Origin of the sequence: Pseudomonas sp. NPDC089996, from assembly GCF_044748405.1 — a bacterium.
Lineage (GTDB): Bacteria > Pseudomonadota > Gammaproteobacteria > Pseudomonadales > Pseudomonadaceae > Aquipseudomonas.
In genome coordinates this window covers 1-111,636 of sequence record NZ_JBIVGA010000002.1, presented here as the reverse complement: position 1 = coordinate 111,636, position 111,636 = coordinate 1, and the positions used below count along the sequence as shown (strand labels likewise).

The following is a 111,636-nucleotide window of genomic DNA, read 5'->3' as shown; positions in this document are numbered from 1 at the left end:
TCGCTGTCGATATCGATTTGCACGCCTGTTGCACGTAGCCGCTGAACGCTTGCGGCGTCGATGTCGTTGTCATTGAATTCCCAGTAGCTGCGGTTACGGGCTGTACGTAGGGTTTCGGCAAACGGGCTGGCCAAGATCTGGTCCAGCGCCTCGATCTGATTGATCGAGTTCGAACTCAGGTTCAGGTGGCGAAGCTGCGGAGCGTCTTGCAGCATCAGCTGGGTAAGGCCGGGTGGCCATGTTTGCAGCGCGCAGTTACGCAACTGCAGGTTTCGGAGTTGCACCAGTCGGGTGACGTCGGGTGGGGTGTGCAAAGGGTTGTTGCTCAGGCGCAGGTCACGCAATGTGTTCAGGTGGGTGAAACCCGATGCCAGCGGAGTGTCCAGGATGATAGCGTTATCTTCCAGGTCCAGAGCCTCGAGACGTAGCGGCGCCAGGGCTTGCAGATCATCGGCGGCAAGCCGCAGGGCATTGTGGCGCAGGTTAAGCGTCAGTAGGCGGGGCAGTGCGCCCAGACGTTGGCGCATACCCGTGGTCAACCTACCCAAAGCGTTATTGCCCAGTTCCAGCACTTCGAGATTCGGCGTGAATGCCAGCGCTCCGAACAAGCCTTCGAAGTCCAGTTCGGGGCATTGCACCAGGCGCAAGGTGCGCAGCGCTGGGAAACTCTGGAAAAACTCGGTCGGAATACGCCTGATACCGATTCGCCGGATGCTCAGTGTGGTGATGTGATCGAACCTGGCGGGCAACGATGGCAGTGCCTCGACGTCCAGCGCCTCCAAGGTCAAGCTGTCAGGATCGTCTCTGCGCCAGGCTGCGTTGATCAATTCGCGTACTTCGGTGCGCCCATCACGCTGATTTTCAGTGCCCTGTTCTTCCCATTGACGCAGAGTCGAGTCGAGCAAATTGCGCTCGCGCTCCAGCGCACCGAGCTGCTGCCCAATGTCACCGCGTTGGCGCAGTTGCCGTAGCATCGCATTGCGTTGGCTGGAATCCAGACTTGGATACAGTGCCTGCAAGCGACGATGCGCGGGGGACAGCCAGGACAGTCGGCCACTCAGCGAGTAACCAATGCGCCCGTGCGCCAGGCGCATCGGCGAGCGATAGCCAGGCCTGATCGGCTGTTGGCCAATCAGCCTGGCCGCAAGGGGCCGATCGGCCGCGGCATACTCCAGCCGCTGACTGGCGTCGGCGGCCGGGTGCTCGGATACCATGGCGGTGTCCAGCACAGTGCTGTCGGTATTGGCCAATGCCGGGCGATACATCCCTAGCAGTGCCTTGTTCAGGCGGGCGCGTGCCTGCAATGCTCGAGCTTCTTCGGCAATCCGCAGAGGCACCCGCCCACTGCTCAGGCGCGCGCGTTCATGGGCATCGGTATGGGCCATGATCTCCTCGACGGCGCGTCGAGGCAGCCCCTGGAACTGACTGGCCAGCACCTGTGCCGGTTCGGAAAGTGGGAGCTGTTCGTGAGTGTAAAACCTTTCGCGCAGCGTGCTCCGACGCTGCTCCAGATACAGGGCGAGCTTGGTGCTCAGTGCCTGGCTCTGCTCAGCGGCGCCAGTGCCAGCGGGCAGAAGCTGCGCCAGCGAGCGTTCGTCCAGTTGCGCGACGATTCTGGAGGCGAGCACGCCAGCGTCCAGTTCTCTGCGGTTGATGTGCACCTCTTGCGTCACAGCGTCCTCTGCAGTGGTGCTATAGAGCGTGCTAGGCCCCCAGTTTTCCGGCCCATTGTAGGCTCTGATCGCATATTCCTGCGGCCAGCCTTCCAGCTCGGTCAGGCTGGGCAGTGCGAAATTCCTGTGGGCGTACAAGGGCGATTGATCACGGACCCGCTGCACCAGGTCGTCCACCTGACGTTCGGACCGGAGCCGATCGAGCAGGTCGGCAAGCAATGCGGGTGGGCGTTGCCCGGCAACCTGGGCATAGCGCAAGGTTTCTTCCGATTCGCCCGAGCATTTCAGTGCCGCCTGCAACTCGTGTTCTTCCAAGCCGGCGCCGATGGGCCCCAGGCGCCTCAGCAGCAGGCGCTGATCCCATTCCACGGGTGACTCGTGCAAGCCCCGCCAGGCTCCTTCGCCATTGTCCAGCAGCGGCGGGCGATAGGCCTGCGGGTCGCGCGGGTGGGCAATATGCCAACGACCATGTTCCTGTTGCTGTTCGTACAGGGTGCCATCCAGCCGTATGAAGTGTCGGCCATTCAGCGTATAGCGGCCCTGGGCATCGGCTTCGATGTCATCGGGTATCTTGACCTCGCTGGCGTAATCTTCCAGGCCGGCGCGCCATAGCAGGTTCTTGCCGTCTTTGACGATGCTCTGCATTTCGTCGACAAAGCCCGATGCCTTCAATGCTGCCGCGCCAGCACCGACTGCAGCCACTACCCCAATGTTGATCAGGATCGACTCCAGCTGGGCCAACGCTTGTTGGTTGTCGCCTTCCTCCCAGGCGCTGATGCCTTCGAACACACTGTCCATGATCTGTGCCGCACCTACCGCCAGCATGAGCGTGTTCAGGCCAGGGACGAACATGGCTGCGACATTGAGGACGTTGAAACCAAGGTCCAGCCAGTACTCCAGGTTTCGTTCCCGTACTCGGGCGTCTACATCGGCGGTGGGTATCGCTATCGAACGGGCATCGGCCCTGAGCCTGGTCAGGTGATCCGACTCCAGCTCTGCCCAAGGCCGGCTCGAGCGTGCATGCTCCCCGGGGTCCAGGTGAGTCGAGTCGCGTGGCTGCAACGCGTTCGCATCCGCCTCCTGGGGGTTGCTGAACAGAGCACGCTTGAGCCGTTGGTTCAATTCCGCTTGCTGCCGTTGCAATGCCAGACCGACGAAGCGCTTGCGGTAGTCCGTTTGCAGAAGTTGCTCATGCAGGTGGCTGTAAACCTCTGCGAGGGAAGCAAACTGCCTGATCTGACCGTCGTTCGCTGGGTCATAGAGCACTACGGGGTCGTGTTTGCGAGTGTCTGCAGGTGCGATGAACAGCATTTCGTGGATGGGAATGCCGAACAGCGTCAGCTGCCAGCAACGCAATGGACGCTCTTTGTAGAGCGGGGCATCAGCAATATCCGCCGCCATTGCGTGCAAGGCTGCCCAGACGTCAACGTCGATCAGTTTCTTGCAGCGGGCGATTCGGGTCTGGACGCGAAACTCGTCACGTCGGGCGGCCACCGCCAGTGCTCTTGTGTGGCTCGCCTGCGGGCCTGCGAACACCTCGTTCAGGTGATCCTGATAGCGCTTGCCCAGATCCAGTTCGCGACATCGACTTATGAACTCGGCCAACGGCAGGCCAGAGATCGGCAGCGTGTCCTCGCGACTGCGTTGCAGTCGACTCAGCCGGGTGGTGTCGTTCGGGCCTTCGAAATTATGCAGGGCGGCTTCCAGAAGGCTGAGATACCGAGGCGCGCCTTTTGCTACGACCGTACCCAGCTCTGTGGGTGGCGGCAGGCCAACCGGCACGCCAACCGGGTGCTTGATCTCGACAGGTTGATGCACGTAGAGGGCCTGGCTCACCGGGATGTCGAGCTTCAATTGCGCTTGCAACAGTGGCGCGCAGTAATCGCTGATACTTTTGAGGTTGCTCAGCGCGGTTTGCAACGCCGAGCGGCTTTTGTCGCGCAGTGCAATGGCCCGTTGTATGCCTTCTTGCATGAGCGTATCGGCATTGCTGAACCACGGGTAGGGCACACCATCGGCATCCAGGTATTCCTTGCGCAGGCTCTGGACAATGCGGCTGGCATGGTCGGGGTGAAGTTGCTTGCTCCATTGCGGCAGGGATTGTTCGATCTGTTCACGGTGAAAAGGTGTGTAAGGCATGTGGCTCTCCTCTACTGGGCGCTCCATGAAGCACCGGAGTGCGCGGCACCGTGGGGTACATAGTTGCTCCCGTCTGTCGTCGTCGGTCACGCGTATGTGCCTGTCGGCTTGGGACCAGCGCAGTCCGGCAGGCTGGGCCAAGGTGGTTTGCCGGCCTGACGAGTACGCGCCAGGCCTCCGTCAGGGAGATAAGGAACATGCGCACGCCATTGCATCCCAGGGATCATCTGCTGGACCTGAACGGTATCGAAATTGCGGTGCGCACTTGGGGGCCAGAGGATGGCATTCCCGTGTTGGCCTTGCATGGCTGGCTGGACAATGCCGCATCGTTCGAGCGGCTGGCACCGATGCTCGATGGCTGTTTCGTGGTCGCACCGGACCTGGTCGGTCACGGCCGCTCTGACCATCGGCGCCATGACAGTGGCTATTACCTGTGGGAACACGCCGAGGACATGCTGGCGGTCACCGACAGCCTGGGCCTGTCCCGGTTTCACGTGCTCGCCCATGGCATGGGGACCGGTATCGCTTCGCTGCTGGCGGCCATGACCAGTGGCATTGCCAGCATGATTTTCTTCGATGGCATCGGTGCCCCATTCACCGTGGCCGAGGATGATCGCGTGCAGCACTTGGCACGCGCCTATCGTCTCAAGAAAATGGTTCAGCGCAGCCAGTTGCCAGGGTTTGCCGAACCCGACGGCAGCCGTTTCGACAACTTGGAAAGCGCGCTCGAGCAAGGTCGCAAGCGCCTGGAAGGTGAAATAGGTGAAGATGCCGCGCGGCTGCTAGCATTGCGCGACCTTTTGCAATTGCCCGACGGCTATTGCTGGCGACACGACCCGCGCCTGGTATTGCCTGAACCGATGCCGTTGACCGAGCGCGAGGCGTGCGACCTGCTGCGCGAAATTCGCTGCCCGTTGTACCTGATGTTCGGCAGGCAGGGCGCATTTGCCAGCAACGGTATCGAACATCGCCAGGCGGCGCTGCCACGTCAGGCCAAGGTATCCTGGCACCCAGGTGGGCACCATTTCCATCTGGAGGCGCCAGACCGCGCACTGGTCGATCAGGTTCTACGCATTCTCGCCCACCATGAGGGTGGCCTGCTGCAGCGCCTGGTGAATGAGTAGGCGTGATGGTCAGCGGGCCATGTACTGGGCTAAGGTGGCGACGTCCATGAGCAATCGCCACAAGGAGATCTGGCATGCGACCGTTCGCGATCAAACACATCGACCATCTGGTGCTGCGGGTCAGCGACCTGCAGCGCAGCGTGTCTTTTTACCGTGACCTGCTGGGTTGCTCGATCAGCCGTGAACGGCCGGACCTGGGCATGGTCCACTTGGCGACCGGTACGGCGATGATCGACCTGGTAACGCTCGACGGCCCCCTGGGCCTGCCCGGTGGTGCGGCGCCGGGGGCCGAAGGGCGCAACTTGCATCACTTCTGCCTGCGCATCGAACCGTTCGACGAGCCGGCATTGAGGGCTTACCTGCAGGCGGCGGGCGTGGCGGTCGAACCGGCAGAAAAACGCTATGGCGCCGAAGGTGAGGGGCTGTCGCTGTATTGCTACGATCCCGATGGCAACCAGGTCGAACTCAAGGGTGCGGTGGAGCCTGCGGCGTGATCAGGGGCGAGGCAGTTGGAAATTGGGCGATTACGATGCTGGCAAGTGGATATTGCGGCAAAGACGATTATGCTTCAGTTACCTTGCTGCGATCCGAGGCGGCTCGCCTCGTCGTGCTTCGCGCAACCAATGCAAGCCCTTGGGCCTGGGTGCGACGGTGAAATGGGTGTGAGGTACTCCGGCCTTCGATAACGACAAGACGGAGGCAACCCATGGCGGTTCTCGACAGCGCTTCCACGGGCAGTAGCGCGCCCCAGCGGGGCATCACCAAGGAGGAGCGCAAGGTCATCTTCGCCTCCTCACTGGGCACCGTGTTCGAATGGTACGATTTCTACCTGTACGGTTCGCTGGCGGCGATCATTGCCAAGCACTTCTTCGCCGGCGTCAATGAAACCACCTCGTTCATCTTCGCCTTGCTGGCCTTTGCCGCCGGCTTTGCCGTGCGGCCGTTCGGTGCCATTGTGTTCGGCCGCCTGGGGGACATGATCGGGCGCAAGCACACCTTCCTCATCACCATCGTCATCATGGGCCTGTCCACCGCTGTGGTGGGGCTGTTGCCCGGTTACGCGACCATCGGCGTGGCGGCACCGATCATCCTGATCACCCTGCGTCTGCTTCAGGGCCTGGCGTTGGGCGGTGAATACGGCGGTGCGGCGACCTATGTGGCCGAACACGCGCCCAAGGGCCGGCGTGGCTTCTTCACGGCATGGATCCAGACCACCGCCACGCTTGGCCTGTTCCTCTCGCTGCTGGTGATCCTTGCCTGCCGCACCCTCATGGGTACCGAGGTGTTCGAGGCCTGGGGCTGGCGGGTGCCGTTCCTGCTGTCGATCCTGCTGCTGGCGATCTCGGTGTACATCCGCATGCAGCTCAACGAGTCGCCGGTGTTCCTGAAAATGAAGGCCGAAGGCAAGGCGTGCAAGGCACCGCTGACCGAATCGTTCGCCCGTTGGGACAACCTCAAGGTGGTGATCATGTCGCTGCTCGGTGGCACTGCCGGGCAGGCGGTGGTGTGGTACACCGGGCAGTTCTACGCGCTGTTCTTCCTGTTGCAAATGCTCAAGATCGACCCGCAGACCGCCAACTTGCTGATCGCCGGCTCCCTGCTGATCGGCACGCCGTTTTTCATCTTCTTCGGCAGCCTGTCGGACCGCATCGGCCGCAAGAAGATCATCATGGCCGGTTGCATCATCGCCGCTTTGACCTACTTCCCCATCTTCAAGGCGCTGACCGAATACGGCAACCCCGACGTGTTCGTCGCCCAGGAGCAGAACCCGGTGGTGGTGGTCGCCGACCCTGGCCAGTGCGCGTTCCAGTTCGACCCGGTGGGCAAGGCCAAATTCACCAGCTCTTGCGACATCGCCAAGAGCCTGCTGGCCAAACGTGCGATTCCCTACACCAACCAGGCTGCCGAGCCTGGCAGCGTGGCGCAGATCCGCATCGGTGAACGGGTGATCCCGAGCTTCGACGGCAGTCGCCTGGCGGGCGCCGACTTCAAGACCCAAAGCGATGCCTTCACGGCGACCATGGCTGGCGCCCTGAAAGAGGCGGGTTACCCGGAAAAGGCCGACCCGGCGAAGATCCACTACCCCATGGTGCTGTTGCTGCTGACCATCCTGGTGATCTACGTGACCATGGTGTACGGGCCGATTGCTGCCTGGCTGGTTGAACTGTTCCCGGCGCGTATCCGCTACACCTCGATGTCGCTGCCTTACCACATTGGTAATGGCTGGTTCGGTGGCTTCCTGCCGACGGTTGCCTTCGCCATGGTGGCGGCGACCGGGGATATCTACTACGGGCTGTGGTACCCGATCGTGATTGCGGTCATGACGGCTGTGCTGGGGATCTTCTTCCTGCCGGAAACCAAGGACCGGGATATCAGTTAGGCAGGCCTGGCCTCTTCGCGGGCCAAGCCCGCGACGAGGCCGGCACAGGCAAAAGTCAGTCGAAATAGCCTCGCAGGCTGAAAGCGTACCCAGTATCCACCCCCTTGGCCTCACCCTGGTTCCAGCGCTTCTTGAGCACGAACTCGAATGCCGGTTCGTACAACCCATCCCTGATCAGCGCCCCCGCCAGCACCTCGACGTCATACCAGCCATTGTCCAGCTCGATGATCGGCCGCCCCGGCACCTGATAGCGGGCTATCAGGTCACCCAGCGTCTTGTTGGTGAAGTGTTGCAGGATGCGCCAGGTGTAGAGCATCACCGCCCGATTCTCGACTTGCAGCACATAGCCGTTGCGCCGGTGCTTGAGGCGGCTGCCGGGTTCGAGCAGGGCGGGCGTGTGGTTATCGAGGGTGAACAGGATGTGATAGGGCAGGTTGTCGACCCCCGCCAACGGTACTACCACACCCTCGGCCACGGCCTTGTCACCGCTGTCATTGCTGGTGAACTCGCGGGCCAGATCGTCTGACAGGTGGTTTTCGTGTTTGAAGCGTTCCAGCAGCTGGATATCGCCCAGCAGAAAGTAGTCGACCAGGTCGTTGAGTACTTCGCTGAATTCGTGGCGCATCTGTTTTCCTTATTGTGGCGCACGGGATACAGCTGCAATGTAGCCAATGGCAGCATCGGCTGCCATGGGCGTTGCTCAGTGTTTCTGGGCGATTTGAATCAGGTTGCCGCAGGTGTCGTCGAAGGTGGCGACGGTGACCGGGCCGAGGCGGGTGGGCTCCTGGGTGAACACCACGCCAGCTGCGCACAGGCGGGTGAACTCGGCCTGAATATCGCGCACGCCGAAGGACGTGGCGGGGATGCCGTCCTGCCTCAATGCAGCTTTGTAGATCTTCGCCGCTGGGTGCACGTCGGGTTCGAGCAACAACTCGACGCCGTTGGGGTCGCTGGGCGAGGTGAGCGTCAGCCAGCGGTGCTGGCCCATGGGGATATCGTGCTTGGGCATGAAACCCAGTACATAGTGGTAGAAAGCCAGGGCCTTGGCCTGGTCGTCGACGAGGATGCTGGTGACAACGATCTTCATAGGCGCACACCGTTCCTGCGGGTCGTTAACCACTAGTAAAGACGTTCTGGCCTGATTCACCAGTTGGCGCATCATGCCCTTACGTGGGACGTCAGATTTGTAATCCCTTTCGTTAACTCATGTAAGGCTGCTCTCTATCTCCTTCAAGCCGCCATTTTCCTCCGCGAACACTACTATCGTGCGGTTCCTCAATACCCATGCAAGGAACAGACATGAAGCTCAAATCCATGCTGGTTGCTGCCGCCATGAGCATTCCGGCCATCGCCAACGCAGCCGCTCCTACGCCGATCAAGGTCCCCGTTGGGAACCCCACAATGGTTCATCATCTGAAGTACGAGGTGATGTACAGCGAAAAGCCGTTTGAGCTGGCGACCATCTACTACTACGACAATGGTATCTACAAGATCGTGTCGCCTGGTGAAGATCACTATGGTGTCTACGTGATCGTGGGGCAGTCGACCGATACGGCCTACAAGATCAGCTACCTGTCACTGCCATCCGAAGATTGGGGCGCAAATGTCGCAAGGCACGATCTGACCTTCGACAATCAGAACGGGGTTTTCACTCAGCAAGCCCTCGCTCACACGGACCAGAACATCCCTCCGCAGCACGGCAGCTTCGTTCAGGCAGAGAACACGGCTATCGATCATTCCAGTGTTCACTGGCGTCAGCCCTGACGGCACGTTCTGACCCTTGACGCTGTACAAGGCCCTTCGCCGGTTTACGGGACTGCTGTCTTTCCAGAAGTGGACAAGTGCTGCGGCAGATCCTCTTTTCGACTGATGACGACGGGCTATCATTGCTTCGGGGCGAAGGGTCAGGACTGAAACATAAAAACCATCTTCAAGACTTAGGCAAATCCTTCATCACCCAGCGGCCCGTTGTATCAGGCCACAAGGTAAAGTGGCAGGAAAATTCCAGGCGCCCGTGAAGGGCGCCAACGAGGTGCCTGTGGCTTCCTACACCCTGCGACAACTCAAATACTTCGTCACCACCGTCGAGGCCGGCAGCGTTGCCGAGGCCTCGCGCCAGCTGTACATCGCCCAGCCGTCGATCTCCACGGCGATCAAGAGCCTGGAGGAAAGCTTCGGGGTGCAGCTGTTCATCCGCCACCATGCCCAAGGCGTGTCGCTGACCCCCAGTGGCAAGCGCTTCTATGCCAAGACCAAGTCGCTGTTGCAGATGGCCCATGAGTTCGAGCAGAACGCCCTGGCAGATAACGACACGGTGGCCGGGCAGATTGACATCGGTTGTTTCGAAACCGTGGCGCCGTTGTATCTGCCGCGGCTGATCGCCGGCTTTCGCGAGCGCTATCCCGGTGTGGACATCCGCCTGCGCGACGGCGAGCAGCAGGACCTGATCCAGGGCCTGACTGCCGGTACCTTCGACCTGGCGTTCCTGTATGACCACGATCTGGACGGCACCATCGAGGCCGAGCCCTTGATGCCGCCGCAGAAACCCTACGTGCTGCTGCCCGAGAAGCACCGCTTCGCCGGCCAGACGCAGGTATCGCTGCGCGACCTGTGCCCGGAGCCGATGATCCTGCTGGACGTGGCGCCGAGCCGGACCTATTTCGTCAGCCTGTTCAATGAGATGGGCCTGACGCCGAACATCGTCTTCAGTTCGCCGTCGATCGAGATGGTGCGCGGGATGGTGGGGCAGGGTTTTGGCTTTTCGTTGCTGGTGACCCGGCCACACTCGGAATGCACCTATGACGGGCAGAAGCTGGTGATGATCGACATCGCCGAGCCGGTGGCGTTGTCGGGGCTGGCGGCGGCGCACCTGAAGCGGGTGCAGCTGACCAAGCCTGCGCAGTTGTTCGTCGAGTTCTGCCGGGAAGAACTGGCCAAGTTCTGAAAAAGCTTCGCGGGACAAGTCGGAAGGGGGCGCATGGCGCCCCCATGGGCCTCACTGGATCACTGCTGATCCGGCACCACCGCAATCACATCGATTTCCATCAGCCACTCGGCCTGGGCCAACCCGGCCACCACCAGCCCGGTGGAAATCGGGAACACGCCCTTGAGCCACTTGCCCACTTCCTTGTACACCGGCTCGCGGAAGCGCGGGTCGGTGATATAGGTGGTGGTCTTGACGATGTGCGACAGATCGGAGCCTGCCTCTTCGAGGAGCTGCTTGACGTTCTTCATCGCCTGCTCGGTCTGCGCCTGAGGGTCACCCAGGCCTACCAGCTTGCCTTCGAAATCGGTGCCGACCTGACCGCGCACGTAAATGGTGTTACCGGCCCGCACGGCCTGGCACAGGTCGTTGTCCAGGGTCTGGTTAGGGTAGGTTTCCTTGGTGTTGAACATGCGGATGCGAGTATGGGTAGGCATCAGTGGGCTCCGAGGGTGCTGACGTTGCTGATCGTGTTGTGTTGCTGGTCTTGCGCCTCGCGCTGTTCGCGGTCGCGGTAGGCCAGGTAGGTGCGTTGCGTGGCGATGTGGCCGGCGATGTGCTTGGCGTCGTGCCACACGCCCCAGATGAACGACGAGCCGCGGCGTGACAGCCAGGGCAGGCCGAGGAAGTACACGCCCGGCTCGCGGGCCACGCCGCGCTGGTGCTGAGGCTTGCCGTTGGCGTTGAAGGTGTCGACCTGCAGCCAGCTGAAGTCCACGCCGTAGCCGGTGGCCCAGATGATGCTGGTGACGCCGGCCTGGGCCAGGTCCAGTTGCTTGAGCGGATGGGTCATGCATGCCGGGTCGGCCAGGCGCTTGCGCGCTTCGGGCTCTGGCGGCAGGTCCAGGCCGTTGCGCTCGACATAGGCGTCGGCGGCATCCAGCAGGGCCAGGTAGTTTTCGTCGCCGCGGTTGATGTTCTCGACCAGATTGTCCTGGAAGCGCGCCACTCCGTTGTCGAACGACTGGGTCAGGCCGACCAGGGTCATGCCCTGGTGGGCAAGGGCACGGAAGTCCACGGTGTGGCCGCCACGGGCGCCGCTGACGGCGATGGTCACGTGCTCGCGGCCCGGCTTGGCGATTTCCGCGTCCCACTCGCCCAGCACGCCCAGCCACCAGCAGAAGTCGCGGTTGCGGTAGGCCCGTGGTGGGCGGTCGTGGGCACCGACCGAGAGGTACACCTGGCGCCCGGCACGCATCAGTTCTTCGGCGATCTGCACACCGGAAGATCCGGCGCCCACCACCAGCACGGCGCCTTCAGGCAGTTGCTCAGGGTTGTAATAGGCGGCGGAGTGGATCTGGTGCAGGGTGGCGTCTTTTGGCGCGATGGCCGGGATGACCGGCTTCTGGAACGGGCCAGTAGCGGCAACCACGCGGTTGGCGCGGATCACGCCTTCGTTTGTTTCGATGGTGAAGCCTGGGCGATCGGCGTTGCGTACCACCTTCTTCACTTCGATACCGGTACGTACCGGCAGGTTGTACTTGCGAACGTACTGCTCGAAGTAGTCGGCGACCTGGTCCTTGCCGGCGAAGGCGTCGGCGTCGAGGTTGAATTCCAGCCCTGGGAAGCGGTCGTGCCAGACCGGGCCGTTGGCCACCAGCGAATCCCAGCGGCCGGTACGCCAGGCCTCGGCGATGCGCTTGCGCTCCAGCACCAGGTGCGGCACGCCAAGCTTGCTCAGGTGTTCGCTCATTGCCACGCCGGCCTGGCCGGCGCCAACCACGAGGGTGTCGATTTCGATGTTGTTCAGTGTCATGTCCGAGCCCTTGTTCAGGCGGTTTTTGTCAGGTCGGTTTTGGAGGACCGCCATTGCCTGGAGCCAGACTAGGGATGCCTGGAAATTCGCGAAAATAGTATTTAGCTGGGGCTTGCCGATAAAACGCCGAAGGCCCCGGTTTGCAAAGGCTTGGCAAGGCTTTCCGGGCATTTCGGGCGGTTTTTGCCGGCCTTAGTTTTTTCCTGTTCAAGGCACAGGAAAATGTTGGTTTCGTGGCCCTGAAGCTTGCGCCCAGAATGCAGTGCATCGCACAGAACAACAGGAGCTACACCATGACCTTCTCCATCATCGGTCGTTGCCAGGAAACCGGCCAGGTCGGTATCGCCATCAGCTCGTCGAGCATTGCCGTGGGCGCCCGCTGCCCGTGGGTGCGTGCAGGTGTCGGCGCCGTGTCCACCCAGAACATCACCCTGCCGGCACTCGGTCCGCAGATCCTTGATGCCCTGGAGCAAGGCCAGCTGCCGCCCGCCGCCGCGGTGGACCGGGTGCTCAGCGCCAATGGCTGGAGCGAGTACCGCCAGGTTACGGTGATCGACAGCCAGGGCCAGGTGGCGCTGTTCACCGGCAAGGAAGCGCTGGGTGTGCACAACGCCGTGGCGGGCGAGCAGTGCGCGGCCGCTGGCAACCTGTTGTCCTCGCTGCAGGTGATCGAAGCCATGGTGCAGGCCTTCGAGCAAGCTGGCGGGCACCTGGCGGATCGCCTGCTGGCCGCCATGCATGCTGCGATGGCGGCCGGTGGCGAGGCTGGCCCGGTGCATTCGGCGGCCCTGAAAATCGCTGGCGAGCTGACCTGGCCGCTGGTGGACCTGCGTGTGGACTGGGCGGAGCAGGACCCGATCGGTGTGCTCGATGGCCTGTGGCAGGCGTACCGCCCGCAGATGCAGGACTACGTCACCCGCGCCCTCGACCCGACCACCGCGCCGAGCTACGGGGTGCCGGGCGATGAGTGAATTCAGTAGCCGCGCCTTGCTGGAGCGGCTGATCGGCTTTCCCACGGTCAGCCGCGATCCCAACCTCGAGCTGATCGGTTTCATCCGCGATTACCTGGCCGGGCACGGTGTGGAATGCGAGCTTTTCCATAATCCGGAGGGCACCAAGGCCAACCTGTTCGCCACCATCGGCCCCAGGGATATTGGCGGTGTGGTGCTGTCCGGGCACACCGATGTAGTGCCGGTGGAGGGTCAGGCCTGGACGTTGCCACCCTTCGCCCTGACCGAGCGCGACGGCCGCCTGTATGGTCGTGGTACGGCCGATATGAAGGGGTTTATTGCTTCGGTGCTGGCAGCCGTGCCGGCGTTCCTTGCGCAGCCGCTGCGCATGCCGGTGCACCTGGCGTTTTCCTATGACGAGGAAGTGGGCTGCCTGGGCGTGCGCTCGATGCTGGCGGCACTGGAAAAGCGCCCGCACAAGCCGCGCTTGTGCCTGATTGGCGAACCCACCGAGCTCAAACCGGTGCTTGGCCACAAGGGCAAGCTGGCGATGCGCTGCGAAGTGCAGGGTGCAGCTTGTCACTCGGCCTACGCGCCTTACGGGGTGAATGCGATCGAATACGCCGCCAGGCTGATCGGCAAGCTGGGCGAGATCGGTGATGCCCTGGCGTTACCGGCGCATCACGATGAACGCTTCGACCCGCCATTCTCCACGGTACAGACTGGAGTGATCAAAGGGGGCAGGGCGCTGAATATCGTGCCGGAGGAATGTGCGTTCGATTTCGAAGTCCGTGCCTTGCCGGGTTATGAAGCCCAGGCGGTGGCCGACCAGCTGCAGACCTACGCCGAGGCCGAGCTGCTGCCGCGTATGCGCAAGGTGAATGCTGCCAGTTCCATTCGCCTGCAACCGTTGAGTGCGTACCCGGGGCTGGCCACGCCAGCCGACAGTGAGGCGGCGCGGTTGGTGGCATTGCTCAGCGGCTCGGATGCGTTCGGTACCGTTGCGTTCGGTACCGAAGGCGGTTTGTTTGACCAGGCCGGGATTCCGACTGTGGTGTGTGGGCCGGGTAGCATGGACCAAGGCCACAAGCCGGACGAGTTCGTCAGTGTCGAGCAGTTGCATGGCTGTGATGCGATGTTGCTGAGGCTGGTGGATCACCTCAGGCAGGCATGATGGTGTTGGCCTCTTCGCGGGTAAACCCGCTCCCACAGGGACCGCAGAGTGCTCAAGCCCTGCGCAGCACTTGTGGGAGCGGGTGTACCCGCGAAGAGGCCCTCAGCTTGATAATCAGATCTCGATCCCGCCGCTGACCAGTCCATACACCGCGATAACCGCTCCCAGCAGCACCACCGCGAACACCGCCCGCTCGAAGCCGTTGAACACCTGCCGCTGCTGTTCCATCCGAGCCTTGATGTACAGCAGCGTCCCCGGCCCATAGATCACGGCCGAGAGCAGCAGATACTTCATTCCGCCCGCCCATACCATCAGCACCGCATAGGCCGTCGCCAGCGCGGCGATCAGCAGGTCCTTGCCACGCTCCCGTGCATCATTTTCGTAGGTCTGCCGGCTAGCCGCCAGCTTCAACGCATAGGCTGCCACCAGCAGGTACGGGATCAATGTCAGCGAGCTGGTCAGCTCCAGTGCCAGGGTGAAGGCGTATTCAGTGAACCAGGTCAGCAACAGGAAGCATTGCACGAACAACGTGGTCAGCCACAGTGCGGCCGAAGGCACCTGATGCGGGTTCTCGCGAGTGAGAAAGGCTGGCATGGCCTGGTCGTGGGCGGCGGAGTACAGCACTTCGGCAGCCAGCAAGGTCCACGACAGGTAGGCGCCGAGCACCGAGATGATCAGCCCGATGCTGATGAAGATCGCCCCCCAGCGCCCGACGATGGCTTCCAGCACACCCGCCATCGACGGCTGGCGCAGGCCGGCCAGCTCCGGGCGTAGCATCACGCCGTAGCTGAGCAGGGTGATCAGCACCAGCAGGCACAGTACGCCGATGAAGCCCAGCACCGTGGCGATGCCGACGTCGCGACGATTGCGCGCGTAGCGCGAATAGACGCTGGCACCCTCGATGCCGAGAAACACGAACACGGTGACCAGCATGGTACTGCGTACCTGCTCGAACAGCGATTCGCTCGGCGACAGCATCTCGACGGCAGCATGCCCGACCCGGCCATAGTCATCGAGGTGCACCAGGTCTGCGGCAGGCCCCGCTGCAGCGGAGCCCCAGAAGTTCAGCGAGAACAGCTCGCTGTCGAAAGCGGCAATGATCACCACGATGAACACCAGGATCGGGATCATCTTCGCCACCGTGGCGATGCTGTTGATCACCGCAGCCTGTTGCACCCCGCGCAGCACCAGGAAATGGAAGGCCCATAGCAGCACCGATGAGACGGCGATGGCTGCCACCGTATTGCCTTCGCCAAACACTGGGAAGAAGGCGCCGAGGGTGGATTTGATGAGGATGAAGTAGGAGACGTTACCAATGCAGGTACCTGCCCAGAAGCCAAAAGCCGAGGCAAAGCCCAGGTAGCTGCCGAAGCCTGCGCTGGCGTAGGCGTAAATACCGGAGTCCAGGTCTGGGCGGCGGCGGGCGAGCGTCTGGAACACGAAGGCCAGCATGAGCATGCCGAAACCGGCGATGCACCAGGCGATGATCGCGCCCAGCCCTCCAGTGGCGCGGCCGAAGGTGGCCGGGAGGGAGAAGATGCCAGCACCGACCATGGAGCCGACGACCAGGGCGGTGAGCGCCCAGACGTTCAGTTTGCCTTCCGTTGCAGTGGTCATCGGGTTTGCTCCCCTTGCGCTGAAGGGTTGAGTAAAGACCGAGGGGCGTGGGTGTGCCAGCTGAGCGTGTTCTTCCAGTGGCGGCCCTTTCGCGGGTGAACCCGCTCCCACAGGTACGGCACTGCCCGCAAGGCATGTGAAACCCCTGTGGGAGCGGGGTCACCCGCGAATGGGCCGCAGAGCGGCCCCGGCAATCTAGAAGGTAGCCTTGACCTGCAGGCCCACCACCAGCGCGTTGTCGATGTCTTTCCCGGAGAACGCACCTGGCTCGATGATGTATTGCACATCCGGGCGCAGGTTCAGCCACGGCGTGGCCTGGTAGCCATAACTCAGTTCGATCAGCTGCTCGGCATTGTCGATGTTGGGGAACTGCTGACCGGCATTGAATGCGGCGTCTTCCAGCACATCGCGGCTACGAGGGTTCGGCACGGCGCGGCCATAGCCCAGGGCCACGGTATCGCGCGGGCGGCCTTCGAACGGTTTGTACAGCACCACGCCAGCGCCATACCACTTGGTGAATGGTGAGGCGGCCTTGCTCGACGCCGAGTACTGGCCAAAGGCATGCAGGCTGCGGCCCGGCGAGCCGGCGTCGTTCCACACCGCCTGGTCGACCAGCAGGTAGTGGCCTGCACGACCGGACACTTCCTTGTCACTGTCAACGCGCTTGACGTCGGAGCTGTCGTAGTAGTAACCCAGCTTGTATTCGCCCGGCAGTTCACTCTGCAGCTTGTATACCAGTTCCACGGGCACCACGGTGCCGGTCGTGTGCTTGGGACCCAGGTGCCAGGCACGGCTGGAGTTGCCATTGCTGTCCGGGTCGACGTTGAACGCCGCCACGCGCAGTTGCCAGGACGGCGACAGGTCGTACTTCACGCGCACGCCGAGGTGGGCGTTGGGGTAGTTGGTCCAGCCACTGCCGCCGGACATGTTCAGCGGGTGGCCGCAGAAGCCGGCGTTCATGAAGTTGCACAGGATGCCGCTGTCCAGGCCACCAAGGTCGTTGCCCATGGCCATGTAGCCGAGCTTGACGTTGAGCGCCGGGGTGAACAGGGTGCGCTCGTAGCTCAGTTCGGTCAGGCGGGTGTACAGGCCACCGTAGTTTTCCTGGATCGGCAGGCGGTTACCGACCAGGTCTTCCGAGGCGCTGTTGCCGCGGCGGTCGTTGATGGTCAACTGGACCTTGCCGGCGTTTTCCAGGCCGTACAGTTTCGACAGGTCGAACTGTGCGCCAAGCTTGATGTTCTGCGAGTAGCGCGCCGAACGGTGCAGGCCGCCGTGGGCGTTATAGGCGGTTTCACCGCTGTAGTCGCCGGTGATCTTGACGCCGTCTTCTTCGAGCTGGTGACGCAGGCCGCCCCAGTCACCGGTGAGGGTGTTGCGGGTCATCAGGTCGGCGTCGGCGAGGGCAGCGGTGCTGGCCAGGGCCAGCAGCAGGGCGGGGGTGATGCGGATTGCGGATGGCATTGCTGTGTCTCGGGTTGTTTTTGGGGGCCTGTTCGCGGGTGAACCCGCTCCCACAAGGACTGCGCCATCAGTATGGGCAGTGAAGATCCTGTGGGAGCGGGCTCACCCGCGAACGGAGTGACGCGGACTTACGGCAGAGCGTAAGAAATCACGTAGTCGCCACGATCGGTCGACTGGCGCGCACCGCCAGCGGTGACCACGACGTACTGTTTGCCGGTTTTTGGCGAAACGTAGGTCATAGGGCCACCCTGGCTGCCCACTGGCAGGCGGGCTTTCCAGATTTCGTTGCCGTTGCTGCTGTCGTAGGCGCGCAGGTAGAAGTCCTGGGTGCCGGCGATGAACACCAGGCCGCCTTGGGTCGACAGGGTGCCGCCGAGGGTCGGCAGGCCGATCTTGATCGGCAGGTGCATGCGGATGCCCAGGGGGCCGGTGTCTTCCACCGTGCCGACCGGTACCTGCCAGGCGATCTGGCGGGTCTTCATGTCGATGGCGGTCAGGGTGCCGAATGGCGGGGCCTGGCACGGAATGCCGGCAACTGACAGGAAGCGGTTCTTGTTCACCGCGTACGGGGTGCCCTTGAGCGGTACGGCGCCCATGCCGGTGTTCAGTGCTTCACCGCCAGCGGCGGCATCGCCCTTGTTCTGCGACGGGATCATCTGGATCCACAGGCCCAGGCGCATGTCGTTGACGAAGATGAAGCCATGTACCGGGTCGGTGGAGAGGCTGCCCCAGTTCATGCCACCCAGCGAACCTGGGAAACTCAGCGACAGGTCGGTACCTGGCGCGGTGTACAGGCCGTCGTAGCGCATCTTCTTGAAGTCGATACGGCACAGCAGCTGGTCGTACGGCGTGGCTCCCCACATGTCCGATTCGGTGAGGGTCTGCGCGCCGATCTGCGGCATGCCTACCGATTTGGGCTGGGTCGGGGAGTAGGGCTCGTTGGGGATATTGCTTGGCTTGACCGGCACTTCGTCGACCTGGGTCAGCGGTTTGCCGGTGGCGCGGTCGAGCACGTAGATCTGCCCGGCCTTGGTGCCGATCACCACCGCAGGCACGGCCTTGCCGTCTTCCTTGGTGAAGTCGATCAGGCTCGGCTGCATTGGCAGGTCGAAGTCCCAGAGGTCATTGTGCACGGTCTGGAATACCCACTTCTGGTTGCCGGTGGTGGCGTCCAGAGCCAGCACGGACGCGCCGTAGGTGTGGTCCAGCTTGCTGCGTTCAACGCCATAGATGTCGGTGGATGACGAGCCCATTGGCAGGAATACGGTGTTCATCGCCGGGTCGTAGGACATCGGTGCCCAGCTGTTCGGGGTGCTGCGCACGTAGGTGCTGTCGCCTGCTGGCGCCTGGCGATCCTCCGGGTTGCCTGGGTCGAAGGCCCAGCGCATTTCACCGGTGATCACGTCGAAGCCACGGATCACGCCGCCCGGCATGTCGGTCTGGACGTTGTCGGCGACGCGGCCGCCCACCACCACGGTGGTGCCGGCCATCAACGGCGCGGAGGACAGCTGGTAGTAGGAGTCCGGCACGTTGCCCAGGCCGGCCATCAGGTTGACCTGGCCATTGTTGCCGAAGCCCTGGCAGAACTCGCCATTGTCAGCGTCGACGGCAATCAGGCGGCCGTCGATGGTGTTGGTCAGCAGGCGACGCTGGCAGTTGGCACCGGCCGCAACGCTACCGCCAGTGATCGGCGAGCTGTTGGGCTGGGTCGGCTGGGCGATCGCGGTGGTGGCATCGAAGTAGGCCATGCCACGGCAACGCTGCCAGACCTTGGACTGGGCGTTGATCGCGTTCTTCCACAGCTCTTTGCCAGTGTCGGCGTCGAGTGCGATCAGGTTGTTGTGCGGGGTGCAGATGAACACCTTGTTGCCAACCTGCAGCGGCGTCAGTTGGTCTTCGGCACCGTTGCCGTCACTGATGGCGACGTCACCGGTGTGGTAAGTCCAGGCCACCTTGAGCTTGTCGACGTTGTCGCGATTGATCTGGTCCAGCGCGGCGAAGCGGCTGCCACCCTCGGTATTGCCGTAGTGGGCCCAGTCCTTCTGCTCCTTGCCGGCCTCGACCGGTGTCATGCCCGGACCTTTGCCGGTAGGGGCAACGCTTGGGTGGGCGACGAACATGTTGCCCGCAGCGATCACCAGCACCACAGCCAGCACGCCGGCGATGCCGTAGGCACCCCGGCCGGCGCTGGCGCCATTGGCACGGGCCAGCATCGGGTAGATCAGTGCCACCACCATGCCGATCGCACCGAACATGAACAGGCGCGAGAACAGCGGCCAGAACACCAGGCCAGCGTCGATCAGCGCCCAGACCGCGGTACCGATCAGGAACGCTGCATACAGCCAGGCGCCGGCCCGCTTGCGACGGGCGATGAGAATACCGGCGATGGCCATGGCCAGGCCGCCGATCAGGAAGTACCAGGAGCCGCCCAGGCCGGCGAGCTTGACGCCGCCGGCAGCCAGGAGAAGGCCGAGCAGGGCGACGATCACGCCCAAGCCGACCAGGATGATGTTTGTGGCGCCAGAGGCGCGCGGTGTTTCGTTCATGCCAGGGATCTCAGCAGGTGGAATGGGCGCAGTTTAAGCCCTTAGCTTGCTAATTAACAAGTTAGTACATAATTTTATGAGGCTGATTGTCGCAGGGCTGAACTTGCAGATTTGTGGTTAAAAGCTTAGATCAAGCGTCGAAAATTGCAGCAATTGCAGTGTTTTCCGTCATATCCATAAGGAGGTTTAGACTTTTGTAGCATGCGTCGGCTGTCTCAATGGCTTGGCCAAGGCGTGCCGATGCCATGAAACACGGCCAGCCAGATGGTCGGCTGCGTTATGGCAGTCCATTCCACGCGATGCCGGCAATGCGCCGGAATGTCCAGGCAGTCGCCAGGCACCAGCAAGCGGGTGAAGTCCTCATGCTCGAGGCGCAGCCCGGCGCTACCGGTCAATAGCATGATCCATTCGCCTTCGGCCTGGTCGTACCAGTATCCGGGCGGGCTGGCCTGGCCGCAGGAAACGATGCGTTCGATACGCAGGCCAGGGCGCTGCAGCAGTTCATCGACCCGCTCGGCGGCGGCAGGGTCGCAATGGGGCAGGGCATTGAGCAGATTGGCAAGGGGCATGGGAAGTGCTCGCACTGATGGAGGTGCTTCCACTATGGACCTGATCGCTCTGTGGTGCCCTTCTTGACCCGCTTCGCGGTTTGTAGGACTGTTCCGAGATTTGAAAATCGGGGTATCCATGGACAAGCTCCTGGCGATGAAGATGTTCACCGCAACGGTCGATGCCCAGGGTTTTTCTGCGGCGGCACGCAGGCTCGGCGTCGCTACCTCTTCGGTGACGCGGCTGGTCGATGCGCTGGAGTCGGAGCTTGGCACGACCTTGCTGAACCGCTCCACCCGCCAGGTCAGCCTGACCGAGGCAGGTGCACGCTACCTGGCGCGGGCCAGGGAAATCTTCGCCGCGCTGGAAGAGGCCGACGCCAGTGTCGCCGACCGCGGCAATGAACCGGTCGGCGTGCTGCGCCTGTGCCTGCCGGTCGAGTTCGGCCGGCGCGTTATTGCACCGCATCTGGGGCCATTCCTGGCAAGGCACCCATCGTTGGAGCTGGACATCGACATGAGCGACCGGCTCGATGACTTGCTCGACGGCCGCTACGACCTGTCGATTCGCCTCGGCGACCCGTCACCGAACGACGAACTGGTGTGCCGGCAACTCGGCCGCTTTCAGCGCTGGCTGGTGGCAAGCCCCGATTACCTGGCCAGTCGTGAAGCGCCATTGCATCCCGAGCAATTGCTGCAGCATGCCTGCTTGCGTTTTCGTTACGGGCAGAAGGCACGCGCCTGGCGCCTGCAACGAGCGGATGAGGCGCTGGAGCTGGACGTCAGCGGCCCGCTGCGCAGCGCCAACGCCGACCTGTTGCGTGAAGCGGCGCTGGCCGGCAGCGGTATCGCCTTGCTGGCCGACTGGCTGGTGCGTGAGGATGTCGCGGCCGGGCGCCTGCAGCGGCTGTTCGCCGACTGGGAGGTCAGCCCCGGCACCGCCAACGACAGCATCAATGCCTTGTACTTGCCCAACCACCGTGGCTCACGGCGGGTCAACGCCTTCATCGGCTTTTGCGAGGGCCTGCTCAAGGCCTGACGCCAGCGTTGCACCAGGCGCAACGCCCCGTTGCGCCTGGGCTGGATTCTCTCATCGGCAAGCGCCCGGTAAGGTGCCCGGCATATTCCAACCTGATGCCGAGGTCCCTTGCATGAATCCCTCCCTTGCTGCTGCCCGGCCGGTGCATGCCGGCCTGAGCCGAGCGCTGGTCGCGCTGCTGGCGTTCTGCTGTGGCGCGATCGTCGCCAACATCTACTATGCGCAGCCCATCGTCGGGCTGATCGCCCCGGACCTGGGGCTGTCCACCGAGCGCGCCAGCCTGATCGTGTCGCTGACCCAGCTCGGCTACGCGCTTGGCTTGCTGCTGCTGGTGCCGCTGGCCGACCTGGTGGAAAACCGCCGGTTGATGATCATCACCGCCGTGCTGGCCTGCGTCAGCCTGTTGCTGGCGGGGACCAGCAGCAGCGGCCAGGGGCAACTGTTCCTGGTCTATGCCTTGCTGATCGGCTTCAGTTCGGTGGCGGTGCAGATGCTCATTCCTTTGGCTGCCCATCTCGCACCCGAGCAGCAGCGCGGGCGGGTGGTAGGCAACATCATGGGTGGCCTGCTGCTGGGTATTCTGCTGGCACGGCCGTTGTCGAGCCTGGTCGCCGACCACTTTGGCTGGCGCGCGGTGTTCATCGGTGCTGCGGGCCTGATGTTGGCAATCATCCTGTTGCTGGCGCTGACCTTGCCGCGCCGGGTGCCCGAGCACAAGTCGAGCTATGCCGGCCTGATGCTGTCGTTGGTCGCCCTGCTGCGCCAGTACCCGGTGCTGCGCCAGCGATCGTTGTTCCAAGCACTGATGTTCGCGGCGTTCAGCCTCTATTGGACTGCAGTGCCGCTGGCCCTGGCCGGCGGGCACGGTCTGTCGCAAAGCCAGATCGCGCTGTTCGCACTGGTCGGCGCGGTGGGCGCCATCGCCGCACCCGTGGCGGGGCGCCTGGCCGACGCCGGTCACGCCCGTGCCGGTTCGTTGCTGGCGCTGGTGTTGGCACCGTTGGCGCTGTTGATGGGGTTGACCACGCCCGGCTACAGCGTGATCGGCCTGGGGCTGACCGGGGTGCTGCTGGATTTTGCAGTGCAGATGAACATGGTGATCGGCCAACGCGAGGTGTATGCACTGGACCCGGCCAGCCGCGGGCGGCTGAATGCGTTGTACATGACCAGCATCTTCATTGGCGGGGCCGCGGGGTCGGCGCTCGCCAGTGCGCTGTATGCACATCATGGCTGGCAGGCAGTGGCACTGGTGGGCGCTGCGTTGCCAGGCCTGGCGCTGGTGGTCTTTCTGCTGGTTTCGCGGCGCCGCTGAGGGGCCGGTGTCAGCGGCCCAGCGGCAAGGCAACGCCAATCAGTGCGAACAGGCTCCCGCAGCAACGATTGAAGCCCTTGCCGCCCTTGGCCAGCCATGGCCGGATTCGAAACGCCAGGCGTGCCAGCACATACTCGACCAGGCATTCCACGCTGGCAAAGGTGGCTGCCATGATCACGAACTGCAGCAACAGCCCACGCTGCGGGTCGATGAACTGCGGCAGAAAAGCACCGTAGAACAGCAGTACCTTGGGGTTGGCGATGGCCGACAGCAGGCCCTGGCGGAACATCCCCTGGTTGCTCAGCCGGGCAGCACGTTCGTCCACCTCCAGTTGCAGGGCAGGGCTACGCCAGAGTTGAATGCCCAGCCACACCAGGTAGGCCCCGCCCAGCCATTTGAGCACGGTCAGCACCGAGGCGGATGCCTGCAGCAGCGCCGTCAGCCCGAACATCGCCAAGGCAATCAGTGCACTGAAGCCGAACACGCCGCCGACGATGGTGAACAGTGTGCGGCGCGCGCCATACAGCGCGCCGTGGGTCAGGGCGAGCAGGCTGTTCGGGCCGGGGGTCAGCGACAGGCCGATGCTCGCCAGCAGGTAGATGAGCCAGGTATCAAGCGCCATGGTGGGTGCCTTTGGTGATCAGAGGCGGCCAGTGTAAGCGACGGCTGTACCATCAAAGGGTATGATCTGGACATTCAATGGTGTTTTCCGGACCTGTTTTGCATGAGCCCCGATATCCGCCTGTTGATCCTGCCATTGCCGGATTTTGCCTTGCTGCCATTCGGTGCGTTTCTCGACAAGCTGCGTTTCAGCGCCGACGACGAGGACTACAGCCAGCAGCGCTACTGTAGCTGGACCCTGGCCAGCCTCAGCGGCGCGCCAGTGCAGTCGAGCAGCGGGGCGGTGATGCAGGTCCAGGCCATGGCCGAAGCGTTGCACTGGCATGACTACGACTATCTGGTGCTGTTCGGCAGCCGCAATGCCGGGGCCACCGCCGCGTTGGCGCCGCAATACAGGCGCCTGCTCAAGCGTGCGGCCAAGGCAGGCGTGAAGCTGGTCGCCATCGACAACGCCGCCTTCCTGCTGGCAGCCTGCGGTCTGCTGGACGGGCACAAGGCCGTGGTGCACTGGCGTCACGAGGCCGAATTCCGGGCATCTTTCCCGCACTTGCAGGTGCTTCGCGAGCAGTTGTATTGCATTGATGGCGCACGCATAACCTGTGCCGGCGGCACGGCGGCCATCGACCTGGCGGTGGAGCTGCTGGCACGTGCCTGTGGGCGCGCCCGGGCGCTCAAGGGGCTGGCCGACATGCTGGTCGACGAGTCGCGTGACAGCCGTCATGCCCTGCGCTCGCTGGAGGCCGGTGGCGCGGGGCAGGGGCGCCAGGTGCAGCGCGCGCTGGCGCTGATGAGGCATCACCTGGGGGCGCGTTGGTCGATCGAACAGCTGGCGGGCGAGCTGGGTATCAGCCGTCGACAACTTGACCGGCAGTTTCAGGCCAGCCACGGCATGAGCGCCAAGGCCTGGTGGCTGGAAATGCGCTTGCAGCAGGCACGCTGGCGCTTGCTCAACGCCAGCCACAGCCTGGCGCAGATTGCCGATGAGGTGGGGCTGGGCGATGCCAGCTACCTGGGCAAATGCGTGCGCCGGCGGTTTGGCTGCACAGCGCTGGCGCTGCGCAGCTCAGGCGATCATTGCGGGGTGCCGAACAGGCCGGTCCAGTAGATCCCCGCATCGCTCTTCGGGTCCACCGCATAGGCCGCGCCCATTTCGCGGAAATCCGCGTTCATCAGGGTGGCGCAGTGACCGGGGCTGTCCAGCCAGCCATCCACCACCTTCTGCGCCGTATCGCGGCCGGCGGCGATGTTTTCGCCAATCTGCCGGTACAGGTAACCGGCAAGCTCTGCCCGGTCGCCCGGCGTGCGCCCGTCCTTGTCGATATGGTCGAAGAAGTTCTGGTTGGCCATCGCCCGCGTATGGTTCGCCGCCACGCCCGCCAGCGCCGTGCTCCAGCTCAATGCCGGCGCTGCCGGGAATGGCTGGCCACCGCACTGGCGTGGCGCCTTGCGCGCATTGTTGATGGCCTGCAGCAGCTTCTGCCCTTCGGCCTGCCAGTCGCCAAGGCGGCCGCTGAGCAAGGGCCGGGCAAGCACGATGCGCCAGTCGCGGCCTTCCTGGCTGACGCCGATATCGACGAACTGCGGGTCGAGCACCACCTGGCAGAAGCTCTCTTTGATGGCACCCATGGCCGCGTTCGCATCACGCGGGCCGGACAAGCTGATGGCCTGGACGTTGACCATTGGGTAGGCAGCGCGGCTCATGGCCTGCTGCAGGTCGCGGGTACCCTCCGGCGACAGTGCCAGGCGCGTGTCGCTATTGAGCGGCGGCAGTTCCACCGACACCTCGTCACCGCAGCGCTGGGCCTGGCTGCGGTAGGTATTGATCGAATCGATCAGCTGCGCCTCTTCGCCGGTGACGGCCAAGGCTGCGGTCGACATGACCAGGCCCAGCGACAAGACGGCAACGGATGACAGGACGCGCATGTGGATCTCCCTGTGACTGGCTGCGCCTTGGTATGCGCTGCTCATCCTACACAAGCGCAAGGCTTTTGGCCCCGCTCTCGTGCAAAGCAATGAAACGCCGGTAATTCGGCAAAAGAGGGGATAGACCACCGGTCGCCGAAAAAGTGCGACGGCTTGGTAATAATTCGTGTTTTCGACTAGAAACAATATTCGAATGCTATTCATTTCTCATCTGCCAGGAAGGCCCTCAAACTATTCCTGCGGGAGCCTTGCATGGCACGAAACCGTCCGTATCAATCGACCTTCCTGGCCATTTACTGTTCCGTTGCGCTGACCGCCCAGGCAGCCGATGGCACCATCGAACTGGATGCCACAGCCATCAATGCCGAAGCCGCACGCCCCAAGGGCGAGCCGCCGGAAGCGTTCGCCGGTGGCCAGGTCGCCCGCGGGGGGCAGATGGGCATACTGGGCAACCAGGACATGATGGACGTGCCCTTCACCATGACCAGCTACACCTCGCAACTGATCGAAGACCAGCAGGCCGAGGACATCGGCGATGTGCTGCTAAACGACCCCTCGGTGCGCCAGTCGTTCGGTTTCGGCAACCAGTCCCAGGTCTTCGTCATCCGCGGCTTGCCGCTCAATGGCGACGACGTGGCGTTCAACGGCCTGTACGGTGTGTTGCCGCGGCAGATGATTTCCACCGATGCGGTGGAACGGGTCGAGGTGCTCAAGGGGCCCAATGCCTTTCTCAACGGTGCCAGCCCAACCGGCACGGGCCTTGGCGGCAACGTCAACCTGCAGCCCAAGCGCGCGGGCGATACGCCGACCCGCCGTTACACCCAGGACATCAGCAGCGACGGGCGCCTTGGCGAACACCTGGACCTCGGTCAGCGTTTTGGCGAGGACAACCGCTTTGGCGTGCGCCTGAACCTGTCGCAGCGCGAAGGTGAGACGGCAGTCGAGGACCAGGACCAGCGCAGCAAGCTGTTCATCATCGGTCTTGACTACCGCGGCGACAAATTGCGCCTGTCCACCGACATCGGCTACCAGAAGCAGCGGGTCAACCACATGCGCAACAGCGTGCGCCTGGGCGCCGGCCTGACCGACATCCCCCGGGCCCCGGATGCCGACCACAACTATGGCCAGGACTGGTCGTGGACCGAGACCGAGGACACCTTCGGCATGGTCCGTGGCGACTATGACTTCAACGACAACTGGAGCGGCTACCTGGCCGGTGGTGTCAAGCACACCCACGAAAACGGTTTCTACGGCACCCCCATCCTGACCGACGCCGCCAGCGGCGCGGCCACCATCGGCGGTTCGCAGATCCCTCACAACGAGGACAACACCACGTTCATGGGCGGCATCAACGGGCGTTTGCAGACCGGCCCGCTCAGCCATCAGCTGAACATCGGTGCTGCCAGCATCTGGACCCAGCAGGAAAACGCGTTTGTCTTCTACAACTCGCAAGACACCAACATCTACCACACCGACCCGTTGCCCAAGCCGGCCACGCCGACTTTCACTGGCGGCAAGCTGGGTGATCCGGGGGTGACCGGCAAGACCCGTAACCGCAGCATTGCCGTGTCCGATACCGTCGGCGTGTTCGACGACAGCTTGCTGTTGACAGTGGGCGTGCGTCGCCAGCAACTTCGTGTCGAGGGTTACGCCTATGACGGCGAAGGGCCGGACCTGGGGCGCAACGCCTTCTACGACGAGTCGGTCACCACGCCGGTGTATGGCATCGTCTATAAGATCAACCCGTCGATCTCGCTGTACGCCAACCGCATCGAGGGCCTGGCCCAGGGGGCGACGGCCTCGGGCCAGGTGGTCAATGCCGGTGAAGTGTTCCCGCCGGCCAAGACCAAGCAGGTGGAGGCAGGGATCAAGCTCGACTACCAGACGTTCGGTGCCAACCTGGCGCTGTTCCGCATCGAGCGGCCTACTGACGGTTTCGTTCAGGGCGATGTGTTCGTGCAGGATGGCGAGCAGGTCAACAAAGGCATCGAACTGAGTGTGTTCGGCGAGCCGGTGCAAGGCTTGCGCCTGATGGCCGGTGGCACGCGCATGGACACTGAGCTGAAAAAGACTCTGAACGGCGCTGACGATGGCAACCATGCGGTGGGGGTGCCGACCTTCCAGCTCAATGCCAGCGTCGACTGGGATGTGCCAGGCCTGCAAGGGCTGGCGCTGAATGCGCGCATGCTCAGGACCGGCGGGCAGTACGCCAACCCGTCCAATACCCTCAGCCTGCCGACCTGGAACCGCTTCGACGCAGGCGCGCGTTACCGCTTCACCGTGCAGGACAAGGCGATTACCCTGCGCATGAACGTGGAAAACCTCACCGACAAGAATTACTGGGCTTCAGCCAACGGTGGTTATCTCACCCAGGGCGACCCGCGGCTGGTGAAGTTCTCCGGCACGATCGACTTCTAGCGCGCCAGTTCCTGATTCGGTTTGTAGAACATGAAGTGCCGGGTCTCGGCTGTCTTGCGGTAGGCCTTGGCCCAGCTTGGGTGCACTTTGCGATCATGGAAGTACAGCGCGCCGCCGGTGCTGTCCTTGAGCTGCTGGTTCAAGGCCTTGCGGGCAATTTCCTTGGCGATGTCATAGCGGTCCTTTTCCTCGACCTGATCCGGGCGGCCGTCACACCACCAGGAAAACTGGCAGGATTTGGTTTCCACGCCTTGCTTGACCACCCCGCAGATCGTGTTCGGGAAGCCATCCTTGCCCAGCCGGTTGATCACCACGCTTGCCACTGCGCTCATGTCTTTGTCATCGGCGCCCTTGGCTTCCCAATAGATGGTACGTGCCAGGCAGGTAATGCTGTCGTCCATCGGTGCCTGACCTGCCGGGTCCACCGCCTGCACTTCGCCTGGGGTGATGGTTTCCGGTTTTTTCGGCGGTGGGGCGTCTTCCACCACTTTCTTTTCCAGGTTTTGCGCCTTGTCCTCGGCGACCGCGGCCTTGGCACTGTCGGCGGCATTCAGAGGGCCTGTGAGCAGGGCCGAGGTCAAGCCGATTACCATCCACGAGAGGCGCATGGTCGAGCATCCGAAGTGTAGGATGAATCACAGTCTAGCCAAGCGGCTTCATTTCAGCGTAAGCATTAACACCAAGGGCAAGGTCACTGCGGCCAACACCGTCTGCAGGGCGATGATCGTCGCCATCAGCGGCGCGTTCCCGCCCATCTGCCGCGCCATCACATAGGAAGAGGATGCCGTCGGCAGCGCCTGGAACAGCACCGCCACCACTGCCGCCTGGCCACCCAGGCCGAGCAGGCGGCACAGGCCCCAGGTGGTCAGCGGCATGACCAGGAACTTGAAGGCCGAGGCGGCCATCAGCGGCCGCACTTGCTGGCCGAGGCTGGCGCCGCCGAGCGCCGCACCCACGCACAGTAGGCCCAGGGGCAGGGCTGCCTGGCCCAGCGCCTTGACGGTCGGCTCCAGGCCCGCCGGCAAACCCAGGCCGGTGACCCGCAGCAACAGGCCGCCGGCGCAACCAACGATCAGCGGGTTGGCGAAAATGGCCCGCAACACTGTTGTCGGGGAGCTGTGGCGTGCGCTGAAACGGGCGAACACCAGCACGCAGAGCAGGTTGACCAAGGGCACGATGGCCGCGTTGGCCACGGCTGCCAGGGCAATTCCGGCACTGCCGTAGATACCGGCGGCGAGGGTGGCGCCGATGTAGTTGTTGAAGCGCACGCCCCCCTGGAACACCGAGGTGAAATCGGCGCCCTCGTGGTTCACCGCGCCCTGGTAGAGCACCAGCAGCACGGCGCCGAGCAAGGTCGAAAGCATCAGGACGCCCACCATGCCCAGCACCGGCACACCGTCGAGATCGGCCGTGGCCAGGCCATGGAGGAACAGCGAGGGCAGCAGCACGTAGTAGCTCAGCCGTTCGGCACCAGGCCAGAACGACTCGGCGAGGAAGCCCCGGATGCGCAGGAAGGTACCCAGGGCGATCAGCAGAATGATGGGCAGCAGGGTAGTCAGCAGCAGATGGAGCATGGGTGTGATTCCGTGGTCGGGTACGGGCACAGGTTAGCGTGGCTGACTGATTGGGAAAAACGTTGATTTCTGCAGTGACCGATGAGAAAAACTGTACCTTTACGCGTCCAGGGCAGTCTTCAACACGGCACTCAGGTGCCGCCGCTGGCTCTTTTCATGTTCCAGCAACACTACCCGCCGCACCAGCTGCGGCTCGCCAAACGGCAGGCAGGTCGCCGCTGGCAGGCGCTGCAGGTCGTCATCGCCCATGGGAATGATCGCCACGCCCAGGCCCATCACCGCCATGCGCGCCAGCGCTTCCTGGCTGTCCAGCTCCATTTGTTCGCTGACCTGCAGATGCTGGCGGCGCAGCTCCTGCTCGATCTGCCGCCCGGCCCAGGCACGCTTGTCAAAGCGCAGGAACGGCTGGTTGGCCAGCAGCTGTGGCAGGTCCTGGCCAGCCAGGTCGGGGCTGGCGATGGCCCAGAATCGGTCCTCGAACAGCGGCGTGAAAATCAGGTTCTGCGGGTAGGGGCTGACCGGCTCGGTGGTGATCGCTGCATCCAGTTCACCATCCTCGACGCGCCGTGCAAGCTCTGCCGACATCCCTGAGTTGACGCTGATGTGCAGCTCCGGGTGATGTGCCTTGATCCACACCAGGGCCTTGGGCAGGCGCCGGGCCAGGACCGTGTGGATCGCCCCCAGGCGTAGCCGGCCACGCAGGCTCGGGCCGCTGGCCAAGGCATCGGCCAGCTCGTCGTAGGCGCCGAGGATGTGCTCGGCCCGCGCCACCGCCAGTTGCCCGGCTTCGGTCAGCACCACCTGGCGACGACTGCGGTCGAACAGCGGGACCTTGAGTTCATCTTCGAGGGTCTTGATGTGCAGGCTCACGGCCGAAGGGGTGAGACTGAGCAGGTCGGCGGCACGAGCGAAGGTGCCGTGGCGGGCGATGGTCACCAGGGTGCGCAGGGCTTTGAGGGACACGCGGACGGGCTCCGGGGCAAGGGAAGTGTTTCAGTCTGTGGCTGGATGGAATGGCTGGCAAGCGGCGCAGTCCCATTCGTTACGTGGGTACGAAACCCGCCTGCCCCAAGCCATGGAGAAACCCTATGAAAGCAGTAATCTTCACAGCATTGCTGGCCTCGGCCGGCCTCGCCCAGGCCGCGCAGACAGTTGAGCTGAAACTGGCCGGGCCGGATGGCCCGGGCAAGTCGATCGGCACCATCAGCATCGAACAGAACAAATACGGCGCGGTGCTCACTCCCGATCTCAAGGACCTGCCACCCGGTGTGCATGGCTTCCACCTGCACCAGAAGGCGTCCTGCGCAGCAGCGGAGGAAAACGGCAAACCGGTGCCGGCGGGCGCGGCCGGCGGGCACTGGGACCCAGACTCCACCAACGCCCACAAAGGCCCCTATGACGACAGCGGCCACCGCGGCGACCTGCCGGCGCTGTACGTCGGAGCCGACGGCAAGGCTACCTACCCGGTATTGGCGCCACGCCTGAAAGCCAGCGATTTCAAAGGCCACGCGCTGATGGTGCATGCCGGTGGCGATAACCACAGCGATCATCCGGAAAAGCTGGGCGGTGGTGGCGCCCGTGTGGCTTGCGGTGTGGCTCAGTAAGTCCGGTATGCCTGGAAGATAACCCTCACCCTGTGGGGGCTTTAGCCACGAAGCAAGCAACGCGGTGGATGGCACCGGCTTCGCCGGTGTTCACGGCTAAAGCCGCTTCCACAGGGTTCGTCTAGCTGCGCAACCACTCCACCAGCCCCAGCACCGTGGCCGTGGTGTCGCGGCCATGGGGCACCACCAGGTAGTACGCTTCGCGTGGCTTCACCACCAGGTCGGTCACGCGCACCAATTCGCCCGAGGCCAGCAGGTGATCAAGCATGCGCCCCCAGCCCAGCGCCACGCCGTGGCCGTGCAATGCAGCCTGGATGGTGTCGGTATACAGGTGGCAGCGCAGCCCGTAGTCGAGTTTCGGCGGGTTGCCGCCGAGGGCGCGGAACCAGGTCGGCCAGGTCATCCAGCCCTCGGTGGTGGCATCGGCGTCGAGCAGGTCGGCGTGGTACAGCGCTTCGAGCGAGTCGGGCATGGCATTGCGTGCCAGCCAGGACGGCGAACACACCGGAAATACCTCTTCCTCGAACAGCTCCAGCGCGGTGCCATCCTCCCAGCGACCATTACCGTAGCGCACCAGCAGGTCGACATCGTGGTTGCGCAGGTCGCCGGTGAACTGTTGAGTGGCCAGGCGCAGGCGGACCTGGGGCATGCTTGCACGCAGGTTGCTCAGGCGCGGCATCACCCGCAGCTGAGAGAAGGTCGCGGTGGTGCTGAGCACCAGTTCCTGTTCAGTGCCACCCTCGCTGAGGCGATCGAACACCGCGGCGACCTTCTGCAGCGACTCGGACATCACGGCGAACAGCGCCTGGCCTTCGCTGGTCAGGCGGATACCGCGGTGCAGGCGCTGGAACAGCTGCACCCCGAGGTTGTCCTCGAGTTGCCTGATCTGCTTGCTCACCGCTGCCTGGGTCACGCCCAGCTCACGGGCAGCCAGGGTGACACTGCTGTGCCGGGCGACTGCCTCGAATTCGAGGAGGGCGGTCATCGAAGGAATGATGCGCCGGTAGCCTTTGTGCGTATTGCCGTTTTCTTGTGTTTTCATGCGACGTCCTGGCAAGGCGCGACGCGCTGGTCCGCGCCGCGCGCAGACAGTGGCAGAAAACGCGCCGCGGCGATAGGGCTGCTCAGGGCTGGCGTTCGGCTACCGCACGCAAGGTACGCAGTGTCACCACCGGGGCATCGACGACGAACCGGTTCGCCAGCCAACCCGGCACATCCCCGGCCGGGTCGGCCCGCAGCTGGTAGGTGACCTCGGTTTCACGCTCGCCAAGCGGCTTCATGATCCATTCGCCCGTCAGGTGCTGCACGCGGATCAGCCCCGGTTCTTCCGGCACACGGTTCGGTTCGGCTGTCAGGTGGCGTACCAGGGTGCCATCGTCCAGGCGTTCGGTGGTGACCTTGATCACCATGTCACGCGGCATGGTGGGCCAGGGCAGGTTGGTGGTCAGGTACACCCAGGTGCTGTCGCCGTCCACTTCCACCAGGCGCATCTGCTCGCAGGCGTACAACCATTTGCACGCCACCCGCAGGTTTTCCTGCAGGTCGACCAGGGTGCGCACGCTGGCCTTGATGGTGCTGACGCCGCGGAACTGCTGATAGGCCGAGCCGGCCGTGCTGCTGAGGTAAACACGGATGCCTTCGCGGTCGTAGGCAATGTTCCAGTCGTCGGCAGCCAGGCAGGCGCTGGAGAGCAGCAGCGCGGCAATGAGCAGGCAGCGGTTCATGGCGAGTACCGCGCGGTCGGGGCAGGGCTTTTCAGTATGAGCGGCAAACAGAAAGCCCGCCAGGTGGCGGGCTTGCGGGCATCAGCCTGAACTCAACGCTGTGGGTTGAGGGTCAGGTGCACGTGACGGTTGACGTCCTTGTACAGCAGGTAGCTGAACGGCCCCGGGCCGCCGGAGTAGCAGGCTTGCGGGCAGAAGGCGCGCAGCCACATGAAGTCGCCGGCTTCCACTTCGACCCAGTCCTGGTTCAGGCGGTACACCGCCTTGCCTTCCAGCACATACAGGCCATGTTCCATGACGTGGGTTTCGGCGAACGGGATCACGCCGCCTGGCTGGAAGGTCACGATGTTGACGTGCATGTCGTGTCGCATGTCGGCCATGTCGACGAAGCGGGTGGTCTTCCACGCACCTTCGGTACCTGGCATCTCGATGACGGTGGCGTTGTCGCGGTGGGTGACGAACGACTCAGGCACGGCCAGGCCTTCGACCTTCTGGTAGTGCTTGCGCAGCCAGTGGAAGGTGACGTTGGCCTTGCTGTTGTTGCGCAGGCTCCACTCGGCGCCCGGGGCCAGGAAGGCATAGCCGCCTGGGGTCAGGGTGTGGTGCTTGCCTTCGACGGTGATGTCCAGTTCACCTTCGACGATGAACAGCACGGCTTCGGCGTTCGGGTCCAGCTCTGGGCGCTCGCTGCCGCCTTCCGGGGCCACTTCGACGATGTACTGCGAGAAGGTCTCGGCAAAACCGGTCAGCGGGCGGGCGATGACCCACATGCGCATCTTGTCCCAGAACGGCAGGTGGCTGGTGACGATGTCACGCATCACGCCTTTGGGGATGACGGCATAGGCTTCGGTGAACATGGCACGGTCAGTCAACAGCTCGGTCTGAGCTGGGTGCCCACCGTGGGGGGCGAAATAGGAGTGGTTCGACATGAGCGGTCTCGACTTGTTGTTCTCTCCCCGTGCCTTGGACCACACCGGCCGGTGCGTGCAGGGGATGTGCGAACAGCATAGGGGGCAGCCAGGGGCATCCACAAATTAAATGTTGAAATACTCCACATTCAGTTATTGAATGCGAATCTGGCGCCCCGGGTGGGCTTCGGGCAGCCGGTCGCCATGGCCGAACAGCTTGTGGCGCAAGGTGCCGTCGGCGTAGCTCAGAGGGTAGCGGCCACGGCGCTGCAGCTCCGGAATCAGTAGTTCGACGACGTTGGTCAAGTCTTCCGGTTGCACGGCGTAGGTGAGGTTGAAACCGTCGATGCCGGTCTGGTCGAGCCAGTGCTCCAGCTGGTCGGCAATCTCGGCGGGCGAGCCCACCAATACCGGGCCACGTCCGCCCAGGCCGACGAATTCGGCGGCTTCACGCACGGTCCAGCGGCGCTTCGGATCGGCGGCGGTGAACGCCGCCAGGGCGGCGCGGCCAGCATCGTTCTCGACATACTCGATGGGGGCATCCGGGTCGAGGCCGGCCAAGTCGATGCCGGTCCAACCCGAAAGCAGGGCAAGGGAGGCGTCCAGATCGACGTAGCGGCGGTATTCGGCAAAGCGTGCTTGGGCCTCTTGGGTGGTCGGCGCGACGATCAGCAGCGCCTGGGCATAAATCAGCACCTCGTCACGGCCCCGCCCGGCCACCTCGCTAGCCTGACGGATGCCGTCGGCGTAGCGGCGCAGCACGGTGGGCGTCGGGCCGCTGATGAACACGCACTCGGCATGGCGGGCGGCGAACTGCTGGCCGCGCGCCGAGGCGCCGGCCTGGAACAGTACCGGGGTGCGTTGGGGCGAAGGCTGGCACAGGTGCATGCCGGGCACCTGGAAGTGCTCGCCGGCATGCTGGATGGCGTGCACTTTCGACGGTTCGATGTAGCGGCCGGTTTCGCGCTCCAGCTGCACGGCATCGTCTTCCCAGCTTTTTTCCCAGAGTTTGTACAGCACCTCCAGGTATTCCTCGGCCACATCGTAGCGCTGGTCATGGCCCAGCTGGCGGGCCAGGCCGAGGTTGCGCGCGGCGCTGTCGAGGTAGCCGGTGACGATGTTCCAGCCGACCCGGCCATTGCTCAAGTGGTCCAGCGTGGACATGCGCCGGGCGAATGGATAAGGGTGCTCGTAGGTCAGCGAGAAGGTGACGCCGAACCCCAGGTGCTCGGTGATCCCGGCCATGGCCGGCACCAGCAGCAGCGGGTCGTTGACCGGCACCTGCACGCCACCGCGCAGGGCGGCGTGCGGGCCACCCTGGTAGACGTCGTAGATGCCCAGCACGTCGGCGATGAACAGCGCATCAAACAGCCCGCGCTCCAGCAGGCGCGCGAGGTCGGTCCAGTAGTCCAGGCGGTTGAATGCCACGCTGGTGTTGCGCGGGTGGCGCCACAGCCCCGGGGACTGGTGGCTGGCGGCGTTCATGCTGAAGGCGTTGAAACGGATGTGGCGGGGCATTTCTTCACTCCCTGGTCACGGCAATACAGAAGCTGGGTAGATGGCATCGGCCACCTGCAACTTGTGCGGGATCAGGCCCAGGCCCTGGAAGGTATCGGCGAGTTTCTGCTGCTCGGCAACGATCTGCGGGGTGATGGCCACGGCGTTGTAGTTGCGCCGCGCGCTGGCCACCTCCAGTACATTGGCGCTGATGCCCAGCTGTGGAGCCAGCAGCGCGGCGACTTCGGCGGGCTTGGCATTGGCCCACTGGCTGACCTTGCCGAGTTCGCCGAAGAAGGTCTTCAGCAGGTCGCGGTGCTGGTTGGCGAAGGCGGCGGTGGACAGGTAGAAGGTGCGGTTGTTGGTCAGGCCGCTGCCATCGCGCAGGTTCTTCAGGCCCGGCTGGCTTTCGGCCGCCGCTAGGAATGGGTCCCACAAAGTCACGGCCTGCACGCTGCCCGATTGCAGGGCAGCGACGGCATCGGCGGCGTTGTTGACATAGGCCGGGGTGATGTCCTGATAGCTCAGGCCGGCCTGCTCCAGGGCCACCGCCAGCAGGTATTGGGCATTCCAGCCGCGGCCGGTGGCCACGCGCTTGCCTTTGAGGTCCTGCAGCGAAGTGAGGTGATCCTGCTCGCGGACCACCAGGCCGATGCCGCGAGGGTAGGGTTGTTCGGCGGCCAGGTAGACTACCGGCTTGCCGGCGGCCTGGGCGAAGACCGAGGGCGCGTCGGCAGCATGGCCCAGGTCGATGGCGCCGGTGCTCAGCGCTTCGAGCAGTTGCGGGCCGGCGGCGAATTCGTGCCAGCTGACCTTCACGCCTTGCGGCGCCAGGGCTTTCTCCAGCGCGCCGCTGCCTTTGAGTATGTTGATACTGTTGAACTTCTGATAGCCGATACGCAAGGTCTTGGCGTCTTCGGCGAAAGCGCTGGACCAAGGCAGCAGGCTGCTGGCGACACTGGCCAGGATGCCGCCGACGAGCAGGCGGCGCAGAGAGGAGAAGGGCATGGGCGTGGGTCCTTGTGCAGGGGGGAAATGTTGTACCCAGCCTAAGGAGGTGGCGTTTGGCTTTCAATTTTTTAATTCCATTTAGTTAGATTGTTTTGTTCTTTTTATATCCTTTTGTGTTTTGGTTGTGTGATGACGACATTTTCGTATCCTCTTGCTAGGATTCGGGCCCACCTCAGCGGAGCCCTGTTCATGCCCATCCTGCGCCGGCGCAGCACCCGTATCGCCCTGACTGCCACCACCGGCCTGATGGCTGCCACCTTGGGCTTCTTCGCCTGGCAATCGTTCTACCCGGTGCAAGCCGCCAGTGGCTGGAGCGTCGAAGTGCTGCACCGCGACGTGGCCAAGGCCGCTTCATTGTTGCCCCAGGCTGACGGCAGCCTGCTGGTCAGCCGCGAGCTGGATGACGGCAAAGGCAGCATTCTCAAGATCACCGCCAGCGGCGAGCGCGTGGTGCTGATCGACCACCTGTCCAAGCCCGACGGCATGGTCGCGGCACAGGGTGGCTGGGTCTTCAGCCAGGAGGGCGGTCGCGCGCCGGTCAGCCTGTCCCGCGATGGCCAGGTCACCCAGCTGTTCGACGGCGACAGTGTGCAGGGGTTGTGGAACGACGGCGATCACCTGTATGCCATCGAAGACCGCAAGGGCAACGGCCGGCTGATGCGCTATGACTGGGCCAGCGGCCAGCTCGACGTGCTGCGCTCGGGGCTGACCGAGACCGAAGGGTTAACCCGCTGCGCCGACGGCCGCCTGCTGTACACCGAGAAAGGCACCGGCATCATTCGTGCGCTGTCCGACGATGGCAAGGACCCGGTGGTCGTCGAGGGCCTGCGCCATCCGACCTTCCTGATGTGCGACCGGCGCGGCCTGTGGATCAGCGAAGACAACACCCACCGCGCACGCCTGCTGCGCGTGGATGCCCAGGGTACCCAGCACGTGGTGCTGACTTTCCTCAAGGCGCCGCAGTCGATCGTGGCGGATGGCAAGGGTGGCTACCTGCTTGCCGAAGGCGGGCGCAATCGCGTGCTGCAGCTGACCCCGCCGGCAGACGAGGCCACTGCCCAGCGTTAACTGGGCAGGCGGCGCTTGCGCCCTGGCAGCAGGCCCAGCACCAGCAGGCAGCCGAGCAGGATCACCAGGCCGCCTGCGGCCTGCAGCAGGCTCAGCGCCTCGCCGAGGAACAGCGCGCCGACCAGCACGGCGACCAGGGTGACGACGAACTCGACGCTGATGGCGCGCGTCGCACCGATGCGCGCGACCAGGCCGAAGTACAGCACATAGGTGGTGGCGCTCATCACGCTGCCGCTGAGCAACAGATAGAGCCAGTCGCTGGCCTGTGGCAGGGTCGGCACCGGGACTATCAGCAGAAACGGCAAGGTCAGCAGGCCACCGGCCAGAAATGCGCCGCCCGTCACGGTCCACGGGTCCTGCCCGCGCAGGTGCAGGCTGGCGTAGTTGCTGCCGAAGGCCGCACACACACAGCCGAACAGCGAAGCCAGGCAGCCGTGGATGAAGTCCTCGGTCACCGGCTGCGCCGGGAAACCTACCAGCATGACAATGCCCAGCAGGCCCAGTAGCAGCCCGGCCAGGCCTTGCGAGCTGATCTTCTCCAGGCCCCACACCCGGCCGATGATCATCGAGAACAGCGGAATGGTCGCGACGAAGATCGCGGCCATCGCCGTGCCGATGCGCGGGGTGGCATAGGACAGGCCGATCAGCTGACCGGCGACGGTGGTGGCGCCGACCACCAGCAACGGTTTGATCAGCGGGCGCAGGCGCAAGGCCCGGCCCAGCAGGGCGGCGAGTATGGCCAGGGTGCCGCCGGCAATGAAGGCACGCAGGCTGACCGCGCCGACCCAGCCGAAGGCGTGTACCACCTTGAGCACCACCAGGAATGAAAAGCCCCAGGCGATGGCCAGGAACAGGTAGGCGGCGATATCGCGGGGTTGCATGGGGCAGGGTCCGTCCAGAGGGAGGATCGCAGGCTATCGGGTAGTTGATTGGGATTTCAAGAACGATGTTGTGAGTGCTAGCCTCTTCGCGGGTAAACCCACACAGCTACATCACAGGACCTCAGCGTTGCGCGATCCCTGTGGGAGCGGGTTTACCCGCGAAGAGGCCCGAACAGGCTATCCAGCAATCAGCAGCAACGATTGCGGTACCTGGCTCTGCGGATGCTGCGGCTCCTGCAGGCTCAGCAGCCTGAACCCCGCCATGTCCAGTGCATTCAACCAGCTGGCCAAGGTGCGGAAGTACCAGGGCATCGGCTGCCAGTCGCCAGTAAAGCCGGCAAACGACTCCTCACGCCAGCCGTCCTGATAATCGCCGCCCGCCACGCTCCAGGGGTGCAAGGTCTGAATCACCAGCGCACCGTCAGCCGCCAGCAGCCCCTTCATGGCCGTCAGCAACGGGATGATGTCTTGTTGCAGCAGGGCGAAGTTGGCGCAGATCAGCTCATAACCGCTGCCGATATCCACTTCACCTTCGGCCAGTTGGGCATAACTGGCCTGGTGCACCCGCGCCAAGCCAGCAGCCCGCGCAGCCTCGACCAGCGCGGCGTCGCCATCCACACCTGTCACGTCGATGCCACGATCGGCCAGGGCCCGCAGCAACCAGCCCTCGCCGCAGCCAAGGTCCAGCACCCGCTCGGGCTGGCGGCCGAGGATCGTCAGCAGGATGGCCTGGTCGGTGACCTGCCGGCGGCTCTCGATGGCGCCGCCACGCACCGCGTCTATCCAGGCCTGAGCATTGCGCTGCCAGCTGTGCAGCAGTGCGTCTTCGGGGTTGGGCATGTGCAGGCTCCTGAGCAGTGTGACTGCTCAAGCATAGGCACCCACCTCTGACTTGTCTGCGGCTACCCGCGGCGGTGCCTGGAGCGCCTCGCGCCCATAGAAGCCCAGGGCGCAGGCCCAGGTGGTCAGCCACACGAAAATCCCGGCCCAGAAGGTATGCGACATGTAGTGCCAGCCTTGCAGCACGCGGGTGGTGCCGTAGACAAAGCCGATCAGCAGAATGGCCACCAGCAGCTTGCGCGCATGCTGCCAGCGGTGGCGCAGCGCCACGAAGTACAGCGCCAGCAGGGTGAAGCCGCTGGATGCGTGGCCACCGGGCCAGCAGCGGCCTTCGCCGGCCTTGCTGAACCAGCTGAAGTTCTCGTACCACTCCACGCGTGCCTCGGGGCCGCCATAGAGGGTGGTTTCCACCGGGCAATACACGCTGGTGTGGCTTTTCAGGTAATGAATGACCGTGGTGCTCAGGGCAAATGCCACCACCACGAACAGGAAGTCGCGGCGATGACGGTGTGTGAAGCGCAGCACCGGGCTGATTCGGGCAGCATTCAGGCCGCGGGTGATCAGCGCGCCGGGGTGGTTTGCCAGACGTGGCCAGATGAACGACAGCAGCGAACCGATGATCGCTACCTCGCCGGTCCAGTTCGGCAGGATGCGCGGCCACTTGTGGGTCACTTGCTCGAACAGCTGGTCATGCAGCAGCGGGAACTGCCCGCTGACTGGGTCGAGCAGCAGGTTGCTGATACAGCGGTCGAGTTCGGTGAGGTCGAACAGCAGGAACGTGATCGCAGCCAGCAGCAGGGGCAATAGCAGGTTGTTGACGTAGAACGTGGTGCGTGATGAGCCGGGCATGCTTACTTCCCTGTGCTGCTGTTGAGTGTCTGCCATTGGTTGGCGTTGAGCTGCCCGAGCAGGTGGGCCTTGCCGTTGCTGTCTTTGCTGACGAACAGTGCACTGGTATAGCCGGCAACGCGTTCACCGTCGGCCACGCCCAGCTGCCGTTCGAGGTGGTCGATACAGCCACTGTGGGTGACCAGCACCAGGTTGTGGCCCTCGCGCTTGTGCGCAAGGGCGGCATTGGCGAACGTGCTGTCGCAGCGCGCCAGCCAGTCCTGAGTTTCGATGGCCTTGCCGAAAACGAACGAGGCGGTCTGCTGAGTGCGGACTTCCGGGCTGCTGAGGAAATCGGCATCGGCCAGACCCAGGCGACGGATACCGTCGCCGACGGCGGCCGCAGCATGGCTGCCGTTTACGGTGATGCCCGAGGGGTCACCCAGGCAGGCTTGCCTGGAGCGGTCGCAGCGCTCGGCGTGGCGGACCAGGACAATCACCTCGTCGCGGTTCCAGGCGCTGTAGACGCCATGCTCGCTCATCAGCTGCGCGCTGCCCAGATTGCTGACATGCGTGCGCAAGACGTGCCAGAGGCCGGACGCCGTGGCCACCAGCAACACGGCCAGCAACCAGGCAGCTGGCAGCTTCCGGCGTTTCAGGCGCGGGGCGTGCGGGCGCGTCGCAATAATATGTTCCAGCATGCTGCTACTCCGAGGACAAAGCTGGCAGCACCTTAACCTCGGGTTCGTGGCCCAACGGTGAAGCGGATGTGAAAATTGCCTTGGTATAGCCTGGAGTTCGAGTGAGTGCCTGGCTGTTCGCCTTGAGGCTTGTGGTGAGCGCCGCGCGGGCGGCGCTCGGTCTCCCAGGCACCACAACCCTCATGGCGAACACCTAAGGCCTCACCCCGAATCGAATCAAACCCCCACAGCAACTCCCACAGAGCCAGGTTCGCGACGAATGCTAGCCAGCGGCACAGCCACCAGCAGCAAGGTCAGCACCACCGTCACCCCAATCCCCCAAGCCGCCAGGCTGAACCCCCCCAGCGAAATCAACCCGCCAGAAATCGCCGGCCCCACCGCCAGTCCCAAGCTGAGGAAACTGCCGGCAGCCGCCACCACACGGCCTTCGCGGTCCAGCGCTGCAGCCAGGCCGGTGAGGTAGCTCAGGGCATAGAAATAGGTGATGCAGATCGTCATCACCCCAGCGGTGTACAAGGTCTTGGAATGCTCGCCCAGCACATAGCTCAGGCTCGTCGCACCGGTCAGCAGGATGGCCAGGATCACGGGCGTGCTCATGCCGAAGCGCTTGCCGACCATGGCGGCGATCAGCGGCCCGATCAGGCCGACGAACGACTGGAACGATAACAGCACGCCCAGTTCATCACCGCTGTAACCGACCAGGGTGCCGATCCGCTCGACGAAGGCCCAGCCCATGGTGTCGCGGGCCTGGAACACGAACATCGCCAGCATCATGCAGATGGCCGGCAGGCTCAGCAGGATATTGCCCGACGCCTGTTTGCCGGCAGGCACCTGCGGTGAAGGCTCGGCCATCGGTGCGCGTTGTGCCATCGCCGGAATGGCCAGCAGCATCACCGCCATGGTCGCGGCCATCGCGTAATACAAGCCGTGCAGGCCATCGGTGGCCATGACCTTGGCGTAGCCCAGCATCACCACGATCATCAGCACCACCGACAGCACGTTCATGTGCCCGGCAACCCGGTCCGGATGTTTGGCGCTGGACACCGCAGCGTTGCCACAGGCCAGTGCCAGGCCGGCGCCGATACCCGCAACACAACGTACCGCCGCCAGTGCATAGAGGCTGTCGACGTTGGCGCTGAGCACGTTAGCGGCAATCGCCAGCAACGTGCCGACCAGCGCCAGGGTACGCCGGGGTGCGCGGCCCATGAACGGGGCGACCAGCAGCGAGGCAAGCATGGTGAAGCCGAACTCGGCCGACATCAGCAGCCCGGCCTGGGCTTCGTTGAGCTGCAGGTCGTGAATGATGGCGCTGATCAGGAACGGCAAGGCCCACAGCCCGAGCAGGCCGACGCCGTAGGCAGACGCGGCGGCGGAGAACACCAGGCTCCAGCTCTCGGGCAAGCAGTGTTTTATTGTTTTCATTGGGTTAACCCTGAATGGCATGCACAGTGTTGGGTAGACGCGCGCCGGTTGTTGGCGCGCGCAGGGTACGGTTACTGCTGGCTTTCGTCGACCGGGGTGCCGTCATCGTACTGCGACAGCCAGGTGACCATGGCATCGCGGTAGCGGGTGAAACCCTTGTAGTCGACCAGTTGCTGGTCCAGGTCGCGGATCACCCGGTGCATGCGCTTGGCCCACTGCGGCGCGAATTCGGCCAGTTCCTGCAGGCTGACCAGGTAGGTGCGCACCGGGAACAGCACGGCGTTGCTGCGGGGCAGACGGTGCAGGGGCTGCAGTTCGATACGCAGGTTGACCCGTTCACCGGCGTTTTCGGCGGTGATGGTGGTGCGCTCCGGTGCCCAGTCGGGCAGGGTTTCGGCAGAGGTTTCCAGGCGCGGGTCGACGGTGATCGACCAGTTGGTGCGGCGCACCGGGTGGCCTGGGCGCAGGCGCAGGAGGAATTTCAGCGCCCGCTGCAGGATGCCCATTTCATGCAGTTTGGGTACCGGGCCGTGGAACTCCATGAAGCTCATGCCGAGGTTGAAGCGCAGCGAATAGTCGGCGCGCTGGGTGGCCATGCCGGCGCCCATCACCAAGGTGTCGTCCCGTTCTTCGAGGAGAATGAACTCGCCCTGTGCCTGACGAGTGATGTATTCCATCGGCTCCATCGGCAGGGTACTGGCGTCGCCGAAGGTGAAGGTCTGGTCGATCTGCAGTGGGCGGTTGATCCAGTGCCACTGGCTGCCTTTCTTCTCCAGGGTGAAGTGCTCGGGGTAGTCCCGCGAGTACGACTCCATCAGCAGCTCCAGCAGGTCCCACTGGGCTTCCATCATGTGCGGCAGGGCGGCGTAATGCACGCCCGGCTGGCTGTCGAGGGTGTGCGCACGGTGGTGGCATTCGGAGATGTAGTGTTCGTCGATGTCGAACTGCCCGCGCAGTGCGCCGGTGCCGAACGGCACATGCGGCTCGACGTTCATCGAGTACATGTATTGGTCTTCCGGATACGGGAAAGGCAGGCGCAACACGGCTTCGCGGCTGTTGGCGTAGCTGTGGCCCTGGCCTGCATCGGCGTAGGTCTCGATCGGCTTGAATACGGTCATGTTGTTGTTTCCTGTCTCAGAGGTCTACGACCAGGCGGCTGCAGTTGGCGCGGGATACGCAGGGCATGAATTTGCGCTTGCTCAGCTTGTCTTCCTCGCTGAGCCAATCATCGCGATGGTCGAGTTCGCCATCGAGGTCCAGTACTTCGGTCTCGCAGTAACCGCAGGCACCGCCGCGGCACAGGTACGGCACCTTGTAGCCGGCCTGTTCGGCGGCTTCGAGCAGCGACTGTTCGGCCGGCACTTCGATCGTTACCCCCTGGCGTGCCAGGGTGACGCTGAACGGCTGGCCGCTGGACCCTTGCTCGACGAAGCGCTCGTAATGAATGTGGCTGTCGGTCCAGCCCAGCGCATGAGCGCTGTCGAGGGTGTCGTCGATCATGCTGTCCGGGCCGCAGACATACACGTGGCTACCCAGCGGGCGGCCTTCGAGGATGTGGCGGATGTCCATGCGTGCATCGACGCCTTGCACGTACAGGTGCACGCGCTCGCCGAAGCGTGCCTGCAGCTCCAGGCCCAGGGCGGTGTGTTCGGGGCCACGCACGGCCAGGTGCAACTCGAAGGTGGCCTGCTTGAGCTGCAGTTCTTCCAGTTGCGAATAGACCGGGGTAATACCCACCCCGCCGGCAATGAACACGTGCTGGCGGGCATGCTTGGCCAGCGGGAACAGGTTGGCAGGCTGCAGGATCTGCACCAGGTCGCCTTCAGCGACACGATCGTGCAGGAAGCGCGAGCCACCCCGGCCCTCACTGACCCGGCGCACGGCGATCTGGTAGGCGCTGGAGTCGTAGGGCGAGCTCATCAGCGAGTAGGCGTTGCGGTGAGTCTTGTCGCCGTCTTCAAGGACCACCACCACATGACTGCCGCCGGAAAACGCCGGCAGGTGCTTGCCGGTCGGGTCGACCAGGGTGAAGCGGGTGATTTCCGGAGTGAGCGCTTCGATGCGGGCGACGCGCACGCTGAGGGTGCCGTTATGGGTATTCATGTGTCGAGCTCCTCGGCTGCTGGCAGTTCGCCCGGGACTTCGCCATCGGCCTTGATGCCCTGGAAGGCGGCCAGGCGACGGGAATAGTGGTCGCGCACCACCAGATCGAGCTGGCAACCGGGGCAGGTGAACACGCGCTGGGTGACGTTCTCGGTGTAGGTGTCGCAGTGCGCGCACCAGACGCGGCGCACCAGCGTGCCACTGTGCTCGCGCAGCACCTCGTCACGGTTCAGGTCGACCGCATTGGCGGCCTGCATCGCGGTGCCGATGAAGCTTTCCGAGCCACTGAGGTACAGGCGTGTGCCCATGTGGGCCTGGCCCAGCCGTTCGCGCAGGGCGGCGATCAGCGCCTGGTTGCTGGGAAATACTTCGAGCCCGGCCGCTTCTGCAGCTTGCAGGGCCGTCAGGTGATCGTGCCCGGAAAATGACTCGGTGGAGTAGAGCAGGGTGCTGTGCGCGCGCTGAGCGGGGGACATGTCCGCGATCAGGCGCAGCATGGCCGCGCCGCCGCTGCCCTGGCCCGCGACCAAGTGGCGCAGGCCGCCTGCCATGGGCCGCAGCTGGTCATAGACCGGGCGGCTTTTGATGCCGGTGATAAGCATGGTGACACACCTCGTAAGCCCGAACCCCCGGCCTGTGCCGGAAGGTAACGTTGACGGCTGTTTTCAGGCTTGGGCACGGGTGAAAGCAGAACCCATGCCATATTGCCTATGGTTTTATATGTTTTATGACCAAAGTCGACGATCAGTGCTTGAACATCACGTGGCGCACGCAGGTGTAGTCTTCCAGGCCGTACATGGACATATCCTTGCCATAGCCCGACTGCTTCATGCCGCCGTGGGGCATTTCGCTGACCAGCATGAAGTGCGTGTTGACCCAGGTGCAGCCATATTGCAGGCGTGCCGCCAGGCGGTTGGCGCGGCCGACGTCGCGGGTCCATACCGACGAGGCCAGGCCATAGTCGGAGTCGTTGGCGTAGGCCAGGGCCTGGGCCTCGTCGGTAAATGGGGTGATGCTGACCACCGGGCCGAACACTTCGCGCTGGACGATCTCATCGTCCTGGCGAGCATCGGCCAGCACGGTCGGCTCGAAGAAATAGCCATCGCCAGCACCGCGTTGCCCGCCGGTGACCAGGCGAATGTGCGGCTGGGCTTTGGCGCGCTCGACAAACCCTTCCACTCGCTCCAGATGCTCGCGGGTGATCAGAGGGCCGAGTTCGGTTTGCGGGTCGTCCTGCAGGCCCATGCGCAGGCTGGCCACAGCTTCGCCCAGCTTGCTCACGAACTGCTCGTAGACGCCTTGCTGGACATACAGGCGGCAGGCTGCGGTGCAGTCCTGGCCGGCGTTGTAGAAGCCAAACGCACGGATGCCTTCGACTGCAGCCTCGATGTCGGCGTCGTCGAAGATCAGCACCGGCGCCTTGCCGCCCAATTCCATGTGGGTGCGCTTCACGCTGCTGGCGGTGCTGGCGATGATCCGTGCGCCGGTGGCCACGGAACCGGTCAGCGACACCAGGCGCACCTTGGGGTGGTTGACCAGCGGCTCGCCAACGCTCGGGCCACGGCCGAACAGGATATTCACCACGCCGGCAGGGAACAGCTCGGCCATGATCTCGCCCAGCGCCAGGGCGGTCAGCGGGGTTTGCTCGGAAGGCTTGAGCACCACGCAGTTCCCGGCAGCCAGCGCGGGGGCGAGCTTCCAGGCGACCATCATCAGCGGGTAGTTCCACGGCGCGATGGAGGCGACTACGCCGAGCGGGTCACGGCGGATCATCGAGGTGTGGCCCGGCAGGTACTCGCCACCGGCCGAGCCCGACAGGCAACGGCTGGCGCCGGCAAAGTAGCGGAACACGTCGGCGATGGCCGGGATTTCATCGTTCAGCGCTGCCTGGTAAGGCTTGCCGCAGTTCTGCGACTCCAGGCGGGCGAGGGTGGCGGCTTCGGCTTCGATGCGGTCGGCCAGCTTGAGCAGCAGCTGGGCGCGATCCTTGGGCGCGGTCTGCGACCAGCTGGTGAAGGCCTGGTCGGCTGCCTGCACAGCGGCATCCACCTGGGCAGCGCTGGCTTCGGCGATGCTCACCAGCACGGTGCCTTCGGACGGGTTGTACACGGCGTACGGGCTGCCTTGCCCATCGACCAACTGGCCGTTGATCAGGAGTTTGGTTTGCATGGCGGATTCCTTGGTCGGTCTTATTGGTAGAAATCTAAACCTATGAAACCATATCTTAATATTTTTACTTTGCCAACCACTGCGAAAACCCGCTCCCAGGCGGTAGAATGGCCCGTCAATCGGTATCGGGCACTGGCCCGTTAGCTATAAGATGCGAAACTGAACCTTTTAGCCGAGGCCCGTGCCAAGCCTGGGAATGCTCGATAGGGAGAGGCAATGACTGCCCTGAATAGTGCTCGTAACACCGCCTTCATCCGGTTGCGCCAGGAAGGGCGGACCGATGAAGTGGCGCGCCGCCTGGTGGAGGCGATCGAGTTGGGGATGTTCGCTGAAGGGCAGCAACTGCCCAGTGAGTCGGAACTGGCCCTGCAACTGGGCGTCGCCACGGTGACCCTGCGTGAAGCGCTGGTTGTTCTGCGCCAGCGTGGCCTGATCGAAACCCGCCGTGGGCGCAATGGCGGCAGCTTCGTCTGCGCGCCGGTGGAGCTGCCCGAAGCGCTGCTGCTGCAACGCCTGCGTGACATGAGCGGCCCCGACCTGCGTGACCTGGGTGACGAGCAGACGGCGATCTCCGGCACTGCGGCGCGTCTGGCCGCCAGGCGCAGCTCGCCAGAGCAGCAGGCGCGCATCGCCCAGCATATCGAAACCCTTAGCCAAGCCAGTTCGCGCCTGGCCCGGCACCGCGCCGATGCACGTTTTCATATCGAAGTGGCCGCCGCCGCGCAGTCGCTGCGCCTGACCAGCGCGGAGATGCGCCTGCAATCGGAGGTCGGCGAGCTGTTGTGGATGGAGGCCGCCGGCGGCAGTGACGTGACGGTGGTCGAGCATGAGCACCGGGCGATTCTCGAGGCGCTGGTCGCCGGCGATGCGGTGCTGGCTGGCGCCTTGGCCGAAGCCCATGTCAGCCGCGGCATCAAGCGCCTGATCAGCCTGCGTCTGGAGCTGCTGGCCGACGGCCAGGACTGAGCCGTCCATAACAACAAAGCTGTACCTGCGTGAGGTAATGCCATGTTTGCTCAGAGCGACAACGACCCGCTGTCAGCCTGTGCCCAGCAGCTGGACCACACCCTGGGGACCATCTTCGGCCAGGTTCGCCAATTGGTGGAAGAAACCCGAGCGTTATGGGAGCGGGTCCTGGACGAAGGCCGCCAGCCGAGTGCCAAGGACCTCGCGACCCTGCGCCCGGCCATCGACCAGCAGTTGCTGACCACGGGTGCCTTTGGCTGTGGCGGCGGCATCATTGTCGAGCCCAACGGCCTGGCCGACCGTGAGATGCACCTGGAATGGTGGTACCTGGCCGACGGCGGCAAGACCCTGCCGCTACGCCCGAACTTCGACCGGCGCCGCGAAAACTACTACGACTACACCGAAATGCCCTGGTACAGCCGGCCGATGAAGACCGGCAAGAGCGTGGTCGAAGGGCCTTACGTGGACCTGTACGGCACCAACATGTACGTGCTGACCTTCACCATGCCGATCGAGGTGCAGGGCCGGTTCATCGGCGTGGCCGGTCTGGACCTGTCGCTGCACAATGTCGAACGCCTGCTGGTGCGCAGCCTGATGCGCCTGGAGCATGAGGCGGTGCTGATCTCGGCGGACGGGCGGGTTATTGCCTCGAACACGGCGAACTGGATGGTCGGTGACCTGGCGCAAGCCTTGTTGAACACCTTGCCGCGCGACGGCATTCGCCTGGCGTTGGCCGAGTCCGAGGCGGGCTGGTCGCTGGTGCGGTTGCCGGTGCTCAGGCGCAAGTGAGTAGTTGCCTGGGCCGGCCTCTTCGCGGGCATGCCCGCTCCCACAGGAGTATCGCTGGCTTCAAGTTTGGCGCAGCCCCTGTGGGAGCGGGCGCGCCCGCGAAGAGGCCGCATCAGACGTCACAAGGCTTTGCGCATGAACACCCGGGCAAAACCTTGCGCCTCGGCCCGGTGTGTCTCGACATAGCCAAGCTTGCGATAGATCTCGATGTTCTCGGTCATCCGCTCATGGGTATACAGCCGCACGGCATTGCACCCCACCTGCCGTGACCGGGCCTCACAATACCGCATCAGCACCTTGCCAATCCCCCGGCCCTTGCACTCGGGCAACACCGCAACATTGGCCAGCAGCATCTCGTCGCCTTCGCGCTCCAGCACCAGCACGCCCACCATCTGCGAGCCATCCAGCGCCACACGCACTTCTGCACTCGCTATCACCTGGCGATAGTCATCCTGCATCGGCGCTGGCGGTTTGCCGATGCGTGCAATGTAGGGCGAGTAGGCCGCCCGGACCAGATCGGTGATGGCCTCGACGTCAGTGAGCTCGGCCCTGCGAAGGGTGAGGGGTGTGTGCATGCTGTGTTCTCCGCAAGGTCGCTGCGCTGATTGTGCGCCGGCCTGCAAGGATAATAGTTATGAGTCTGCATCGCTTTACTCCGCAGCTTTCATACCCATGCGGCAGATACCCCGTGATAAAAATCTGGCCTGAGCCGATCCATAAAAACAACCGGAATACCCGATGTCCTCAAACCACCCCTCTGGCAACGGCCTGTTCGCCACCTTCTGCCTGAGCAGTTACCTGCTATCCCTGTCGTACGGCACCACCTTCCTGCTGGCGATGACGCTGCGCGCACATGGCGCCAGCGAGGCCGATGCCGGCACGGTGATCTCTGCAGCGATGCTCAGCACCTTCCTGGCCGTGATTTTCTCCGGGCACCTGACCGACCTGATCGGCGCGCCCAAGGCCGTGGCCGGTGGCGCGGTGTTTCTCGCCGCGGCCTGTCTGGGCTTTGCTGCCGCCCCCGGGTTCGGCACGGCCATGGTGCTGTGTGGCCTGCTGCTGGGCTTCGGTTGGGGCGTGTTCTACACGCTGGGGCCGATCATCGTGGCGATGCTCATCGAGCCGGCGCGGCGGGTGAAATACTTCGCCTTGCTCTCGGGCAGCATGATGACCGGTATCGGCACTGGGCCGCTGCTGGGGCGAGCGGCGCAGGCGCTGGGTTATCCGGTGGAGGCTGCTTTCGTCGCGGCTGCCGCGGCGAGTCTGCTGGGTGGCGTGCTGTTTCTGCTGATGGGGCCGCGCATGCAGCAGCTGAAGAACGGCGCCGTCGCGGTGTGCAAGATCACGCCGGCCGCAGCGCGTTCGGTGCTGTCTTCCAAGGCGGCCTTCGCCATCCTCATGGTTGGCCTGGGTGGCGCGATCTTCGGTGGTTTGTCGAGCTTCCAGACCTCCTTCGCCAGCGCCAGGCAGCTGGACTACTCGCTGTTCTTCCTCGGTTTCATGTCGGCCGCGATCTCCTGCCGACTGCTGATTGCCGGCTTCATCGTCAAGCGTGACCCGTACCGCATGGCCTGCCTGCTGACGGCGCTGATGGTACTGTCGGTGCTGATGTTCATGTACGCCGTCGACAGCGCGGCGGCCTATGTGCTGGCAGCAGTGGTGCTGGGCGTCGGCTATGGCCTGACCTATTCAGTGATCAATGGCCTGGCGGCCAACGAAGCACCTGCCGGGCAGACCGCCCAGTCGCTGGTGCTGTTCAGCCTGGCCTATTTCGTTGGCGTGTTCGGGTTTCCGTTGTTGGCCGGCAAGGTCATCGTCGAGGCTGGTATGTCCGCGCTGCTGCAACTGCTGCTGGCGATTGCGCTGGCCAATTGGTCGATCACCTTTTGCCGTCTGGCCTGGCGCCGTGGGAGCCGTCGCCCCGTGGTGGGGCGCATTTGAGCACGCGCACTATGCCGGTGCGCCTACTCAGAGGGTCAGTCGTTGGGACGTGCGAATCGTTAGCTTGCATACGAGTTGGCGTGCAACTTGCTATCACCTTGCCATCTGATGTCGTGCGTGGTGAAAATAATGTCGCTTTCCAGTAGTTCCATGCAGTTGTCATCGAGCGAGAAGGGGTGGCTGCCCTGGTTCGGCAAAGCCGGCAAACTCCGCATGGGCTGGGCTTGCCGCCTCAACCGCTCGAACTACCCGGTGATCGAGCAAACTTTCGAAACCATCGCCCATACCCGCGTACAGTTGCTGCAGGATTGGGCCCAGGAGCAATGGGAACATCTGGCCGAACTGGCGGAGCTCATGGCAGCAGGCGGCAGCGAGGTGCACCGCCAGCTCTTGCTCGACAAGCTGGCCCAGGCCGAAGACTTTTCCGAGCTGTGCGTGGTCGACACCGCCGGCAATGTCATCGCCTCTACCTGGGCAAAGCGTGGCAACGCGCGCATCGAACAGATGCCGGCATTGGCCCAGGGCCTCAAGGCGCCATTTCTGCACGGCCCCTACAGCGACCCGCTTACCGTGGATATCGGCCCGTCATCGTCGCGTTTCCATGATGAAGTGACGCTGATGTTCTACCAGCCGCTCAAGTGCGATGGCAAAGTCGTCGGCTGCCTATGCGCACGGGTGCCCAATGATGTGCTGGGCGATCTGATCCAGCGTGAAGCCGGGCATATATTTGCCGAGTCCGGCGACAACTACCTGTTCATGGCGCAATCACATTTCGACCGAAGCATTCAGCCAGGTACCGCGTTGTCCCGTTCGCGTTTCGAGGACGGCACCTTCACCCACGGCGAGAACCTCAAGGGCGGTGTGCACACACCCTGGAGCACGGTGCAGGTCAAGCGCCACACCGAACTGGAACTGCGGTTCACCGACCCGTCGACCCGCGAGCTGCACCCCGGTGTGCGGGAGACCATCCGCCACGGCGCCAACCTGTTCGTCACCTACCCAGGCTATTCGGACTATCGCCACGTGCCGGTGGTTGGCAAGGGCGTCACCTTCCAGCTGCCGGGCTCGCCAGACCGCTGGGGAATGATGTGCGAAGCCGACCTGGAAGAAGTCTACCGCCGCCGCTCGCTCAGCTACGGGCTGATGAAACCCTACGTTGCGACCATGGCCGGGTTGTTCGGTTGCAACTACCTGGTGCAGCACTACGCCGGCCTGTCGCAAGGGTTGAACGATGCCATCGTGGCCCTGAGCATGATCGCTGCCACTTTGCTGTTCAGCCGGCTTGGCCCGAGGCGGCTGGCGGCTCGACTGAATGGCATGAGCAATGTGCTACGTACCATCGCCGAGGGCGAAGGCAACCTGCGCCAGCGCCTGGATATCGGCACAATGGCCAACGACGAAAGCGGGGACATGGCGCGCTGGATCAACAGCTTCATCGATCGCCTGGACGCCGTGGTAGGGCAGGTGGTCAAGGCCAGCCGCACGGTGGGCAGCACCAACCAGATGATGCTCGGTCGCAGCCAGGAAGCGAGCGTGACGTCGACCGACGTGGCCAAAGCCGTGCACCAGATGATGATGATCATGGAAGAGCAGCTCGGCGAGCTGCAGCAAGCCTCGGTCAGTGCCGAGCAGATGAAATTGGCCATGGACGAAGTGGTCAGCCGTGCCCGTGAGCAGTTCCAGGCGGTGCAGGCCGGCACCCAATCGATCCGCGACGTGGTGGCCCGTTCGTCGTCCAGCGTGCAGATGCTCGACAGCCGCATGGGCCAGATCGGCAACATCACCGGGCTGATCAGCGACATCACCAACCAGACCAACCTGCTGGCCCTGAATGCCGCCATCGAGGCGGCCCGGGCCGGGGAACATGGGCGTGGCTTCGCGGTGGTGGCCGACGAGGTGCGCAGCCTGGCGGCGCGTACTTCGCGTGCTGCCGATGACATCCGGGGCATGGTCGAAGGCCTGCAGAACGAAACCCAGCAGGCGCTGAGCTTTATGGAGAAGGGCGTGCAGGATGTCGATAACAGCCTGCGCCTGGCCGAGGATGCCTCGTCTGAGAACGTGCAACTGCATCAGGCGGTGGAGGCAATGTTCGCGATCATCCAGCAGCTCAACCGGCGCAGCGTGGAGTACGGCAAGACCATCGAGCAGGTCAACCAGTCATCCAGCGAAATGCGCCAGACGGCTGTGGTGTTGCAGAACAGTGCCGAGACGGTGAAGGCCAACGCCAGCAAGTTGCAGAAGCTGGTGGGGCAGTTCGAGGTCAGCGGCGACTCGGGACGGGCTGCTGCTTAAATGCCGCTGGTCGATCCCCTGATGATATGATCCGCGGCCATGATTGGAGCCCACCATGGCCAAAGACATCGAAAACCCCTGCGTCTCGCTTTGCCAGCTGAACAGCGAGCTGTGCGTGAGCTGCGGGCGCACCCGTGAGGAGATCCGCAAATGGCGGGGCATGAAACGCCCGGAAAAGATGGCGACCGTGCAACGCGCCGTCACGCGGATGAAGGCCATCAACAAGAAGAACGCCAAACGCCAGGGCGAAGACTGAAACCGTGAGGCGTTCATCAGGGGCAGCGGCACGCGAGGGTAATGGAAATGACGTTTCGCCTCAGACCCGCAACGGTTGTCGATCTTCCCGCTATCTATCGAGGCGAGGAACTCTACATCCGTACCTGGGAGCCTGATCACGAAGCGCAGTGGCGCCTGAATCTGGAGCGACACTTGACCCGCTGGGTTGAGAATTTCGATCGGTTGACCGTCGCTGTCGTTGATGACGACGTGGCCGGTTATGCCTTGTGGGGCCCTGAAGATGACTTCGCCGAGCTGTGCACGGTGAGCGTGCAGCAAGACCACAGGCGAGCCGGCATCGGCATGGCGCTCGTGCAAGCCTACATGCGGGATGCAGCGTGGCAAGGTTTCACGAAATTGCGGTTGAGCGTACGGCCTGACAATCCTGCGAAATTGATGTACGAGAGGGCGGGTTTTTCATGCACCGGTACAGGGGCAAACGGTTACCTGACGTACGAGCGGCAAGTGGGGGGGCGAACGTGATGCTGTTCGTGAACCATTTCAAAATTTTTCGGCCAAGTCTAAAAAGATCAGATTTACCCCCTTTCTTGTAGTCCATTTCCCAAAGATACTCTTCCCGCCTTAATTTCGTTGCAGCCGCTTGGGCACCGCTTTAGTCTCGGCAGGTCGCTGCTCATCAGCGACACGGCTTTGACAGGCCGTTTCGACAGTTAAGGTATGGCTTACCTTTATGGTGGCTGTGTGTGGGGCACCTTCGTGTGCGCCGGGTTGTTACCTCTGTCGACCGGTCTGTCAACCCATGCACAGCTGCCACCCAATTGTTTGACAGCAATAGGTGTCAGCCTCATCGACAGAGGTATGCACATGCTCAAGATTGTCCCCGATCCACCCCACGACTTACATTCCCTCGAAGACACGCTGACCCAGGCTGCGGATTACGCGCTCTGTGCAGCGACCGTGGTGCAGCAGGCGTTGCTGCTACAGCCCAAATCACCGTCGGCGATCCTGATGATGACCTCGATGCATGAAATGGAAGCGCTGCGGGCTTTGCTCGAATCGGCGTTGATCCAGGTGCAGATGCCCAGCGAGCCTCGGACCTTGCACTGAGGCTTAGTTGGTGTGCCGCCAGTTCTGGCCCTTTCGCGGGTGAACCCGCTCCCACAGGTAGGGTGCAGCCTTCAGGCCTGCAGCGATCCCAGTGGGAGCGGGTTCACCCGCGAAAAGGCCAGGCCTGGCAGTCGAGAAGTTTCAGGGAGATGAAAAATGACAACAGACAACACCCAATGCACCGTCGGCAAGACCACCTTCTGCCAAGGTGAAAACCAGACCCACCCACTGTTCCGCATCGAGCCCGGCATCCCCTGCCGCGATGCCCGCGAGCAGGCTTCTGAACTCATGGGCTATGTGCGCGAGCTGACCATCCTTGGCCTGATGGATGACAAGCCAATGATGATCTGGGCCTCGCACTACCTGAGCGCTATGGCCAAGGCATTGATGGACGACGCAGAACTCGGCATGACGCATTGACCCATGCCGAGCGCTCTGGCTGATCAGCCCTGATCGGCAGGTGTATCGGTGCCGGTCACGGCATGCGCTTCGGATTCAAGCTTCAACCGGTCGGCCTTGCTGATGTACTTCGGCTTGTTGCTCTTGGGCGCCAGCTTGGCATTGGCCTTTTTCTGGTGGGCCTTGAGCAGTTGTTTGAGTTTCTTCTGGCGGTTCATTGTGTATCTCTGATGTGCAGCGTAGGTCGTGCATTGTATCCATTGGAACAGGAATTGCTCGTGCTGCTTGAAACCTCACCAGACTGGGGATAGGCGCTTCCAAACCTGAGACGGTCGCGGTAGCCTCGGCAGACATCGGCCAATAGAAATTCCATTCCCATGCCTGCAGGTTTCCCCGGGTTGCCCTCACTCAACGCGCTGCGTGTGTTCGAGGTGGTGGCGCGTCAGCTCAACTTCCGCCTGGCCGCCGAGGAGCTGGGCGTGACCCAGGCGGCCGTCGCCCAGCAGGTGCGTGGGCTGGAAGCCAGCCTGCAGGTACGCCTGTTCGAGCGCCTGCCACGGGGCGTTGGCCTGACCGATGCCGGGCATGGCTATGCGGCAAGCATCCGCAGCGCCCTGGTGATGATCGACGAAGCGACCCGGCTGCTGTGCCCGGCGCCGTCCCGGCTCACGATCAGCGTAACGCCTACCTTCGCGTCGAAATGGCTGATTCCCAGGCTCGGCCACTTCGCCGAGGCCCACCCGGACATTGATCTGCGGGTGCTGGCCACCGACCGACTTTCACATTTCCATGCCGATAGCGTCGACCTCGCCGTGCGCTACGGTCAATCCTCGTTCGGCAGCGGGCTGAACGCCGAGCTGCTCATGGAGCAACGAGTCGTCGCGGTGGCGAGCCCGGCATTGCTGGCCGAAACCGGCAAGCCAGAAAGCTTTGCCGCCTTGCAGGGTTATGTCGCCTTGCACGATGCTCACAACTTCTGGCCGCAGTTCACGGCCGTCTTGTTCCCTGAACATCCGAAGCCGGCTGCGAGGACCGTTCGGTTCAACCAGACTTCACTGGCCATCGACGCCGCCATAGGTGGGCAGGGTATCACCCTTGCCAGTTACGCCTTCGTCAAGGACGACATCGCCGCCGGCAGGCTGGAGCAGGTGTTCCCCCAGCAGCTGTCGCTGGACAAGGCGTTCTACCTGGTATGGCCACGCAAGGCGCAGGAGGCACCAGCACTGGGCCTTGTCAGAAGCTGGCTCAAAGCTCAGGTAGACGAAAGTTAAACTACTGGCTGCTCAAACTTTGCCTGTCTGCCTCGCCTCGCTGGGGGCTGCTAGTGTGATGAAACTTGCGATAGCGCAGTTCCATGCCGAAGGAGGCAACATGTCTGTAGAAAAAGTGGCAATCATCACCGCCGGTGGCAGCGGCATGGGCGCGGCAGCGGCACGTCGGCTGGCGGCAGACGGTTTCAAGGTCGGGATCCTGTCCTCTTCCGGCAAGGGCGAGGCGCTGGCCAACGAACTCGGCGGCATCGGCGTCACCGGCAGCAACCAGTCGGTCGAAGACCTGCAGCGCCTGGTGGATGCCGTGGTCGAGAAATGGGGACGCATCGACGTGCTGGTCAACAGCGCAGGCCACGGCCCTCGCGCGCCGATCCTGGAGATCAGCGACGAGGACTGGCACAAGGGCATGGACACCTACCTGCTCAATGTCATCCGCCCGACGCGCCTGGTGACGCCCTACATGCAAAAACAGAAGGGCGGAGTGATCATCAACATCTCCACCGCCTGGGCGTTCGAGCCTGTTGACCTGTTCCCCACGTCCGCCGTGTTCCGCTCGGGCCTGGCAGCCTTTACCAAGATTTTCGCCGACCAGTTCGCCGGCGACAACGTGCGCATCAACAACGTGCTTCCAGGTTGGATAGACAGCCTGCCAGCTACGGAGCAGCGCCGCGACAGCGTGCCCCTCAAACGCTATGGCACCAGCGAAGAGATCGCCGCCACCATCGCCTTCCTCGCCGGCGACGGTGCGGCCTATATCACCGGGCAGAACATCAGGGTCGACGGTGGCGTGACGCGCAGCGTCTGATCATTCGTGGTCACATCGCTTTGCTGAATTTGCCGGAAGCTGGCCGCGATCGTGCGGATCAGTTGCGCATCATCGACCGGGTCCAGCCCCGGATACGGCTTGCCGTGGTAATCGCCGTCATGGGTCAGCACTGCCTCGACCTGCTCGTCATTGGCTTTGTACAGCTGTTTGATCAGCTGTACTTCAGGGTCCTTGGGGGCATTACTGCGCAACGCATAGTGGATCGCCAGCGCGGCACCAAACGCAAGGGCCGGCGCGGCTATCCCATGCTTGCCGGCCAGGTCGATGCTGCTCAGGATGCGCTCGTTGCGCTGCAGCTTGCGCATCGGATCGCGGCCCACGCGGGCACAAGGGTCTTTGAACGAACTTTTGCACCGTTCAAGGAATGCAGTGGCAAACCGCTCGACCACCTCGGCCATATGCGGGTGCTCCGCCACCAGGGCGGGGGCGACTTCCTGGTGGATCAGGCGCTCGGCTAGCGCGCTCACGCGTTCGTCGCCCATGCCCTGGCCAACCCAGGTGTAGCCCAGCAGGCTGGCATACCAGGCGATGATGGCATGCGGGCCGTTCCACAAACGGTTCTTGATGATCTGGATCTGGGTGATGTCGCTGACGGTTTTCACCTGCCGCAGCCGTTCCAGCAGATCGCCGCCACGCTCGACGTAAAGCGGCATGTCCGGCTCGCTGTTGAACAGCACCAGGTGCAACTGGCTCAGGGCATTGCTGGATTGGGCGAAGGGGCTGAACCGGCCGATCAGACGTTGGTACTCGGCGGTAGGCGCTGTGGAGGCCGGTTCATTATCAAGACTGTTCTGGAACATCTGCGACTTGATGCGCAATTGCCGGACCAGCGCGTCATTGCTGATCTTGGAGACGATGCGGCTGACCACCGTTTCGGCGAAGTGGGTCTTTTCCAGTACCTGTTTGCAGATATCCGGTGCACACAGCAACGCCAACTGCGCCTGTACCTGCCGGCGCACGAACGCGGCGCCGCCGATCTTGTTCAGCACGATCAGCAGAGTCAGCTCCCGGCCACGGCGCTCGAAACGCTGCAGCAAACCCTTGGCAATCACGTTGGCCTGCTGCTGGATCGCCTGTTCGGGCAGGCTCAGGCCGATGATTTCGGCGGCGTTGTACATCTCGATCACCGCGTCCTCATCGTCCATGTCGATCATGCGCACATTTTCGATGGTCTGGTCGAACGCGCTGGCACCGTAACGCACACTGTAACGGCCGAACGCAGCAACGGTTTCCCTGAGCATGCGCGAGCGGGTCGCGGCGATGATTTCGCAAGGCCGGGTGTAGCCGTCCCAATGGGCGAACACCTGGGTCAGGTAACCGCCGCCAATGGCGCCGAAGCCATGAATGCCGACTCGGAACTGGTTGAGCGAGGCCGGGAAGGGCTCGGCAAGTTCCGGCATGCCCAGGTCAGGCACGCACTCGCTCAGGTCGGCGAGGAACTCGTGCATGCTGTGGTAGGCCTTGAGCGCACCCGCCTTGACCTCGGGCGCAGGTGGCTTGATGTCTTCGATGAGAATGGCCTGACCTTCGGCGTGGGTGGCCGACAGCAGGCCGTTTTCCGAATCTTCGACCATGAAGCACTGAGCGGGCTCGCAATTCAGTGCGCCGGCCGCCCGCAGGAATATCTCCGGGTGCGGTTTGCCTTGGCTGACTTCATCGCCACAGACGGTGATGTCGAAGTACTTGAGCACGTTGGCATTGATCAAGTATTCCTCGGCAATCGCACGGCGGCTGGAGGTGGCCACCGCCATGGTCAGGCCTGATTTGCGCAAGCGCTCCAGCACTTCCAGCAAGCCTGCCTTGATCGGCACGCCATGATTGCGCACGTACTCCAGCTCCAGCTCATCGGCGCGCTGACGAATCTGCGCGTAAGGGAAATCTTCGCCGTTGTGGGCCTTGGCAAGAGCTTCGGCCTTTTTCGCACTCAAGCCCAGCGAGCCGATCAGTGTCTGCTCGCTCAAGGCTTTGCCGAAGATTTCCAGCGAGGCCTGCTTCAACGTCTTGAAACGCAAGCGCTCGGTGTCGAACATCGTGCCATCCATATCGAAGATGGCGCTGAGAATTTTTTTACCCTGAAACAAGATCATTGCGTGTTGCCCCTTTTTCTGGCGTGAAATACCTCGCCTCCAGCGATGGAGTGGCGAGTCAATGCGCGTCGACTGCAGCGTGGTGCAGTCAGGTAGGGGGCATGCGATCTACAGGGAGGCGCTCGGGCTTGACCCAGAGGTAGGGCGGAACGGCGCGAGGCGTGCAGAGGAGGGTGACGAGCTTCGAGATGATGCGGGCGCTGAGTGAGACTTTGAATTCACGCCCACTGGCTGCAGCTTCGCTGGCAGACAATGGGCGCACATAGCGATGGATACGTGTGATTCCAAGCATGAGGTGCTGTTCTTCCTTTTCTGGTGACTGACGTTCCTTTTTTACCCTTGCACGTATGCGCGGGCAGATGCAAGGCGCAAGCGCACCGGTGGGCAGCTTATCTCGCTACCGAGTGACGCCGCTTGTTGCGGTACATGTCGTCATCGGCACAGTTGAGCAGGGTGTCGATGTCTGCGCCGTCATCCGGGTAGCAGGCCACGCCGATGCTGCAGGACGGCATGGGCAGTGCAAGGTGCTCGCTAGCTAGCGGAACGGCCATGGCGGCGAGGATCTGGGCGATTTTTTGGGCGACAGCGCTCACTGAGCTCAAATCGGTCAGGAGCACGGTGAATTCGTCACCCCCCATTCTCGCCACCGTGTCCTGCGCGCTGACACAGGCTTCCAGGCGGCGCGCGACCGCGCACAGCACCTGGTCGCCGACGGCATGCCCGTGCACATCGTTGATGCCCTTGAAGTCATTGATGTCCACGAACAGCAGCGCAAACGGCTGCGCCCGGTGCAAGGCACTGGCCAGCCGCTCGTTGAACAGCGAGCGGTTGCCCAGCCGGGTCAGCGGGTCGTGGTGGGCGAGAAAGCGCAACGCTTGCTCGGCCTGGGCGAGCGCCGTGACGTTGCGCGCCACGCCAATGCGCGCACCCAGTTCTTCGGACCAGAACGCCGACCAGAGGATGTGCACCAGGCCACCGTCCTTGCGCAGGTAACGGTTGCGAAAATCGCTATGGGATTGGCCATTCATTACACGGATGATCGAGGCGCGCGTGGCTTCCAGGTCCTCGGGGTGCATGTAGCGGGTGATCGGGGTGCCGATCAGCTCGTCGGCGCGGTAACCGAGCAACGCCTCGCAGGCATTGCTGACGAACACGATGGTGTTGTCCCGGTCGACCACGAACACAGTGTCCAGCATCAGCTGGATCAGCTTGGGATAAAGTGCTTGCAGGTCAACAGGCATAGGGGCGTCCGCTGCATCGGGCTCGGGCGTGGCCAGCATACACAGGGGCGGGCAGGTTCCACCAGCGGCCATTCAAACAGATATACTCCGCGGTCGTTTTGAGCATTCAGGAGTCGTTCATGCAGCAGGTTCTGCTCGTCGTTGATGTCCAGTCCACCTTCAGCCCGCCCGAGTGGCTGGTGGACGGGATTCGTCTGTTGTCAGCGACGATTCCGTCAATCGCCTCGGTGGAATTGCACGATGAGCAGGTGACGCCTTTCCAGCGCCAGCTCGGCTGGCACCCGGCGGCCGAAGATGAGTGCCTGGTTGAAGTGGACCAGGTGTTCGTCAAGCATGGCTATGGCCAGCCCGCGCAGGTCATCGACTACATCAGGCAACTGGGCGTGGAGCGCGTGCTGGTCTGTGGCATGCAGACCGAAACCTGCGTGCTGGCGGCAGGCTTCGCACTGTTCGATGCAGGGCTCTGCCCGACGCTGGTCACCGACCTTACCGTCGGCTCATCGCTGGACCGCTCCGGCAAGCTGGGCATGGACCTCTGGAAGCACCACTTCGGTAACGTGATTACGCGGGCCGAGGTAATGGCCGGGATCGCAGAGTCCGGCCGCTGAGAAAACCGCGAAAAGCCTGCGCGCATCGTTTAGCATGGGGACGCCGATGTACCTGGCCTCTCTTCTTATCGAAACGCGCTAGCTCCCCATGACTGCCTTCTACCTCAAGTTTCTCATCACCCCCACGCTCATGCTGGCCATTTCGCTAGCAGCCAAGCGGTGGGGTACGCAAATCGGCGGCCTGCTCTCCGGGCTGCCGGTCACTTCAGCCCTGGTCGTATTGTTTCTCAGCCTTGAACAGGGCCCGGGCTTTGCCCTGCAGGCAGTGCCTGGGGCATTGGCCGGCCTGGCGGCGGTCCAGGCGACCTACCTGTTCTATTACCGCGTGACGCGACGGGTCGGCGCCTTGCCTGGCTGCATTGCCGCGTTGGTGGTTTATGCGGCCATGGCGGCACTGATGAGCCACCTGGGCTCGGTGGTGTTGTCGGTGCTGGTGACGCTGGCCCTGCTGAGCCTGATCATCGCCGTCACCTCGCAAGCGGCGCCGGCCGGCGACGCCAAGGTGGTGCAACTGCCGCGCTGGGTGATCCCGATGCGCATGCTCACGGCCACCGCGTTGCTGGTGGCGATCACTGCCAGCGCCGAATGGCTCGGGCCGGTGGCCAGCGGCCTGCTGGCGCCGATCCCGGTGATCGCCTGGCCGCTGGCGGTGTTCGCCCACGTTCAGGGCGGGCACCATGAACTGGGCGCGATCGTGCGCGGCAACGCCATCGGCGCGGTGGGCGTATTGGGCTTCTACCTGGCGGTGAAGAGCACCCTCGTGCTGTGGGGCACAGTGCCGTCGATTGCCTTCGCCGTGGTGCTGGCCGTAGTGGCCACCTTCGCCCTGGCCAAGTTGCTGGACCGTCACCGGGCGTAATCGTCACGGCTCGTCGCGTAGCCACTGTGTGTCCGACGTCGTATCGAGGTGTGCGCAAGCGACGCTCCATCCATCTTTGGCGCCTGGTGAATGTATCACTGTGTATCAATGCGCCCGCCACACCGATTCACATACAAATCCTCCCGCTCCTGATACGCCCTGGATACATCCCTGAGGCCAAATGAGCCAGCCCGAACGCACAAGCCCAACGGCCTGCGTTCCCTGGCTCTTACGCCTTTGAGGCATGACCGTACAACTATCAGGAGATACACCATGTCCCGTATCCAGTTCCCTAACAAAACCCGTCTCGGCCTGCTCGGCATCGCCCTGGTGGGAGGGATCAATCTGGCTTCTTCGGCCTTCGCCGTCGAGGCACTGCCGCAGGGCTACCAACTGGCAGCTGCGGAAAAAGCCGGTGAAGGCAAGTGCGGTGAAGGCAAGTGCGGCGCCAGCGGTGCCAAGGCAAAGGCCGCCCAAGGCGAAGGCAAGTGTGGTGAAGGCAAGTGCGGCGCCAGCGGCGCCAAGGCAAAGGCCACCCACGGCGAAGGCAAATGCGGTGAAGGCAAGTGCGGCGCCAGCGGTGCCAAGGCGAAGGCCACCCAGGCCGAAGGCAAGTGCGGTGAAGGCAAGTGCGGCGACGCATCGTTTGCCCGCACCGACGCCGACCATGACGGCCGCGTTTCCCGTGCCGAACTGCTGGCGGTCGCGCCAAAGGCCGGCGCCGAGTTCGATGCGATCGATGCCAACCACGACGGCTACCTGTCCGAGGCCGAGGTCTACCAGTTCCGCAAGCACCAGTTCGACGCCAACGGCAATCCATTCCCGAGCGATCTGTACAGCAAGCTGAGCCAGGCCAGGAACTGACCCTCGGCGGCATCCTCCCAGGCTGCGGGCCGGGGAGGGCGCTGCACCACACGGAGCATGCCGATGAACACTTCATTTGCCCTGCAGGGCGCGGGCCTGGGCTTGCGCCGTGGGCTGCTGCCCGAACTGCTGAACATGGACGCCGGCGCCGTGGACTTTCTCGAATGCGCCCCGGACAACTGGATCGGTGTCGGCGGCGCCTTCGGCGAAGGCCTGGCGCAACTGGCCGAGCGCTACCCGCTGGCCTGCCACGGCCTGTCGTTGTCGCTGGGCGGCCCGGCACCGCTGGACCAGGGCTTCCTGCGCCAGATCCGCGATTTTCTCGACCGTCATCAGGTGCCGCTGTTCAGTGAACACTTGAGCTACTGCGCCGATGACGGCCATCTGTACGACCTCATTCCGATGCCATTCACCGACGAAGCGGTGCGCCACACTGCCCGGCGTATCGCTGAAGTCCAGGATGCCCTCGGCCGGCGCATTGCCGTAGAGAATATCTCGTACTACGCCGCACCGTATCAGGCGATGAGCGAGATCGAGTTTCTGAAGGCGGTGTTGAGCGAAGCCGACTGCGACCTGCTGCTGGACATCAACAATATCGTGGTCAATGCCTGCAATCATCGCTACGACGCCGTCGGGTTTCTCGCTCAGGTGCCGGCCGAGCGGGTGGTCTGCCTGCATGTGGCCGGGCACTACGACGAAGCCCCCGACCTGAAGATCGACACCCATGGTGCCAGCGTCAAGCCGGATGTATGGGGCCTGCTGGCCAGTGCCTACCAGCACCTGGGGCCGGTGCCGACCTTGCTCGAACGCGACTTCAACCTGCCACCGCTGGCCGAACTGCTGGCCGAGGTGGATCACATTCGCAGCCTGCAACCGGTAGCGCGGACCCTGGCGGTGCGCCATGGCTGACTCGTTGCGCGAACAGCAACTGCGCATGGCCGGCCATATCCGCGATCCCCAGGCCAACCCGCCGCCGCCCGGTATCGAAGCGCGGCGCCTGGCGGTGTACCGGCAACTGTTCTTCGGCAACCTGCAGTCCTTGCTGGCCGGGAGCTTTCCGGTGCTGCATGCCAGTCTCGCCGCCGAGCAGTGGCAGGCATTGAGCGAAGACTTCTATGCCAACCATCGCTGCCATACGCCGCTGTTCACCGAAGTGGGCGGCGAGTGGGTCGAGTACCTGCAGGCGCGAACCGATCAGCCTGGGTGGGTCGCCGAACTGGCCCATTACGAATGGATAGAAACGGCATTGCTGCTGAGCGATGCTGCCGAGACCGAGCATGACCCGGAAGGTGATCTGCTCGATGGCGTGCCTTTGCTGTCGAGCCTCGCCGTGCCGCTGGCCTATGCCTGGCCGGTCAGCCACATCGGGCCGGACCATCTGCCAAATGGGACGCCTGTCGCGCCAACGTTGCTGCTGGCGCATCGCGGCGCCGGCCACAAGGTGTCCTTCTCGCGCCTTGCACCGCTGGCCCATGCATTGCTGGTGGCGCTGCAGGATCAGCCGCTGAGCGGCCGTGAACACCTGGCGGCGCTGGCTGAGGTTATCGGCATCGAGGTCGCCGTCATCGAGGCCCAGGGCCTTGCCCTGCTGCACGCCCTCAGGGCCCAGGGTGTCGTGCTCGGCACGCGCCGAGGTTAGGCTGGCGCCAGCCCGTTGAGCAACAAGCGCAACGATGAATCCGCTGCTGCCTGGTAGTCGACACGTTGCCCGGCCTGGTTGGGGGCGTGCCAGCCCAGGCCCAGGCACGACTGGGCGATGGCCCACACCGACGGCAACACATGCTCCGGGTTCACCGGCGCCAGTTTGCCGCTGCTGATCCACTGGCGCACATGCTCGGTGTTCTCCCGTGCCTGCTGCGCCCAGTGTTCGAGGAAATTGCCGGGAATACGCTGGCCACCTTCCTTGAGCTCCTGCAGCAGCACCTTCGAGGCGAACGGCCGGTGCTCGAACAGGCTGATCAGCGCCGTGACTGTGCGGCTCAGCGCCTGCAGCGGTTCGTCTTCGCCGGTGAACGGCGCGCAGGCTTGCAGGTAGCAGGGGGCGATATCCTCCAGCACCTTGCTGTAAATGTTGGCCTTGGACTTGAAGTAGTAGAGCACGTTGGAGCGGGGCAGGCTGGCCAGCAAGGCGATCGCCGAGAGCTTGGTGGCGGCATAGCCCTGTTGGGCGAACGCCTCGCCAGCGGCGTCGAGGATGACTCGGTGCACCGGTGTGCTCAGGGCGTCCTCGGTTAGTCGCGGCAATTCGAACGGCATGATGTACACGGCAACGGTTCCTGGCTGCGCCGGGTGCGTTGACCGGGGCGCTGAACGAATGAATATGCGAAATATACAAAAATATATAGCGATAGTGGGCAGAAATCTTGCCCTGGCGGTCAGGTGATCGCCCTGGCGGCCGTCAGCACCAGCCCGCGCAGCCACTTGGAGGATTGCGCCCGGTGCTTGCGCGCATGCCACAGCTGGTAATAGCGCAGCGGCTGCGCGCTCACCGGGAAGGGTTCTATACGCACCGGTAGCAGTTCGGCGTAGTGCCTGGCGAAGGCGCGCGTGGTGGTGAACACCAGGTTGGACTTCACCAGTACATAGGGCGCCAGGCAGAAGTACGGCAGGGTGGTGGTGACCCGCCGGGCCAGGCCACTCTTGTCCAGTTCGGCGCCGATCGTGCCCTGTCCGCAGGCACCCAGGGTCAGCACATCGAGGTGGTCGGCCTGCAGGTAGGCCTCACGGGTCAGGCCCCCGAGCGGGATCGGGTGATCGTCGCGCACCAGGCAGACCAGGTCGTCGTCGCACAGGGCCTGCAGGTGCAGGTGTTGCGCGGGGCTGCGCCAGTTGCCAATCACCAGGTCCAGCGAGCCGTCTTCCAGCCCGCGGGTGTAACCGCCTTCGGCCTGCAGGTGGGTCAGCTCCAGGGTGGCCAGCGGAGCCTGGGCGTGGAAGCGTTCGATGATTGCTGGCACGAAGAACACGCTGAGGTAGTCCGGCGTGCTGATGCGAAAATGCTGGCGGGTGCTGGCAGGGTCGAAATGGTCGATCGGGTTCAGCACCTGCTCGATCCCGGCCAGGGCCTGGCCCAGGGGTTCTATCAGGTTTTCGCCATGGCTGGTCAGCACCATGCGGCTGCCACTGCGCACCAGCAGTGGGTCGCCGGTGAGCTGACGCAGGCGGCGCAGGGCCACGCTGACGGCCGGTTGGCTCTGGCCGAGGCGTTCGGCGGTACGCGACACGCTGCATTCGGACAACAAGGTATGCAGCGTGCGCAGCAGCTGGGTGTCGCAATTCGGCATGGCTTTGGCCACAGCAGCCTCACTCAGGCCCGGGGCATGTGCGCAATGCGCCGGGCCGATTTTCTGGTCATTGTCTCGCTATATACTAAACAATATATCGAGCCGTGGCCTGCGCAATCATCTCCAGTCCGGCAACCCTTTGAGCAGGTCGGCTTTCTCGCCGGTGGCCGCGCCCATCAGCACGAAGCCCTGCACTTGCCGATGAGGGTCATGGAACAGCGCACGCACCTTGGCAAAGCCCCGGTCGCAGTGGCCCAGCAGCTCCGTCGACCAGCTCCCCTGATCCGCCAAGGGTGAAGCCACGACGGTGGGCAGTACGCTGGTTTTCACCGTCACCGGCATGGCCGGGTAGGCCACCGGCGTCAGCTGGCCGGCCAGTGTGCGCGCGAGGGCGCGGGCCTGGAGCATGATCGGCAGCACGTACGGCAACACCAGGCCGTGCACCTCGGCGCAGTCGCCCAGGGCGTAGATGTTGCGGGCGCTGGTCTGCAGACAAGCATCGGTGACGATGCCGCTGGCAACCGCAATCCCGGCACTGCGTGCCAGTTCCACCCGGGGGGCAAGGCCGATGGCGCTGAGCACGTAGTCCACTTCCAGCACTTGATGATCGGCCATCAGCACCTGCAACGCCGCACCCTGGCGCTGCACTGCGACGGGTGTCGTGCCCAGTGCCAGCGTGACGCCCAGAGTGGTCAGGGCGTTTGCCATCGCCGCACCGGCCGGTTCCGGCAGCAGCCGGCTCAATGGCCAGGAGGCCCGGTCGACGAGGGTCACCACATGGCCGGCGTGCCCCAGGTCATTGGCGAACTCGCAGCCGATCAGCCCGGCGCCCAGGATCGCGACCCGGCTGGCCTGGGCGATCTGCTGGCGAAAGTGGCGGTAGTCGTCCAGGTCGTTGACGGTAATGATCGCCGGCACACCGTCACCTGCGAGCGCCGGGCGCCGAGGGTCCGCACCCAACGCCAGCACCAGTGCGCTGTAGCGCTGCGCCTGACCGCCTACATACACACACTGGCCTTGGCTGTCGATGCGTTCCACGCGGCTGTCGGTAACCACGCTGGCAGCCAGTTGTTCGGCCATCTGCGCGGCGCTGGCGGTGACCAGCTGCTCGGGTAGCCTGCCACTTTGCAGGGCGTTGGAAAGCGCGGGCTTGGAGTAGAGCTCGCCGCCATCGCGGGTGATGATCATGATCGGTACCCCGGCGTCGAGCTTGCGCAGTTCACGCGCCACGGTGTAACCGGCCAGCCCCGAGCCGAGGATCACCACCGGGTCCGGCGCCTGAGCGGCAAGCGCTTGTGCCGCTTGGGCATCCAGCGGCAGGCGGATCATGTCGAAGTCACCCTTGCCCACGCCGCATTCCGGGCAGAACCAGTCCTGCGGTATATCCTCCCAGCGGGTGCCCGCCGCGATGCCATCGTCCGGTATTCCCACGGCTTCGTCGTAGATGAAGCCGCACACCAGGCATTCCCATTTGTACATGTTCGATACTCCCTCGCAGGTATGCCGGTCAGCTGGTGAAGGCGCGGCCCAGGCCCAAGGCGCTCAGGGCCCGACGGTAGGCGGTGGAGGAACGGTCGGCCGGGATATGGATTTCCAGCGAAAGGTCCAGGGGCAGGTCTTCGGGGCGACACAGCTCGACGATGTCGCGGTCTTCCTCGAACACTTGCTGGTTGAATGCATACACATCGTCCAGTGGCAGGTGCTGGTCGAAGTTGCGGGTGATGGCGCAGAACATCCGAGTCTGACGCGCCGAGATCGGGCTGGCGGCGTTGAGGATCACCAGGCGTTGCTCAGGGTCAGGGAAATTCACGGCCAGGCGTGCGGTGAACGGTGCGAACACGTCGAAGGTGCGCTTCCACTGGAAGCCTGCGGGTGCGCGGTGCTGCAGCTGCTTGGGGAAATTGCTGACACTGCTGATGTATTCGGCGTGCATGCCGTGGCCGGTAAGTTCGGCCCTGTAGGTCGGCACCACCGGGTTGTCGCGGTCGGCGAAAGCGTCGTGGTGGATCCAGGCGAAGTGGGCGACATCGATGAACCCCTCGACCTGGCGCCCGGCCGAGGCGGCGATGTCGATCGACGGCGGCAGGATGCGCTGGTAGCTGTCATCGTGCCAGGACGGCATCTCGGGGAACGGCGCGTCGCTGCCGGCCATCAGTACCCAGACCAGCCCGTAGTCCTCGCGGGCGGTGTACATCTGGATGCGGTGGCGTTCGGTGAGGTTGGCATTGGGCTCCGAGGGGATCCGCGTGCAGCGGCCATCGGTGCCGAAGTGCAAGCCGTGATACGGGCAGATGATGTTCTCGCCCTGCACCCAGCCGCGGCTCAGCGGTGCGCCACGGTGGCTGCAGATATCGCGGGCCGCGTTGAGCTTGCCACCGGCGCGGTACAGCACGATGGGCTCATCGAGCAGGGTTACGGCATAGGGCTTGTCGGCCACGTCTGCGCTGAAGGCCACCGGGTGCCAGTGGCGGGTGAGAATTTCACGGTCGTGGGCGCTGAAGGAGCTGGTCTTGGTGATCGGGTTCCAGGTCACGCTCTGACAGGCTGTGGCGGTAGCAGGCATTTCGCTTCTCCTTGTCTTGTATGGCTGGGGGCCATGCTAGGGAAGCGTTGCCGGCCTGCCCATGGCGGGGCAGGCATGTTGTTCATGTGCAAGTGGTTATGAGCGGCTTACTGGTACTTGATCACGATCGCCTTGAGCTTGCGCCCTTCGACACTGCGGATGTCGCGATCCCACAGCGGCCCTTCGACATAGGCCGCAACCGGCTGGATGCGGTCGTACACCACCACAGCGGCATCGCCGCCAATGGAGGCGGTTTCTTCGCGCAGTTTCTGTTCAACGTCGGTGATGGCAGGTGGCGGCTCGACGCTGGCGTCGACCAGCACCTCACCGAGACGCACATGTGGGCGGGTCGGTTCGCGGCGCAATACCTCGACATTGGCTGCGTTACTCGGGGCGAAGTGCGGCACGCCGACATATTCGGTGGTATGGGCGTTGATCGTGCTGCAACCGGCCAGCGCCAGCAACGCTGCACCGGCCAGGCCGTGGAGGAGTGGGGAGAAGCTGAACCGGTTGGTTTTCATGCGCGGTAGTCCCTTCGCTGTCGAGCCAGTTGCTGGCTGCAGTGAACATAGTCGAAGGAACTGCCTGGCACAAATGGCCGCGAGGGCTTAGCGGCGATAGTGGTCGTGGTCGCGATCGTAATGGTGGGCGCGCTCATGACGGCGCTCCCACTCGTGGCGGCGCTCGGCCTCACGACGTGCCTGCTCCCGGCGCCATTGTGCCCGGCGCCATTCTTCACGGCGGCGGTCTTCGCCCCGGTAATGCCAGCGACCGTCGCGCCAGTAGCGATCGTCATGGGCCAGCAGCGGCCCTTGCTGGCCATCGGCGATGCTGGCCAAGTCTGGCCAGGGGCTCTGGGCAGCTTTGGTCGGTGCCTGAGCGATGGTCTCGGGGGCCAAAGTCGTCTTTATGGCGTGCATTGGCATGGCGGACGCAGAACCGACAGCGACCAGGGCGAACAGGCCGGCAAGCAGGCATTTCGGGATAGGGAACTTCATGAGCGTAGGCAACCCCCAAGGTTGTCATTGAACAGGCGGTTGCACAGCCTCCTGAGGCCGCACACCCGCGTGCGTGGGCATGTCCAGATAGACAAGATATTGGGGAAAAGTTCTGTTTGCTCAGCGTCTTAGTGGCTATAGGTCGCGCAGCCAGACCAGCGGGCGGCCCGGCTCGTCGCTGCCCATGCGGGCGAAGGTATCCGACTCGAGCATGGCTTTGACCTGCCCGCCGAGTGCCAGCAGCCGTTCGGCAAAACCCGGGCCGATGGCGCCGCTGTCTTCCAGCGACAGGCCAGTCTGGCTGTGCTGGATTGCCAGGTGATAGTGGCCGGCGTTGTCCCCGCTGGCGGCGAGCATGACCGTGTAACTTGGGCCCAGCACGCGACTGAGGCGCTGCTGCACAAGGTCGAGCAGCGAGGCGTGGGTTTCGTCGCGCAATGCCGAGGCCAGGGCGGTGGGGGCGAAGGGAGGCATGGGGTTACCTGCAAGGCATGATCATATGTATCTCAGCTTAGGCAAGGTGACGGTCAACTTGGCTCAAGCGAGGTTAAAAACCGGTAATTTGTGCGCCGGGTCAAAAGGTCTGCCCCAGCGAGAACTGGAAGATCTGCGTCTCGGCGTTGTCCGGCTTTTTCAGCGGCGCCGCCAGGCTGAAACTCAGCGGCCCCATCGGGCTGTACCAGGTCACCCCCACGCCCAGCGACACCGCCAGCTGATTGAGGTCGACATTGCCGCAGCCCTGGGTGGTCGACAGGTAGCAGGTGTCGGCGTAGACGTTGCCGGCGTCGACGAACACCGAGCTGCGCAGCTGGCTCTGGTTCTTGATGAACGGTAGCGGGAAGATGTACTCGGCGCCGCCGGTGACCAGGATGTTGCCGCCGAGCACGTCGGTGTCGCGGTCCGAGTAATAGGCCTGGCCGGCGCTTGAGTAAGTGCCGGTGGCCGGGGTACTGCGGGGGCCGAGGGTACCGTCCTTGAAACCACGTACCGAGCCCTGGCCGCCGGCGGTGTAGCTTTCGTAGAAGGGCAGCCCGTCGGTGGAACCGTAGCCGTTGCCATAGCCAAGGGTGGTGTGCAGGCGCAGAGTGGTGTCTTTGCTCACGGGCAGGAAGGTCTGGCCGTTGTAGTCGAGCTTGTAGAACGACAGGTCGCTGCCCGGCGTGGTGGCCATCAGGGTCAGGGCCTGGGAATGGCCACGGGTGGCCAGCACGCCTTTGTTCAGGGTCGATTCGGACCAGCCGATCGAGGCCTTGAGGTTATTGAAACTCTTGCCTTCGCGCTGGATGAAGTCGTAGATCTCGTCGGCGCTGTAGGTACCCGGGCTGATGTCGTCGTGCTGCAGGGTCAGGCCGTAGGTCAGGCGCGAGGTTTCGTTGATCGGGTAGCCGAAGTTGACGCCCGCGCCGTAGCTGTTGATGGCGTAATAGGACACGCCGTCATCGTAATAGTCGCTGTAGTCGGTGCTGCTGTAGAACAGGTTGTAACCCAGGCTTACGCCGTCTTCGGTGAAGTAGGGGTTGACGAAGCCGAAGTTGTATTTGGTCTGGTATTCCGAACGGGTCAGGCCGATGGACACCTTGTTGCCGGTACCGAGGAAGTTGCTCTGGCTGATCGACCCGCCGAGGATCAGGCCGGCGCTCTGGGCGAAACCGACGCTGGCGGTGATCGAGCCGGAGGCTTGCTCTTCGACGCTGTAGTTGACGTCGACCTGGTCATCGGTGCCGGGCACCGGCGGGGTCTCGACGTTGACTTCCTTGAAGAAGCCCAGGCGCTCGAGGCGGGTCTTGGATTGGTCGATCAGGTAGGTCGAAGCCCAGCCACCTTCCATCTGGCGCATTTCGCGGCGCAGCACTTCGTCTTCGGTCTTGGTGTTGCCCCGGTAGTTGATGCGGTTGACGTAGGCACGCTTGCCCGGGTCGACCACAAACATGATGTCGACGGTGTGGTCTTCATCATTCGGCTGCGGCACGCCGTTGACGTTGGCGAAGGTGTAGCCTTCGTTGCCCAGGCGACGGGTGATCAGCTCGGAGGTGGTGGTCATCACCTTGCGCGAGAACACCTGGCCCGGCTGCACCAGCAGCAGCGATTTGACCTGGTCTTCCGGCACCTTCAGGTCACCCGACAGCTTCACGTCGCGAACGGTGTACTTCTCGCCTTCGTTGACGTTGACGGTGATGTAGACGTGCTTCTTGTCCGGGGTGATCGACACCTGGGTAGAGGCGATGTCCATGTTGATGTAGCCGCGGTCCAGGTAGTAGGAACGCAGGCGCTCCAGGTCACCGGAGAGTTTCTCGCGGGCGTACTTGTCGTCGTTCTTGAAGAACGACAGCCAGTTGGTGGTCTTCAGCTCGAACAGTTGCGCCAGCTCTTCATCGTCGAACACGGTGTTGCCGACGATGTTGATGTGCTGGATGGCGGCGACGGTGCCTTCGTTGATCTTGATCTTCAAGGCCACGCGGTTGCGCGGCTGCGGCACCACCTCGGCGTCGACCTCGGCCGAGTAGCGGCCCTGGGCCACATACTGGCGCTGCAGTTCGTTGCGCACGCCTTCAAGGGTGGCGCGCTGGAAGATTTCGCCCTCGGCCAGGCCCGACTGCTTCAGGCCTTTCATCAGGTCTTCGGTGCTGATCGCCTTGTTGCCTTCGATCTCGATGCTCGACACCGACGGGCGCTCGACCACGTTGATGATCAGGACGTTGCCATCGCGGTTCAGCTGGATGTCCTGGAAGAAGCCGGTCTTGAACAGCGAGCGGGTGGAATCCACCAGACGACGGTCGTCAGCCTGGTCGCCGACGTTGAGCGGCAAGGCGCCGAACACGCTGCCGGCGGATACCCGCTGCAGGCCGTTGATGCGGATGTCTGCGATCCTGAACGGCGCGGCCTGGGCCATGGAGGCATTGAGCAGCAGGATGGAGAGCAACAATCGCGGGTAGTTCATCGAGGGTTCCAGGCGGGCGTAGAAGAGCAGCGCGGGGCTGCCGGGAAGCGGGCGATGAGCATACGGGCGGGCTGTGTTCGGCGCGGTTAACCGAGGGTAAAGATGTGTAAAGTTCGCCCACGGTCCGCTACGACGGGGCGATCATGACGCTTTTGCAGAACCTGGCACCTTACCCATCATGATCCCCGTACTGCTGGTCGACGACGACCGCGAACTGACCGAAATGCTCGCCTTGTACCTGGCCCGTGAGGGCTTCCAGGCCACCGCCGTGGCCACGGGTGAGGAGGGCGAGGCCCGCGCCTTGAGCGGGCTTTACCGCCTGGTGGTGCTGGACGTGATGCTGCCGGGCATTTCGGGCATCGAAGTGCTGCGGCGCATTCGCGCGCGCAGCCAGGTACCGGTGCTGCTGCTGACCGCACGGGGTGACAACATCGACCGCATCGCCGGCCTGGAACTGGGCGCCGACGACTATGTGCCCAAGCCCAGCTCGCCGGGTGAGCTGGTGGCGCGGCTGCGGGCGATCCTGCGCCGCATGCATCCACAGATGCTGGCCGAAAGTCAGGGTGTCGAGTCAATTGGGCGCGGCGCGCTGACCCTGTGGCCTGGCCGGCGCAAGGCGCAGTGGGGGCCAATACCGCTGGACCTGACCGGTACCGAATTCAGCCTGCTTGAAGCCCTGGCCCGCCAGGCTGGGCAACTGGTAAGTAAACAGGACCTGTCGTTGAACGCCCTGGGCCGGCCACTGACCCGTTATGACCGGCGCATCGACGTGCATATCAGCAGCATCCGCCAGAAGCTCGGCCCGCGTGACGATGGCAGCAGCTGGATCCAGAGTGTGCGGGGCATGGGTTACATGCTGATCGTCGAATGATGCGCCGGCGCCTGTTCTGGAAGCTGTTCCTGGCGTTCTGGCTGGCCAACAGCCTGACCTTCCTGGTCGGTGCCGGGGCTTTCATGCTCGACGAGCTGCGCGGTGACACCCCCGGGTTGCGGGCGATGCTGGCCACTGAACTGAACCTGTTGCACCGCTATGGCGAGCAGGCTGGCCGCCAGTACCTGCAGGTGTCACCGCAGCCGCCGGACGTGCAGGTGGGCTTGTATGACGGCACCGGTCACTTGCTGGCCGGGCGTGCAGTGGACACGCCGCGCTTCGAGCGAGCGCTGCTCGACGAGGGCGGCCAGGCTCTTGTGCTGAGGGCTTCCGTGGCCACCCGCCTGGATGAGGCGCCGCGCCCGCGGACCATGGGGCCGCTGCTGACCGGCGCGCTGATGAGTGCCGTGTTCGCCTTGCTCTGCAGCCTCTACCTGACCCGGCCGCTGACCTGGCTGCGCGAGGCCATGGGCCAGGTTGCCCAGGGCCGTTTCGACGTACGCGTGCGCCCGCGCCTGGGGCGGCGACGCGACGAAATCGTCGAGCTGGCCGAAGACTGTGACCGCATGGCCGGGCAGCTCAAGGCGCTGGTCGAGGCGCAGCAGCAGTTGCTGCATGACATCTCCCACGAGCTGCGCTCGCCGCTGACCCGCCTGCATGTCGCTATCGGCCTGCTGCGCCAGCAGCCAGAGCGCGAGGCAATGCTCGGGCGCATCGAACGTGAATCACGGCGCATGGATGACCTGATCGAGCAGTTGCTGACCCTGGCGCGGGTGCAGTCGCAGCAAAGCCAGAGCGAGCATGGTGAACTGGATGCCGTCGAGGTACTGGCGCAGATCGTCGAAGATGCCCGTTTCGAGGCAGGCATGAAGCAGGCGCAGGTCAGCTTGCTGGGCGCCGGCACCTTCGTCACCCGTGGCCATGAAGAGCTGCTGTACCGCGCTTTCGAGAACGTGATCCGCAACGCGGTGCGCTATACCGCGCCGGGCAGCGAAGTGCGCGTGGAGGCGGTGCTGGTTGGAGGCGGGGAACAATTGCAGGTGCACATCGTCGATCAGGGGCCAGGGGTCGAGCCGACTCGCCTGCAGAGCATCTTCGAGCCGTTCGACCGAGGTGGGCACAGCGGCGCCGATGGCTTCGGCCTGGGGCTGGCCATCGCCCGGCGCGCCATCGGGCTGCACCAGGGCAGCATCAGCGCGACGGCGGGCAAGGCGGGTGGTTTGAGCGTGGCGATCCTGTTGCCGCGCGCGCCTTGAATTATCATGCGCACAACATGTGGGAGCGGCCTTGTGTCGCGAAAGGGCCGCGCAGCGGCCCCGGCAATCCATGGGGCGAAGCTGAAATCCCGGGGGCGCTTCGCACCCCTTTCGCGACGCAAGGCCGCTCCCACAAAAGCAGGCACCGCTGAGCCGTCAAGGCCGGCCATTGCGTGCTGGGTTTCTAAAGCCCAAGCGCGGTCCTTTGTAGGAGCGGCCTCGTGTCGCGAAAGGGCCGCAAAGCGGCCCCAGCAATCCATAGGGCGAAGCTGAAATCCCGGGGGCGCTTCGCACCCCTTTCGCGACGCAAGGCCGCTCCTACAAGAGCAGGCTCCGCTGAGCCGTCTGTGCAGGCCGTTGCGTGCACGCCGGGCACCTACTCGGGTTTCTAAAGCACAAGCGCGGTCCTTTGTAGGAGCGGCCTTGTGTCGCGAAAGGGCCGCGCAGCGGCCCCGGCAATCTCGAAGTGAAGTAGAGATCGTGGGGCCGCTGCGCAGCCCTTTCGCGACACAAGGCCGCTCCCATATTTTTTACCGCGTTAACCCACCCAGATCAGCGCCCGAGCATCACGGTCTGCAGCTGCGCCTGAGCCTTCTGGACGGTCTTTGCCTGAGTCGTCAGGTCTTGCAGCAAGGCATTCAGCTCAGCCTGCACCTTCGGGTCATTGACCTTGACGATCGACCCGTTGATCTCGATCTGCGCCTTGTGCGCGTCCACGTAGTCGGCCACTTTCAGGCTGCTGTCGAGGGTGCCGTTGATCTGCGGCAGCACCTGCAGGAAGGTGTCGGCCGGGACGCTGACGGTACGGTCGTAAGCCTTGTCGTAGACCACCTTGAGGTCGTCCGGCTGCTTGAGTTGGGCATGCGCGCTGTCGGCCTTGGCTTTCTGCTCCTGCAACTGGGTACCCATGTCGTTCAGGCCGGTCTGCACCGCCTTGATGTCGTCACGGCGGCTGGTGATATCGTTCAGCGAACGCACCGCGCCTTTCTGCAGCAGGCTGCCCAGGGGTTTCACCGCGCTATCCATGGCGCCGTTGAAGTTTGTGATCACCGCGTAATGGTCGTTGTAGGGGCCAAACGCCTTGGCTTCGTCGGCGCTCGGCTTTGGCACGTGAACGCCGGGCTTGTCGACGATACGGGTTTGCAGGAAATCGCTGAAGGCAGCGCGCTGCTCGGGTTCTTTGTCACCGCAGGCAGCGAGGGCCAGAGGCAGGGCGAGGGCAAGCAGCCACTGGGGGCGGAACGAGACGTTCATGTCGGTGAATCTCCATATGCGATTTGAGAGCGCCAGCGCGAAGGATCGCGTGGCGGGCAAGGGTAGCGCTTTTTCAGGTGTTGATCCAATCACGCCAGTGGCAGCGCAAACCCTTAGATCCCCCGCTCAAGTTTCAGCGCCTGATCCTGCAGCACCCGCATCAGCTGCAGCGCCGACTGCGATGGCGGCTCGAAGCGCGAGTAGACGAAGCTGATATCGAAATGGATTTCGTCGGCCAGGGGTACCACATGCAGGCCGCTGTCCTGGGCAACGAATTCGTCGATCACGCTGACCCCCATCCCTTGCTTGACCAGCGCCACGGCTTCGTTGGCATTGGTGAATGACAGCAACGATTCCAGCTGCAGGCCGCGCCGCTGGATATGCTCGGCCAACAGCTGGCCGAACGGCATGTCCGGGCGGAACAGCAGCAGCGCGTGGCCCTGCAGTTGTTGCAGGGTCAATGAAGGCTGCTCTGCCAAGGCATGCCCGGCCGGCATCACCACCACCATGCGCCCGCGCATGAAGGCCTGGGAGTGCAGGTGATCGTGGACCACCGGCAATGCGGCAATCGACAGGTCGACGGTCTTCGACAGGATCTGGTTGGGCATGGCGTGCATCAGCGAGGTCTGCCACTCGATGTGCAGTGACGGTGCTTCGCGTTTGAGCTGCGCCAGCGCGGCAGGGATGACGACGGTCGATAGCGAGGCACTGCAGGAGATGCGCAGCGTGCGGTGAGTACCGGCGGCCAGGGAATGGGCGCACGCGTTCACCTGCAAGGCCGCTTGGTATACCCGCTCGACCTCGCGGTACAGCACCTGTGCCTCGGCCGTGGGCACAAGGCGGTTGTTGATGCGCTCGAACAGCCGGTAGCTCAGGCGCCCCTCGATATAGCCGATCAGCTTGCTCACTGCCGGCTGGGAAACGTAAAGCATCTTCGCTGCCGCGCTGATCGAGCCGGTCAGCATCACCGCACGGAACACTTCCATGTGCCGCAGCTTGAACACCATCGTTGTGCCGTAGGGGTTTTCCTGTGCGGGGATCATGCCCATTACCTTCGGTTATGGTCTTCGCCATCTGTGTATGAGCGCAGTGCAATCGCGCGCAGTATCGTGAGCCCAGGCAAAATCGCCCTGGCGGCGAACAATAACAAGATCTGCAGGCAAGCGCAGTGGCGCTTGAAGGAATCGCGCTTGAACATCTACGACGAACCCAAGATCGACTGCCATAACCATTTGTTTGACCCCGCACGCTTCGCTTACCACCGTGACGCCCCGTATGCGCCCTCCGGCCAGGAGGTCGCCACCCTGGCCCAGTTCGACCAGGTGATGGATGCCTATGGTGTGCGCCATGCCTTGCTGGTGGGGCCGAACAGTGGCTACCACACCGACAACACCCTGCTGCTGCACGCACTGGCCGCTGGCCAGGGGCGCTTCAAGGGGATCGCAGTGGTCGAGCGGCAGATCGGCCTGGACGCCCTGGCCGCGTTGCAGGAACAGGGCGTGGTCGGTGTGGCCTTCAACCCGGCGCTGTACGGTGTGGCGAGCATGCGCGATGCCGAGCCGCTGTTCGGCAAGCTGGCCGAGCTTGGCCTGTTCGCCCAGGTGCAGGTCTGCGAAGACCAGTTGCTGGAACTGCAGTGGCTGATCGACAACACTTCGGTGCGCCTGTTGATAGACCACTGCGGCCGCCCGGATGCCGCCGGGGGGCTGCGCCAGGCCGGGTTCCAGGCCCTGCTGCGGCTGGCCCGCAGCGGGCGGGCGAGCGTCAAGCTGTCAGGCATGCAGAAGTTCGCCGAGGCCGATGGACTGTATGAGCAAAGTCACGATTACGTGCGGGTGCTGCTCGAGGCGTTCGGCCCGGACGCCTGCGTGTGGGGCTCGGACTGGCCGTTCATCCGCCAGCATTCACGGGTTGATTACGGCCCGCTGCTGAAACTGGCCGAACGCCTGATGCCGGATGCCCGCCTGCGCCGCAAGGTGATGTGGGACACCCCGCGGCGGCTGTTCGGCTTTGCCTGATTCCTTGCACTTGCCATTCCAATAACAAGAGAGCAATCGCCATGAGTCTCATGGAACACATCACAACTATATGATTTAACGAGGACTCTATGGGAGCGGCTTCAGCCGCGAACACCGGCCAAGCCGGTGCCATCCACCGCGTCGCCTGCTTCGCGGCTAAAGCCGCTCCCACAGGGTATGGCAGCGTCCTTGCGGACATTGTTCCGTCTGCGACAGCGGTACCCAGGCCAGGCTTGGGATTGCCCGCAGGCTGGCGAACGTCGGTTCGAGCCAGGCTTCGGCTTCGGCCACCAGGATCGGTGCCGCCGCCTTGGAGGCCGTCGCATCCTCGGCAGTCGGCTGCGGGCTGGAGAGGTCGGTACGCGACAGCTGCAGCTTGGCCACATCCAGCGGCAGCCTGTATTCCTCTGCCAGCAGCTGAGCAAATTGATCTGGGTGCGCGACCGCCCAGTGGCGGGCTTTTTCATACGCCTTGATGACCGTGGCGATGGTCTGTGGATGCTCTTTGGCGAAGGTCTCGGTGACGCTGATCACGCCATAGCTGTTGAAATCCTTGTTGCGGTAAAGCAGGCGTGAGCCTGCTTGCAGCTCGCTGGCCGCCATGTGCGGGTCGAGGCCGGCCCAGGCGTCGACATCGCCTTTTTCCAGAGCGGTACGGCCGTCCGGGTGCACACTTCCACAGGATGGGAATCGCATTCACCGCATAGCCGCGCGCTGCGTTCAATGTGCCGTGCGCAACGGCACCTCGCGCAACAACCACGACAACGCGAACGCCACGCTGGTAATCACTGCCGCCACCAGGAACACCCCGTGCATGGCCGTGGAGAACGCCGCCAGATAAGCCTGCTGCAGCGGTGCCGCCAGGGCATGTACCGCTGTTGGCGACAGGCTCGCGGCGCCGCCGCTGCTGGCCGCGAAATCACTCGGCAGACCGTCGAGCAGCGCATGGGAAAACAACGCGCCGAACACCGAGACTCCCACCGAACCGCCAATCGAGCGGAACAGCGTAGCCCCGGACGTCGCCACGCCCATGTGTCGCCGCTCGACGCTGTTCTGCACTGCCAGGATCAGCACCTGCATGACCATCCCCAGGCCGGCGCCAAGCAGGCCCATGTACAGGTTCATCCGCCACATCGGTGTATCCAGTTCCAGGCGGCTGAGCAGCCCCAGGGCGACCACCTGCAGCAGCGTGCCGACAATCGGGAACACCCGATAGCGACCCCAGCGGCTGATCAGCCGCCCGGTAATCGCCGACACCACCAGCAGGCCGCCCATCAATGGCAGCATCTGCAGGCCGGCACTGGTCGGCGAGGCATCCTTGACCACCTGCATGTATAACGGCAGGAACGTCACCGAGCCGAACAGCGACACACCGACGATCAGCCCGATCAACCCGGCCAACACGAAGGTGCGGTGGCGGAACAGGTGCAGCGGCATGATCGGCTCGGCCGCGCGGCGTTGCTCGAACACGAAGCCGATCAGGCCGATCACCGCGAACAGTGCCAGGCACAGGATGTCCAGCGAAGCCCAGGGCAGCAGGCTGCCGCCCAGGCTAGTGATCAGTACCAGGGCGCCCAGGGTGATCGTGAGGAAGAACGCGCCGATGTAGTCGACCACATGCTTGACCGGGGCTACGTGCGGGCGGAATACGCTGCCGATCACCACCACTGCCAGCAGGCCCAGCGGCAGGTTGATGAAGAAGATCCAGTGCCAGGACAGGTGTTCGACCAGAAAACCGCCGATCAACGGGCCAACCACGGTGGCCAGGCCGAACACACCGCCGAACAGGCCCTGATAGCGGCCGCGTTCGGCGGGCGGTATGACGTCGCCGATGGCGGCCATGGCGACCACCATCAGGCCGCCTCCGCCCAGGCCTTGCAGGGTGCGGAACAGGATCAGCTGGGTCATGTCCTGGGCCAGCCCGCACAGCGCCGAGCCGATCAGGAACAAGGCGATGGCGATCTGCAGGACGCGCTTGCGGCCATAGAGGTCGCCGAACTTGCCGTACAACGGCACGACCACGGTAGAAGCCAGCAGATAGGCGGTGACCACCCACGACAGCCAGCGCAGGCCGCCGAGGTCGCTGACGATGGTCGGCAGCGCGGTGGAGACGATGGTCTGGTCGAGTGCCGCGAGGAACATCACCAGCATCAACGCGCCGAGCAGCAGCGGGATGGAGGCCTGGGTGCCCGGTTCGGACTGGGCGGAGGAGGGCGTGTCAGCAGTATTCGGTTGCATGGGGTTGCCTTGAGCCTGTGGGTGCGATGGGGCGTCCATGTGCGTTCAGTGGCCCTTGCCCTGGGCGTGCTGGCGGCCGGCTTCCTGCAGGCCGGCCAGGGCGAAGCTGTATAGCTGGGCAGAGACTGCTTCGGCAGGCATGCCAAGGATTTCGTGCAGCGTGCCGGTGGACCCGCGCGGGCCGATCAACAGCATTGCCCAGGGCGCGGTGACACAGAGGATGCAGCGGGTCAGCGCCGGGTCGTCCTGTGGGATGGCGGTGATTTCACTGAACAGGCCCTTCAGCAGCGACAGCCTCAACGGTGTTTCGGCCTGCATGTGTGCCTGGCCATGCGGACTGGGGGCGAGGATTTCTGCGGCTAGCACGCGCAAGTGCCAGTTGTCGCGGCTCTGTGTGGCCTTGCGCACCACCAGCTCGATCAGCGACCGCAACTTTTCCACCGCCGGCTGCTCGCCCAGGGCGATGCGCTGCAGGTCGGTGATGTCCATAAAGCGCCGCCGCGCTTCGTCGAGCACGGCCAGGTACAAACCATTGCGGCTGCCGAAGTGGTAGTTGATCGAGGCCAGGTCGACCTCGGCCTTGGCAGCGACGGCTTTATTGCTGGCCTCGGCATAACCCACGAGGGCGAACAGTTCGCCAGCGGCCTGGAGGATGCGCGTGCGGGTGGCTTCGCCGTCCTTGCGTGGTTCGCGTGGTGAGGTGGCCATGGTGCAGTGCTCTCGGAACGTTGCGATGTCAGGCAGCGTGATCCACTTTCAAATTAAATTCAATTTAAATTTAATGGTTGCTGCCGTCTTGCGACAGAAGGCCTCACTGCGGTGTACCCGGATGGCGCACGCCACTAGGGATAGAGGCCCTAATTGTGGTATACAACTGAATCACTCACTCCACCTTCGCTAGCAGCCGGATGCGTCGCGGCTGGCGGGTGATTGCCTTGCACTTTGCTCCTTTTACCGTGAAACGGAGATTCGAAGATGACCGCCACCGACCGTCTGAGCCTGCTGCAGTACGAGCATCTGGGCCTGGACGATGTTGCCGCCGCCGAGTTCAAGGTGGCCCTGGAGGCGCTGCGCAAGCTGGCGCTGGAGGACCGTTACGAACACCCCGCCGCCCTGTACCTGGGCGATATCGCCGAAGCCGAAAATCGCAAGGAGCTGGCCGAGACCAAAAACTGGGGCACCGGTTTTCTGCAAGGGCTGACCTGCGCCAAGGCGTTGACCGAGGATCAGCTGGAGGCGATGCGCAAGGTGTTTCAGGCAGCTGCGGAGCGCGCGGTGAAGCGCATGTGCAGGTGATCCGCCACACCGCTGGCAGCCGCTTCGCCTGATCCGCAAGGCCGGGCGCCGATGTAACCCATCGGTGCCCGGCCTTTGTTCTGTCAGGGGTATTGGATCCGCAATGCACCCTCAGGCGACGCAATGCAACTTTCCCGTCTACGCTTGCTCATGTCGACGCTCGGCCCTGCGTCAATCAACGGCTGACTGCACGCCTAGAGACTTGCATCCGGGAATACCGCATGAGCCAGACCGAGCCCCTGATCATCTGTGAATATTGCGATGCCGTGTATCGGCGCGAGCCCCTGCAGCGCCATCAGCGTGCCCTTTGCCCGCGCTGCGCCGGCGTGCTCTACCGGCATGGCGGCCTGAGCCTTCAGCAACGCCTGGCCCTGAGCATCACCGGCGGTGTCTTGCTGCTGTTCGCCAACCTGTATCCGGTCATGACCATCGGCATGCAAGGGTTGAGCAATTCCGCCACGCTATGGGATGCGGTGATGATCCTCAGCAGTGGCAGCATCACCTTCATCGCCCTGGTCATGGCACTGGCGATCATCTTCGCGCCCGTGCTGCAGATCACGCTGCTGTGCTGGTTGCTGAGTTTTGCCCTGGCCGGGCGACGAGCGCCAGGCTTCGCCTTGAGCATGCGCTGCCTGGAGGGGCTGCGCCCCTGGAGCATGCTGGAAGTCTGCCTGCTCGGCGCATTGGTGGCCGTCATCAAACTGGCCGGCCTGCTCGATGTCATCCCGGGCATCGGCCTGATCGCCCTGGCCGCCCTCAGCATGCTGATCATCTACATTGCCGGTCGCGATATTCGCGACCTCTGGGAGCAGGTATGAGCAGCCCGGCATTGGCAGATGACGTCGGCCTGTGCCTGTGCCACGGTTGCGGGCTGGCTTGTGAACTGGGCAAGGGCCATTCATGCCCGCGCTGCGGTGCGCCCCTGCACCGGCGCAAGGCCAACGCCATCACCCGTGGCTGGGCCTTCCTGCTGGCCGCGCTGGTGTTCTACATACCCGCCAACCTGTTACCGGTCATGCACACCGAAATGCTCGGCAGTGGCAGTGACAGCACCATCGGTGGCGGCGTGCTGGAATTCTGGGAGGCGGGCGCCTGGGACATCGCCCTGATCATCTTCATCGCCAGTATTGGCGTGCCAGCGATCAAATTCTTCTCACTTGGCCTGCTGCTGTTCACCGCCCAACGCCGCTCGAGCTGGGCGCGCCGGCAGCGTTCGCAGCTGTATCGCGGCGTCGAGTTGATCGGTTACTGGTCGATGCTGGATGTCATCGTCGTGGCGTTGGTCGCCGCGCTGGTGCAGTTGCGCGGCCTGGGCACCATCGAACCGCGCCCGGGTATCCTGTTTTTCGGCATGGTCGTGGTGCTGACCATGTTTTCGGCAATGAGCTTCGACCCACGCCTGATCTGGGATCACGCTGACAACGATGGAGGTCGCACCGATGGTGCAAGCGAGTGACGCGCGAAATGGGCCCGGGCAGGCGGAGGTCCGCACCCGGCGCTGGAATGTTTCACTGGTGTGGATCGTGCCGATCCTGGCGATCCTGGTGGGGGCCTCGCTGGTGGTACGCAACTGGATGCAGCAGGGGCCGGTGATTTCCATTTCCTTTCGCTCCGGCGAAGGGCTGGTGGCGCACAAGACGCAGGTCAAGTACCGCAGCGTGGTGATTGGCGAAGTGACCAGTGTCGACCTTGCCGAAGACCACAACAGCGTCATCGTCAACGTGCAACTGGACAACGACGCGCGCTCGTTCGCCACCGAGGGGGCGCGCTTCTGGGTGGTACGGCCGCGGATCGGTGCAGGCGGGGTTTCCGGTGTGGATACCTTGTTCTCCGGCAGCTTCATCGGTGCCGATGCCGGTGAGTCGAAAACGGTTGAAAAGACCTTCACCGGCCTGGAACTGCCACCGCCTATCACCTATGGCGAAAAGGGCAAGCGTTTCGTCCTGAGCGCCGAAGACCTGGGTTCGCTGGATATCGGTGCATCCGTCTATTACCGCAAGATCCCGGTGGGTGAGGTGGTGTCCTATGCCTTGCAGGACGATGGCAAAGGCGTCGACATCGGTGTGTTCGTGCAGTCGCCCTACGACGCCTTCGTCACGGCTGATAGCCGTTTCTGGAATGCCAGTGGCGTGGACATGCAGATCGGCGCCAATGGCCTGAAGGTCGATACCGAGTCGCTGTCATCGATTCTGGTCGGCGGGCTGGCATTCGGCGCCCCCGATTTTGCCCCGGACGCCCAACCGGCCGAGGACCAGGCGCATTTTCAACTGTTCGCCGACCGTGAAGCCGCATTGGCCCCGGCCAATGGCCAGGGCCAGTACCTGCAGCTGCGCTTCGACCAGTCCATGCGTGGCCTTTCGGTGGGAGCGCCGGTCGAGTTCAAGGGCGTGGAGTTCGGCAAGGTCACCTCGGTCAAGCTCGATTACGACCCGGTAAAGCAGATTTTCCCGGTGGTGGTGGATGCAGTGATCTATCCCAGGCGCCTGGGCCCGGTGCACCAGAAAATGTTGGCAGCGTTCAAGCACACCGAGGGTGACATCAACGGCGCGCGACAGCTGATCGGCACCTTTGTCGAACATGGCCTGCGCGCGCAGGCGCGCAGCGGCAACCTGATCACCGGGCAGATGTTCATTTCCCTGGACTTCTACCCGGACGCGCCCAAGGTCGCGTTCGACATGACCGCCGAGCCGATCGTCATCCCCACCATGCCGGGGAGCCTGGAAAAGCTCCAGGAGCAGTTGCAGCACTTCATCGAGCGTATCGGCAAGCTGCCGCTGGAAAGCATTGCCGGCAACCTCGATGGCAGCCTGCGTGACTTGCGTGCCAACCTCAAGCAGATCAACGGCCAGACGTTGCCTGGGGTGAAAGCCACCCTCGACGACATGCAGAAGACGTTGAAGGCTGCCAACGCCACCATCGACAAGGATTCGCCGGAGCGCGAACGGCTGGGCGAGACGCTGGACGAGCTGGAGCGCATGTCGCGTTCGTTGCGCGACCTGACCGACTACCTGGGGCGCCACCCCGAGTCGCTGATTCGAGGTCGGCCGAAAGCGGCCGGCGCGCAAGACTTGAGACCTTGAAAGTGAAAGGCCAAAGGAGTGTCAGCTGATGCATCGAGTGCGCAACCTGTGCGGGGCCAGCCTGCTGATCTGGCTGAGCGGCTGCAGCAGTACCCCGAACAACTACCACACCCTGGTCCCGGCCCAGCCGGTGCAAGGCGCGAACCAGCACGTGCAGGTGAGCCGGGTCAGCCTGCCGCCGCAGGTGGACCGCCCGCAACTGGTGGTACGCCAGGGCGGCAGCGGCCTGGCGATCCTGGAAACCGAATGGTGGGGCGCCAACCTGGTGGATGAGTTCCGCAGTGCGTTGCAGGACATGCTGGGCGGCCCGGTGCCTGGCCCCGGCAGTGTGCTGCGGGTCGATGTGCAGCGCTTCGACAGCGTGCCGGGCCAATACGCTTCGCTCGATACACTGTGGCGCCTGAAGCGGCCGGGCGAGCCTGAACTCACTTGCCGCACTTCGGTGCAGACTGGCGCTGACAACAGCATCGAAAACCTGGTCAATGCTCACCAGGCCAATTTGCGCAAGCTGGCTGAGGCCGTGCGGGCGGCGGCGGCACCGGGCAGGCCATGCCCGGCCACCTGATACGGGCGAGCAACGGTACGAGGAGCCCGCATGAAGTTACGCACACGACTGCTCTGGCTGTTCGTACCACCGTTGTTGTTGGTGTTGTCACTGGTGTATTTCGCGGCCCAGGGCATGTTGCTGGCGCGCCTGGACAAGCAGGACGAGCGGCTGTTGGTCGCCGAGGCCGAGCGCCTGCGCGCCCTGCTGAGCAACAGTTTCGAGCGTGACGCCAACCGCCTGCGACAATGGGCACAGGCCATTCCAGGGGCGGTGCCATCGGCATTCCCGCTCGATGCCGCCACGCTGGGCCGCAGTGGCTTCGACTTCATCCTTTATTTCGCCAATGGCGAGCAACGGGTGAGTTGGCGGCCGCTGGACCTGGCATCGCTGGAGCGCCCGGCCGGCGCTCAACCACTGACGCTGCAGGCGCTGCATGACGGTGTCGCTGAACAACTGGCGCGCCTGCTGCAGCCACAGGACGTGGCGCCGCCTGCGCAATTGCTGGCAGTGCTCAGGGTGCCGCTGATTCTGGTGGCCGTGGATACCGCACGCAGCGGCGAAAGCCCCGGCGCAGTATTGCTGGCGGGTACTTTTCTGGACAGCAAGCGCATTGCCATGCTGCAACAACAGTTGGGCGGCGAGCTTACCTGGCTGCCGTCGGCCACCGACCGGCCGCCGCCCGTGCTGCAGGCTGAACTCATGAGCATCGGCAATCGCCAGGTGGTCGATGGCCGCCACCAGAGTATCGACCTGCTGTTCCAGGACAGCCTGGGCGAGCCACAGCTGCGCCTGCAATTGACCCGCGAACGTCATCTGTACCTGGAAGGCGAGCAGCAGCTCAATATGTTCCTTGGGGTTACGGGGGGGCTCATCGGTCTGGCCTGGTTGCTGATCTACCTCGCGCTGGATGTCACCTTGCTGCGGCGCATTGCCCGCCTGCACGGTGAGCTCCTGGCCATCGGCCCGGCGGCGGCAGGACGGCGCCTGACCGACGACGGGCGCGACGAGCTGGGCAAGCTGGCGCGTGAAGCGAACCGTGCGCTGGACCGCCTGGAGCAGAGCGAAGCGCGCGACCGGGCGATCCTGGACGCCATGGAAGACGGCTACTTCGAACTCGACGAGCTGGCCAGGATCGAGTCGGTGAACCCAGCCTTCTGCAGGTTGCTCGGTTACCCGGCGGCCCAGGTTGTCGGGCGCACCTTTGCCTCGCTGCAGGAAGAGCAGGAACCCGCCACGGCGCCAGAGCCCGTGATTGCCGAAACCGAGCCCGGTGCGCCACTCTCGGCTCGCCTGCGGCGTGCTGACGGCAGCATTGGTCACTTCGAGACCCAGATATCCAGGCGGCACAACGCCGGCGGCCGACTGATCGGCTATCGCGGCATCCTGCATGACGTCAGCGAGCATGTGCTGCATCAGCGGCAGCTGTTCGATCTGGCCCATCAGGATGCCCTGACTGGCTTGGGCAATCGCAAGGCGTTCCTTGAGGACCTTGCCCGCCATCTGCAGGGCGGTGCAATGCCGCTGGCGTTGATCTTCCTCGATCTTGACCGGTTCAAGCAGGTCAACGACCGTTTCGGCCATGATGTCGGCGATGCCCTGCTCGTGTGCATGGCCGAGCGCTTGAACAACGCCCTGCGCCAGCCGGACACGGTCTATCGACTCGGCGGGGACGAATTCACGGTGATCGTCCCGGGCACCCGGTTTCAGGCCGCCAGTGCCCTGGCCGAGCGTTTGCTCAAGGTCCTGGCCGAACCGGTAAGCGTCAGTGGGGTGACCATCGACTTTGTCACCCCAAGCATCGGCCTGGCCCTTGCGCCTGCCCATGCCAGCCAGGTGGATGCACTGGTAAAGGCAGCCGATCAGGCGATGTACGAGGCCAAGCGGCATCGCGGACGAGTCTGCGTTTACCAGCCCGACGCATTTCGAGGGCTGTAGATGATCGAGCGTTTTCGTGGGGCGAGGTGGTCGCCTTTGGATGTTTGGCACCTGTGAGACCGAGCGCCAATCACCTAAAGGCGAACACCCCCAGCCCGAACATCAACCTCCCGCGCACGCTTTGCCTCACTGACATTGACTGCACCAGGCAAGTCGACGCTGTTCTTGGTCGCCAGAATCTCGGCCATGACGCTGACGGCAATCTCGGCCGGGGTCTTGCTGCCGATATAGATGCCAATCGGCCCGTGCAGGCGCCGCAGTGACGCCTCGCTTTCGCCAAAGTGCTCGATCAGGCGTTCCCGGCGCAAAAGGTTATTGCGTCGGGAACCAATCACGCCAATGTAGAACGCCGGGCTGTGCAAGGCTTCGAGCAGGGCCAGGTCGTCCAGCTTGGGATCGTGGCTGAGGCCGACGATGCAGCTGCGCAGGTCGGGGGCGAACGCGCGCACCACGTCATCCGGCATACCGACGATCTTCTCTACGCCAGCGACATTCCACCCGCCCATGTATTCAGGGCGCGGGTCGCAGACCGCCACCTTGAAACCGTTGAACAGCGCCATGGTCGCCAGGTACTCGGCCAGCACCCCGGCGCCGATCAGCAACATGCGATAACCAGGGCCCAAGGTGTTGAGCATGCGCTGACCATCGAAACTGAACTGCTCCGGAGCACGGGTGGTTGTCAGTTGCACCTGGCCGTTTTGCAGGTGTAGTTCACGCCGCACCAAGTGGCCGCTGTCCAGCAATGGCAGCAATTGCTCCAGGCTCGCCAGTGGCGGAGCAAATTCGAGGATCAGCTCCAGGGTGCCGCCACAGGGCAGGCCGAAGCGATGAGCCTCATCGGCGCTGACGCCGTAACGCACTACGTCCGGCAAGCCTTGGGGCATGCCGTCGCCCTGGTACGCCGTGGTGTAGCGGTGGATGAGGTCGTCCTCGATGCAGCCGCCAGAAACGCTGCCGACCACCCGGCCATCGCCGCGCAGGGCCATCATCGAGCCGACTGGCCGTGGCGATGAGCCCCAGGTGCGGGCGACGGTGGCCAGCAGCACCCGCTCGCCAGCCAGCAACCAGTCACGGGCGGTACGCAAGACCAGCAGGTCGATGCTTTCCATGGAAGCCTCTTGTTAAAACCAGATTCAATCAATACCGGTACTGGCCTCTTCGCGGCTAAAGCCGCTCCCACAGGTACAGCGCAGCACTTGAGCATAGTGTTGACCCTGTGGGAGCGGCTTCAGCCGCGAAGAGGCCGGCACAGGCAACATCTTCTACCGCATGTGCAAGATGATCGGGCTGCTGCTGGCCGGGTCGGTGTGCCCGCGCAGCTTGCCCACTGCCTGCGCATCCACCGCCCCCCCCGCGTTGCCCCAAGTACTGCGCACGAAGCTCAACACGTCGGCAATCTCCTGGTCCGACAGCTGCTCGCGGAACGCCGGCATGCGGTAGGCATCCGGCAGGCCGGCAGCAACGATGCGCTGCGAGCCATTGAGGGTGATGTTGATCGCCGAGGCGTTTTCCCTGGCCAGCGCCGAGGTGGCGCCGGCCAGCGGTGGCATCCACTCGGCCTGGCCCTTGCCATCCAGCCCGTGGCAGGTGGCGCAACGTGTGACATAGGTATGGGCGCCAGGGCTGGCCAAGCGTGCGTCGGCGGACACGGCCTGATACTGCCAAGGTGCACCGTCACGCTGTGGGTCACCGGGTAGCGACTTGAGGTAGCGGGCGATGGCGCCCAAGTCCTCGTCGCTCATGAACTGCGTGGAGTTGTTGAACGCTTCGGTCATCGACCCATACACCACCGCATGCCGGTTGCGCCCGGTCTTGAGAAACTGCACGATCTCGGCCTCGCTCCAGCGGCCAAGCCCGGTGTTGTGGTCGTTGCGCAGGCTGGGCGCGTACCAGCCATCGAGCAGGGCACCGGCAAGGAACGGCGTACCGGCTTCATCCAGGGCTTTCTCGTTGAACGCCAGGCCCCGTGGCGTGTGGCAACTGCCGCAGTGGCCAGGCCCCTGGACGATATAGGCGCCGCGGTTCCACAGCGCGTCCTGTGCAGGTTTGGCCGAGTAAGGCGTGTCGGCGGCGAACAGGCCGTTCCACAGGGCGATGGGCCAGCGCAGGTTCAACGGCCAGGGGATATCACTGGGGATGTTCGGCTGATGCGCCGGCTGCACACCGTTCATGAAGAAGGCGTACAGCGCCTGCACATCGTCATTGCTGAGCTTGGCGTACGAAGGGTAAGGCATGGCCGGGTACAAGCGCCGGCCGCCTGGCGCGACGCCATGGCGCACGGCGCGGTCGAAGTCGGCCAGGCTGTAGTTGCCGATGCCGGTCTCCCGGTCGGGGGTCACGTTGGTGGCGTGGATCGTGCCCAGCGGCGTGGCCATTGCCAGCCCCCCGGCAAACGGCTTGCCGTCGGGCAGGCTGTGGCAGGCCACGCAGTCGCTCAGCCGGGCGACATATTCGCCACGGCTGACCAGCGCGGGGTCAATGTGTTCGCTGCTCAAGGGCGAGGCAGGCTCGCGGGTCACGTACCAGGCCAGCAGGCCGGCCGCGACCAGGCACGGCACGGCCAGCCAGCCAGCGGTTCTGGCGAAACGGCTGTGGGTCATGGGGCGTTCCTTGTCCGGTCAGCTGAAGGAGTGGCGGCTCAGGGGCAGGCTACGCACCCGCTGGCCGGTGAGCTGGGCCACGGCGTTGGCCACGGCAGGCGCCACCGCCGGCAAGGGCGGCTCGCCGATACCGCCCATCTTCGCCCCGCTTTCGACAATGCGCACATGCACCCGGGCCATGCGTGACGGTGGCAGGATCGGGTACAGATCGTAGTTGCGCGCACGGGGCTTGCCGTCGATGAACACCGCTTCCTCCAGCAGCGTCTGTGACAGCCCCAGGGCCACCGCACCGTTGACCTGGTGCTCGATGATCGCTGGGTTGACGATGCTGCCGGGGTCGATCGCCTGCCAGATGTCATGCACCTTGACCTGGCCGTTCTCGATCGACACCTCGGCGATTGCCGCAGCCTCGGAGCCGAATGGCGAGGCCATGGCGATGCCACGGGCACGTTTGCTGCCATCTTCTGCCGTGAACGGCCCGCGCTTCCAGCCGCCGGACAACTCGGCCACCGCATGCAGCAGGTTGGTCAGGCGCTGGTTGTCGCGCAGCAGGTGCAGGCGCAGCTGGTAAGGGTCCTTGCCGCCCTTGTCGGCCAACTCGTCGAGGAACGACTCGTAGAAAAAGTCGTTCAGCGAATTGCCCACCGAGCGCCAGTAGCCGAGCATGGCCGGGCCCTTGACGTAGATCTGGGCGATGCGTTTGTTGGCAATGGCGTAGGCCTTGCCCGACAGCCCTTCGAGGGCCGTGGGGTCGATCTTCTCGCCTTGCTTGCCGGCGAGGGCTTCGGTTGGGCCTTCGGTGGCGCTTACCGCTTCGATGGCCACCGGCAGCCCGTCGGCATCCAGCCCGGCGCGGAACTTGACCACGGCGACCGGCCGCAGCACGTCGCGCAGGAACTCTTCCTCGCGGCTCCAGATCAGCTTGACTGGGCGGCCGACCGCCTTGGCCAGGGCGATGGCCTGTGGGTAGGGGTTGGCGGAGTCATACAGGAAATGGCGGCCGAAGAAGCCTCCAAGCAGCGGCGAATGCAAGGTGATCTGCGCAGGGTCCAGGCCGGTGCGCTTGGCGATGTCGGCGCGGAACATGTCTGGCGCCTGGTTGGGCAGCCAGACGTCCAGGCTGCCGTCGGAGTTGAAGCGGGCGAGGGCGGACGGCGGCTCCAGCTGCGCGTGGTTGAGGTACTGGTTGTGGTAGCTGGCTTCGACCTTGGTCTTGGCATTGGCCAGGGCGCCGGCGATATCCCCTTCGTTCTCTTCGTCGCGGGCCGGCCCTTCAACGGTGGCCAGATGCTCGCGCCAGCCGTCACTGGAAAAGTCTGCCGGCATCGGCCGCACCTTGCTGTCGGCCCCCGGCTCTTTCCAGTCCACCTGAATTGCCTCGACCGCGCGCTTGGCGTGCCACCAGCGTTCGGCAACCACGGCCACGGCACCGGGCAACTGATGCACCGAATGCACGCCTTTCATGCCCTTGACCTGTTCCTCGTTGCGCAGGCTGCCCACGGTCATGCCCAGGCGTGGCGCGTGCTGCACGGCGGCGTGGAGCATGCCGTCGACCTTGATGTCGATGCAGTACAACGCTTTACCGGTGGACTTGTCGTAGGCGTCCAGGCGCCGCACCGGCTTGCCGATCCAGCGGAACTGGCTGGGGTCGCGCAGCTTGATGCTGGCAGGGTCCGGCACCGGCAGGTCCATCGCACGGCTGGCCAGTTCGCCATAGGCCAGCGAGCGGCCGGAGGCGGCGTGAATGACCTTGCCGGGCTCGGTGGACAGCTCGCCGACCGGCACGCCCCATTGCTCGGCCGCAGCCTGCAGCAGCATGGCCCTGGCCAGGCCGCCGAGGCGGCGCATGGTCGGGTAGCTCATGCGTACCGACATGCTGCCACCGGTGATGCGCAGGCCGTTTTCCATCACCACATAGGCTTCTCCGGGCGGCGCGCTATCGACCAGGAAGTTGGCCGGGTCGACGTCCAGTTCCTCGCCGACAATCTGTGCCATGGCGGTGAACGGGCCCTGGCCGCCCTCCATGAACGGGCTGAGCAGGCGCACCTTGCCGTCCGGGCGGATTTCCAGGAACGCCGGCACCTGGGTGCCGCGCTCCGGGGCAGCGGCCGCCGCTGCCTGCACCCGGGCCGAGCCCATCGGCAGGCCGAAGCCCAGCACCAGGGCACCTACGGCGGTGCCGGCCAGGAAGCGCCGTCGCGACAGGTTGACGGTTTCGCCCAGTTGCAGCCTGAGCAGTTCGGCAGGGGTATCGACGGGCGTGTTCATCAGGCCGGCTCCCCTTGGGCCAGTGCATGCACGGCGGCATGGATGGCGTTGTAGGTGCCACAGCGGCAGAGGTTGACCATCGCCGCGCTGATCTGCTCATCGCTGGGCTTGGGGCTGTGCTTGAGCAGCGCCGTGGCGGCCATCACCTGGCCGGACTGGCAATAGCCGCACTGCGCGACCTGGTGCTCGACCCAGGCCGCCACTACGCGCTTGCCCACCGGGTCAGCCTCGACCGCTTCGATGGTGGTCACTTCACGCCCCACCACGCCGGCCACGGGGGTGACACAGGCCCGCACGACGTTGCCGTCGACCAGCACCGAGCAGGCCCCGCACTGGGCCAGGCCACAGCCATACTTGGTGCCAGTCATGCCCAGGTCGTCACGCAGCACCCACAGCAGAGGTGTGTCGGCATCGGCGTCGACCTGATAGGTCTTCTGGTTGATACGAAGTTCCATGGCTTACCTGCTGATCATCGGTTGTGGGCGTCTATGGTCCGCTGGGGAATACGTTGTTCCCCAATCCAGAAACGCTAGCACAGAGGTACGGCCACTGGTCTGGTGGCGGGCGCAGGTCCGCAGGATCAGGCAAGCAATCCGTTGGATTGTGTAGGTGCGTATGGAAGCAGGGGGGGACTTGCGGGGCGAAAACCCGGATAATGCCGGCCAATTTCGTTTTGCCCGCTTAACTCACGGTAATCCCCGCATGGAAATCAAGGTCAATTTTCTCGACAACCTTCGTCTTGAAGCCAAGTTCGACGACTTCACGGTGATCGCCGACCAACCGATCCGCTACAAGGGCGACGGTTCGGCCCCAGGCCCGTTCGACTATTTCCTGGCCTCGTCGGCCCTGTGCGCGGCGTACTTCGTCAAGCTGTACTGCCAGACCCGCGATATCCCCACCGAGAATATCCGCCTGTCGCAGAACAACATCGTCGACCCGGAGAACCGCTACAACCAGATCTTCAAGATCCAGGTCGAGCTGCCCGAGGATATTTCCGAGAAGGACCGCCAGGGCATCCTGCGTTCCATTGACCGCTGCACCGTGAAAAAGGTGGTGCAGACCGGCCCAGAGTTCATCATCGAAGAGGTCGACAACCTCGACGCCGATGCCCAGGGCCTGCTGATGCCGGTGGCCGACACCACCACCTACATCCCCGGCAAGGACCTGCCGCTGGAGCAGACCATCGCCAACATGTCGGGCATTCTCGCCGGCCTGGGCATGAAGATCGAGATCGCCTCGTGGCGCAATATCGTGCCCAACGTCTGGTCGCTGCACGTGCGCGACGCGCAGTCGCCGATGTGCTTCACCAACGGCAAGGGTTCGACCAAGGAGGCCGCACTGGCTTCGGCGCTGGGTGAGTTCATCGAGCGTCTGAACTGCAACTTCTTCTACAACGACCAGTTCTGGGGCGAAGACATCGCCAACGCGCCGTTCGTGCATTACCCGGACGAGCAGTGGTTCAAGCCAGGGCCAAAGGATGAGCTGCCGGCGCAGATCCTCGACGAAAACTGCCTGGAGATCTACAACGCCGACGGCGAGCTGCGCGGCTCGCACCTGTACGACACCAACTCGGGCAACACCGAGCGCGGCATCTGTTCGCTGCCGTTCGTGCGCCAGTCCGACGAACAGGTGGTGTACTTCCCGTCCAACCTGATCGAAAACCTGTTCCTCAGCAACGGCATGAGCGCCGGCAATACCCTGGCCGAAGCTCAGGTGCAGTGCCTGTCGGAAATCTTCGAACGCGCGGTCAAGCGTGAAATCCTCGAAGGCGAGCTGGCCCTGCCGGACGTTCCCCAGGACGTTCTGGCCAAGTACCCGGGTATCCTCGCCGGTATTCAGGGCCTGGAAGAGCAGGGCTTCCCGGTGCTGGTCAAGGATGCCTCGCTGGGCGGTGAGTTCCCGGTGATGTGCGTGACCTTGATGAACCCGCGCACTGGCGGCGTGTTCGCCTCGTTTGGCGCTCACCCAAGCTTTGAAGTGGCGCTGGAGCGCAGCCTCACCGAGCTGCTGCAAGGCCGCAGCTTCGAGGGCCTCAACGACCTGCCACAACCGACCTTCGAAAGCCATGCGCTGACCGAGCCGAACAACTTCGTCGAACACTTCATCGACTCCAGCGGTGTGGTGTCGTGGCGCTTCTTCAGTGCCAAGGCCGATTTCGAGTTCGTCGAGTGGGACTTCTCCGGCCATGGCGAGGACTCCAACATTCAGGAGGCCGCGACCCTGTTCGGCATCCTCGAAGACCTCGGCAAAGAGGTGTACATGGCCGTGTACGACACCCTCGGCGCCACCGCGTGCCGCATCCTGGTACCGGGTTATTCCGAGATCTATCCGGTCGAGGACCTGATCTGGGACAACACCAACCGCGCCTTGGGCTTCCGTGCCGACATCCTCAACCTGCACAGCCTCGAAGACCGCGCGCTGCGCGCGCTGCGTCGGCGCCTGGACAAATGCGAGGTGGATGACTACACCACCATCACCACGCTGATCGGCGTCGAGTTCGACGAGAACACGGTATGGGGCCAGCTGACCATTCTTGAGCTGAAGCTGCTGATCTGCCTGGCGCTCAAGCGCTTCGAAGATGCCAAGGAACTGGTCGAGGCGTTCCTGCAGTTCAACGACAACACCGTCGAGCGCGGCCTGTTCTACCAGGCGCTGAACGTGGTGTTGGAAGTGCAGCTGGATGACGAACTGGAACTGGCCGACTACGAAGCCAATTTCCGCCGCATGTTCGGCAACCCGCGGATGGACGCCGTGCTGGGTTCGGTCGATGGTAGCGTGCGCTTCCATGGGCTGACGCCGACCAGCATGAAGCTTGAGGGGCTGGATCGTCACCTGCGCCTGATCGAGAGCTACAAGAAGCTGCATGCTGCGCGGGCCAGGTTTGCCTGACCCATCCTGGGGGCGCGTTGCGCCCCTTTCGCGACACAAGGCCGCTCCTACAGATGACCGCGCACTCTTGTAGGAGCGGCCTTGCGTCGCGAAAGGGCTGCAAAGCAGCCCCCTATAACCCGTAGTTGCTGCAGTTATTGCCAATTGATATTGCCCTGTACTTGCCGCTTCCCCACATCAGCGCTTAGCTGTATGCCGCTCACAACCATCCCATTTCATGGCGCGCAGACCGCCAGAAGGACCTCGGCCGCGCACAACAAGAAGGCGCAGACCATGAGCACTCCTCTGGATACCAATGCACTGAAGGCCCGCCAGCAAGCGGCTTGGGCCAGCGGCGACTACGCGGTGATCGGCACCACCTTGCAACTGGTCGGTGAACGCCTGGCCGAGGCCTGCGATTTGCGCTGGGACGAGCAGGTGCTGGATGTCGCGGCCGGCAATGGCAACGCCACCCTGGCCGCCGCCCGGCGCGGCTGCCGGGTCACGTCCACCGACTATGTGGCCGAACTGCTCAAGCGCGGTGAAGAACGCGCCCGTGCGGAGCACTTCAAGATCGATTTCGAAGTGGCCGATGCCGAAGCGCTGCCGTACCAGGACGCTATCTTCGACGTCGTGCTGTCTACCTTTGGCGTGATGTTCGCCCCCGACCAGGCCCAGGCGGCCCGGGAAATGGCCCGTGTCTGCCGCCCGGGCGGGCGCATCGGGCTGGCCAACTGGACACCGCAGGGTTTCATCGGGCAGATGTTCAAGACCCTTGGCAAGCATGTGCCACCACCACCTGGCGCTTTACCGCCGTCGCGCTGGGGCGATGAAGAACAATTGCGCGAGATGTTTGCCGGCAAGATCGGTGCATTGGACGTGAGTCGCCAGCAATTCAACTTCCGCTACCGTTCGGCGGCGCATTTCATCGAGGTGTTCCGCACCTGGTACGGGCCGGTGCACAAGGCCTTCGCGGCGTTGCCTGCGCAGGCGGCGCAAGCGCTGGAGGCGGACCTGACGGCGTTGCTGAACGAGCACAACCAGGCGGGGGCATCCTCATTGGTGGTGCCCAGCGAGTACCTGGAAGTGGTGATCATCCGCTATTGAACGGCGCGGTGCTTGCCTCAGTTCTTGCACTTGGCCAGCACCACCTGGCAGGTATTTGGCGTACCACCGGAGCGGCCGGCATAGCGGATGCAGTTGTTCAGCGACTTCTGCTTGGCAATGCCCAGTGTGTTGCCCCAGGCCAGGCCGCCTTCGCCGATGCTTGGCAACGCCTTGGCGTAACAGTTGGAGCCCGGCGCGGCAGCGTAGTGGCGGGCCTTGCTGGTCTTGCTCGAACACCCGGCATTGATCACCAGGCTGATGACCAGCAGTGCATGCGCAGTCCAGTACGCGTAGGGTCGTGAGCTGCAAGTGTTCATGGTATCCCTCGTTCCGGCGCGCAAAGTCTTTCAGGATATTTCTATCAAGCCAAGCGGTGAACTATCCGAACGTCAAGGTGATCCTTTCTTAAGCGCACCCTGCGCACGCCTGACGGACCAGGCCACCGCGCCTCCGTCAGCCCCGGGTCACCGACTGATTAGGAGGCGCCGTGACCGCTACAGAGCAAACCCTCTACCGATGCACGCCCAGCCCGCTCCACGCGATCCTGCTGGCCGGCACGGTCCCGCTGTTTCTCGGCGCGCTGCTGAGCGACATTGCCTACTTCAAGAGCTACCAGATCCAGTGGAGCAACTTTGCCGCCTGGTTGATTGCCGGCGGCCTGCTGTTCTGCGGGCTGGCCCTGTTGTTCGCGCTGGCCAACCTGATCCGCGCGCCGCACAAAGGCGGGCGGCCGACCTTGTACTTCCTGCTGTTGCTGGTGACCTGGGTGCTGGGGTTGATCAACGCCTTCGAACACGCCAAGGACGCCTGGGCAGTGATGCCGACGGGCCTGGTGCTGTCGCTGATCGTGACCGTGCTGGCCTGCGTGGCCGCATGGCTGGGCATGAGCAACCTGCGCTCGGGAGGTGAGGCATGAAACCCTTGCACGCAATGTCGTTGTTGAGCATGGCACTGCTGCTGGCCGCCTGTGGCGGTGACGGCGAGCCCACTCAGGCGCTGGGCCCTGACCCGAAACTGCCGGCCCCGGAGCGCGGCCTGCTGCCGAGCATGAAGATCGCGCAACCGGCGCAGTGGGGGGATCAGAAGCCCACCGTGCCTGAGGGCTTCAGCATCAGCGCCATCGCCACCGAACTGAAGATCCCGCGCCAGAGCCTGGTACTGCCCAATGGCGATATTCTCGTCGCCGAGGGGCGCGGGGGCAGTGCCGCCAAGCTCAAGCCCAAGGATGTGATCGCCAGCCAGATCAAGGCCAAGGGCAATACCCAGGTCAAGGGCGGCAACCGGCTGACCCTGCTGCGCGATGCCGATGGTGATGGCACCTACGAGCTGCAGACGGTGTTTGCCGAAGGCCTCAATGCCCCTTATGGCCTGGCGTTTGCCGATGGCAAGCTGTACGTGGCCAACCAGGATGCGCTGGTGCGTTTCGACTACCAGGACGGACAGACCAAAGCCGGCGGCCCGCCGACCAAGCTCACCGACCTGCCGGCCGAAATCAACCACCACTGGACCAAGGCGCTGACCATCAGCCCTGACGGCCGCTACCTGTACGTGGGCATCGGCTCGAACAGCAACATCACCGAGCGCGGTATGGAAGTGGAGATCGACCGCGCCATGGTCTGGCAGATCGACGCCGTGACCGGCGCGCACAAGCCTTACGCCACCGGCTTGCGAAACCCGACGGCGTTGACCATTCAACCGGGCACCGGGCAGCTTTGGACGGTGGTCAACGAGCGTGACGAACTGGGCCCGGACCTGGTGCCGGACTACCTCACCTCGGTGCGCGAAGGTGCCTTCTATGGCTGGCCTTACAGCTACTGGGGGCAAAACGTCGATGAGCGGGTGAAGCCGCAGAACCCGGACAAGGTGGCTGCCGCGATCAAGCCGGATTACAGCCTGGGCTCCCACGTCGCCGCGTTGGGTGTGGACTTTTCCATCCCGGCCATGGGCGAACGGTTTGCCGACGGCGTGTTCGTGGGTGAGCACGGCAGCTGGAACCGCCCGAACCCGGTGGGTTACAAGGTGATCTTCGTGCCGTTCAAGGCGGGCAAGCCGGCCGGTGAGCCGATTGACTTCGCCACGGGCTTTCGCGCAGAGGATGGCAAGACCCGGGGCCGCCCGGTTGGGGTGACGGTCGACCCCAAGGGCGCGCTGATCATTGCCGATGACCTGGCCAATACCGTGTGGCGAGTGACGCGCAATCGGTAACTCCAGCTATGGTGTAGGAGCGGTGCGTGAAGCGTTCACGCGCCAATCCGGTCTTGATCACAGGGAAGCAAGCCTATGAATCCAATTTGCACGCTCGCTCGCGCCGTCGCCCTTGCCACGTTGATGTCCGCTGCCACCTTCACGGTGCAGGCTGCCGAGATTCCGATTGGCAGTGAGGCACTGGAAAGCCATGTCAAAACCCAGGTCACTGCCATCGACCTGGCCAACCGCCAAGTCACGGTCAAGGGGCCTAACGACAAGGATGTAACCTTGCAACTGACCGAGAAGGCCAAAGCGCTGCCCAATTTGAAGGTCGGTGACAACGTCGATATCTACGTCACCCGGGCAATCGCCTATGTGCTCAATAGCGATGTAGGCGGAGCGCCGAAGGCTACCGAGGAATCCGGGGCTATCCGTGCTACCAAGGACAACCCCAACCCCGGCGGCGAAGCCTTCCGCCAGGTTCGGGTAACCTCGCAGATCAAGAAGATCGACCTGAAAACCCATGAAGTGACCCTGCTCCCGCCAGAAGGCAAGTTGCAGGTGGTCAAGGTCGAGAACCCTGACCTGCAGGCAAGGATGAAGAACCTCAAGGTCGGCCAGACCGTCGATGCGATCTACACCGAAGTGCTGCGGGTCGATACCTGGCGCTGAAGCTGCTGGCCATTCGCGGTTCACGCTGCTCCCATATGGGAGCGGCTTCAGCCGCGAAAGGGCCGGGGCATGACATTCCGGCTGATGCATGGTGCGAATATTTCAAGTGCACCATTTCTATTTCCATAAGCATTGTCGATTGCCGATCATGCTCTCATTCTGACTTCAGATGAGACCCCTCATGTCCTACAAGACCTTGTTGCTGGCATTCCTTCCCGTGCTGATGGCCCTGGTTGCGGGCTTCGTGCTGCCTTACCAGGCCGCCAGCAACGCCGCCGTCGGCCGTGCGCTGGGGCACTGGCTGTGGGGCGCGTTCACCTCGCTGACGGTCAGTTCGGTGGTGGTCATCGCGGCGTTGCTGATTCTGCGGGTGCCCCTGCCTGACCTGAACAAGGCAGTGCAAGGCCCATGGTGGCTGTGGATCGGTGGCGTGCTGGGTGCGCTTTATGTCGCCGGTGCTGCGGCGTTGACACCCAAGCTGGGCACGGCGGGCTTTCTGGTGCTGGTGGTGGCAGGGCAGATTCTGACCTCGGTGATCGTCGATCACTTCGGGCTGATGGGCGTTGCCAGCAAGCCAGTGAACCTGGCCAGGGTTGCCGGGGTGCTGCTGATTCTCGGCGGCGTATTGCTGGTCCAGGGTGGCTGGACGTCCACCCCGTCGCCCGACCAGGCCGTGACCGAACGCTGATCACTGCCCGGGCTGGCTGCACGCCCAGACGGCTTCGCGCAGCCAGCGATGGCCGGGGTCGCTGTCCTTGCGCGCGTGCCAGGCCTGTTGATAGGCGATGGCGGGGATCGGCAACGGCGGTGTGAACTGGCGCAGGGAAGGGTGCTGGCGCATCGGTCCGACCGCACGCTGGGCCACCGTCAGGATCAGGTCGGTGCCCGCAAGGACTTCGACAGCAGCGCTCCAGTGCGGCAGCGCCAGGGCGATGTGGCGACGCTGGCCCTGCTCGGCGAGGGCGCGCTCGATCTCGTCATGGGCATCCGGATGCATGGCCATTAGCACGTGCGGTCGCGCCAGCCATTGATCCAGGGCCAGCCCGCCCTTTTCTGGCAGCACCTGGCGATCGGCGACGCTGACGAACCGGTCTTCGAACAAGGTTTGTGCGGGGATGTCCGCTGGCAGTTCCGGGAAGATGCCAAGGGCCAGGTCGAGTTCGCCATCGAGCAACTGCGCGAGCATGGTTTCGCGGCTGGCCTGGCTGATCGCCAGGTCGACGCCGGGGGCGACCTGGCGCAAGTGGCGAACCAGGGGCGGCAAAATGATGCGCGAAGAATAGTCGGACAGCGACAACCTGAAGCGGCGGCGGGCTTGGGCTGGGTCGAACTGCGGCGCGGCCAGAAGGCCGTTGAGGCTGCCGAGGGCATCTTGCAGCGGTTTGGCCAGGGATTGAGCGCGGGCGCTCAGGGCCATCTGGCCGTGCTGGCGGATCAGCAACGGGTCGTCGAAGTGCGCACGTAGCTGCGCCAGAGCGTGGCTGACGGCAGGTTGGCTGCGGTGCAGGCGCAGGGCGGCGCGGGTCACGTGCCTTTCACTGAGCAGGGCGTGCAGGGTGAGCAGCAGGTTGAGGTCGATCTTGCGCAGTTCATCCATGGGGCGAATGCTTCTGGTGGCTTTGGCATCGGTTAATCAGCCTAACAGATGGGCTGGCCTCTTAATGGGTAAACCCGCTGGGAGCGGGTTTACCCATTAAGAGGCCAGTGCAGGCAACACAATCCACCTTTGGGGTTATACTCGCCCCCCCGTTTCACTGTAATCCGAGTATTTCAATGGGTCTTTCCGCAACCGCCACACCCGAACCGCGCCGCCTCGGTGCGCCCTTGATCGCACTGGCCCTGCTGCTGGCCGGTGCCTGGTTCCTCAACCTCAACGCTGGCTTCAAGCAGGTGCTGCTGCTGATGGTCGGCGCTGCCCTGGGCCTGACGCTCTATCACGCCGCTTTCGGCTTCACCTCGGCCTGGCGTGTGTTCATCAACGAGCGCCGCGGCGCCGGCTTGCGTGCGCAGATGGTCATGCTGACTCTGGCCGTGCTGCTGTTCTTCCCGGCGCTGTCGGCCGGCAGCCTGTTCGGCACTCCGGTTACCGGCCTGGTCGCGCCGGCGGGTGTGTCGGTGGTGTTCGGTGCCTTCATCTTCGGCATCGGCATGCAACTGGGCGGTGGCTGTGCCTCGGGCACGCTGTTCACGGTCGGCGGCGGCAATGCGCGGATGCTGGTGACTTTGCTGTTCTTCATCATCGGTTCAGTCACTGCCACTCACCATGCCGACTGGTGGTTCGCACTGCCATCGTTCCCGGCCACTTCGATTGTCCAGGCCTGGGGCGTGATCCCAGCGCTGCTGGTCAGCGTTGCCGTGTTCGCATTGATCGCCTGGGCCACAGTGGTGATGGAAAAGCGCCGCCACGGCGCCCTGGAGGCCCCGGTGAGCAGCGAGCACCAGGGCCTGCGCCGCTTCCTGCGTGGCCCATGGCCGCTGCTGTGGGGCGCGATTGCCCTGGCCTTGCTCAACTACACCACCCTGGCCCTGGCCGGTCGCCCCTGGGGCATCACGTCAGCCTTTGCACTGTGGGGCGCCAAGACGCTTTCCAGTTTTGGTGTCGACGTCGGCAGTTGGGTGTTCTGGCAGGCCCCGGCCAATGCCAAGGCACTGGCTGCGCCGCTGTGGCAGGACATCACCACGGTGATGGACATCGGCATCGTGCTTGGCGCGTTGTTGGCGGCAGGCCTGGCCGGCCGCTTCGCGCCCAGCCTGAAAATCCCGCTGCCATCGCTGATTGCCGCGGTGATCGGTGGCCTGTTGCTGGGCTATGGTTCGCGCCTGGCCTACGGCTGTAACATCGGCGCCTACTTCAGCGGTATCGCTTCGGGTAGCGTGCACGGCTGGCTGTGGCTGATCGCGGCTTACGCCGGCAACCTGATCGGCGTGCGCCTGCGCCCGCTGTTCTTTGCCGGCGAACGCCGCCCGGTGGCACTCAGCGGCTGCTGAAACGATGTGATCAATTGGACAAGGAGGTTCGAATGGCGCAATACACCGCCCATGTGGCCTGGGCTCGCGACGGCCAGGATTTTCTCGGTAACCAGTACAGCCGCCGGCACCTGTGGCGCTTTGACGGCGGCATCGAGGTGCCGGGGTCGTCGTCGCCCCATGTGGTGCCGTTGCCCATGTCCGATGCCTCGGCCGTGGACCCGGAAGAGGCGTTCATCGCCGCGCTGTCCAGCTGCCACATGCTGTGGTTCCTGTCGCTGGCGGCCAAGCAGCGCTTTTGCGTCGAGCACTATGCCGATGACGCAGAGGGAGTGATGGCACGTAATGAGACAGGGCGCATGGCAATGACCGTGGTCACCCTGCGGCCACGGGTCGAATTCTCCGGCGGGCGCCAGCCCACGCCGGAGGAGCTTGAACACTTGCATCATCTCGCCCATGAGGAATGCTTCATCGCCAATTCGGTGAAGACCAAGGTGCGTTGCAAGCCGGTCTATCTCACCTGAAATCTTAAATAAATCGCATTAGTTTTGTGTTCTAACTAATTGATTTCATTCAGCTATCGTTGCACGAGCGTGTGCTGTATGCACTGTTCGTAGTACGTCTGCCTGATCGCCGCTGGCTTGAGTTGTGAACGGCTGTTGTAGGTCTGTTCGGTAATCCCCATGGCGGTCATGCGCATCCAAGGTTTGGCGAACCGGCGCACCTGCAGCTTTTTGCGGGTGGCGTAAAGGGTGACGCCAGAGAGTTTGGCCTGCTGCGCCTCGGCGGCGATCTGCGAGCCCCATCCACAGGTTTGGCGGTCATTCTGGCTAAGCGCTTTGGCCTGGGCGCCAAAGGCGGCAGTGGCCAGCAGGCAGCCGGCCATCGTTGCTAGAAATACTCGCATGTTGCTGTCCTAAGCATTTGAAGATGAACGGAGTTTGCCTTCGCTTCAGATGCCTGGGGGCCAGTATTTTCGAATCAGGTAGTGGCGATGCGAAAGCGATTTGCCAGTGCCGGGTACAGGCTGCACAGCGCCAGGCCGGCGATCCATATCACCGACACGCCATAATTCAAACGCTGATACAGCCCGAACAACTGCCCGCTCTGGGCGGCTTGGGCCATAAGCACAGCGGTGACCACCGCGGCAATCAGGCACACCAGGGAAAACCAGCCCAGGGCCTTTGAACCGGCCAGGCGCTTGCCTAGCCGTACCCATAGTGCGCTGGCCAGGGTCAACGAGAGAAACATCACCAAGCCGCAGAGGTTGTGCAGTTGCTGCGACCTCGACGGCTCGGCGGGCGCGCAACCCTGGTCGCAAGGAAAAAGACCCGTGCCGAGGCTGCCCAGGCCGTGCAGCAGGATCAGAGCAGCGCTTAGCATTGCCAGCTTCGATGTGCGCCAGCGTCGCGCAAGGCCCAGGGCGAACAGGACGAAAAGCAAGGCGAGGGGGAAGTTGTTGAGCAGTGGTGACCAGTCTTGGGTCGGGGCACCTGTGGCGCCGAGCTGACTCATGGCTTGTTGCAAATGGTCATAGCCGGGGTAGGCCTGCGCCGTCAGCCAGACGCCGGTCAGCAGCCAGAACGGGATGAGCAGGCCGCAGGTGAGCAGAGCACGGTCGAGCGATTTCATGCGGGACGTTTCCTTCCTTGGAAAGACACCTACTTTACTGACTTCACCCGTGCCTGTCCCGGGCCTATCGCTGGCAAGCCGGTTGCCACAGGTACTGTACTGCGAGAAATACCGCGTCGGGTGTATGTGATCGTACAACTGCTTGCGCTATCATGACGGCTGTCTTTCAAGGTGAAATACAGGGCATGACAGAGCAGCAGGTACAGGCAAGGACCCGGCGCAAGCCGCGCAGTCTGGCCCAGGAACTGGTCACGGTGCTGACCGAACGCATTCGCAGCGGCCAACTCAAGCGCGGCGACAAGCTGCCGACCGAATCGCAGATCATGGCCGAAGAGGGCGTCAGCCGCACCGTGGTGCGTGAGGCGATCTCCCGGCTGCAGGCGGCCGGGCAGGTCGAGACTCGCCATGGCATCGGTACTTTCGTGCTGGATACACCGGCGACCGGCGGCTTCCGTATCGACCCGGCGACCGTGGTGACCTTGCGCGAGGTGCTGGCGGTGCTGGAGCTGCGTATCGCCCTGGAAATCGAATCGGCGGGCCTGGCGGCGCAACGGCGCAGCGACGAAGAGCTGGCCGGCATGCGTGCAGCGCTGGATGAGCTCAACGAAGGTGCGGCGCATGCCACCGATGCAGTGTCGGCGGATTTCCAGTTCCACCTGCGCATCGCCCAGGCCAGCGGCAATCACTACTTCGCCGACATCATCAACCACCTGGGGACCAGCATCATTCCGCGTACCCGGTTGAATTCGGCGCGCTTGGCCCACGATGACCAGGCCCATTACATGAGCCGGCTGATGCACGAGCATGAGGCCATCTATGAGGCCATTGCCAGGCGCGACAGCGAAGGGGCGAAGATGGCCATGCGCATGCACCTGAGCAATAGCCGTGAGCGCTTGCGCCAGGCCCATGAAGAAGCCGAGGCACAAGGGGCCTGAGCCCTGTCGAGTACAGGACCCAGGCGGCAGCTTAAAACTGTCCAACTTGTGGGGGGGCAGTCCACTCTGTGGGAGCGGGTTTACCCGCGAAGAGGCCAGAACAGGCGATAAAGAAAAGCCCCGCATGTGCGGGGCTTTGTCATTTCAGGGCATTCAGATCGAACCCTCGCTCCACTGCCCATTGACCAGGCGGCGCAGCCCCAGCGGGTTGCCGTCACGCAGTGCTTCCGGCAGCAGCGCCTGCGGGTAGTTCTGGTAGCACACCGGGCGCAGGAAGCGGTCGATGGCCAGGGTGCCGACCGAGGTGCCACGGCCATCGGAGGTGGCCGGATACGGGCCGCCATGGACCATCGCGTCACACACTTCCACACCGGTCGGGTAACCATTGACCAGGATGCGGCCGACTTTCTCTTCCAGCAGCGTCACCAGCCAGGCGTAGGCTTCGAAGTCCTCCGGCTCGCCGATCAGGGTCGCGGTCAGCTGGCCACGCAGGCCGAGCAGGGCGTCACGCAGTTGCGCATCGTCCTTGACCTCCACCGCCACGGTGGTGGGGCCGAACACTTCTTCCTGCAGCAGCGGGTCGGCCTCTACCAGCAGGCGGGCATCGGCCTTGAACAACTGGGCACGGGCCTGGCTGCCTTCCTGAGCCTGGCCGGCCAGGTGCTCGATACCAGCGTGGGCGTGCAAGTGCTCCAGGCCGCCCACATAACTGCGCAGGCCGCCGGCATTGAGCATCGTCTGCCCGGCCTGTTGGTCCAGGTGCTGGCCAAGGTCGGCGAGCAGCTGGCTGTATTGCGTCGACTGCAGGCCGATCACCAGGCCCGGGTTGGTGCAGAACTGCCCGGCACCCATGCACACGGAGCCGGCCAGCTCACGGGCGATGGCTTCACCGCGCTTGACCAGGGCGCCAGGCAGGATGATCACCGGGTTGATGCTGGACATCTCGGCGAACACCGGGATCGGCTGTGGGCGCTCGGCGGCCATGCGGCACAGGGCATCACCGCCCTTGAGCGACCCGGTAAAGCCGACAGCCTGGATGGCCGGGTGCTTGACCAGCGGCTCGCCGACACCCGCGCCGAACACCATGTTGAACACACCCTTGGGCATGCCGGTACGCTCTGCAGCGCGCTGGATGGCGCAGCCGACCAGGTCGGCGGTGGCCATGTGGCCGCTGTGCGCCTTGAACACTACCGGGCAACCGGCGGCCAGGGCCGCAGCGGTATCACCCCCAGCGGTGGAGAAGGCCAGCGGGAAGTTGCTGGCACCGAACACGGCGACAGGGCCTACGCCGATGCGCATCTGGCGCAGGTCCACCCGCGGCAACGGTTGGCGCTCGGGCAGGGCCAGGTCGATACGGGCACCGAGGAAGTCGCCACGGCGCAGTACCTGGGCGAACAGGCGCATCTGGCCGCTGGTGCGGCCGCGCTCGCCCTGGATACGGGCGGCAGGCAGGGCGGTTTCACGGCAGACGATGGCGACGAAGGCGTCGTCTAGTTCGTCCAGTTCGGCAGCGATGGCGTCGAGGAACTCGGCGCGGCGAGCGGGCTTCAGGTTGCGGAACTCGACGAAGGCGGCAGCGGCGGCCTTGGCCGCCTGGTCCACTTCGCCTTCGGTGGCTTGGGCGAAGCTGTAGGGCAGGGCCTCGCCGGTGGTGGCGTCCAGGCTCTGCAGGCGCTCTGGGCCAGCGGCGCTGCGCAGGCCGGCAATGAAGTTGTGGCCGAGGATCTCAGGCATGGGGTGCTCCTCTAGATAGGTGAAGGTAAAAGCGTGATTGGCGGGTTTGCTTGACCCCTGTGGGAGCGGGCAAGCCCGCGAACACCGGCGGAGCCGGTGCCATGCACCGTGTTGGCTGCTTCGCGGGCACGCCCGCTCCCACAGGGGAGGCGAGCAAGCCCCAGGCATCAGGTAATCGGTGCGGGATTGAACAGGGTGATGTCGTTGTGCAGGCGGTGCTGTTCGGCCCAGGTCTGTTTACGGCCGCTGGCCACGTCCAGGTAGTAGTGGAACAGCTCCCAGCCCAGCTCCTCGATGGTCGAGCGGCCGCTGGCGATGCGCCCGGCATCGATGTCGATCAGGTCGGGCCAGCGCTGGGCCAGTTCGGTACGGGTGCAGACCTTGACCACCGGTGCCATGGCCAGGCCATACGGCGTGCCGCGGCCGGTGGTGAACACGTGCAGGTTCATGCCGGCGGCCAGTTGCAGAGTGCCGCAGACGAAGTCGCTGGCCGGAGTGGCGCAGAAGATCAGGCCCTTGCGGTTGACCCGCTCGCCTGGGCCGAGCACGCCCTGGATAGCGCCGCTACCGGACTTGACGATCGAACCGAGGGACTTCTCGACGATGTTCGACAGGCCGCCTTTCTTGTTGCCCGGCGTGGTGTTGGCACTGCGATCCGCCGCGCCTTGCTGCAGGTAACGGTCGTACCAGTCCATCTCGCGCACCAGGGCATCGGCGACGTCCTGGTTTTCGGCGCGTGAGGTGAGCATGTAGATGGCATCGCGCACTTCGGTCACTTCCGAGAACAGCACGGTGGCGCCAGCGCGCACCAGCAGGTCGGCGGCGTAGCCGAGTGCCGGGTTGGCGGTGATGCCGGAAAACGCGTCACTGCCGCCGCATTGCATGCCGAGGATCAGTTCGCTGGCCGGCACGGTCTCGCGGCGGCGCTGGTCGAGCTTCTTCAGGCGGGTTTCGGCCAGTTCCATGATCTGTTCGATCATTTCCACGAAGCCCAGGCTGGCGTCCTGCAGGCGGTACAACCAGGGCTCGCTGAGGTCCACCGACGGGTCGTTGTCGTGCATGACCTGGCCGGCCTGGAGCTTTTCGCAGCCCAGGCTGATCACCAGCGCCTCGCCACCGAGGTTGGGGTTGCGCGCCAGGTTACGCACGGTGCGGATCGGGATATAGGCGTCGCGGGCGTTGATCGCCACGCCGCAGCCGTAGCTGTGGGTGAGGGCGACCACGTCATCGACGTTGGGGTATTTGGGCAGCAGTTCGCTGCGGATACGCTTGACCGCGTGTTCCAGCACGCCGGTCACGCATTGCACGGTGGTGGTGATGCCGAGGATGTTGCGGGTGCCGACGGTGCCGTCGGCATTGCGGTAGCCTTCGAAGGTAAAGCCGTCCAGCGGCGGCAGGGCGTCCGGTACCGCGTCGCAGCGTGGCAGGCTGTCCAGTTCGGGGGCGGCGGGCATGGCCAGCTGGCTTTCCTGTACCCAGCTGCCCTGGCGCAGGTCTTCCAGCGCATACCCGATGATCTGCCCGTAGCGGCGCACCGGCTCGCCCTTGGCGATCAGCACGGTGGCAACCTTGTGGCTCTGTGGCACGCCTTCGACCAGGGTCAGGCCATCGGCGAAGCGGGCGCCTTCGCCCAGGCCGCCGTCGTTGACCACCACCACGACGTTGTCGTCGTCGTGCAGGCGGACGTAGCGGGGCGAGTCGGAATGTTCGATCAACTGCATGTTGGGGCCCTACTTGTCAGGTTCTCAGGCTTTTTGTACATCCGCCCGCACAGGCTGGAGCCTGCGCGGGCGTGTTCACTCAGTGCCGCGAGCTGGCCAGTTCGCCATTGGCGGCCGGCTCAGGCCGAGGCTTCGGGGCCTCGTCGCGCAACTCGATACGCTTGATCGGGCCAACGATGACCAGGTAGCTGAACACTGCCACCAGGGCGTTGGCGCCCACATACACCAGGGCCCACTTGAACGAGCCGGTGGCGCTGATGATGTAGCCGATCACGATCGGGGTGGTGATCGAGGCGATGTTGCCGAACGTGTTGAACAGGCCACCGGACAGCCCGGCGATCTGCTTGGGCGAGGTGTCTGCCACCACCGCCCAGCCCAGCGCGCCGATGCCTTTGCCGAAGAATGCCAGGGTCATGAAGCCAACCACCATCCACTCGGCGTCGACATAGTTGCAGAAGACCATGGTGGTCGACAGCAACAGGCCGCAGACGATCGGCAGTTTGCGCGAGAAGGTCAGCGAGTTGCCGCGACGCAGCAGCCAGTCGGAGATCACTCCGCCCAACACGCCACCGATGAAGCCGCACACCGCCGGCAGCGACGCGATGAAGCCGGCCTTGAGGATGGTCATGCCACGTTCCTGCACCAGGTACACCGGGAACCAGGTGAGGAAGAAATAGGTGATGGCGTTGATGCAGTACTGGCCCAGGTACACGCCCAGCAGCATGCGGCTGGTCAGCAGTTGCTTGATGTAGCCCCATTTCGGGCCGTCGTTGCCGCGCTTCTGGTCCATGTCGACCAGGCCGCCGTTCTGCTCGATGTGTTCGAGTTCGCTCTGGCCGATGCGTGGGTGCTGGCGCGGGTTGTAGATGGTCTTCAGCCATACCATGGAGAACACGATGCCCAGTGCGCCCATGACCACGAACACGTGCTCCCAGCCGAAGCTGAACACGATCCAGCCCATGATCGGGGCGAACAGGGCGGTGGCGAAGTACTGCGCCGAGTTGAAGATCGCCGAGGCGGTGCCGCGTTCCTGGGTCGGGAACCAGGCCGCGACGATCCGGGCGTTACCCGGGAACGACGGGGCTTCGGCGAAGCCGACGAGAAAGCGCAGGGTGAACAAGGTGACCACGGCCCAGGCCACCGGCAGGCCGCCGACAAAGCCCTGCAGCAGGGTGAACAGCGACCAGGTGAAGATGCTGAAGGCGTAGACATTTTTCGAGCCGAAGCGGTCCAGCAGCCAGCCACCGGGGATCTGCCCGGCCACGTAAGCCCATCCGAAGGCGGAGAAAACATAACCCAGGGTGACGGCGTCGATGCCGAGGTCTTTCTGCAGGCTGGAGCCTGCGATGGCGATGGTTGCGCGGTCTGCGTAGTTGATCGTGGTCACCAGGAACAGCATGAACAGGATCAGGTAGCGCACATGCGTCTTTTTAGTCGCTTGCATGCTGGCAATACTCCCACTAGTTATTTTTGTGCGGGCTCACGAGTTGTAGCCGGAGCGGGGCAGGCCCACTCCGGTTGCGGCAATGGCAGGCCGCAGGGTGCGCTTATTGCGGACCCATCTTGTCCATCAGTGCTGCGAGCATTTCGTACTCTTCAGCGGTCAGGTCGGTCAGCGGGGTGCGCACCGGGCCTGCGTCGTAACCGGCGATCTTGGCGCCGGCCTTGACGATGCTCACGGCGTAGCCGGCCTTGCGGTTGCGGATGTCCAGGTACGGCAGGAAGAAATCGTCGATGATCTTGGCCACGGTGGCGTGATCGTCGCGGGCGATGGCGTGGTAGAAGTCCATCGCGGTCTTGGGAATGAAGTTGAACACCGCCGACGAGTAAACCGGTACACCCAGTGCCTTGTAGGCCGCAGCATACACCTCGGCGGTCGGCAGGCCACCCAGGTAGCTGAAGCGGTCACCCATGCGACGACGGATCGACACCATCAGTTCGATGTCGCCCAGGCCGTCCTTGTAGCCGATCAGGTTCGGGCAGCGCTCGGCCAGTTGCTCCAGCAGGTTGGCGTTCAGGCGGCAGACGTTGCGGTTGTACACCACCACACCGATGTTGACCGATTTGCACACGGCTTCGACGTGGGCGGCGACACCGTCCTGGCTGGCTTCGGTGAGGTAGTGCGGCAGCAGCAGCAGGCCCTTGGCGCCCAGGCGCTCGGCTTCTTGCGCGTATTCGATGGCCTGGCGGGTGGAGCCGCCGACGCCGGCGAGAATCGGCACCGATTTGGCGCAGGTGTCGACTGCGGTCTTGATTACCTGGCTGTATTCGCTGGCAGCCAAGGAGAAGAACTCGCCGGTGCCACCGGCGGCGAACAGGGCGCTGGCGCCGTACGGGGCGAGCCATTCCAGACGCTTGATGTAGCCAGCCTGGTTGAAGTCGCCCTGGGCATTGAAGTCGGTGACCGGGAAAGACAGCAGGCCGTGGGAGAGGATGGATTTCAGTTCTTGTGGATTCATTGTTGTAGGCATCCTGTGGCGCTTGGGGTGTAGGGTGTTGTTCTGCGTTGGAGGTAAGTTATCGTACAACTTGCACGATGACTAGTCCCCCTGCAGAAAATTTTTGTGAGGGCGCCCAGGTGATCGGTTCAAGATTTGTTTTGGTGCGGATATCGAGCGCCGCGCGGGCGGCGCTCGAACTCGCAGGCGCAGAAAATCTGACGACTATCACTTAGTAGTCATCGTATCTCTTCAGGGGGGAAGGAAAAAACGATCGCGGAGACAGGCACAAGCCCGCCGCCCGCTTCCACGGGAAGTATTCTGGGACCAGCAGAGGGTGACCGGGGAAGCGGGGGCGACCTTGCGCCGCCCCGCGATCAAAGCTAACGAAGCTGAAACCGAGTGTCAGGCAGCCTGCTGGCGCTTGATCTGGCTTTTGCGCACCTGGGCGCGGCAGGCATCACCGAAGGCCTTGAAGATCTTGATCGAATCAGGGTTCTTCGCCGCTTGCCATTCCGGGTGCCACTGCACGGCAAACAGGAACGGCGAGAGGCTCGGGGCGTGGATCGCCTCGACCAGGCCGTCTTCGGCGTGGGCGATCGGTTCGATGCCGGCACCCAGGTTACGCAGGCCCTGGCCATGCAGCGAGTTCACACGGATCTCGTCGGTACCCAGGGTCTCACGCAGCCAGCTGCCTGGCTTGATCTTCACACCATGCACCTGGGCGTATTGCACGTCTACCGGATCTTCCGGGTTTTCCCGGTGGTCGTTGAAGCCAGGCTCGGCGTAGACCTTCTGGTAGATGTCGCCGCCCAGGGCAACGTTGATTTCCTGCATGCCACGGCAAACGCCGAAGATCGGCAGGCCGCGCTTGATCGCAGCCTTGACCAGCGGGATGTCGAACAGGTCGCGGTTCTTGTCCTGGCCCTTGCCGGGGGTTTCGTTCTCCTGACCGTACAGGGCCGGGTCGATGTTGCTGCCGGCACCGGTCAGGTACACGCCGTCGGCCATGTCCAGATAGGTCTCGAGGTCTTCGATGCCACAGCAGGTGGGCACCAGGACCGGGACGCAATCGGCGAAGTCGACCAGCGGGGTGATGTATTTGTGGGTCATGACCTGATAGTCATGGCCTTTGCGCTCTTGGCTGCCCATGGTCATCAGGACGACGGGTTTGCGCAGGGAAGGTTGCTTGTTGCCAATGTTGCTGTTGGACATATGTCACCTTATGACAGGGCTCTGCCTGTCGTTGTTGTGCAGGTGCACGGCCGTTGGCCAAGATGTGCTACCTGAAACCCCGAGCACTGCCGGCTCGTCACTGGAAGATTCCGGTCGGGGCTTGTAGATAGCTTGCCAGAGCCGTTCGATATGTCAAACGAGCAAAAAGCGGTTAAGGCGCCTAAATTCGGGGGCTGACCCCTTGCGAGCCTGAGCCGGCAAGGGTTTGGCAGGGGGTAAGGTCAATTATATTTAACGACGCAGTTGGTTCATTGCAGCGCTGCAATAATCGCATTCCACCAGTTGCCCTCCAGGCCTTGCATTGCGTACCCCGAGGTTGGCATAACCCATCGAGCGGCAGAAACGTCCCGTCATTCCAATTCCAAGAAAGGAGCTACAGATGTCCGCACCCTCCGCCAGCCCATTAGTGCGCGTGCCCTTCGACGAACTGCAGGGGCTGTTGCAAGCGATTTTCCAGCGCCACGGCTGCAGTGAAGCGGTGGCCAGCGTGCTGGCCCACAACTGCGCCAGCGCCCAGCGCGATGGCGCCCACAGCCATGGCGTATTTCGTATCCCCGGTTACGTCTCGACCCTGGCCAGCGGCTGGGTCGATGGCCATGCCACACCGCAAGTGACCGATGTGGCACCCGGCTACGTGCGCGTGGATGCCGCCGGTGGCTTCGCCCAGCCTGCCCTGGCAGCGGCGCGGGGGCTGCTGGTTGAAAAGGCTCGCAGCGCCGGCATCGCCGTGCTGGCGATCCACAATTCGCACCATTTCGCCGCGCTGTGGCCCGATGTCGAGCCCTTTGCCGATGAGGGCCTGGTGGCATTGAGCGTGGTCAACAGCATGACCTGCGTGGTACCCCACGGTGCGCGCAAGCCGTTGTTCGGTACCAACCCGATCGCCTTCGCCGCGCCGTGCGCCGGGCATGATCCGATTGTCTTCGACATGGCCACCAGCGCCATGGCCCATGGCGACGTGCAGATTGCCGCACGCGCCGGCCAGCGATTGCCCGAAGGCATGGGCGTGGATGCCCAGGGCCAGCCGACCACCGACCCCAAGGCGATTCTCGAAGGCGGCGCGCTGTTGCCGTTTGGCGGGCACAAGGGCTCGGCGCTGTCGATGATGGTCGAGTTGCTGGCGGCGGCGCTGACCGGCGGGCATTTCTCCTGGGAGTTCGACTGGTCGGGCCACCCTGGGGCGAAAACCCCTTGGACCGGGCAGCTGATCATCGTTATCGACCCGGGCAAGGCCGAAGGTGACCGGTTTGCCCTGCGCAGCCGGGACCTGGTCGAGCATATGCAAGGCGCCGGGCTGTCGCGCATGCCGGGCGAGCGCCGCTACCGTGAGCGCGAAGTGGCTGAGCGGGAAGGGGTGGCGGTGACTGAACAAGAGTTGCACGGCCTGAAAGAACTGCTTGGCTGAGCCGGCCCTTTCGCGGGTAAACCCGCTTGTATGGTAGGACTTGAAGGGAGGAGGAGGGACATAGCTCGCTTCTGACTGTTCGCAGCAGTACAGACCGTGGGAGA

At 63.9% G+C, this 111,636-nt stretch carries 104 protein-coding genes and 1 pseudogene (1 of these 105 only partly in view); 47 read left to right on the top strand and 58 right to left on the bottom strand.

The window, feature by feature from the left end; all coding sequences use genetic code 11:
• Positions 1–3,812, bottom strand: the 5' portion of a protein-coding gene (locus tag ACIPW4_RS03480) for a dermonecrotic toxin domain-containing protein (RefSeq protein ID WP_400654807.1). The gene continues 1,060 nt to the left of window position 1, outside the view; 3,812 of the gene's 4,872 nt are visible here — the first part of the coding sequence; the start codon lies at positions 3,810–3,812; its stop codon lies off the left edge, out of view.
• A 197-nt stretch (positions 3,813–4,009) separates the two neighbouring features.
• Here ACIPW4_RS03480 and ACIPW4_RS03475 point away from each other — a divergent pair, with 197 nt between their 5' ends.
• From ACIPW4_RS03475 to ACIPW4_RS03465, 3 genes are all read left to right on the top strand, one after another.
• Positions 4,010–4,936, top strand: a complete 927-nt coding sequence (locus tag ACIPW4_RS03475) for an alpha/beta fold hydrolase (RefSeq protein ID WP_400654805.1) — start codon at positions 4,010–4,012, stop codon at positions 4,934–4,936.
• Positions 4,937–5,010: 74 nt separating this feature from the next.
• A complete protein-coding gene (locus tag ACIPW4_RS03470) occupies positions 5,011–5,430 on the top strand; it encodes a VOC family protein (RefSeq protein WP_400654804.1) in 420 nt (139 codons plus the stop codon).
• A gap of 212 nt (positions 5,431–5,642) precedes the next feature.
• Entirely contained in the window at positions 5,643–7,316 is a 1,674-nt protein-coding gene (locus tag ACIPW4_RS03465) for an MFS transporter (protein WP_400654802.1), read from the top strand.
• A 55-nt stretch (positions 7,317–7,371) separates the two neighbouring features.
• On the opposite strand, the gene ACIPW4_RS03460 is transcribed toward ACIPW4_RS03465, so the two are convergent.
• On the bottom strand, positions 7,372–7,941 hold the full coding sequence (locus tag ACIPW4_RS03460) for a hypothetical protein (protein ID WP_400654800.1): 570 nt from the start codon (positions 7,939–7,941) through the stop codon (positions 7,372–7,374).
• Between the two features lie 75 nt (positions 7,942–8,016).
• Positions 8,017–8,403: a VOC family protein gene (locus ACIPW4_RS03455; RefSeq protein WP_400654799.1), complete on the bottom strand. Its 387-nt coding sequence runs from the start codon at positions 8,401–8,403 to the stop codon at positions 8,017–8,019.
• A 212-nt stretch (positions 8,404–8,615) separates the two neighbouring features.
• Between ACIPW4_RS03455 and ACIPW4_RS03450 the strand changes: the two genes are divergently transcribed.
• Both ACIPW4_RS03450 and ACIPW4_RS03445 read left to right on the top strand, forming a co-directional pair.
• On the top strand, positions 8,616–9,080 hold the full coding sequence (locus ACIPW4_RS03450; RefSeq protein WP_400654797.1) for a hypothetical protein: 465 nt from the start codon (positions 8,616–8,618) through the stop codon (positions 9,078–9,080).
• 274 nt (positions 9,081–9,354) lie between these two features.
• The gene (locus tag ACIPW4_RS03445) at positions 9,355–10,260 is read left to right on the top strand and encodes a LysR family transcriptional regulator (RefSeq protein ID WP_400654795.1); all 906 of its coding nucleotides are present in this window, start codon (positions 9,355–9,357) and stop codon (positions 10,258–10,260) included.
• Positions 10,261–10,319: 59 nt separating this feature from the next.
• Here ACIPW4_RS03445 and ACIPW4_RS03440 read toward each other — a convergent pair whose 3' ends face one another.
• Both ACIPW4_RS03440 and ACIPW4_RS03435 read right to left on the bottom strand, forming a co-directional pair.
• Complete coding sequence (locus ACIPW4_RS03440) at positions 10,320–10,736, bottom strand: RidA family protein (RefSeq protein WP_400654794.1); 417 nt, start codon at positions 10,734–10,736, stop codon at positions 10,320–10,322.
• Complete coding sequence (locus tag ACIPW4_RS03435) at positions 10,736–12,055, bottom strand: flavin-containing monooxygenase (protein ID WP_400654793.1); 1,320 nt, start codon at positions 12,053–12,055, stop codon at positions 10,736–10,738. Before ACIPW4_RS03435 ends, ACIPW4_RS03440 begins: the two co-directional genes overlap by 1 nt.
• A 293-nt stretch (positions 12,056–12,348) precedes the next feature.
• On the opposite strand from ACIPW4_RS03435, the gene ACIPW4_RS03430 reads away from it, so the two are divergent.
• Together ACIPW4_RS03430 and argE are read left to right on the top strand one after the other, a co-directional pair.
• Positions 12,349–13,026 carry a DUF1028 domain-containing protein gene (locus tag ACIPW4_RS03430; RefSeq protein WP_400654792.1) on the top strand — a complete coding sequence of 226 codons (678 nt, stop codon included), beginning with the start codon at positions 12,349–12,351 and terminating at the stop codon, positions 13,024–13,026.
• Positions 13,019–14,179 (top strand): acetylornithine deacetylase, encoded by a 1,161-nt coding sequence (argE, locus tag ACIPW4_RS03425; RefSeq protein ID WP_400654790.1) that lies wholly within the window; start codon positions 13,019–13,021, stop codon positions 14,177–14,179. The genes ACIPW4_RS03430 and argE overlap by 8 nt, the downstream gene beginning before the upstream one ends.
• Before the next feature lie 114 nt (positions 14,180–14,293).
• Here argE and ACIPW4_RS03420 read toward each other — a convergent pair whose 3' ends face one another.
• The 4 genes from ACIPW4_RS03420 to ACIPW4_RS03405 all read right to left on the bottom strand — a co-directional run bounded on the left by ACIPW4_RS03420 (position 14,294) and on the right by ACIPW4_RS03405 (position 20,375).
• On the bottom strand, positions 14,294–15,796 hold the full coding sequence (locus ACIPW4_RS03420; protein WP_400654787.1) for an amino acid permease: 1,503 nt from the start codon (positions 15,794–15,796) through the stop codon (positions 14,294–14,296).
• A gap of 195 nt (positions 15,797–15,991) precedes the next feature.
• The gene (locus ACIPW4_RS03415; protein WP_400654786.1) at positions 15,992–17,260 is read right to left on the bottom strand and encodes a carbohydrate porin; all 1,269 of its coding nucleotides are present in this window, start codon (positions 17,258–17,260) and stop codon (positions 15,992–15,994) included.
• Between the two features lie 128 nt (positions 17,261–17,388).
• Positions 17,389–19,806, bottom strand: a complete 2,418-nt coding sequence (locus tag ACIPW4_RS03410) for a glucose/quinate/shikimate family membrane-bound PQQ-dependent dehydrogenase (RefSeq protein ID WP_400654783.1) — start codon at positions 19,804–19,806, stop codon at positions 17,389–17,391.
• A 215-nt stretch (positions 19,807–20,021) separates the two neighbouring features.
• The gene (locus ACIPW4_RS03405) at positions 20,022–20,375 is read right to left on the bottom strand and encodes a cupin (protein ID WP_400654780.1); all 354 of its coding nucleotides are present in this window, start codon (positions 20,373–20,375) and stop codon (positions 20,022–20,024) included.
• A 118-nt stretch (positions 20,376–20,493) separates the two neighbouring features.
• On the opposite strand from ACIPW4_RS03405, the gene ACIPW4_RS03400 reads away from it, so the two are divergent.
• A complete protein-coding gene (locus tag ACIPW4_RS03400) occupies positions 20,494–21,393 on the top strand; it encodes a LysR family transcriptional regulator (RefSeq protein WP_400654778.1) in 900 nt (299 codons plus the stop codon).
• A 112-nt stretch (positions 21,394–21,505) separates the two neighbouring features.
• On the top strand, positions 21,506–22,705 hold the full coding sequence (locus ACIPW4_RS03395; protein ID WP_400654777.1) for an MFS transporter: 1,200 nt from the start codon (positions 21,506–21,508) through the stop codon (positions 22,703–22,705).
• Between the two features lie 10 nt (positions 22,706–22,715).
• Here ACIPW4_RS03395 and ACIPW4_RS03390 read toward each other — a convergent pair whose 3' ends face one another.
• Positions 22,716–23,327 (bottom strand): LysE family translocator, encoded by a 612-nt coding sequence (locus ACIPW4_RS03390; RefSeq protein ID WP_400654775.1) that lies wholly within the window; start codon positions 23,325–23,327, stop codon positions 22,716–22,718.
• A gap of 102 nt (positions 23,328–23,429) precedes the next feature.
• Between ACIPW4_RS03390 and ACIPW4_RS03385 the strand changes: the two genes are divergently transcribed.
• Complete coding sequence (locus ACIPW4_RS03385) at positions 23,430–24,431, top strand: GlxA family transcriptional regulator (protein WP_400654773.1); 1,002 nt, start codon at positions 23,430–23,432, stop codon at positions 24,429–24,431.
• Here ACIPW4_RS03385 and ACIPW4_RS03380 read toward each other — a convergent pair.
• Complete coding sequence (locus ACIPW4_RS03380) at positions 24,398–25,249, bottom strand: CAP domain-containing protein (RefSeq protein WP_400654771.1); 852 nt, start codon at positions 25,247–25,249, stop codon at positions 24,398–24,400. The genes ACIPW4_RS03385 and ACIPW4_RS03380 overlap by 34 nt on opposite strands.
• 252 nt (positions 25,250–25,501) lie before the next feature.
• Between ACIPW4_RS03380 and ACIPW4_RS03375 the strand changes: the two genes are divergently transcribed.
• Positions 25,502–27,667 (top strand): TonB-dependent receptor, encoded by a 2,166-nt coding sequence (locus tag ACIPW4_RS03375; RefSeq protein WP_400654770.1) that lies wholly within the window; start codon positions 25,502–25,504, stop codon positions 27,665–27,667.
• Here ACIPW4_RS03375 and ACIPW4_RS03370 read toward each other — a convergent pair.
• The 3 genes from ACIPW4_RS03370 to ACIPW4_RS03360 all read right to left on the bottom strand — a co-directional run bounded on the left by ACIPW4_RS03370 (position 27,664) and on the right by ACIPW4_RS03360 (position 30,204).
• Complete coding sequence (locus ACIPW4_RS03370; protein ID WP_400654769.1) at positions 27,664–28,275, bottom strand: cell wall hydrolase; 612 nt, start codon at positions 28,273–28,275, stop codon at positions 27,664–27,666. The genes ACIPW4_RS03375 and ACIPW4_RS03370 overlap by 4 nt on opposite strands.
• A 48-nt stretch (positions 28,276–28,323) precedes the next feature.
• The gene (locus tag ACIPW4_RS03365) at positions 28,324–29,241 is read right to left on the bottom strand and encodes an AEC family transporter (protein ID WP_400654766.1); all 918 of its coding nucleotides are present in this window, start codon (positions 29,239–29,241) and stop codon (positions 28,324–28,326) included.
• 99 nt (positions 29,242–29,340) lie between these two features.
• On the bottom strand, positions 29,341–30,204 hold the full coding sequence (locus ACIPW4_RS03360) for a LysR family transcriptional regulator (protein WP_400654765.1): 864 nt from the start codon (positions 30,202–30,204) through the stop codon (positions 29,341–29,343).
• 125 nt (positions 30,205–30,329) lie between these two features.
• Between ACIPW4_RS03360 and sodC the strand changes: the two genes are divergently transcribed.
• Positions 30,330–30,845, top strand: a complete 516-nt coding sequence (sodC, locus tag ACIPW4_RS03355; RefSeq protein WP_400654763.1) for a superoxide dismutase [Cu-Zn] SodC — start codon at positions 30,330–30,332, stop codon at positions 30,843–30,845.
• A gap of 121 nt (positions 30,846–30,966) precedes the next feature.
• Here sodC and ACIPW4_RS03350 read toward each other — a convergent pair whose 3' ends face one another.
• From ACIPW4_RS03350 to ACIPW4_RS03330, 5 genes are all read right to left on the bottom strand, one after another.
• Positions 30,967–31,887 carry a LysR substrate-binding domain-containing protein gene (locus ACIPW4_RS03350; RefSeq protein WP_400654761.1) on the bottom strand — a complete coding sequence of 307 codons (921 nt, stop codon included), beginning with the start codon at positions 31,885–31,887 and terminating at the stop codon, positions 30,967–30,969.
• Between the two features lie 82 nt (positions 31,888–31,969).
• Positions 31,970–32,569, bottom strand: a complete 600-nt coding sequence (locus ACIPW4_RS03345; RefSeq protein WP_400654760.1) for an START domain-containing protein — start codon at positions 32,567–32,569, stop codon at positions 31,970–31,972.
• 92 nt (positions 32,570–32,661) lie between these two features.
• Positions 32,662–33,498, bottom strand: a complete 837-nt coding sequence (locus ACIPW4_RS03340) for a bifunctional allantoicase/(S)-ureidoglycine aminohydrolase (protein WP_400654759.1) — start codon at positions 33,496–33,498, stop codon at positions 32,662–32,664.
• Positions 33,499–33,630: 132 nt separating this feature from the next.
• A complete protein-coding gene (locus tag ACIPW4_RS03335) occupies positions 33,631–34,995 on the bottom strand; it encodes an LLM class flavin-dependent oxidoreductase (protein WP_400654757.1) in 1,365 nt (454 codons plus the stop codon).
• A gap of 15 nt (positions 34,996–35,010) precedes the next feature.
• Positions 35,011–35,982: an aliphatic sulfonate ABC transporter substrate-binding protein gene (locus ACIPW4_RS03330; RefSeq protein ID WP_400654755.1), complete on the bottom strand. Its 972-nt coding sequence runs from the start codon at positions 35,980–35,982 to the stop codon at positions 35,011–35,013.
• Positions 35,983–36,174: 192 nt separating this feature from the next.
• Here ACIPW4_RS03330 and ACIPW4_RS03325 point away from each other — a divergent pair, with 192 nt between their 5' ends.
• Positions 36,175–37,053 (top strand): hypothetical protein, encoded by an 879-nt coding sequence (locus tag ACIPW4_RS03325; protein WP_400654754.1) that lies wholly within the window; start codon positions 36,175–36,177, stop codon positions 37,051–37,053.
• Here ACIPW4_RS03325 and ACIPW4_RS03320 read toward each other — a convergent pair.
• The 9 genes from ACIPW4_RS03320 to ACIPW4_RS03280 all read right to left on the bottom strand — a co-directional run bounded on the left by ACIPW4_RS03320 (position 37,050) and on the right by ACIPW4_RS03280 (position 45,997).
• The gene (locus tag ACIPW4_RS03320) at positions 37,050–37,934 is read right to left on the bottom strand and encodes a DMT family transporter (protein WP_400654751.1); all 885 of its coding nucleotides are present in this window, start codon (positions 37,932–37,934) and stop codon (positions 37,050–37,052) included. The genes ACIPW4_RS03325 and ACIPW4_RS03320 overlap by 4 nt on opposite strands.
• A gap of 177 nt (positions 37,935–38,111) precedes the next feature.
• Positions 38,112–38,774, bottom strand: coding sequence for a class I SAM-dependent methyltransferase (locus ACIPW4_RS03315; RefSeq protein ID WP_400654749.1), 663 nt, complete (start codon positions 38,772–38,774; stop codon positions 38,112–38,114).
• A gap of 27 nt (positions 38,775–38,801) precedes the next feature.
• A complete protein-coding gene (locus ACIPW4_RS03310) occupies positions 38,802–39,623 on the bottom strand; it encodes a phosphatase PAP2 family protein (RefSeq protein ID WP_400654748.1) in 822 nt (273 codons plus the stop codon).
• A gap of 2 nt (positions 39,624–39,625) precedes the next feature.
• Complete coding sequence (locus ACIPW4_RS03305; protein WP_400654746.1) at positions 39,626–40,303, bottom strand: histidine phosphatase family protein; 678 nt, start codon at positions 40,301–40,303, stop codon at positions 39,626–39,628.
• Between the two features lie 216 nt (positions 40,304–40,519).
• The gene (locus tag ACIPW4_RS03300; protein WP_400654744.1) at positions 40,520–41,725 is read right to left on the bottom strand and encodes an MFS transporter; all 1,206 of its coding nucleotides are present in this window, start codon (positions 41,723–41,725) and stop codon (positions 40,520–40,522) included.
• Between the two features lie 71 nt (positions 41,726–41,796).
• A complete protein-coding gene (locus ACIPW4_RS03295) occupies positions 41,797–42,843 on the bottom strand; it encodes a heme-dependent oxidative N-demethylase family protein (RefSeq protein WP_400654742.1) in 1,047 nt (348 codons plus the stop codon).
• Positions 42,844–42,859: 16 nt separating this feature from the next.
• Positions 42,860–43,828: a PDR/VanB family oxidoreductase gene (locus ACIPW4_RS03290; protein ID WP_400654741.1), complete on the bottom strand. Its 969-nt coding sequence runs from the start codon at positions 43,826–43,828 to the stop codon at positions 42,860–42,862.
• Positions 43,825–44,430 (bottom strand): dimethylamine monooxygenase subunit DmmA family protein, encoded by a 606-nt coding sequence (locus ACIPW4_RS03285; protein ID WP_400654739.1) that lies wholly within the window; start codon positions 44,428–44,430, stop codon positions 43,825–43,827. Before ACIPW4_RS03285 ends, ACIPW4_RS03290 begins: the two co-directional genes overlap by 4 nt.
• A gap of 142 nt (positions 44,431–44,572) precedes the next feature.
• Positions 44,573–45,997 (bottom strand): gamma-aminobutyraldehyde dehydrogenase, encoded by a 1,425-nt coding sequence (locus ACIPW4_RS03280; protein ID WP_400654738.1) that lies wholly within the window; start codon positions 45,995–45,997, stop codon positions 44,573–44,575.
• 216 nt (positions 45,998–46,213) lie between these two features.
• Between ACIPW4_RS03280 and ACIPW4_RS03275 the strand changes: the two genes are divergently transcribed.
• Both ACIPW4_RS03275 and ACIPW4_RS03270 read left to right on the top strand, forming a co-directional pair.
• On the top strand, positions 46,214–46,963 hold the full coding sequence (locus ACIPW4_RS03275; RefSeq protein ID WP_400654736.1) for a FadR/GntR family transcriptional regulator: 750 nt from the start codon (positions 46,214–46,216) through the stop codon (positions 46,961–46,963).
• A 42-nt stretch (positions 46,964–47,005) separates the two neighbouring features.
• Positions 47,006–47,752 carry a cache domain-containing protein gene (locus ACIPW4_RS03270; RefSeq protein WP_400654735.1) on the top strand — a complete coding sequence of 249 codons (747 nt, stop codon included), beginning with the start codon at positions 47,006–47,008 and terminating at the stop codon, positions 47,750–47,752.
• A 119-nt stretch (positions 47,753–47,871) separates the two neighbouring features.
• On the opposite strand, the gene ACIPW4_RS03265 is transcribed toward ACIPW4_RS03270, so the two are convergent.
• The gene (locus ACIPW4_RS03265) at positions 47,872–48,327 is read right to left on the bottom strand and encodes a GNAT family N-acetyltransferase (RefSeq protein WP_400654734.1); all 456 of its coding nucleotides are present in this window, start codon (positions 48,325–48,327) and stop codon (positions 47,872–47,874) included.
• Positions 48,328–48,490: 163 nt separating this feature from the next.
• Between ACIPW4_RS03265 and ACIPW4_RS03260 the strand changes: the two genes are divergently transcribed.
• The 6 genes from ACIPW4_RS03260 (at position 48,491) to ACIPW4_RS03235 (ending at position 53,749) form a co-directional block, all read left to right on the top strand.
• Positions 48,491–49,693 carry an MFS transporter gene (locus tag ACIPW4_RS03260; protein WP_400654731.1) on the top strand — a complete coding sequence of 401 codons (1,203 nt, stop codon included), beginning with the start codon at positions 48,491–48,493 and terminating at the stop codon, positions 49,691–49,693.
• Between the two features lie 108 nt (positions 49,694–49,801).
• Positions 49,802–51,985 carry a methyl-accepting chemotaxis protein gene (locus ACIPW4_RS03255; RefSeq protein ID WP_400655560.1) on the top strand — a complete coding sequence of 728 codons (2,184 nt, stop codon included), beginning with the start codon at positions 49,802–49,804 and terminating at the stop codon, positions 51,983–51,985.
• Between the two features lie 55 nt (positions 51,986–52,040).
• Complete coding sequence (locus tag ACIPW4_RS03250) at positions 52,041–52,241, top strand: DUF1289 domain-containing protein (RefSeq protein ID WP_400654730.1); 201 nt, start codon at positions 52,041–52,043, stop codon at positions 52,239–52,241.
• 41 nt (positions 52,242–52,282) lie between these two features.
• Entirely contained in the window at positions 52,283–52,744 is a 462-nt protein-coding gene (locus ACIPW4_RS03245; RefSeq protein ID WP_400654729.1) for a GNAT family N-acetyltransferase, read from the top strand.
• A 342-nt stretch (positions 52,745–53,086) separates the two neighbouring features.
• The gene (locus ACIPW4_RS03240) at positions 53,087–53,329 is read left to right on the top strand and encodes a hypothetical protein (RefSeq protein ID WP_400654728.1); all 243 of its coding nucleotides are present in this window, start codon (positions 53,087–53,089) and stop codon (positions 53,327–53,329) included.
• A 156-nt stretch (positions 53,330–53,485) separates the two neighbouring features.
• Complete coding sequence (locus ACIPW4_RS03235; RefSeq protein ID WP_400654726.1) at positions 53,486–53,749, top strand: DUF3077 domain-containing protein; 264 nt, start codon at positions 53,486–53,488, stop codon at positions 53,747–53,749.
• Positions 53,750–53,772: 23 nt separating this feature from the next.
• On the opposite strand, the gene ACIPW4_RS03230 is transcribed toward ACIPW4_RS03235, so the two are convergent.
• Positions 53,773–53,946 carry a DUF2986 domain-containing protein gene (locus ACIPW4_RS03230; RefSeq protein WP_400654725.1) on the bottom strand — a complete coding sequence of 58 codons (174 nt, stop codon included), beginning with the start codon at positions 53,944–53,946 and terminating at the stop codon, positions 53,773–53,775.
• 159 nt (positions 53,947–54,105) lie between these two features.
• Between ACIPW4_RS03230 and ACIPW4_RS03225 the strand changes: the two genes are divergently transcribed.
• Entirely contained in the window at positions 54,106–54,999 is an 894-nt protein-coding gene (locus ACIPW4_RS03225) for a LysR substrate-binding domain-containing protein (protein ID WP_400654723.1), read from the top strand.
• A gap of 100 nt (positions 55,000–55,099) precedes the next feature.
• The gene (locus ACIPW4_RS03220; protein ID WP_400654722.1) at positions 55,100–55,804 is read left to right on the top strand and encodes an SDR family oxidoreductase; all 705 of its coding nucleotides are present in this window, start codon (positions 55,100–55,102) and stop codon (positions 55,802–55,804) included.
• Here the strand turns inward: ACIPW4_RS03220 and mtlD are convergent.
• Positions 55,750–57,912, bottom strand: coding sequence for a bifunctional mannitol-1-phosphate dehydrogenase/phosphatase (mtlD, locus tag ACIPW4_RS03215; protein ID WP_400654719.1), 2,163 nt, complete (start codon positions 57,910–57,912; stop codon positions 55,750–55,752). The genes ACIPW4_RS03220 and mtlD overlap by 55 nt on opposite strands.
• A gap of 389 nt (positions 57,913–58,301) precedes the next feature.
• Complete coding sequence (locus tag ACIPW4_RS03210) at positions 58,302–59,153, bottom strand: diguanylate cyclase domain-containing protein (protein WP_400654718.1); 852 nt, start codon at positions 59,151–59,153, stop codon at positions 58,302–58,304.
• Between the two features lie 119 nt (positions 59,154–59,272).
• On the opposite strand from ACIPW4_RS03210, the gene ACIPW4_RS03205 reads away from it, so the two are divergent.
• The 5 genes from ACIPW4_RS03205 (at position 59,273) to ACIPW4_RS03185 (ending at position 63,123) form a co-directional block, all read left to right on the top strand.
• Entirely contained in the window at positions 59,273–59,761 is a 489-nt protein-coding gene (locus ACIPW4_RS03205; protein WP_400654715.1) for an isochorismatase family protein, read from the top strand.
• Positions 59,762–59,849: 88 nt separating this feature from the next.
• A complete protein-coding gene (locus tag ACIPW4_RS03200) occupies positions 59,850–60,620 on the top strand; it encodes a hypothetical protein (protein ID WP_400654713.1) in 771 nt (256 codons plus the stop codon).
• Positions 60,621–60,893: 273 nt separating this feature from the next.
• Positions 60,894–61,484: a hypothetical protein gene (locus ACIPW4_RS03195; RefSeq protein ID WP_400654711.1), complete on the top strand. Its 591-nt coding sequence runs from the start codon at positions 60,894–60,896 to the stop codon at positions 61,482–61,484.
• 63 nt (positions 61,485–61,547) lie between these two features.
• The gene (locus ACIPW4_RS03190; RefSeq protein ID WP_400654709.1) at positions 61,548–62,393 is read left to right on the top strand and encodes a DUF692 domain-containing protein; all 846 of its coding nucleotides are present in this window, start codon (positions 61,548–61,550) and stop codon (positions 62,391–62,393) included.
• The gene (locus tag ACIPW4_RS03185; RefSeq protein WP_400654707.1) at positions 62,386–63,123 is read left to right on the top strand and encodes a DUF2063 domain-containing protein; all 738 of its coding nucleotides are present in this window, start codon (positions 62,386–62,388) and stop codon (positions 63,121–63,123) included. Before ACIPW4_RS03190 ends, ACIPW4_RS03185 begins: the two co-directional genes overlap by 8 nt.
• Here the strand turns inward: ACIPW4_RS03185 and ACIPW4_RS03180 are convergent.
• From ACIPW4_RS03180 to bamA, 8 genes are all read right to left on the bottom strand, one after another.
• Positions 63,120–63,740: a TetR/AcrR family transcriptional regulator gene (locus tag ACIPW4_RS03180; RefSeq protein ID WP_400655558.1), complete on the bottom strand. Its 621-nt coding sequence runs from the start codon at positions 63,738–63,740 to the stop codon at positions 63,120–63,122. The genes ACIPW4_RS03185 and ACIPW4_RS03180 overlap by 4 nt on opposite strands.
• A gap of 119 nt (positions 63,741–63,859) precedes the next feature.
• A complete protein-coding gene (locus ACIPW4_RS03175; protein WP_400654704.1) occupies positions 63,860–64,768 on the bottom strand; it encodes a LysR family transcriptional regulator in 909 nt (302 codons plus the stop codon).
• Positions 64,769–64,885: 117 nt separating this feature from the next.
• Positions 64,886–66,247, bottom strand: coding sequence for an FAD-dependent oxidoreductase (locus tag ACIPW4_RS03170; protein ID WP_400654702.1), 1,362 nt, complete (start codon positions 66,245–66,247; stop codon positions 64,886–64,888).
• 28 nt (positions 66,248–66,275) lie between these two features.
• A complete protein-coding gene (locus ACIPW4_RS03165) occupies positions 66,276–67,331 on the bottom strand; it encodes a Rieske 2Fe-2S domain-containing protein (RefSeq protein WP_400654699.1) in 1,056 nt (351 codons plus the stop codon).
• A gap of 107 nt (positions 67,332–67,438) precedes the next feature.
• Positions 67,439–67,852: a hypothetical protein gene (locus ACIPW4_RS03160; RefSeq protein WP_400654697.1), complete on the bottom strand. Its 414-nt coding sequence runs from the start codon at positions 67,850–67,852 to the stop codon at positions 67,439–67,441.
• Positions 67,853–67,939: 87 nt separating this feature from the next.
• Positions 67,940–68,329 (bottom strand): hypothetical protein, encoded by a 390-nt coding sequence (locus ACIPW4_RS03155; protein WP_400654695.1) that lies wholly within the window; start codon positions 68,327–68,329, stop codon positions 67,940–67,942.
• A gap of 135 nt (positions 68,330–68,464) precedes the next feature.
• Positions 68,465–68,803, bottom strand: a complete 339-nt coding sequence (locus tag ACIPW4_RS03150; RefSeq protein WP_400654693.1) for a hypothetical protein — start codon at positions 68,801–68,803, stop codon at positions 68,465–68,467.
• A 100-nt stretch (positions 68,804–68,903) separates the two neighbouring features.
• Complete coding sequence (bamA, locus tag ACIPW4_RS03145) at positions 68,904–71,267, bottom strand: outer membrane protein assembly factor BamA (protein WP_400654691.1); 2,364 nt, start codon at positions 71,265–71,267, stop codon at positions 68,904–68,906.
• A 178-nt stretch (positions 71,268–71,445) separates the two neighbouring features.
• On the opposite strand from bamA, the gene ACIPW4_RS03140 reads away from it, so the two are divergent.
• Together ACIPW4_RS03140 and ACIPW4_RS03135 are read left to right on the top strand one after the other, a co-directional pair.
• Entirely contained in the window at positions 71,446–72,138 is a 693-nt protein-coding gene (locus ACIPW4_RS03140; RefSeq protein WP_400654689.1) for a response regulator, read from the top strand.
• A complete protein-coding gene (locus ACIPW4_RS03135) occupies positions 72,135–73,394 on the top strand; it encodes an ATP-binding protein (protein ID WP_400654686.1) in 1,260 nt (419 codons plus the stop codon). The genes ACIPW4_RS03140 and ACIPW4_RS03135 overlap by 4 nt, the downstream gene beginning before the upstream one ends.
• Positions 73,395–73,946: 552 nt before the next feature.
• Here the strand turns inward: ACIPW4_RS03135 and ACIPW4_RS03130 are convergent.
• Positions 73,947–74,648: a DUF3053 domain-containing protein gene (locus ACIPW4_RS03130; protein WP_400654683.1), complete on the bottom strand. Its 702-nt coding sequence runs from the start codon at positions 74,646–74,648 to the stop codon at positions 73,947–73,949.
• A 113-nt stretch (positions 74,649–74,761) separates the two neighbouring features.
• On the bottom strand, positions 74,762–75,691 hold the full coding sequence (locus ACIPW4_RS03125; RefSeq protein WP_400654682.1) for a LysR family transcriptional regulator: 930 nt from the start codon (positions 75,689–75,691) through the stop codon (positions 74,762–74,764).
• Between the two features lie 147 nt (positions 75,692–75,838).
• On the opposite strand from ACIPW4_RS03125, the gene ACIPW4_RS03120 reads away from it, so the two are divergent.
• Positions 75,839–76,666: an amidohydrolase family protein gene (locus ACIPW4_RS03120; protein WP_400654679.1), complete on the top strand. Its 828-nt coding sequence runs from the start codon at positions 75,839–75,841 to the stop codon at positions 76,664–76,666.
• 156 nt (positions 76,667–76,822) lie between these two features.
• Here ACIPW4_RS03120 and ACIPW4_RS03115 read toward each other — a convergent pair.
• The 3 genes and pseudogenes from ACIPW4_RS03115 to ACIPW4_RS03105 all read right to left on the bottom strand — a co-directional run.
• Positions 76,823–77,335, bottom strand: a pseudogene (locus ACIPW4_RS03115) (ABC transporter substrate-binding protein); the annotation flags it as partial.
• Positions 77,336–77,386: 51 nt separating this feature from the next.
• Positions 77,387–78,904, bottom strand: a complete 1,518-nt coding sequence (locus ACIPW4_RS03110; RefSeq protein ID WP_400654677.1) for an MDR family MFS transporter — start codon at positions 78,902–78,904, stop codon at positions 77,387–77,389.
• 45 nt (positions 78,905–78,949) lie between these two features.
• Complete coding sequence (locus tag ACIPW4_RS03105; protein WP_400654674.1) at positions 78,950–79,612, bottom strand: TetR/AcrR family transcriptional regulator; 663 nt, start codon at positions 79,610–79,612, stop codon at positions 78,950–78,952.
• Positions 79,613–79,879: 267 nt separating this feature from the next.
• Between ACIPW4_RS03105 and ACIPW4_RS03100 the strand changes: the two genes are divergently transcribed.
• From ACIPW4_RS03100 to ACIPW4_RS03075, 6 genes are all read left to right on the top strand, one after another.
• Entirely contained in the window at positions 79,880–80,200 is a 321-nt protein-coding gene (locus tag ACIPW4_RS03100; RefSeq protein ID WP_400654673.1) for a hypothetical protein, read from the top strand.
• A gap of 221 nt (positions 80,201–80,421) precedes the next feature.
• On the top strand, positions 80,422–81,018 hold the full coding sequence (locus ACIPW4_RS03095) for a paraquat-inducible protein A (RefSeq protein WP_400654672.1): 597 nt from the start codon (positions 80,422–80,424) through the stop codon (positions 81,016–81,018).
• Positions 81,015–81,656 carry a paraquat-inducible protein A gene (locus tag ACIPW4_RS03090; protein ID WP_400654670.1) on the top strand — a complete coding sequence of 214 codons (642 nt, stop codon included), beginning with the start codon at positions 81,015–81,017 and terminating at the stop codon, positions 81,654–81,656. The genes ACIPW4_RS03095 and ACIPW4_RS03090 overlap by 4 nt, the downstream gene beginning before the upstream one ends.
• The gene (locus ACIPW4_RS03085; RefSeq protein WP_400654668.1) at positions 81,640–83,280 is read left to right on the top strand and encodes an intermembrane transport protein PqiB; all 1,641 of its coding nucleotides are present in this window, start codon (positions 81,640–81,642) and stop codon (positions 83,278–83,280) included. Before ACIPW4_RS03090 ends, ACIPW4_RS03085 begins: the two co-directional genes overlap by 17 nt.
• A 28-nt stretch (positions 83,281–83,308) precedes the next feature.
• Positions 83,309–83,845, top strand: a complete 537-nt coding sequence (locus ACIPW4_RS03080) for a membrane integrity-associated transporter subunit PqiC (protein WP_400654666.1) — start codon at positions 83,309–83,311, stop codon at positions 83,843–83,845.
• A gap of 30 nt (positions 83,846–83,875) precedes the next feature.
• Positions 83,876–85,762 (top strand): diguanylate cyclase domain-containing protein, encoded by a 1,887-nt coding sequence (locus ACIPW4_RS03075; protein WP_400654665.1) that lies wholly within the window; start codon positions 83,876–83,878, stop codon positions 85,760–85,762.
• A 74-nt stretch (positions 85,763–85,836) separates the two neighbouring features.
• On the opposite strand, the gene ACIPW4_RS03070 is transcribed toward ACIPW4_RS03075, so the two are convergent.
• The 4 genes from ACIPW4_RS03070 to ACIPW4_RS03055 form a co-directional block, all read right to left on the bottom strand.
• Positions 85,837–86,871: an XdhC family protein gene (locus tag ACIPW4_RS03070; RefSeq protein WP_400654663.1), complete on the bottom strand. Its 1,035-nt coding sequence runs from the start codon at positions 86,869–86,871 to the stop codon at positions 85,837–85,839.
• Positions 86,872–87,024: 153 nt separating this feature from the next.
• The gene (locus tag ACIPW4_RS03065; RefSeq protein WP_400654660.1) at positions 87,025–88,362 is read right to left on the bottom strand and encodes a c-type cytochrome; all 1,338 of its coding nucleotides are present in this window, start codon (positions 88,360–88,362) and stop codon (positions 87,025–87,027) included.
• 18 nt (positions 88,363–88,380) lie between these two features.
• The gene (locus tag ACIPW4_RS03060; RefSeq protein WP_400654659.1) at positions 88,381–90,630 is read right to left on the bottom strand and encodes a molybdopterin cofactor-binding domain-containing protein; all 2,250 of its coding nucleotides are present in this window, start codon (positions 90,628–90,630) and stop codon (positions 88,381–88,383) included.
• Entirely contained in the window at positions 90,630–91,085 is a 456-nt protein-coding gene (locus ACIPW4_RS03055; RefSeq protein WP_400654656.1) for a (2Fe-2S)-binding protein, read from the bottom strand. The genes ACIPW4_RS03060 and ACIPW4_RS03055 overlap by 1 nt, the downstream gene beginning before the upstream one ends.
• 247 nt (positions 91,086–91,332) lie before the next feature.
• Between ACIPW4_RS03055 and ACIPW4_RS03050 the strand changes: the two genes are divergently transcribed.
• A complete protein-coding gene (locus ACIPW4_RS03050) occupies positions 91,333–93,519 on the top strand; it encodes an OsmC domain/YcaO domain-containing protein (RefSeq protein WP_400654653.1) in 2,187 nt (728 codons plus the stop codon).
• Between the two features lie 273 nt (positions 93,520–93,792).
• Entirely contained in the window at positions 93,793–94,605 is an 813-nt protein-coding gene (locus tag ACIPW4_RS03045) for a class I SAM-dependent methyltransferase (RefSeq protein WP_400654652.1), read from the top strand.
• A gap of 17 nt (positions 94,606–94,622) precedes the next feature.
• Here ACIPW4_RS03045 and ACIPW4_RS03040 read toward each other — a convergent pair whose 3' ends face one another.
• Positions 94,623–94,922 (bottom strand): hypothetical protein, encoded by a 300-nt coding sequence (locus tag ACIPW4_RS03040; protein WP_400654650.1) that lies wholly within the window; start codon positions 94,920–94,922, stop codon positions 94,623–94,625.
• 170 nt (positions 94,923–95,092) lie between these two features.
• On the opposite strand from ACIPW4_RS03040, the gene ACIPW4_RS03035 reads away from it, so the two are divergent.
• The 4 genes from ACIPW4_RS03035 (at position 95,093) to ACIPW4_RS03020 (ending at position 98,152) form a co-directional block, all read left to right on the top strand.
• On the top strand, positions 95,093–95,521 hold the full coding sequence (locus tag ACIPW4_RS03035; protein ID WP_400654649.1) for a DUF2231 domain-containing protein: 429 nt from the start codon (positions 95,093–95,095) through the stop codon (positions 95,519–95,521).
• Positions 95,518–96,810, top strand: coding sequence for a PQQ-dependent sugar dehydrogenase (locus tag ACIPW4_RS03030; RefSeq protein ID WP_400654647.1), 1,293 nt, complete (start codon positions 95,518–95,520; stop codon positions 96,808–96,810). The genes ACIPW4_RS03035 and ACIPW4_RS03030 overlap by 4 nt, the downstream gene beginning before the upstream one ends.
• A 75-nt stretch (positions 96,811–96,885) precedes the next feature.
• On the top strand, positions 96,886–97,464 hold the full coding sequence (locus ACIPW4_RS03025) for a hypothetical protein (protein ID WP_400654645.1): 579 nt from the start codon (positions 96,886–96,888) through the stop codon (positions 97,462–97,464).
• A gap of 181 nt (positions 97,465–97,645) precedes the next feature.
• Complete coding sequence (locus tag ACIPW4_RS03020) at positions 97,646–98,152, top strand: DMT family transporter (protein ID WP_400654644.1); 507 nt, start codon at positions 97,646–97,648, stop codon at positions 98,150–98,152.
• On the opposite strand, the gene ACIPW4_RS03015 is transcribed toward ACIPW4_RS03020, so the two are convergent.
• Entirely contained in the window at positions 98,153–99,061 is a 909-nt protein-coding gene (locus ACIPW4_RS03015; RefSeq protein ID WP_400654643.1) for a LysR family transcriptional regulator, read from the bottom strand.
• A 176-nt stretch (positions 99,062–99,237) separates the two neighbouring features.
• Here ACIPW4_RS03015 and ACIPW4_RS03010 point away from each other — a divergent pair, with 176 nt between their 5' ends.
• Entirely contained in the window at positions 99,238–100,452 is a 1,215-nt protein-coding gene (locus ACIPW4_RS03010) for a YeeE/YedE family protein (RefSeq protein ID WP_400654641.1), read from the top strand.
• Positions 100,453–100,484: 32 nt separating this feature from the next.
• On the top strand, positions 100,485–100,955 hold the full coding sequence (locus tag ACIPW4_RS03005; protein WP_400654640.1) for an OsmC family protein: 471 nt from the start codon (positions 100,485–100,487) through the stop codon (positions 100,953–100,955).
• Between the two features lie 53 nt (positions 100,956–101,008).
• Here the strand turns inward: ACIPW4_RS03005 and ACIPW4_RS03000 are convergent, their stop codons facing one another.
• Together ACIPW4_RS03000 and ACIPW4_RS02995 are read right to left on the bottom strand one after the other, a co-directional pair.
• Complete coding sequence (locus ACIPW4_RS03000; protein ID WP_400654638.1) at positions 101,009–101,338, bottom strand: hypothetical protein; 330 nt, start codon at positions 101,336–101,338, stop codon at positions 101,009–101,011.
• Positions 101,339–101,412: 74 nt separating this feature from the next.
• The gene (locus ACIPW4_RS02995; RefSeq protein WP_400654636.1) at positions 101,413–102,063 is read right to left on the bottom strand and encodes a DUF998 domain-containing protein; all 651 of its coding nucleotides are present in this window, start codon (positions 102,061–102,063) and stop codon (positions 101,413–101,415) included.
• Positions 102,064–102,248: 185 nt separating this feature from the next.
• On the opposite strand from ACIPW4_RS02995, the gene ACIPW4_RS02990 reads away from it, so the two are divergent.
• Positions 102,249–102,998: a FadR/GntR family transcriptional regulator gene (locus ACIPW4_RS02990; protein ID WP_400654634.1), complete on the top strand. Its 750-nt coding sequence runs from the start codon at positions 102,249–102,251 to the stop codon at positions 102,996–102,998.
• 153 nt (positions 102,999–103,151) lie between these two features.
• On the opposite strand, the gene ACIPW4_RS02985 is transcribed toward ACIPW4_RS02990, so the two are convergent.
• The 5 genes from ACIPW4_RS02985 to ACIPW4_RS02965 form a co-directional block, all read right to left on the bottom strand.
• Positions 103,152–104,732 carry an aldehyde dehydrogenase (NADP(+)) gene (locus tag ACIPW4_RS02985; RefSeq protein WP_400654631.1) on the bottom strand — a complete coding sequence of 527 codons (1,581 nt, stop codon included), beginning with the start codon at positions 104,730–104,732 and terminating at the stop codon, positions 103,152–103,154.
• A gap of 167 nt (positions 104,733–104,899) precedes the next feature.
• Positions 104,900–106,453, bottom strand: a complete 1,554-nt coding sequence (garD, locus tag ACIPW4_RS02980; protein WP_400654630.1) for a galactarate dehydratase — start codon at positions 106,451–106,453, stop codon at positions 104,900–104,902.
• A gap of 79 nt (positions 106,454–106,532) precedes the next feature.
• Complete coding sequence (locus ACIPW4_RS02975) at positions 106,533–107,897, bottom strand: MFS transporter (protein WP_400654628.1); 1,365 nt, start codon at positions 107,895–107,897, stop codon at positions 106,533–106,535.
• 103 nt (positions 107,898–108,000) lie between these two features.
• Positions 108,001–108,912 carry a 5-dehydro-4-deoxyglucarate dehydratase gene (gene kdgD / locus ACIPW4_RS02970; RefSeq protein ID WP_400654627.1) on the bottom strand — a complete coding sequence of 304 codons (912 nt, stop codon included), beginning with the start codon at positions 108,910–108,912 and terminating at the stop codon, positions 108,001–108,003.
• Between the two features lie 384 nt (positions 108,913–109,296).
• The gene (locus ACIPW4_RS02965; RefSeq protein ID WP_400654624.1) at positions 109,297–110,106 is read right to left on the bottom strand and encodes a gamma-glutamyl-gamma-aminobutyrate hydrolase family protein; all 810 of its coding nucleotides are present in this window, start codon (positions 110,104–110,106) and stop codon (positions 109,297–109,299) included.
• A gap of 400 nt (positions 110,107–110,506) precedes the next feature.
• On the opposite strand from ACIPW4_RS02965, the gene ACIPW4_RS02960 reads away from it, so the two are divergent.
• Positions 110,507–111,532 (top strand): Ldh family oxidoreductase, encoded by a 1,026-nt coding sequence (locus tag ACIPW4_RS02960; protein WP_400654622.1) that lies wholly within the window; start codon positions 110,507–110,509, stop codon positions 111,530–111,532.
• Positions 111,533–111,636: the final 104 nt, after the last annotated feature.

Bases quoted from the DNA above. Each gene is read 5' to 3' on its own strand.
- ACIPW4_RS03475 (WP_400654805.1), top strand. From the start codon at position 4,010: ATGCGCACGCCATTGCATCCCAGGGATCATCTGCTGGACCTGAACGGT.
- ACIPW4_RS03470 (WP_400654804.1), top strand. From the start codon at position 5,011: ATGCGACCGTTCGCGATCAAACACATCGACCATCTGGTGCTGCGGGTC.
- ACIPW4_RS03465 (WP_400654802.1), top strand. From the start codon at position 5,643: ATGGCGGTTCTCGACAGCGCTTCCACGGGCAGTAGCGCGCCCCAGCGG.
- ACIPW4_RS03460 (WP_400654800.1), bottom strand. From the start codon at position 7,941: ATGCGCCACGAATTCAGCGAAGTACTCAACGACCTGGTCGACTACTTT.
- ACIPW4_RS03455 (WP_400654799.1), bottom strand. From the start codon at position 8,403: ATGAAGATCGTTGTCACCAGCATCCTCGTCGACGACCAGGCCAAGGCC.
- ACIPW4_RS03450 (WP_400654797.1), top strand. From the start codon at position 8,616: ATGAAGCTCAAATCCATGCTGGTTGCTGCCGCCATGAGCATTCCGGCC.
- ACIPW4_RS03440 (WP_400654794.1), bottom strand. From the start codon at position 10,736: ATGCCTACCCATACTCGCATCCGCATGTTCAACACCAAGGAAACCTAC.
- ACIPW4_RS03435 (WP_400654793.1), bottom strand. From the start codon at position 12,055: ATGACACTGAACAACATCGAAATCGACACCCTCGTGGTTGGCGCCGGC.
- ACIPW4_RS03430 (WP_400654792.1), top strand. From the start codon at position 12,349: ATGACCTTCTCCATCATCGGTCGTTGCCAGGAAACCGGCCAGGTCGGT.
- argE (WP_400654790.1), top strand. From the start codon at position 13,019: ATGAGTGAATTCAGTAGCCGCGCCTTGCTGGAGCGGCTGATCGGCTTT.
- ACIPW4_RS03420 (WP_400654787.1), bottom strand. From the start codon at position 15,796: ATGACCACTGCAACGGAAGGCAAACTGAACGTCTGGGCGCTCACCGCC.
- ACIPW4_RS03415 (WP_400654786.1), bottom strand. From the start codon at position 17,260: ATGCCATCCGCAATCCGCATCACCCCCGCCCTGCTGCTGGCCCTGGCC.
- ACIPW4_RS03410 (WP_400654783.1), bottom strand. From the start codon at position 19,806: ATGAACGAAACACCGCGCGCCTCTGGCGCCACAAACATCATCCTGGTC.
- ACIPW4_RS03405 (WP_400654780.1), bottom strand. From the start codon at position 20,375: ATGCCCCTTGCCAATCTGCTCAATGCCCTGCCCCATTGCGACCCTGCC.
- ACIPW4_RS03400 (WP_400654778.1), top strand. From the start codon at position 20,494: ATGGACAAGCTCCTGGCGATGAAGATGTTCACCGCAACGGTCGATGCC.
- ACIPW4_RS03395 (WP_400654777.1), top strand. From the start codon at position 21,506: ATGAATCCCTCCCTTGCTGCTGCCCGGCCGGTGCATGCCGGCCTGAGC.
- ACIPW4_RS03390 (WP_400654775.1), bottom strand. From the start codon at position 23,327: ATGGCGCTTGATACCTGGCTCATCTACCTGCTGGCGAGCATCGGCCTG.
- ACIPW4_RS03385 (WP_400654773.1), top strand. From the start codon at position 23,430: ATGAGCCCCGATATCCGCCTGTTGATCCTGCCATTGCCGGATTTTGCC.
- ACIPW4_RS03380 (WP_400654771.1), bottom strand. From the start codon at position 25,249: ATGCGCGTCCTGTCATCCGTTGCCGTCTTGTCGCTGGGCCTGGTCATG.
- ACIPW4_RS03375 (WP_400654770.1), top strand. From the start codon at position 25,502: ATGGCACGAAACCGTCCGTATCAATCGACCTTCCTGGCCATTTACTGT.
- ACIPW4_RS03370 (WP_400654769.1), bottom strand. From the start codon at position 28,275: ATGCGCCTCTCGTGGATGGTAATCGGCTTGACCTCGGCCCTGCTCACA.
- ACIPW4_RS03365 (WP_400654766.1), bottom strand. From the start codon at position 29,241: ATGCTCCATCTGCTGCTGACTACCCTGCTGCCCATCATTCTGCTGATC.
- sodC (WP_400654763.1), top strand. From the start codon at position 30,330: ATGAAAGCAGTAATCTTCACAGCATTGCTGGCCTCGGCCGGCCTCGCC.
- ACIPW4_RS03350 (WP_400654761.1), bottom strand. From the start codon at position 31,887: ATGAAAACACAAGAAAACGGCAATACGCACAAAGGCTACCGGCGCATC.
- ACIPW4_RS03345 (WP_400654760.1), bottom strand. From the start codon at position 32,569: ATGAACCGCTGCCTGCTCATTGCCGCGCTGCTGCTCTCCAGCGCCTGC.
- ACIPW4_RS03340 (WP_400654759.1), bottom strand. From the start codon at position 33,498: ATGTCGAACCACTCCTATTTCGCCCCCCACGGTGGGCACCCAGCTCAG.
- ACIPW4_RS03335 (WP_400654757.1), bottom strand. From the start codon at position 34,995: ATGCCCCGCCACATCCGTTTCAACGCCTTCAGCATGAACGCCGCCAGC.
- ACIPW4_RS03330 (WP_400654755.1), bottom strand. From the start codon at position 35,982: ATGCCCTTCTCCTCTCTGCGCCGCCTGCTCGTCGGCGGCATCCTGGCC.
- ACIPW4_RS03325 (WP_400654754.1), top strand. From the start codon at position 36,175: ATGCCCATCCTGCGCCGGCGCAGCACCCGTATCGCCCTGACTGCCACC.
- ACIPW4_RS03320 (WP_400654751.1), bottom strand. From the start codon at position 37,934: ATGCAACCCCGCGATATCGCCGCCTACCTGTTCCTGGCCATCGCCTGG.
- ACIPW4_RS03315 (WP_400654749.1), bottom strand. From the start codon at position 38,774: ATGCCCAACCCCGAAGACGCACTGCTGCACAGCTGGCAGCGCAATGCT.
- ACIPW4_RS03310 (WP_400654748.1), bottom strand. From the start codon at position 39,623: ATGCCCGGCTCATCACGCACCACGTTCTACGTCAACAACCTGCTATTG.
- ACIPW4_RS03305 (WP_400654746.1), bottom strand. From the start codon at position 40,303: ATGCTGGAACATATTATTGCGACGCGCCCGCACGCCCCGCGCCTGAAA.
- ACIPW4_RS03300 (WP_400654744.1), bottom strand. From the start codon at position 41,725: ATGAAAACAATAAAACACTGCTTGCCCGAGAGCTGGAGCCTGGTGTTC.
- ACIPW4_RS03295 (WP_400654742.1), bottom strand. From the start codon at position 42,843: ATGACCGTATTCAAGCCGATCGAGACCTACGCCGATGCAGGCCAGGGC.
- ACIPW4_RS03290 (WP_400654741.1), bottom strand. From the start codon at position 43,828: ATGAATACCCATAACGGCACCCTCAGCGTGCGCGTCGCCCGCATCGAA.
- ACIPW4_RS03285 (WP_400654739.1), bottom strand. From the start codon at position 44,430: ATGCTTATCACCGGCATCAAAAGCCGCCCGGTCTATGACCAGCTGCGG.
- ACIPW4_RS03280 (WP_400654738.1), bottom strand. From the start codon at position 45,997: ATGCAAACCAAACTCCTGATCAACGGCCAGTTGGTCGATGGGCAAGGC.
- ACIPW4_RS03275 (WP_400654736.1), top strand. From the start codon at position 46,214: ATGACTGCCCTGAATAGTGCTCGTAACACCGCCTTCATCCGGTTGCGC.
- ACIPW4_RS03270 (WP_400654735.1), top strand. From the start codon at position 47,006: ATGTTTGCTCAGAGCGACAACGACCCGCTGTCAGCCTGTGCCCAGCAG.
- ACIPW4_RS03265 (WP_400654734.1), bottom strand. From the start codon at position 48,327: ATGCACACACCCCTCACCCTTCGCAGGGCCGAGCTCACTGACGTCGAG.
- ACIPW4_RS03260 (WP_400654731.1), top strand. From the start codon at position 48,491: ATGTCCTCAAACCACCCCTCTGGCAACGGCCTGTTCGCCACCTTCTGC.
- ACIPW4_RS03255 (WP_400655560.1), top strand. From the start codon at position 49,802: ATGTCGTGCGTGGTGAAAATAATGTCGCTTTCCAGTAGTTCCATGCAG.
- ACIPW4_RS03250 (WP_400654730.1), top strand. From the start codon at position 52,041: ATGGCCAAAGACATCGAAAACCCCTGCGTCTCGCTTTGCCAGCTGAAC.
- ACIPW4_RS03245 (WP_400654729.1), top strand. From the start codon at position 52,283: ATGGAAATGACGTTTCGCCTCAGACCCGCAACGGTTGTCGATCTTCCC.
- ACIPW4_RS03240 (WP_400654728.1), top strand. From the start codon at position 53,087: ATGCTCAAGATTGTCCCCGATCCACCCCACGACTTACATTCCCTCGAA.
- ACIPW4_RS03235 (WP_400654726.1), top strand. From the start codon at position 53,486: ATGACAACAGACAACACCCAATGCACCGTCGGCAAGACCACCTTCTGC.
- ACIPW4_RS03230 (WP_400654725.1), bottom strand. From the start codon at position 53,946: ATGAACCGCCAGAAGAAACTCAAACAACTGCTCAAGGCCCACCAGAAA.
- ACIPW4_RS03225 (WP_400654723.1), top strand. From the start codon at position 54,106: ATGCCTGCAGGTTTCCCCGGGTTGCCCTCACTCAACGCGCTGCGTGTG.
- ACIPW4_RS03220 (WP_400654722.1), top strand. From the start codon at position 55,100: ATGTCTGTAGAAAAAGTGGCAATCATCACCGCCGGTGGCAGCGGCATG.
- mtlD (WP_400654719.1), bottom strand. From the start codon at position 57,912: ATGATCTTGTTTCAGGGTAAAAAAATTCTCAGCGCCATCTTCGATATG.
- ACIPW4_RS03210 (WP_400654718.1), bottom strand. From the start codon at position 59,153: ATGCCTGTTGACCTGCAAGCACTTTATCCCAAGCTGATCCAGCTGATG.
- ACIPW4_RS03205 (WP_400654715.1), top strand. From the start codon at position 59,273: ATGCAGCAGGTTCTGCTCGTCGTTGATGTCCAGTCCACCTTCAGCCCG.
- ACIPW4_RS03200 (WP_400654713.1), top strand. From the start codon at position 59,850: ATGACTGCCTTCTACCTCAAGTTTCTCATCACCCCCACGCTCATGCTG.
- ACIPW4_RS03195 (WP_400654711.1), top strand. From the start codon at position 60,894: ATGTCCCGTATCCAGTTCCCTAACAAAACCCGTCTCGGCCTGCTCGGC.
- ACIPW4_RS03190 (WP_400654709.1), top strand. From the start codon at position 61,548: ATGAACACTTCATTTGCCCTGCAGGGCGCGGGCCTGGGCTTGCGCCGT.
- ACIPW4_RS03185 (WP_400654707.1), top strand. From the start codon at position 62,386: ATGGCTGACTCGTTGCGCGAACAGCAACTGCGCATGGCCGGCCATATC.
- ACIPW4_RS03180 (WP_400655558.1), bottom strand. From the start codon at position 63,740: ATGCCGTTCGAATTGCCGCGACTAACCGAGGACGCCCTGAGCACACCG.
- ACIPW4_RS03175 (WP_400654704.1), bottom strand. From the start codon at position 64,768: ATGCCGAATTGCGACACCCAGCTGCTGCGCACGCTGCATACCTTGTTG.
- ACIPW4_RS03170 (WP_400654702.1), bottom strand. From the start codon at position 66,247: ATGTACAAATGGGAATGCCTGGTGTGCGGCTTCATCTACGACGAAGCC.
- ACIPW4_RS03165 (WP_400654699.1), bottom strand. From the start codon at position 67,331: ATGCCTGCTACCGCCACAGCCTGTCAGAGCGTGACCTGGAACCCGATC.
- ACIPW4_RS03160 (WP_400654697.1), bottom strand. From the start codon at position 67,852: ATGAAAACCAACCGGTTCAGCTTCTCCCCACTCCTCCACGGCCTGGCC.
- ACIPW4_RS03155 (WP_400654695.1), bottom strand. From the start codon at position 68,329: ATGAAGTTCCCTATCCCGAAATGCCTGCTTGCCGGCCTGTTCGCCCTG.
- ACIPW4_RS03150 (WP_400654693.1), bottom strand. From the start codon at position 68,803: ATGCCTCCCTTCGCCCCCACCGCCCTGGCCTCGGCATTGCGCGACGAA.
- bamA (WP_400654691.1), bottom strand. From the start codon at position 71,267: ATGAACTACCCGCGATTGTTGCTCTCCATCCTGCTGCTCAATGCCTCC.
- ACIPW4_RS03140 (WP_400654689.1), top strand. From the start codon at position 71,446: ATGATCCCCGTACTGCTGGTCGACGACGACCGCGAACTGACCGAAATG.
- ACIPW4_RS03135 (WP_400654686.1), top strand. From the start codon at position 72,135: ATGATGCGCCGGCGCCTGTTCTGGAAGCTGTTCCTGGCGTTCTGGCTG.
- ACIPW4_RS03130 (WP_400654683.1), bottom strand. From the start codon at position 74,648: ATGAACGTCTCGTTCCGCCCCCAGTGGCTGCTTGCCCTCGCCCTGCCT.
- ACIPW4_RS03125 (WP_400654682.1), bottom strand. From the start codon at position 75,691: ATGATCCCCGCACAGGAAAACCCCTACGGCACAACGATGGTGTTCAAG.
- ACIPW4_RS03110 (WP_400654677.1), bottom strand. From the start codon at position 78,904: ATGCAACCGAATACTGCTGACACGCCCTCCTCCGCCCAGTCCGAACCG.
- ACIPW4_RS03105 (WP_400654674.1), bottom strand. From the start codon at position 79,612: ATGGCCACCTCACCACGCGAACCACGCAAGGACGGCGAAGCCACCCGC.
- ACIPW4_RS03100 (WP_400654673.1), top strand. From the start codon at position 79,880: ATGACCGCCACCGACCGTCTGAGCCTGCTGCAGTACGAGCATCTGGGC.
- ACIPW4_RS03095 (WP_400654672.1), top strand. From the start codon at position 80,422: ATGAGCCAGACCGAGCCCCTGATCATCTGTGAATATTGCGATGCCGTG.
- ACIPW4_RS03090 (WP_400654670.1), top strand. From the start codon at position 81,015: ATGAGCAGCCCGGCATTGGCAGATGACGTCGGCCTGTGCCTGTGCCAC.
- ACIPW4_RS03085 (WP_400654668.1), top strand. From the start codon at position 81,640: ATGGTGCAAGCGAGTGACGCGCGAAATGGGCCCGGGCAGGCGGAGGTC.
- ACIPW4_RS03080 (WP_400654666.1), top strand. From the start codon at position 83,309: ATGCATCGAGTGCGCAACCTGTGCGGGGCCAGCCTGCTGATCTGGCTG.
- ACIPW4_RS03075 (WP_400654665.1), top strand. From the start codon at position 83,876: ATGAAGTTACGCACACGACTGCTCTGGCTGTTCGTACCACCGTTGTTG.
- ACIPW4_RS03070 (WP_400654663.1), bottom strand. From the start codon at position 86,871: ATGGAAAGCATCGACCTGCTGGTCTTGCGTACCGCCCGTGACTGGTTG.
- ACIPW4_RS03065 (WP_400654660.1), bottom strand. From the start codon at position 88,362: ATGACCCACAGCCGTTTCGCCAGAACCGCTGGCTGGCTGGCCGTGCCG.
- ACIPW4_RS03060 (WP_400654659.1), bottom strand. From the start codon at position 90,630: ATGAACACGCCCGTCGATACCCCTGCCGAACTGCTCAGGCTGCAACTG.
- ACIPW4_RS03055 (WP_400654656.1), bottom strand. From the start codon at position 91,085: ATGGAACTTCGTATCAACCAGAAGACCTATCAGGTCGACGCCGATGCC.
- ACIPW4_RS03050 (WP_400654653.1), top strand. From the start codon at position 91,333: ATGGAAATCAAGGTCAATTTTCTCGACAACCTTCGTCTTGAAGCCAAG.
- ACIPW4_RS03045 (WP_400654652.1), top strand. From the start codon at position 93,793: ATGAGCACTCCTCTGGATACCAATGCACTGAAGGCCCGCCAGCAAGCG.
- ACIPW4_RS03040 (WP_400654650.1), bottom strand. From the start codon at position 94,922: ATGAACACTTGCAGCTCACGACCCTACGCGTACTGGACTGCGCATGCA.
- ACIPW4_RS03030 (WP_400654647.1), top strand. From the start codon at position 95,518: ATGAAACCCTTGCACGCAATGTCGTTGTTGAGCATGGCACTGCTGCTG.
- ACIPW4_RS03025 (WP_400654645.1), top strand. From the start codon at position 96,886: ATGAATCCAATTTGCACGCTCGCTCGCGCCGTCGCCCTTGCCACGTTG.
- ACIPW4_RS03020 (WP_400654644.1), top strand. From the start codon at position 97,646: ATGTCCTACAAGACCTTGTTGCTGGCATTCCTTCCCGTGCTGATGGCC.
- ACIPW4_RS03015 (WP_400654643.1), bottom strand. From the start codon at position 99,061: ATGGATGAACTGCGCAAGATCGACCTCAACCTGCTGCTCACCCTGCAC.
- ACIPW4_RS03010 (WP_400654641.1), top strand. From the start codon at position 99,238: ATGGGTCTTTCCGCAACCGCCACACCCGAACCGCGCCGCCTCGGTGCG.
- ACIPW4_RS03005 (WP_400654640.1), top strand. From the start codon at position 100,485: ATGGCGCAATACACCGCCCATGTGGCCTGGGCTCGCGACGGCCAGGAT.
- ACIPW4_RS03000 (WP_400654638.1), bottom strand. From the start codon at position 101,338: ATGCGAGTATTTCTAGCAACGATGGCCGGCTGCCTGCTGGCCACTGCC.
- ACIPW4_RS02995 (WP_400654636.1), bottom strand. From the start codon at position 102,063: ATGAAATCGCTCGACCGTGCTCTGCTCACCTGCGGCCTGCTCATCCCG.
- ACIPW4_RS02990 (WP_400654634.1), top strand. From the start codon at position 102,249: ATGACAGAGCAGCAGGTACAGGCAAGGACCCGGCGCAAGCCGCGCAGT.
- ACIPW4_RS02985 (WP_400654631.1), bottom strand. From the start codon at position 104,732: ATGCCTGAGATCCTCGGCCACAACTTCATTGCCGGCCTGCGCAGCGCC.
- garD (WP_400654630.1), bottom strand. From the start codon at position 106,453: ATGCAGTTGATCGAACATTCCGACTCGCCCCGCTACGTCCGCCTGCAC.
- ACIPW4_RS02975 (WP_400654628.1), bottom strand. From the start codon at position 107,897: ATGCAAGCGACTAAAAAGACGCATGTGCGCTACCTGATCCTGTTCATG.
- kdgD (WP_400654627.1), bottom strand. From the start codon at position 108,912: ATGAATCCACAAGAACTGAAATCCATCCTCTCCCACGGCCTGCTGTCT.
- ACIPW4_RS02965 (WP_400654624.1), bottom strand. From the start codon at position 110,106: ATGTCCAACAGCAACATTGGCAACAAGCAACCTTCCCTGCGCAAACCC.
- ACIPW4_RS02960 (WP_400654622.1), top strand. From the start codon at position 110,507: ATGTCCGCACCCTCCGCCAGCCCATTAGTGCGCGTGCCCTTCGACGAA.